We start from the raw sequence: 115075 nt of genomic DNA on the forward strand, positions 1-115075 counted from the left end.
ACGCTGGGCTGCACCGTGATCATGAACGGCCTGTCCGGCGCCCGGCCCTCGCGGGACGCCGCCCGCAGCGCGGTGCCGATCTCCGCGCTGTTCGCGCCGATCTGCACGGTGCCCGCGCGCCGGGCCTCCGGTGCGGTCCATGGCACCGGGCCGTCGAGCGCGTAGTCGATCTTGAAGGCGGCGGGGCCGTAGCGATAGCCCTCGTAGTAGCGGCCGAAGCCGGCGATGCGGGCCAGCGCGGTGGGTGAGGTGTCGAAGACGTAGGCACGCGCGGGCGGCAGGTCGTCGAGCCGCTTGACCTCGTAGTCGGTGTGGACGCTGCCGCCGAGGTCCTCCAGATACGCGGCGAGGGCGTCGGAGATCGACTGGGAGCCGCCGCGGGCCACGGGCCAGCCGCGGGCGTGCGCGGAGAGCGCGAAGACCAGGCCGATGGCGGTGGTGGCGAAGCCGCCGAGCGGGGCCATGACGTGCGCGACGAGGCCGGAGAACAGGGTCCTGGCTCGTTCGTCCCGGAAGAGGCGCATCAGCCAGGTCGACGGGGGCAGCCCGACCAGGCCGAAGCGGGCGAGGGTGACCGGGTCGCGCGGGAGCGCGGTGAGGGGAAGGGACATGAAGTCGCGGGCCAGGGTGTCCCACTTGGCCAGGAACGGCTCGACCAGCCTGCGGTACGTGCCCGCGTCGCGCGGGCCGAAGGAGGCGGCGGTCTCGGCGACGGACCGGGACAGCACGGCGGCGGTGCCGTCGGTGAAGGGGTGCGCCATGGGCAGCTCGGCATGCAGCCACTGAAGGCCGTAGCGGTCGAGCGGCATGGCGCGGAAGGCCGGCGAGTTGATGCCGAGGGGGTGCGCGGCGGAGCACGGGTCGTGCCGGAAGCCGGGCAGGGTCAGCTCTTCTGTGCGGGCTCCCCCTCCGACGGTGTCGCGGGCCTCGAACACCTCCACGGAGAAGCCGCGGCGGGCCAGCTCCACGGCAGCGGTCAGTCCGTTCGGCCCCGCACCCACCACGACCGCATCGAGCATCGACGGCACCTTCGGACTCCTTCGTCAGCCGACGGCCACTGAAGGATCAGGATATGCCGGGGCACTGACAGCGCCGGTGCCTACCGGTCGGCATGCGTCTGACCGGTACTTTCGCAGCAGGCGGCCGGGCGAGCCGGCCGGCGGCGCGGCAACCGCGCGACCTGCCCCCACACCCCCGCGGCCGCGATGCACCCGACCGGACGGAACTCTGCGGTGTCAGACCCCGCCCGCCAGCAGCTCCACCACCCGGCGGGCCGTGGCCGCATCCCGCGCCGCGGTGAACGGCAGCGCGTTGCCGCCGGTGATGCGGAACGGCTCGCCGGTGCGGGTAAGGGCCGTGCCGCCCGCCTCCTCGACCAGGAGCAGGCCCGCCGCGTGGTCCCAGGCGGCCTCCCAGCTGAACGCGGTGGCGTCCAACTCGCCCCGCGCGACGGCGAGATACTCCAGCCCCGCGGAGCCACACGCGCGAGGCCGCACGCCGTCCGTCCACAGAGCGAGCAGCGCGCGCTTCTCCTCGTCGGTCGTGTAGTCCGGGTGGGACGTGGCCACTTCGAGGTCCCGGCCGGGCTCCGGCGCCCCCGAGAACAGCCGCTCGCCGTCGAGGAAGGCGCCCTTGCCGCGTATCGCCGTGGCCAGTTGGTCGCGGGCGGGGGCGTACGTCCAGGAGGCGAGCAGGACGCCGTGCTGGGCGAGGGCGACCAGCGTGCAGAAGCCGGAGTCGCCGTGCACGAACTGGCGGGTGCCGTCGACGGGGTCGACGATCCAGACCGGGGCGTCGCCGCGTATCGCGTCGTACGTCACCGGGTTGGCGTGCACCGCCTCCTCGCCGACCACGACCGAGCCGGGCAGCAGGGCGCCGAGCACCTCGGTGAGGTACTGCTCGGCGAGCCGGTCGGCGTCGGTCACCAGGTCGTGCGGTCCGGCCTTCTGGTCGACCTCGTGCGCGGCGAGCTGCCGGAAGCGCGGCATGATCTCGGCCGCGGCCGCCTTGCGGACCGCTTCCTGCACGTCGGCCGAGTGCTGTGCGAGAAACTCTTCGATGGTTTCGTTGTTGTCGATCACCCTTCCATGAGAGCACGTCCCACTGACAAGCCCCGCCGCCCCGATGGCCACCGGATGGCGTCGACATGAACACGAGGGGGACGTATCGGCAGGTCAGAGGCGCTTCCAGCCGCTCCTCAGCGCCCGACCGCGTACCCCTGCATCCCCCGCGGGTTCGCCGCCGCCGACAGGACGCCGGTCCGCGGGTTCCTCGCGACGGCGCAGAGCCGGCCCTCCGACCAGGCGTCACCGACGGTCACCTCGTGACCACGCCGCCGTAGTTCCTCCACCACCTCGGCGTCCATCCGGGACTCCACGGTGACGCTCCCCGGTCGCATCCCGCGCGGATAGAAGGAGCCGGGGAAGCTGTCGTTGTGCCAGTTCGGGGCGTCGATCGCGCCCTGGAGGTCGAGGCCGCCGCGGACCTGGGCGCGCAGCGCCACGGCCAGGAAGAAGTGCAGCTGCCACTGGTCCTGCTGGTCCCCGCCGGGCGTCCCGAAGGCCATGACGGGCACCCCGTCGCGCAGGGCGATCGAGGGCGTGAGGGTCGTACGCGGGCGCCGCCCCGGCGTCAGCGAGTTCGGCAGGCCCTCTTCCAGCCAGGTCATCTGGAGCCGGGTGCCGAGCGGGAAGCCCAGTTCGGGCACGACCGGGTTGGACTGCAGCCAGCCGCCGCTCGGGGTGGCCGCGATCATGTTGCCCCAGCGGTCGACGACGTCGAGGTGGCAGGTGTCGCCACGGGTGCCTCCGTCGGCGGCCACGTCCGGCTCGCCCGGCACCGGGGAGGTCGGCCGCTTTGCGACCGTCGGTTCGCCGACGCCCAGCACGTCGAAGCCGGGTTCGTCGGTGGCCACCGCGTGCGCGTGCGCGCACAGCCGGGGGGTGCGTCCGCCCGGGCTGCCGGGCCGCAGCTCGTGGGACGCCTTCTCGCCGACGAGCTGCCGCCGGGCCGCGTTGTACGGTGCCGACAGCAGCTCGGCGAGCGGTACGTCGGCCGCGTCGCCGTACCAGGCCTCCCGGTCTGCCATGGCCAGCTTGCAGCCCTCGACCAGCAGATGGACGTACTCGGCGGATCCGTACCGGGGCAGCTCGGGCGGAAGCAGCGCGAGCTGCTGGAGGAGGACCGGGCCCTGGCTCCAGGGGCCGGCCTTGCACACGGTCCAGCCGTTCCAGTCGTACGTCGCCGGCGCCTCGTAGGTCGCGGACCAGCCGGCGAGGTCGGCGGCCGTGAGCGTGCCGCAGTGCCGCTGACCGCTGGTGTCCATGGTGGGCCGCCGGGCCTGCCGCACGAGCGCCTCGGCGATGAACCCGCCCTTCCACACCTCCCGCGCGGCCTCGATCTGCGCGACCCGGTCCCCGGCTCCGGCCACCTCGTCGAGCAGCCGCTTCCAGGTGGCGGCGAGGGCGGGGTTGCGGAACAGCTCCCCCGGCCGCGGCGCCTTCCCGCCCGGCAGATACACCTCGGCCGACGAGGTCCACTCCGTCTCGAACAGCTCCCGCACGGTCTCGACGGTCTCCCCGACCCGCTCCACGGGCGCGTGCCCGTGTTCGGCGTACCCGATGGCGTACTTGAGCACATCGGCGAGCGTCCGGGTCCCGTGGTCGCGCAGCAGCAGCATCCAGGCGTCGAAGGCACCGGGCACGGCGGCGGCGAGCGGCCCCGTCCCGGGCACGAGCTCCAGCCCGAGCCCCCGGTAGTGCGCGACGGTCGCCCCGGCGGGCGCGACGCCCTGCCCGCACAGCACCCGCACCGCACCGCCCGCGGGCGCGAGCAGGATGGGCACCTCGCCGGCCGGGCCGTTGAGGTGCGGCTCGACGACATGCAGCACGAAGGCGCCCGCGACGGCCGCGTCGTACGCGTTGCCGCCGTCCTCCAGCACCGCCATCGCCGACTGGGAGGCCAGCCAGTGGGTGGAGGACACCATGCCGAAGGTGCCCTGGAGGGTGGGGCGGGTCGTGAACATAGGGCCTCTCACCTCGCTGTTTACGTTCATCGGCCCGGCTGTCGGGCGCTCAGGACCGACCCTGGGGAGGATCGGGGGAGTTCGGGGCAGGGTCCTCCTCCGTCGACTCCCCCAGCAGGCTATCGATCGCCATGCGTCCCTTCTGCCCTGCCAGGCAACGCAAAGTGCTCCGTACCGTCCACGGCATGACGGTACGGAGCACGATCGAGGCGCGTGACCCATGAAGAGCGCGCCAAGAGCCTGACCGGTTGTCAGCAGGTACGGCCGACGTAGTGGGCGCCCTGGATTTTGTCGGCAGAGCCCAGCCAGGTCCTGCCGGGCGCGACACACCGCTCGTAGTCGGGGGCGTGGGCAACCCTGACCTGGATGACCACCCGTGAGCCGTCGGAGGTGCAGTGGTTGTAGTAGGCGTCGGAGCTGGTCTCGTAGAAGCCGCACGGGTCGGCTGCCGCGGGGCTCGCGTGGGCGGTCACCGCGCCGAGGGACGTGAGCACGAGGGCGGCGGAACCGAGCGCGCCGGTCACGATTCGACGAAGGCTCAAGGGGGACTCCTTGTCCAGTGGAGGCGACAGGACCGGAAGGCCTGTGTCTGCCCATCGGGTGGATACCCGGACAAGGATGGCCGTGTGGCCCAGCGCGGTTGATCGAACAGCGCGCCGTTCACCTGGCGAATCGTTCGACCTGTACGTCGATGGGATGATCTTGTCGTGGATCTCGGCCCAGCCTGGGCACGAGTGGGTACAGGGTCTCCTGGTGGCGAAAGACCGCGTAGCCAGGGGGGCGGGCGGACGGGCTGACCCAGGCGCCTGCCGTAGATGCGGACGTTCCTGTCCGGGATGTCGAGCGCCTCTTCCACCGCGACCACGCGCCCTCGGCGTCCACCGGGTACGCCTCGATCTGCGCCCTGTCTGCGAGGCGCTGCCGAAGTGCGTGTACCGCCGGTCGCTCGTGATTGCTGTTCATCCCGTGAGTACATCTCTCGTGCCGACGAGGTCCGCCCCCGGCCCACCCCAATCCGTCCGCCCCCTACTCACTCGACCCGCTGATCCCCACTGCGCGCCGTCACCAGCCCCGACTCGTAGGCGAACACCACGAGCTGCGCCCGGTCCCGTGCCCCCAGCTTCGTCATCGCTCTGCTGATGTGGGTCTTCGCGGTGAACGGGCTGATGACCATGTGCGCGGCGATCTCCTCGTTGGTGAGGCCGCGTGCCGCCAGCGCGGTGACCTCGCGCTCGCGGCGGGTCAGGCACTCCAGGCCGGGAGGGGTGGCACGGTCCGGGGGCCGTGACACGAACTCGCCGATCAGGGTGCGGGTCACCGACGGGGACAGCAGCGCCTCCCCGCCCGCCACCACCTGGATCGCCTGGAGCAGGTCGGCCGGTTCGGTGTCCTTCAGGAGGAAGCCGCTCGCACCGGCGCGCAGGGCCTCGAAGACGTACTCGTCGTGGCCGTAGTTCGTCAGGATCACCACACGGACCGGCGACAGCGCCGGGTCCTCGGCGATCCTGCGCGTCGCCTCGATGCCCGTCATCACCGGCATCTGTACGTCGATCAGCGCGATGTCGGGCACCCGGGCCCGGATCAGCTCCAGGCCCTGTGCGCCGTCCGCCGCCTCGCCGACCACTTCGACGCCGTCCTCGGCCTCCAGGAGCGCTCTGAAGCCCGCCCGCATCAGCGCCTGGTCGTCGACCAGCGCCACCCTGATCACGTCGTCCGTCATGCCGCCTCCCCCAGCGGCAGCCGAGCCCGCACCGCGAAGCCGCCGTCCGCGCGCGGTCCGGCGTCCAGGGTGCCGCCGAGGGCCGTGACGCGTTCCCGCATGCCGGTCAGGCCGATGCCGGGGGTGGGCGGACTGGACGGGTCGGCGGTGCCGTCGTCCTCGACGTCGATCGTCAACTCGCCGTCGGCATAGCCCAGTCGGACGACCACCTTCGCGGGGCCCGCGTGCCGCGCCGCGTTCGTCAGGGCCTCCTGGACGATGCGGTACATCGCCCGGTCGACCGTCGCCGCCAGCGGCCGCTCCTCCCCCGTCACCGTCAGTTCGACCGCGAGGCCCGCGGCCCGCGCCCGCTCCACGAGCAGCGCCGGGGTACCGGTCGGCTCGTCCGTGCGCAGCACCTCCAGGGTGGCGCGCAGCTCGCGCATGGCCTCGCCGCTCGCCTCCTGGATGGCGAGCAGCGCGGGCGGTATCTCCTCGCCGCGCTTGCGGGCCAGGTGCACGGCGACGCCCGCCTGGAGCTTGACGATCGAGATGCTGTGGGTGAGGGAGTCGTGCAAGTCCCTGGCTATGCGCAGGCGTTCCTCGCCCGCCCGGCGCAACGCCGCCTCCTCCCGGGTGCGTTCGGCCTCCAGCGCGCGCTGTTCGGTCTGGCGCAGATACGCCTGCCAGTTGCTGTCGGCCAGGCCCGTCACCACCGCGCACAGGAACCAGCCGGCGAGGAGCAGCGCCTCGCGCGCCACGGACGCGCTCGCCGAGCCGGCCGCCACATAGCCGCCGAGGAAGACGGCGGCGGCCGCGGCGGCGGTGCCCCGGTACCCGGTCCGTCCCGCGGTGTGCACCGCGCCCACGACGGGGAGGGCCATGATGGTCGAGGGCCCCGCGTGGACGACCTCGGCGAGCAGGCAGGCGGTGGTGACGGCGAGCACCACGCGCGGAGCCGCGCGGCGCGCGGCGAGGGCCAGCGAACCGACCGCGATCAGCGCGAGGTCCACGGACCCGTCACGGCCGCCCGCCCGGGCGACGAGCACGACGATCGCGCCGACCACGACCGCGACGGCCGCGTCGACGAGCCGCTCGCGTGTGATCCGACTCCCGTCCATGCCCGCACAGTAGACCGCGCCACCGACAGTGACGTCCCCCCTGTGGACGGCTCGGCGGCTACTCCCCACGCAGTAGTCGCCGGCACCGCCCAGCCCGGCCGTCGCAGCACCGACTGCCTTCGGCGGTACGACGACCCGGGCCGCCCCGGCGGCGCACGCTACTGCCCATGCCCACACCCTTCCGATACACCGAGCCCCTCCCGCCCAAGTCGGCCACCGGCACCGTCGCCGAGGTGTACGCGCAACTCGCCCTCGACTTCGGCATCGCCGAGCCCTCCACCTTCGTGGTCCTGTCCTCCGCTCCCGAACTCCTCGCCCCCACCTGGGCGTTGCTGCGGGAGTCGCTCATCGCGGGGGCCGGCAGCCGGACCGGCAAGGAACTGGTGGCCCTCGGGGTGTCCCTCGCCAACAAGTGCCCCTTCTGCGTGGACGCGCACACCGTGCTGCTGCACGCCACCGGCGACCACGCGCTCGCGGAGCGGCTGGCACGCGGTGAGGCCCCGCGCAGCGAGGAGCACGCGCGCGTGCTCGCCTGGGGGCAGCACACGCGCGTGCCCGGCGCCGCCCTGGAGCCGTACCCCTTCCCGCGCGAGCACGCCCCCGCCTACCTGGGCACCGCCCTGACCTTCCACTTCATCAACCGGATCGCGTCGGCCCTGCTGACCGAGAACCTGCTGCCGGCGGGCGCCCAGCGGTTCCGCGCGGTGCGCAGCCTCGCGGGCCGCACGCTCGCCCGGACCGTGCGCCGGCCCGCCCGGCCCGGTCTGGCCCTCGCACTGCTCGACCACCCCGATGCCGGCGAAGCCCCCGCATGGGCGGGCGGCACACCCGTCGGCCTCGCGTACGCGGCGCTGCTCAGGGCGGCCCTGTCGGGCGCCGGCCTCCTCGACACCGACGACCAGGAACTGGTGGAGGCGATCCTTCAGGACTGGGACGGGGCGCATCCGCCGCTCTCCCTGAGCGGCTTCCCGGACCGGCGGGAGCGTCCCGGGGCGCGCCTCGCGCTGCTGGCCGCCCTCGCGCCGTATCGCATCACGGACGAGGACGTGGCGGCCTGGCGGCGGCCGGAGCACACCGACCACTGTCTGGTGCACCTCGTGGCATACGGGGCGTTCCTCGCCGTGGACCGGATCGAAAGCTCCTTTTCCGCCCAAATCAGCCAGGAGGCCGTGTAACTCGCCCAGGACACCACGTAATTACGGCCCGCCCGTAACGGCGCCTGCACGGAGCGAGTTCGCACTTCCGCCTCACAGTCAGTCATGTGACACTGGCGTCCCGTCCGCAGTGCGGACTCCCTCCGCACCGTCCCCCACGAAAAGTGCGCCGTGCGTTCTCTTCCCTTGCCGCTCGCCCTCACCGCGCGTCTGTCCCCCGTCGTCGTGCTCGCCGCGGCGGGCTGGGCACTGTCGTCCGGTACGTTCGCCGCGACTCCGGCCGCCGCCGACCGGGCCACGCAGAAGAGTGGCGAGGAGTCGCCCTCGGCCCCTGCGACGCAAGCGGTGTCGAAGACGTACACCACCGCTCCCGCGCCGTGCGACAGCCTCGCCGCGAAGTCGGTCAAGTCGCTCGTGCCGGGCGCCAAGACGGCCGGCAAGGAGATCCCGTCGACCGATTCCAAGTTGCGCCGCACCTGTTCGTGGAACGCGCTCAAGGGCTACGACTACCGGTGGCTGGATGTGTCCTTCGAGATCACGGAGTCGGACGAGGCGGCGGAGAAGTCCTTCAAGGAGCGCATCGCGGCCAAGAGCGGCGGAGGCGACGTCCCGGGTGTCGGTGACGCGGGCTACTCCGTCGTGAATCTCACCACCGAGGACAAGCAGCAGACCCGGGAGGGCATGGTGCTGGTCCGCGCGGCCAACGCGCTGGTCTCCGTCACGTACAGCGGCAGTGACTTCGAGTCGAAGCAGGCGCCCGGCACCGACGAGATCAACAAGGGCGCCATCAAGGCGGCCAAGGAGGCGGTCAGGGCACTGGAGGGCGGCCAGTAGCGCCGGCCGCCCTCCGCGTTCCCGGCCGTCAGGCCTCCAGGTTTTCCTGCCGCCTGCCCATGGGCAGCATCAGCACCACGTACAGCACCAGCGAGGCGCCCAGTCCCACCGCCCAGCCGTAGTCGGCGAGCGGCTTGAGGAACGGGATCAGTCCGTCGGCCGGGAACGGCCCGGTCCTCGCACCGTCGGCACCGACGCCCGAGTACGAGCCGCCGACGGCGAGGACACCGCCGACCAGGAAGGCGACGATGGCGCGCCAGTTCCAGCCGGAGGAGTACCAGTAGCGCCCGCCGGGTGTGTAGAGGTCCACCAGGTGCAGGACCGTACGGCGGACGATCCAGTAGTCGGCGATCAGGATGCCCGCGACCGTGCCGAGCAGGCCGCCGACGACGCCGAGCCAGGTGAAGATGTAGAACTCCGGGGTGGAGATCAGCTTCCACGGGAAGATCAGGATGCCGACGACACCCGTGATCAGCGCGCCGGTACGGAAGTTGATGAGCTTCGGCGCCAGGTTCGCCAGGTCGTACGCCGGGGATACGACGTTCGCCGCGATGTTCACGGAGACGGTGGCGACCAGCACGATGACGAGCGCGAACAGCAGGCCGAAGGCGTTGTCGGTCTTGGCGGCGAGGGCGACCGGGTCCCAGATCGCCTCGCCGTAGACCACCTCGGAGCCGGACGTGACCAGCACGGCGAGGATCGCGAAGAGGGTCATCGTGGTGGGCAGGCCGAGGGACTGGCCCCAGGTCTGCGCCTTCTGGCTGGCACCGAAGCGCGTGAAGTCAGGGATATTGAGGGACAAAGTGGCCCAAAAGCCGATCATTCCCATCAAGGACGGGAAGAAGACCGGCCAGAAGTCGGCGCCCCAGCCGAGCTTCGACGGCTGGTCGAGCAGCGCGCCGAACCCGTCCGCCTTGACGGCGATCCAGATCAGCAGCACGAACGCGCCGACGATCACGAAGGGCGCGGCCCAGTTCTCGAAGTGCCGCAGGAAGTCCATCCCGCGGTAGATGATGGCGATCTGCACGGCCCAGAACAGCAGGAAGCACAACCACAGCGGCCAGGGGTTGCCGGCGATCCTGCTCGCGTTCTCCCAGCCACCGCCGGTGAGCTTCGAGCCCAGCGCGAAGATGCCGCTGCCGCCGATCCAGGTCTGGATGCCGAACCAGCCGCAGGCCACCGCCGCCCGGATCATCGCCGGGATGTTGGCGCCGCGCAGCCCGAAGGAGGCCCGCGCCAGCACCGGGAACGGTATGCCGTACTTGGGTCCGGCGTGCCCGGTGGCCAGCATCGGCAGCAGCACGATGACATTGGCCAGGGCGATGGTGAAGACGGCCTGCTTCCAGTCCATGCCGAGGGCGACCAGGCCGGAGGCCAGGGTCCAGCTGGGGATGCAGTGGGCCATGGAGATCCACAGGGCCGCGAAGTTGTACGTCGTCCACTTGCGCTCGGCGACCGGGACGGGACGCAGATCCTCGTTGGCGAAGGGGCTGTGGGCGGGGAATGCTCCGGGGGCGAGTTCGATGCGGCCGTCGGCGTGGGCGGACTGCGATATCGGTGACCCCGTGGGGACTGTTTCGGTCATGGGCAGGCCAATCGACAAGGCGGGACGGGGAAAGGCCGTGCGGGGGCCTTGGGCCCCTCCCCGGGGCGGCGGGGAGGCCGGGACCGCGGGGAGGGAGACAAGGTGTGGGGGGTCGGGTGGAGCGGTGGTGTCGCGTGTTCGGACTCGGCAGTGCGGGTCAGGAGTTGACGGCGGGGATGACCTTCGCGCCGTACGCGTCGATCACCGCCTCCTGCGCGTCGTGCATGTCGTAGACGGCGAACTGGTCGACGCCCAGCTCGCGCAGCGCGTTCAGCTTCTCGATGTGCCTCTCGACCGGTCCGACGAGGCAGAACCGGTCGACGATCTCGTCGGGCACGAACTGGGTGTCCGGATTGCCGGCGCGGCCGTGGTGGGAGTAGTCGTAGCCCTCGCGCGCCTTGATGTAGTCGGTGAGTTCGTCGGGTACGGCGGCGGAGTGCTCGCCGTACTTGGCGACCAGGTCGGCGACATGGTTGCCGACCATCCCGCCGAACCACCGGCACTGCTCGCGCGCGTGGGCGAGCTGCTCGGGCGAGTCGTCCTCGGTGACGTACGCGGGGGCGGCGACGCAGATCGTCACCTCGGACGGGTCACGGCCGACGGCGACCGCCGCGTCCTTCACGGCCTTGACCATGTACTCGGTCAGATACAGGTCGGCGAGCTGGAGGATGAACCCGTCGGCCTCCTCGCCGGTCATCTTCAGGGCCTTGGGCCCGTACGCCGCCATCCATACGGGGAGTTCGGCGCCCGGCTTGATCCACGGGAACCTGACGACCGTACCACCGCCGAGGTCGGCCTCCTCACCCCGGCCCAGCGCCCGGATGACCTTCATGGCGTCGCTGATGCGGGCGAGGGTGTTGGGCTTGCGCCCCGCGACGCGCATGGCCGAGTCGCCGCGGCCGATGCCGCAGACCGTGCGGTTGCCGAACATGTCGTTGAGGGTGGCGAAGGTGGAGGCGGTGACCTCCCACGTGCGGGTGCCCGGGTTGGTCACCATCGGGCCGACCTTCAGCTTCTGCGTGTTCGCCAGGATCTGGCTGTAGATCACGAACGGCTCCTGCCACAGCACGGCGGAGTCGAAGGTCCAGCCGTGGGTGAAGCCGTTGCGCTCGGCGCGCTTCATCAGGCTGACGACCCGCGAGGCCGGCGGGTCGGTCTGCAGGACGAGTCCGAAGTCCATGGGCTCCGCTCCTAGTTGAGGTACTGACAGGTGGAGCGGGGGGTGTAGACGCCGTGCCCGGCGCGACCGGTGTACTCCCGCTCGGTGATGACGGGTTCGCCGCGCGAGAGGACCGTCTCGACCCGGCCGGTGGTGCGCTTGCCCTCGTACGCCGAGTAGTCGACGTTCATGTGGTGGGTGACGGCGGACATGACCTGCTCGGCCTGCGGGTCGTAGATCACGACGTCGGCGTCCGCGCCCGGCGCGATCGTGCCCTTCTTCGGGTACATGCCGAACATCCGGGCCGGGGTCGCGCAGGCGATCTCGATCCAGCGGCGGCGCGAGATGTGGCCGTCGACGACGGCCTGGTGGAGCAGGTCCATCCGGTTCTCGACGCCCGGCAGACCGTTGGGGATCCTGGAGAAGTCGCCCCGGCCGAGCTCCTTCTGGCCCACGAAGCAGAAGGGGCAGTGGTCGGTGGAGACGACCTGGAGGTCGTTGGTCCGCAGGCCCTTCCAGAGCTGGGCCTGGTGTTCCTTGGGGCGAAGGGGCGTCGAGCACACGTACTTCGCGCCCTCGAAGTCCGGCTCGGCAAGGTTGTCGGTGGACAGAAACAGGTACTGCGGGCAGGTCTCGCCGAAGACGTTCAGCCCGTCGTCGCGCGCCTTGGCCAGCTCGGCGACTGCCTCCATCGCCGAGACGTGCACGACGTACAGGGGTGCGCCCGCGACCTGGGCGAGCCGGATGGCGCGGTGGGTGGCCTCGGCCTCCAGCAGCGCCTTGCGGACCTCCCCGTGGTAGCGGGGATCGGTCTCGCCCCGCGCAAGCGCCTGCTCCACCAGGACGTCGATCGCGATGCCGTTCTCGGCGTGCATCATGATCAGGCCGCCGTTCTCGGCGGAGCGCTGCATGGCGCGCAGGATCTGGCCGTCGTCGGAGTAGAAGACCCCCGGGTAGGCCATGAACTGCTTGAAGCTGGTCACGCCCTCCTCGACCAGCAGGTCCATCTCCTTGAGCGTCTCCTGGTTCACATCGGAGACGATCATGTGGAAGCCGTAGTCGATCGCGCAGTTGCCCTCGGCCTTGGCGTGCCAGGCGTCGAGGCCCTCGCGCAGCGAGTGGCCCACGCTCTGCACGGCGAAGTCGACGATCGTGGTCGTACCGCCCCAGGCGGCGGCGCGGGTGCCGGTCTCGAAGGTGTCGGAGGCGTGGGTGCCGCCGAACGGCAGCTCCATGTGGGTGTGGACGTCGACCCCGCCCGGGATGACGTACTTCCCGGTCGCGTCGATGGTCCGGTCGGCCGTCCAGGCCTCGGCGGCCGGGGTGCCGCTCGCGGCGAGGGCGGCGATACGGCCGTCCTCGATCAGGACGTCGGCGTGCATCTCGTCGGACGCGGTGACGACGAGACCACCGCGGATGACGGTACGGCTGCTCATGCTCCCTCTCCTTCCGTGGTCGGAACTGGTGTCCAGTACGTCGATGGGTCCCGCGGGCCCGGCCCCCGTGCGCCGGGCCCGCGGAAGCCTGCGAGACGGTCAGGGAGCGGTGAGCGGGTGGTACGCCTCGGGGCGGCGGTCGCGGTAGAACTGCCAGCGGTCGCGCACCTCGCGCAGCTTGGCCAGGTCCAGGTCGCGGACGACCAGTTCGGTCTCCTTGTCGGACGCCACCTCGCCGACGAACTGCGCCTCGGGGTCCACGAAGTAGGAGGTCCCGTAGAAGTCGTTGTCGCCGAGGTCCTCGACACCGACCCGGTTGATGGCCCCGACGAAGTACTCGTTGGCGACGGCCGCCGCCGGCTGCTCCAGCTGCCACAGATAGCGGGACAGGCCGCGCGAGGTGGCCGACGGGTTGAAGACGATCTCGGCGCCGCCGAGGCCCAGCGCCCGCCAGCCCTCCGGGAAGTGGCGGTCGTAGCAGATGTAGACGCCGATCCTGCCGACCGCGGTGTCGAAGACGGGCCAGCCGGCGTTGCCCGGACGGAAGTAGAACTTCTCCCAGAAGCCGGGCACTTGGGGGATGTGGTGCTTGCGGTACTTGCCGAGGTACGAGCCGTCCGCGTCGATCACCGCTGCCGTGTTGTACAGGACGCCGGGCTGCTCCTCCTCGTACATCGGCAGGATGAGCACCAGGCCCAGCTCCTTGGCCAGCGCCTGGAAGCGCCGGACGATCGGGCCCTCGGGGATCTGCTCGGCGTACTCGTAGAACGCCTTGTCCTGGACCTGGCAGAAGTACGGCCCGTAGAACAGCTCCTGGAAGCACAGGACCCGAGCACCCTGCGCGGCCGCGTCGCGGGCCGCCTGCTCGTGCACCTGGATCATCGATTCCTTGTCGCCGGTCCACGCGGTCTGGAAGAGGGCGGCACGGATCACTCTGCTCATCGGGACCTCCGGTCGCTCGGTGTGCGAGAAGGCTAGGAAGTCCGACAGCAGGCTTTGAGTTGCACCGTGTCACGTCTGCGGGCGTCGGGCGTGCCACGGTGTCACCCTTGTGCGGACCCATGTTTCACCGCCGTTCTCCCAGGTCACTGCAGGTTTCAGGGTTGTTGCGCGTCATGCGCGAGGAGTGCGATGTGCACCGAGGCGGCCTGCTCGAAGTCGTCGAGGTCGACGCCGAGCCGCGCCTGTATCACCTCCAGGCGGCGGTAGAGCGCGGGCCGGGAGACATGGTGGAGCTGGGCGGTGCGGGACTTGTTGCGGCCGGTGGCGAGGTAGGTCCGCAGTACGGCGAGCAGATCTCCGTCCGCCCCGCACAGCAGCCCGTCCAGCTCCCGCTCCGCGAACGACTGCACATGCGGGTCGTCCCGCAGCAGCCGGATCAGGCCGCGCAGATGCACGTCCCGCAGCCGTACGACGGCCGGCAGGTCGAGGGCGGCCGCGGAGTCGGCGACGGCGTCGGCGACGTGCTGGGCCTCGCGCAGCCCGGCGGGCACGTCGTCCCAGGCGGTGCGCGCGTCGGCGGCGGCCACGACGGTCCGGGCGGCGCCCGACTCGGAGCGCACCCGGGCGGCGAAGTTCGCGGCGAGCACGCCGGCGTTCTGGTCCCGGGCGAGGCTGAGCAGCACGGCGGTGACCCCGTCGGCGAGCTCGGCGACGATCCCGGACAGCCCCAGCATCCGCAGCACGCGCTCCAGTTGGGCCGGTTCCCCGTCCCGTACGACCAGGGGCACGAAGGCGCGCCGGTTGACCGGCAGTCCGGCGGCACGCGCGCGTGGCAGCAGTTGCCGTGCCGGTACGACGCCGCTGACCAGGTCGGTGAGCAGGCTCTGCGCGGACTGCTCCTCCCAGGTGTGCGCGGAGTTGCCGCCGAGCATGCGGTGCAGGACGAGCGCCTCGGCGGCGCGGTCGGCGAGCAGCCGCCCGGTGGCGGTGTCGCCGCGGTACCCGCACAGCACGATCTGCCCCCACCGCTCCCCCCGCCCGCCCAGTTCGGCGCGGATCCAGCCGTCGCCCTCGCTGCCGCCGGCCTGGCGGGCGATGCGCTCCCAGTCGCGCAGCACGTCGTCGACGGCGGACCGCTCCCCCGCCGTGGCGAGGACCCGGTGGGCGAGGTTGGTGACGACGACGGGGCAGGCGCTGTGCGAGGCGACCTCGTCGAGGAGGCGCTGGAGCGGGGCGCCCGCGGTGATGAGTCCGGTGAGCGCGGTCCGTACGGCCTCCGACAGGCTCACCGCCGCGAACTTCCGCCGCACCAGCCGGGACTGGACCTCCTCGGTCAGCTCCGCGAAGGGGAACGGCCGGTGCAGGACGACCAGGGGCAGCCCGCACCGCTCGGCCGCCCGGCGCATCACGTCCGGCGGAGCGGGGAACGCCCGGCCGAGGCCGAGGACGACGGCGGCCGCCTCGGCCCGGTGCAGGGACCGGATGTACTCGGCCTGCTTCTCCTCGTCCCCGGCGAGCAGCACCCCGGTGGTGAGCACCATCTCGCCGCCGCTGAGCATCACGCCGACGTCGGGCGCCTCGGCGACATGCACCCAGCGCACCAACCGGTCGAGCTGACCGGCGCCGGCCACCACCTCGGGCTCCCCGGCCAGCACCCGCTCAAGGGTGAGGACCTGCCGGACCGACAGGGCGGGTTCCAGGGGTTCCGAAGGCTCCAAGGGCTCCAGGGTGGTGGTCATGGCGGCTTCCCTTGTTCAGGCGGGTGCTGCTAGATGCTCCTCAGAGCGCTCTCCAGGATCGCGGCGCCCTCCTCGGCCTCCGCGACGGTGAGGGACAGGGGCGGGGCGATGCGCAGGGAGCTGGTGTTGTGGCCGCCGCCCTTGCCGATGAGGAGGCCGCCCTCGCGGGCCGCTTCCAGTACGGCGGACGCGGTGGCCGGGTCGGCCTCGTCCGTGCCGGGCCGGGTGATCTCGATGCCGAGCATCAGGCCCCGGCCGCGCACCTCCCGTACGTGCGGCACCTGCGCCGCGACGGACCGCAGCCGCTCCAGGAGCAGCCCGCCGACGCGCCGGGCGTTGCCCTGGAGGTCGTGTTCCAGCAGGTAGTTGAGGTTGGCGAGGCCGGCCGCCATGGTGATCTGGGTGCCGCCGAAGGTCGAGATGCTGTTGGCGTCCAGGCAGTTCATGATCTCGGCGCGGGCGACGACACCGCCGATGGACATGCCGTTGCCGATGCCTTTGGCGAAGGTCATGATGTCCGGCGGCCCGGACCGCTCGTGCGCCTGCCAGCCCCAGAAGTGGTCGCCGGTGCGGCCCCAGCCGGTCTGCACCTCGTCGGCGATCCACAGGATGCCGCGCTCGGCGAGCACCTCGCGGAAGGCGGCGTACAGCCCGTCCGGCGGCGAGGTGAAGCCGCCGACACCCTGGATGGGCTCGGCGATCAGGGCCGCGGGCGGGCGGGTGTGACCGAGGAGGTCCTTGAGATCGTCGACGCAGGCCGCGATGAAGTCGTCGTCGCTCAGCCCGGCGTACGGACCGCGGGTGCGCACCCCGCCGTGGACGTACAGCGTCTGCAGCGGCGACAGCGAGGTCGGCGACCAGCCGCGGTTGCCGGTGATGCCGACCGCGCTGAAGGAGCGCCCGTGGTAGCTGTTGCGCATCGCGAGGATCGTGTTGCTCTGCCGGTAGGTCGTCGCGAGCAGCAGGGCGGTGTCGTTGGCCTCGGTGCCGGAGGTGGTGAAGAAGACGCGGGCGTCCGGGATGCCGCTCAACTGAGCGATGCGCTCGGCGAGTTCGACCATCGGCCGGTTGAGGTACAGGGTGGAGGAGTGGATGATCCGCCCGGCCTGCTCACTGACCGCCTTCGTCACCTCGGGCAGCGCGTGCGCGGTCATCGTGGTGAGGATGCCGCCGAAGAAGTCGAGGTACCGCCTGCCCTCGGAGTCCCAGACGTGGCGGCCCTCGCCGTGGGTGATCTCCAGCGGCTCCTCGTAGTAGAGGGCGAGCCAGTCCGGCATGACGGCGCGGTGGCGTCCCAGCAGGTCCTTGGTCACGGCTGTACCAGTCCTTCGTAGGCGTCGGGTCGGCGGTCGCGGTAGAAGGCCCACTGCTGCCGCACTTCTTCGATGAGGTCGAAGTCGAGGTCGCGGACGATCAGTTCCTCGGTCTTGTCGCTGGCGACCTCGCCGACGAACTGTCCGCGCGGGTCGACGAAGTAGCTCGTCCCGTAGAAGTCGTTGTCGCCGTACGGCTCCTGCCCGACCCGGTTGATCGCGGCCACGAAGTACTCGTTGGCGACGGCCGCCGCCGGCTGCTCCAGCTGCCACAGATAGGCGGACAGGCCGCGCGAGGTGGCCGACGGGTTGTACACCAACTGGGCGCCGTTGAGCCCGAGTTGCCGCCACCCTTCCGGGAAGTGGCGGTCGTAGCAGATGTAGACGCCGACCTTGCCGACGGCGGTGTCGAAGACGGGCCAGCCGATATTGCCCGGCTTGAAGTAGTACTTCTCCCAGAAGCCCTTGACCTGCGGGATGTGGTGCTTGCGGTACTTGCCGAGGAAGGTGCCGTCGGCGTCGATCACGGCCGCGGTGTTGTAGTAGAAGCCCGACTGCTCGACCTCGAAGACCGGTACGACGATCACCATGCCGGTCTCACGGGCGAGCTCCTGCATACGGCGCACGGTCGGCCCGTCGGGGACCGGCTCGGCCCAGCGGTAGTGCTCCGGCTCCTGGACCTGGCAGAAGTAGGGTGCGTTGAAGACTTCCTGAAAACCGATGATCTTGGCGCCCTGGCGAGCCGCCTCGCGGGCGTGTTCCTCGTGTTTCGCCACCATGGACTCGGTGTCGCCGGTCCAGGTGGCCTGGACCAGAGCGGCGCGTACGACGTTGGCCATGAGCTGCTCCTTCGACGGGACGTCAGAGCCTCTACGCCCGTAGAGGGGGGCCGTAGAGGCTTGAAAGTAAGCCCCCGGAACAGCCTTGCCAAGACCATCGCCGTTAACCCGCTGAGTCGATCACGTTTCACACTCCTAGGGGTGATTGATGAGGCCGGTGAGAGTGATGTGACCGCTGGGCCGGGCCCTAAGGCCGGGATGTCAGGCCGGGATGTCAGGCCGGGATGTCAGGCCGCGAAACCCGCGACTCGCAGGGCGTGGACGAGATCCCAGTGCCGCTCGTCGGAGACGCCCTGGGCGGCCTCCAGCAGGAGCGGTACGAGCGTGCCCGGGTCGGCGGCGGCGCTGCGGGCGGCCTCCTCCGGGGTGCGGACGCGGACGTACGCGTCGAGCAGCGCGCGGACCTCGCGGTGCCGGCCCGCGCCGACCAGCCCCACCACGGCCTGCCCGATCTCGTTCGCGGGCCGCGCCACGCCCTGCCGCAGGATCTGCTCCCCGTCGTCGGCACGCCCTGCGGCGGTCAGCGCGTCGGCGGCGGCCACGAGGCGCTCGGCGGGCAGCGAGGCGGCCTCCCACAGCAGGGTCGCCCAGTCGGCGCCGAGCCGGGCGCGCTGCATCTCGGCCGCGAGCAGCGGAAAGCGGACGGCGGGCCAGTACGCGACCTCGACCAGCAGGGCGTGCGCCTCGCCGCTGCGCCCCTCGCCACGCAACCGCACCAGCGTCTCCACGGTCCCGACGACCTCCCGCCGGTCCGCCGCGTCCAACGGCTGGGCCTGCGGCTGCGGGACCGTGGGCGCGGGCGCGGGCTTCTCGGCGGCGGCCCCGGCGAACCTGGCCCCGCGGAGGGTGCGGCGGGTGGTGGCGGGCTGGGCGGGCAGGGTGGGCGCGGCGGTCGGCGGTACGACGACGGGGGCGGCCTCCTCCTCGACCATCCCCGCGAACCGGGCGCTGCCCCGGCGGCGCTTGCGCTGCTTGGGGGTGGGAGAGGGTTCGGCAGTGGCCGGTGGAGTGGGGGCGCGGTCGCCGGGCGTGGTGGGGGCGGGGGCACCCGGGGAGGACGGGCCGTCGAGGCGCCCTTCGCCGGCCTGGGCTTTCGCCCACTCCGGCGTCGCGGCGGCTCCGGCCGGGGCGGTCCGGTCCGTGGGGTGCCCGGCGGGATGGGCCGCGCCGGTGGCGCCCGGGTGCCGTGGGTCCGGCCAGTCGGACATCGCGGCTGCGCCTCCGTCGGCGAAGGAGTGCGCGGGCTCACCGGTACGAGCGTCGTGGCGCTCCGCCGCCTGGGCGCCGGAGGCCCGTTGCGCCGCCCTCCACTCTGCCGCTTCCGCGGCCGAGGCGACGGCACGCCGCCCCTCGTGCCGGTCGGCGGTCCTCCCGGCCGGCGCCCCCCGCCCGGCGGGCCCGCCCGCCGGTCCGGCAGGGGCGTTCTCCTGCTCCCCGGTCCGGCCGGCCGCCTCGGCCGCCGACCGCGCGTCGCTCCGATGCGGTGTGCCGGCGAATCCGCCGCCGGAAGAGGCGGCCTCGCTCGGCTGCGTACGGTTCGCCCAGGGGCCGGTGCCCCTGAAATCGTCGCGCCGGAACGCGTCGTTCCCGAACCGGTCGTCCTCGAAGCGGTCGCCCTCGAACCGGTCGGCCCCGAGCCGGTCACCCTCGGAGTCGTCGCGCTCGAAGCGGCCGTCCCCGAAGCGGTCGCCCTCGAACCGGTCGTCGAGGCGGAAGACGCCCCCCTCCCCCGCCCGGTCGCGCCGTATCGCCTGGCCGTGTCCGGTTGCCGCCCGTCGGTCCAGGTCGGCCATCCGCGCCCGCAGTTCGGCGCACCGGGCGGTCGCGCGTTCATGGTCGTCGCGGGCCCAGGCGAGGTCGAGGCGGATGGCGTCGGCCTCCTCCTGGCCGGCGGCGGAGGCGAGCAGCCGCCCCAGTTCCGCCTGCCGCTCGGCGGCGTACCGCTGCTCACGGAGCATGACGTCGAGCCGGTCCCCGAGGGCGTCGCGGCCGCCGGGCCGGGCGTCGTACGCGGCGAGGGCGCCGGCGTGCAGGGCGCGGGCGCGCTCGGTCTCGGGACCGGTGCCGCCGGGACCGTACTGGGCGGCGAGGTCGTGCAGGAGCGACTCCACCACGTCCCAGGGCGGCAGTTCACGTCCGTCGAGGCAGGCCTGCATGCCCTCGGGGTCGCGCTGCCAGAACACGCCGCACCAGCCGCCGCCCTGATCGAGGCGCGCCAGAAGGCCGTCCAGGTAGTTCACGAACTCCCGTATCCGAGCCGGGAGTTGATCCACTGACATCGCCCAACTCCCGCCAGACCGGAGTACTCCGGTCCGCTAGGCAACACCAGCCATGTTACGAACGCGCTACAGGAAGTTTTCGGACTGGACGCAGAGTACGCCGCAGCTGCCGGAACGTGACGTGTACAGCCTCAGGCGGCGGCCTCGGCGGGCGGTGCGCACCGCCCGGCCAGTTCGTCCATCGACAGACCGAGGGCGTGCGCCAGCGCCGCCACCGTGAAGAAGGCCGGCGTCGGAGCGCGGCCGGTCTCGATCTTGCGGAGCGTCTCGGCGGAGATGCCGGCGCTCGCCGCGACCGCCGTCATGCTGCGGTCGCCGCGGGCCTCGCGGAGCAACCGCCCGAGCCGCTCGCCGCGTTCACGTTCTTCGGGGGTGAGAGGGGTGCGCACCATGCCGTCATTCTAATACCGGTATAGTAATTGCCATGGTGGAGCTGAAGACAGACACGTCGATCGATGCGATGTACGCGGCCGGGCAGGTCGTCGGCCAGGCCCTCACAGCCGTACGAAAGGCCGCTGACGTGGGGGTTTCCCTCCTGGAGCTGGACGAGGCGGCCCGCGAGGTGCTGCGCGCGGCGGGAGCGACGTCGCCGTTCCTCGGCTACCGCCCCTCCTTCGCCCCCGTCCCCTTCCCCGCCGTCATCTGCGCCTCGGTGAACGACGCGATCGTGCACGGCATCCCGACCGGCTACCGGCTGCGCGACGGCGACCTGGTCTCCATCGACTGCGGCGCCGAACTGGACGGCTGGGTGGGCGACTCGGCGATCAGCTTCACGGTCGGCCGGGCGCGCCCGGCCGACGTACGCCTGATCGAGACCGCGGAGCGGGCCTTGGCGGCGGGCATCGAGGCGGCCGTGGTCGGCAACCGTATCGGCGACATCGCCCATGCGATCGGCTCGGTGTGCCGGGCGGCCGGGTACGGCATCCCGGACGGTTTCGGCGGGCACGGGGTGGGCCGCCGGATGCACGAGGATCCGGCGGTGCCGAACGAGGGCCGTCCAGGCCGGGGCCTGCCACTGCGGCACGGCATGGTCCTCGCCATCGAGCCGATGCTCACCGCGAGCGGCAGGGACGGCTACCACGCGGCGCCGGACGGCTGGACCCTGCGCACCAACGACGGCTCCCGCGCGGCCCACACGGAGCACACGGTGGCGATCACCGAGGCCGGGCCGCGGATCCTGACGGCCCGCTGAGCGGCGGCGCGGGCGGTCTGCGGCGCGGGCGGTCTGCGGCGCGGGCGGTCTGCGGCGCTGATCAGCGGGCCCTCGTGGAGGACGCACGGGGGCTTCGAGCGGCGCGCCGCACCCGCCAACGGTGATCGGCGGGACGATCCCCCGCTCGCCCTCCGCCCCCCATCCAAGGCCGACCCGGTGGACCGCTGCCCGCAGGTGCGCAGGACGCTCGCCGCCCCCTGCCCGACGACCCGCCGATCGCCGATCGAGCGGGCCCCGGAGGCGTCACTCCCCGCGTTCTCTGGAGGTGCCCGCGGCCACCGTTCGTGCGAAGGTGTTCTACGAACGCGGCCAGGTGTAACCGGCTTCCGCCCGGGTTACCCGACTCCGGCACGTCGATCAGCGAGGGCGACCCTGCCCGCGCAGGGACGCCGGATGGGAACGCCATGACCAGCGGCTTCAGTGGTCCGGAGGACTACGACCCCTTCGGAGAATTCCTCGCCCGCTTCTTCGGCGGACCGCGCCCCGGTCCCCGGCAGATCGACATCGGCCGCCTGCTCAGTCAGCCGGCCCGGGAGCTGGTGCGGGGCGCCGCCCAGTACGCCGCCGAGCACGGCAGCCGGGACCTGGACACCCAGCACCTGCTGCGCGCCGCACTGGCCGCCGAGCCGACGCGGAGTCTGCTCAGCCGGGCCGGCGCCGACCCCGACTCCCTCGCGACGGAGATCGACGAGCGGTCGGGCCCGGTCCAGCACCCGCCGGGCGAGGCCCCGCCGCCGACCTCGCTCTCCCTCACCCCGGCCGCCAAGCGTGCCCTGCTGGACGCACACGACCTGGCCCGGTCGCGCGGCGCCGGTTACATCGGCCCGGAGCACGTGCTCAGCGCCCTGGCCGCCAACCCCGACTCGGCCGCCGGGCACATCCTCAACGCGGCCCGTTTCGCCCCCTCCGGCCCGCCCGAGGCCCCCGAAGCCGCCCCGTCCCGCCCCCACGTCGACCAGCGACCGCGTGTCGACACCGGCACTCCCACCCTCGACAAGTACGGCCGTGACCTCACCGACCTCGCCCGCCGGGGCGGTATCGACCCAGTCATTGGCCGGGAGGAGGAGATCGAGCAGACCATCGAGGTGCTCTCCCGGCGCGGCAAGAACAACCCGGTGCTCATCGGTGACGCGGGCGTCGGCAAGACCGCGATCGTGGAGGGGCTGGCCCAGCGGATCGCCGAGAGCGACGTGCCCGACGTGCTCAGCGGCCGCCGGGTGATCGCCCTCGACCTGACGGGCGTGGTCGCGGGCACCCGCTACCGGGGGGACTTCGAGGAACGGCTCAACAACATCGTGGGCGAGATCCGCTCGCACTCCGACCAACTGATCGTCTTCATCGACGAGTTGCACACCGTCGTGGGCGCCGGAGGCGGCGGCGAGGGCGGCTCCATGGACGCCGGGAACATCCTCAAGCCGGCGCTGGCCCGCGGCGAGCTGCACATCGTCGGCGCGACCACGCTGGAGGAGTACCGCAGGATCGAGAAGGACGCGGCGCTCTCCCGCCGCTTCCAGCCCATCATGGTCCCGGAGCCGACCCCCTCGGACGCGATCGAGATCCTGCGCGGCCTGCGCGACCGCTACGAGGCCCACCACCAGGTCCGCTACACCGACGAGGCGCTCGTCGCCGCCGTGGAGCTGTCCGACCGCTATCTCACCGACCGCCGCCTGCCGGACAAGGCGATCGACCTCATCGACCAGGCGGGCGCCCGGGTACGGCTGCGGGCGCGGACCAAGGGCACGGACGTACGGGCCATGGAGCGCGAGGTCGAGCAGCTGTACCGGGACAAGGACCAGGCGGTCGCCGACGAGCAGTACGAGCAGGCCACCCAACTGCGGGACCATATCGTCGAGTTGAAGCAGCGCATCGCGGACGCGTCCGGCGACGAGGAGGCCGACGAGGGCCAGCATCTGGAGGTCACCGCCGAGGCCATCGCGGAGGTCGTGTCCCGGCAGACCGGCATCCCGGTGAGCAGCCTCACCGAGGAGGAGAAGGACCGGCTGCTCGGGCTGGAGGAGCATCTGCACGAGCGGGTCGTCGGCCAGGACGAGGCGGTGCGTGTGGTCTCCGACGCCGTGCTGCGCTCCCGCGCCGGACTCGCCAGCCCCGACCGGCCGATCGGCAGCTTCTTCTTCCTCGGCCCGACCGGCGTCGGCAAGACGGAGCTGGCCCGGGCGCTCGCCGAGGCGCTGTTCGGCAGCGAGGAGCGCATGGTCCGCCTGGACATGAGCGAGTACCAGGAACGGCACACCGTCAGCCGGCTGATCGGCGCCCCGCCCGGCTACGTCGGCCACGAGGAGGCCGGTCAGCTCACCGAGGTGGTGCGCCGTCACCCGTACTCGCTCCTCCTGCTCGACGAGGTGGAGAAGGCGCACCCGGACGTCTTCAACATCCTGCTCCAGGTCCTGGACGACGGCCGGCTGACCGACTCCCAGGGCCGCACGGTCGACTTCACCAACACGGTCATCGTGATGACCAGCAACCTGGGCTCGGAGGCGATCACCCGGGGCGGTACCGGAATCGGGTTCGGCGCGGGGGACGCGGAGGCCGACGAGGAGGCGCGGCGCGAGCGGATCCTGCGGCCGCTCCGTGAGCACTTCCGGCCCGAGTTCCTCAACCGCATCGACGAGGTCGTCGTCTTCCGCCAGCTGACCCACGACCAGCTGGAGCGGATCACCAACCTGCTGCTGGAGCAGACCCGGCGCCTGCTGCGCGCCCAGGGCGTCTCGGTCGACTTCACGGACTCGGCGGTCGACTGGCTCTCCGAGCGCGGCTACCAGCCCGAGTACGGGGCCCGTCCGCTGCGCCGCACCATCCAGAAGGAGGTCGACAACCAGCTGTCCCGGCTGCTTCTGGACGGCCGGATCGGTGAGGGCGGCCGGGTGACGGTGGATGTGGAGGACGGGCGGCTCGCCTTCCGTACGGAAGAGCTGCCGCCCGCCCCTGAGCTGTGAACGGGCTGGGGTGAGGCGCTACGACGCCGACCGCACGACCATCGCCGAGCCGCCGCCCCGCCGTACCGTCTCCGCTGCGGCCAGCCACTTGCCGTTCGGCAGCCGCTGCACGCCGGTCGCGGCCCCGATCTCGGGGTTCTGCCGGAAGCCGTGCCCGATCGCTGCCAGCTTGGCCTTCGACGGGCTGTTCCACAGGCCCGGTTCGAGCTCGGTGGTGGTCTGGTTGCGCTGGCTGGCGCGCGGCGCGGCGATCGCGTCGACCAGCGGCAGGCCGCGGTCGAGGAACCCGGTCAGCGTCTGGAGCACGGTCGTGATGATGGTCGCGCCACCGGGCGAACCGAGCGCCACGACCGGCTTGCCGTGCTGGTCGAGGACGATCGTCGGGGACATCGAGGAGCGCGGACGCTTGCCCGGGCCCGGCAGGTTCGGGTCGTGGACGGCCGGACTGGCGGGAGTGAAGGAGAAGTCCGTCAGCTCGTTGTTGAGGATGAAGCCACGGCCCGGGACGGTGATGCCGCTGCCGCCGGTCTGCTCGATGGTGAGCGTGTACGAGACGACGTTGCCCCACTTGTCGGCCACCGTGAGGTGGGTCGTGCTGTCGCCCTCGTAGGTGGTCGGCGCCGCCGTGCCGCTCGCGTCACAGGCGGCCGGGTTGCGCGGGTCGCCCGGCGCGACGGGGCTGGTCAGCACCGCGTCGTCCTCGATCAGGCACTCCCGCGAGTCGGCGTACCGCTGCGACAGCAGTTCCTTCGTCGGTACGTCCTCGAAGGCGGGGTCGCCGACCCAGCGCCCGCGGTCGGCGAACGCGATGCGGCTGGCCTCGATGTAGCGGTGCAGGTACTGGACCTCGCTCGCCTTCGACAGGTCCGTCCGCTCCAGGATGTTGAGGGCCTCGCCGACCGTGGTGCCGCCGGAGGAGGAGGGCGCCATGGAGTAGACGCCGAGACCGCGGTACGACGTCCTGGTGGGCGCCTGGGACTTGACGCGGTAGGCGTCCAGGTCCTTGGCGGTCAGGTCGCCGGGGCGGGCGTTCCAGCCCGATGCCGGGTCGACGGGCGGGTGGTTGACCGTGTCGACGATGTCCTCGGCGATGTCGCCCCGGTAGAGCGCGCCGACGCCCTTCTTGGCGAGCTCCGCGTAGGTGCGCGCGAGGTCGGGGTTCTTGAAGGTGGAGCCGACGACAGGGAGGGAGCCGTTGGGCAGGAAGAGCTCGGCGGTGTCCGGGAAGTAGCGGAACCGGGTTTCGTTGGCGGCGGTCTGCGCGCGGAAGGTGTCGTCCACGACGAAGCCGTCCCGCGCGAGCCGCTCCGCCGGCTTCAGCAGCGTGCCGAGTCCCCTGCTCCCCCACTTGTCCAGCGCCTTCTGCCAGGTGGCGGGCGTGCCCGGGGTCCCGACGCTCAGTCCGCTGCTGACGGCCTCGGCGAACGGGATCGCGGTGCCGTTCTCCACGAAGAGCTGGGAGTCGGCGGTCAGCGGCGCGGTCTCGCGGCCGTCGAGGGTGTGCACCGCACGGGACTTGGCGTCGTAGTGGACGAAGTAGCCGCCTCCGCCGATTCCCGCGGAGTAGGGCTCGGTGACGCCGAGCGCGGCGGCCGTGGCCACGGCGGCGTCGACGGCGTTCCCGCCCCTGCGCAGGACCTCGATGCCGGCGGCGGAGGCGTCCGGGTCGACGCTCGACACCGCGCCGCCGTAGCCGACGGCGACCGGTACCTTCTCAACGGGGTTGGCGCCGGCGCCGGGTGGCGCTGCCGCCCCCACCGACACCACGGCGGCCGAGACCGCCAGGACCGACAGTTTCCGCGCGACAGGGCGACGCATTCGCACCTCCAGTCAGGGACCGTCCGCGCAGCCTATTCGATCGCCATGCCCCCGTCAGCCTGCCCTCGGCACGCTTTGCTCGAACACGGGTTTGCGTTCTCCCGCTACCATGCGCGCCCATGAACGACGACGTGCGCAACATCGTCCTGGGTGTGGTCGCCGCCGGTATCAGCGCCGCGCTCGGCTGGCTGGCCCGCACCTACCTGTGGAAGCGCAGGCTCCGCCGCAAGCAGGCGTTCTTCGGGCTGCCCGACAACGCCGAGTCGCTGCTGGTGGTCAACCGCGGTGCCGGCGGACCCGAGCTGACGGTGATGCGCTACGACGTCTTCGCGCTCCTGGAACTCGCCGCCCTGATCAAGGACTGCAACGCCCACGCCCAGATCATCCCGCACGACGCGGCACGCCAGGGCTTCGGCGAGCGCACGGAGTTCTGCGTCGGCGGTCCGGCGTCGAACCGGCGCATGATGGCCCACCTGGCCTCCCTGCTGCCCGGTGTACGGGTGAACGTCGACGCCGAGCCCGGACCGGACCGGGGCGCCTTCCAGATCGGCTCCGAGCGCTACCGGGTGGAGGTCGGCAAGGAGGAGTACGCCCTCCTGGCCCGGCTCACCGTCGGCCAGAGCCAGGGCCCCCGCCCCGTCTTCCTGTTCTGCGGGCAGACCTCGATCACCAACCAGGCCGGCACCCGCTATCTCGCCCGCAACCACGAGCGGCTGACCCGCAAGTACGGCAACAGCTCCTTCGTCCTGCTGCTGAAGGTCGTCAACTCGGCCGCCTACGGACCGGACGTCGTCGAGCTGGTCGCGGACGTGACACGGGCGGCGCAGGCACCGCTGCCGACACCAGCGGCTCCACGCAATTCCCACCGCGCCCCCTGAATTCATTCACATGGCAACAATCGTTACTCCCACGTAACTTACCGACGGGTTACCTGCGGTAAGAGGCCACGGTTACCGTCGGGTCACTTTGCATTGACACGAGTGAGGAGTGACCCGTGGGAACCCAACGCAAGGCCCTGCGCACGACCGCCGTGGGCGCCGTTTCCGCGACCCTGATCGCCGGTAGCGCCCTCGGGCTCGCCCCCACCGCCCAGGCGGCCACGAACGGCGTCCGCTTCGTCGACATCACCGGCGACGGCGGCACCACCCTCAAGGCGAACGTCATCACACCGGCCGGCTCCGACGGCACCCGCCGCTACCCGCTGCTGGTCCTCCCCACGAGCTGGGGCCTGCCCCAGGTCGAGTACTTCGCGCAGGCCCAGAAGCTCGCGAACTCGGGCTATGTGGTGGTCAGTTACAACGTGCGCGGCTTCTGGCAGTCGGGCGGCCAGATAGAAGTGGCGGGCCCACCCGACATAGCCGACGCCTCGAAAGTCATCGACTGGGCGCTCGCCAACACCCCGGCCGACGCGGGGCACATCGGGATGGCGGGCGTCTCGTACGGCGCCGGCATCAGCCTGCTGACCGCCGCGCACGACAAACGGGTCAGGGCGGTCGCCGCCCTCAGCGGCTGGGCCGACCTGATCGACTCGATCTACTCCGGCCGCACCCAGCACGTCCAGGCGGCCGGGCTGCTGGACGGCGCGAGCCTGGTCACCGGCCGCCAGAGCGCCGAACTGCGGCAGATCTTCGACGACTTCTACGCCTCCAACCTGTCCAAGGAACAGGACATGATCAACTGGGGGAAGAAACGTTCGGCCGCTACTTATGTGGACCAACTGAACAAGAGCGGCGCCGCGGTCATGATGGCCAACGCCTGGGGCGACACGGTCTTCCCGCCCAACCAGTACGCGGACTTCTACGAGAAGCTGACCGGCCCGAAGCGGCTGGAGTTCCGGCCCGGCGACCACGCGACCGCCGAGCTGACCGGCCTGTTCGGCCTGCCCAACGACGTCTGGACGGACACCGAGCGCTGGTTCGACCACTACCTCAAGGGCGAGGACAACGGCATCGACCGCGAGCTGCCCGTCCGGCTCAAGTCCCGCTCCACGGGCGGCTACGAGGGCTACCCGGACTGGAAGTCGGTCGGCGCGACGAACAAGAAGATCGCCCTCGCGGGCACGACCACCATCCGCACCAACGTCAACTCGGGCGCGGACGGCGGGGTCGTCTTCCTGTCCAGCATCCTCGACCAGGTGGCCCAACTGCCCCCGGTGGCCTCGATCCCGCTGCTCCCCCGGCTCTGGGCGGCCGTATGGCAGTCGGAGAAGTACGCCACGCCGCAGCACGTGCGCGGCACGGCGAAGCTGCACACCACGATCACCCCGACCAAGGAGAGCGGCACCCTCGTCGCCTACCTCTACGACGTGGGCCCGCTCGGCCTCGGCAAGCTGGTCAGCAACGCGCCGTACACCTTCCACGGGCGGACGCCCGGTCAGCCGTTCACCGTCGACCTGGAGCTGTTCTCCACGGCCTACGACGTCCCGGCAGGGCACCGTCTCGCCCTGGTCGTCGACACGGTCGACCCGCTCTACATCGAGCACAACCCGTCCGGCGCGCGGCTGACCTTCTCCTCACCGGCGAACGACCCGTCGTACGTGTCGGTTCCACTGCGCGAGCAGTGATCTCCGGCCGGCGCCGGGCGGGTATGGCTCTGTGACTGCTGCCCCCTGCCGCCCCTGGTCCAGGGGCCGTGGGGGGATCCCCACCCGGCAGCAGCGTCCCTGGTCGCGGCCGGGGCCACCTCCACGGCCTTGGGGACGGACGGACCATCGTAGTCGAGGTCGGACACGGCGAGGATTCCGGTGGGGACAAACGCCGTTCGACTCCGCATGAGTGGTGCTCCCCGCTCAGTGATGGAGGATCTTCGACAGGAAGTCCTTGGCGCGCTCGCTGCTGGGATTGGTGAAGAACTCGTCCGGACTGCGGTCCTCGACGATGCGGCCGTCGGCCATGAACACGACGCGGTTGGCGGCCGAGCGGGCGAAACCCATCTCATGGGTGACGACGATCATCGTCATCCCGTCGCGGGCGAGTTGACGCATGACCTCCAGGACCTCGTTGATCATCTCGGGGTCGAGCGCGGAGGTGGGCTCGTCGAACAGCATCGCCTTGGGCTCCATGGCGAGCGCCCGGGCGATGGCGACACGCTGCTGCTGGCCGCCGGAGAGCTGGGCGGGATACTTGTCCGCCTGGTCGCCCACGCCGACCCGGTCGAGGAGTTCACGGGAGCGCTCGTCGGCGTCCTCCCGCTTGCGCCCGCGGACCCTGATCTGGCCCAGCGAGACGTTCTGCAGGACCGTCTTGTGGGCGAAGAGGTTGAAGGACTGGAAGACCATGCCGACTTCGGCACGCAGCCGTGCGAGCCCCTTGCCCTCCTCCGGCAGCGGCTGTCCGTCGAGCAGGATCGTGCCGGACTGGATGGTCTCCAGCCGGTTGATGGCCCGGCACAGCGTCGACTTTCCCGAACCCGACGGGCCGATGACCACGACCACCTCGCCCTTGGCGACGGTGAGGTTGATGTCCCGCAGCACATGCAGGTCACCGAAGTACTTGTTGACGTCACGCAGCTCGATCAGTGGATCGCCAGCCATGCCCAGCCCCAGTCATTTTCAGCTGTGTAGCGGTGGCCGCAAACTATCCGGACAAGAGTGGACTTAATACCCGACACGCACTTTTCGGGCAATAGCCGTATTTACGCCGTATTTATACCGCGCTAGGGGCCAGGCCCTCACGCCTCCGCCACTTCCCCGTACAGCTGCGACAGCTCGGGCACCCCGCTCGCGGCCCACTCCTGCCCGGAGGCCACGACATCGAACTCCCGGCCGGAGGCGAGCCGGACGACCGGCTGACCGTCCGGCCGGATCTCCCAGGCGGCTCCGCGCACGGTCCGCACGATGACGGTGCCGAGATACAGCCCGGCGTCGTTGCCCAGCCAGGGCAGGATCTCCTCGTCGTCCCGCCAGCGCGGCAGCAGCTGGTCCAGCGCCTCCAACGAGGCAGCCGTGTCATCGAGTTCGACGCCCGCCCCGGAGGCGTGGGAGCGCAGGAGCTCACACTCGGAGAGGAGTCCGGCGATGCCCTCGGGGTCGGGGGCCCCGCGCTTGTCGGGCCGATTGCCCAGAAAAGGGATCTTCATATGCCCAGCGTGTCATTCGTACTGCCGAACGCACCACAGGCGCGCGGGCCGTCGATTCGGGTCGAGTTCACGCCGAGTTCGGGCATGGCTCGTTGACGGGTCACGGGCGTCTCTCTAACTTCGCGATGCGTCGTGCGTCACGTCTGAGCGTCTCACCTGAATTGTCATGTGCAGTCATACGCAGTCCTTCAGCGGTCGTGAACGGGAGGAGTCGGAGTTGCGCCGATGTGTGGGGAGTTCCGCGGTCGTCCTCGCCCTCTTCGCGGCCCTGGTGCCGGGCGTCTCCGCACAGGCGGCCACCGAACACAGAGCCGGGCCGCTCCCCCTGGGGCGGCTCTTCGACAACACGGCCGTCAGCGACGACGCCCGGCCCGGCGAGGCGAACTTCGACGGGTCGGGCGCCTCCCTGTCCGCACAGGACCTCTCGGCCGCGGGCTGGACACCCGGCCGCACGCTCACCGTGCAGGGAGCCCGGCTGACCTGGCCGAAGCGGCATCCCGGCCGGCCGGACAACGTACGCGCCCACGGCCAGCACGTGCGGGTGCGCGGCCACGGCGACGCGCTCGCCTTCCTGGTGGCCGGCACGGGCGGCGTCGGCGTCAGCGGAACCGGGACGGTGTTCTACGCCGACGGCGCCCGGACCGCCTACACCCTGACCGCGCCCGACTGGCGCACCGGCCCGCTCGCCACCAAGGCCGTGGGCCTGCCGCACATCAACACGCCCGGCGGACAACTCACCGAGCAGGCGCGGCTGTACGTCATGACGGTGCCGATCCTCGCGGGGCGCGCGGTCGCCTCGGTGCAGCTGCCACACGCCGGCGCGCTGCATGTGTTCGCGCTGGCGGTACGGGCCCACTCCCCCGGCTGGACGGGGAGTTGGGCGACCGCGACGGGCGGCTATCCGACCGTGGGGCCGTGGACCGACCGGACGCTGCGGCTGGTGGTGCACACCTCGGTGGGCGGGCCGCGGGTGCGCCTGCGGTTCGACAACACGTTCGCGGCGGCACCGGTGCGGATCGGGAGCGCCACGGTCGCGGTGCAGAGGGCGGGCGCGGCGGCGCGAGGAACGCCGGTACGGGTGTCCTTCCGGGGCGCGGCCGGTGTCCGGATCCCGGCCGGGGCGCAGGCGTACAGCGATCCGCTCGGCTTCCAGGTGCCCGCGGACGCCAATCTGCTGGTGAGCTTCCACCTGCCCGGGACCGTGCCGGCCGCGCCCGTGCACCGGCTCGCGCAGCAGCGGTCGTATGTGAGCGGGCCCGGCGACCATACGGCGGACCGCTCCTCGTCGGCGTACCCCACGGTCCTGACCAGCTGGCCGCTGCTGACGGGTGTCGACGTGGGCGGCGGGCCGGGGTCCGTGGTGCTGCTGGGCGACTCGATCACGGACGGCGACAAGTCCACGATGGACGGCAACCGGCGGTGGCCCAATGTGCTGGCCACCCGGCTGCTGAAGCAGAGTGTGGTCCCGCGCTATGGAGTGCTCAACCAGGGGATCTCAGGCAACCGTGTGGTCAGCGACCGCTATCCCGGTGACGGTGTCTCCTCGGACACCGCGGGGGTGAGCGCCCTGCAACGGTTCGACCGGGATGTGCTGGCCCAGACGTCCGCCCGTACGGTGGTGGTCTTCGAGGGCGTGAACGATGTGCGCTGGGGCACGACCGCGGAGCAGGTGATCGCCGGGCTGCGGGAGATCACGGCCCGGGGACACGCGCGCGGGCTGCGGATGCTGGGGGCGACGCTCCTGCCCTGTGAGGGGGAGACGCGGTGCACCGCGGCGGTCGACGCGGAGCGGGTCAAGGTGAACCAGTGGATCCGCTCCGGCGCCGCCGGGTTCGACGGCGTGCTCGACTTCGACGCGGTGGTACGCGATCCGGCGCGGCCGTCCCGGATCCTGCCCGCGTACGACAGCGGGGACCATCTGCATCCGAGTAACGCGGGCCTTGCCGCGCTGGCCGAGTCGGTGGATCTGCGGGGGCTGGTGCCGTGACCCCCGGCGCGGCGGCAGCCGCCCGGGCCCGCTGATCGGCTGGGGCGCGTCTACACATCCAGGTCGACCACCACGGGCGCATGGTCCGACGCGCCCTTGCCCTTGCGCTCCTCGCGGTCCACGTACGCGTCGGTGACCGCCTTGGCGAACGGCTCGTTGCCGTAGACCAGGTCGATGCGCATGCCGCGGTTCTTGGGGAAGCAGAGCTGGCGGTAGTCCCAGTACGTGTACGGGTGGTCGTACTTGAGGGGGCGCGGGACCACGTCGGAGAGGCCGGACTCGCGCAGGGAGGCGAGGGCGGCCCGCTCGGCGGGGGTGACGTGGGTGAGGCCCTCGAAGGCGGACACGTCGTAGACGTCGTCGTCCGTCGGGGCCACGTTGTAGTCGCCGAGCACCGCGAACGGGCGGCTGCCGCCCGCGTCGCCGGCGACGGCGGCCTTGAGGGCCTCGAACCACTGGAGCTTGTAGGCGTAGTGGGGGTGATCCACCTCACGGCCGTTCGGCACGTAGACCGACCAGACGCGGACCGGGCCGCAGGTCGCGGAGATGGCGCGGGGCTCCACGGCGCCGTCGAAGCCGGGGTCGCCGGGCAGGCCCTTGACGACCTCCTTGAGGCCGACGCGGGAGAGCACCGCCACGCCGTTCCACCGGCCGGTGGCGTGGACCGCCGCCTCATAGCCGAGGTCGCGCAGCGGGTCGAACGGGAACTGTTCCTCGGCGACCTTGGCCTCCTGGAGGCACAGCACGTCGGTGCCGCTGCTCTCCAGCCAGGCCAGGAGCCTCGGCAGGCGGGCGGTGATCGAGTTCACGTTCCAGGTGGCGATGCGCATGCCTCACAACCTACCGGGCGGGTACGACAACGCGGCCCCGCCCGGGGTGGGGCCGCTCACACCTGCGCCGACTCCCCCGGCGTCAGGCGCAGGTGCTCCGAGCCGCCCAGGCCGCCGATCTGACGGTCGTAGATCGGGCGGGCCAGGTCGGTCAGCAGGGCGTCGTGGATGTCGTAGGCGCGCTGCGGCCCGACCTCGCGGACGTAGTCGATGACCTCGGAGATCTTGTTCCAGGGCGCCATGACCGGGAGCATCAGCGTCTCCACCGGACGGTCGGGGACGGTGAGGGCGTCGCCGGGGTGGAAGACCTTGCCGCCGTCGATGAGGTAGCCGACGTTGGTGATGCGCGGGATGTCCGGGTGGATGACGGCGTGCAGTTCGCCGTGGACCTGGACGTCGAAGCCGGCGGCGGTGAAGGTGTCGCCGTGACCGACGGTGTGCACGCGGCCCGGGAAGGCCGACGAGATCTTCTCCGCGACCGACCTCAGGGTCCAGATCTCGGCGGCCGGGTTGTTCTCCATGGCGGCGCGCAGGCGCGGTTCGTCGAAGTGGTCGGGGTGTTCGTGTGTGACGAGGATCGCGTCCGCGCCGAGCGCGGCGTCCTGCTCGCTGAACCCCCCGGGGTCGAGGACGAGCGTCTGCCCGTCCTTCTCGAGCCGGACGCAGGCGTGCGACTTCTTCGTGAGCTTCATGGCACCATCCTGCCGCGCGCGGGCCCGCTGCCGAGCGTCACTCCTCGGGCGTGGTCTCCTCGCGTATGACCTGCTGGGCGACCTTGAACGCGCTGTTCGCCGCCGGTACGCCGCAGTAGACGGCCGCGTGCAGCAGCACTTCCTTGATCTCGTTCGGGGTGAGGCCGTTGCGCAGGGCGGCGCGGGTGTGGAAGGCGAGTTCGTCCAGGTGGCCGCCCGCGACCAGGGCGGTGAGGGTGACACAGCTGCGGGAGCGCCGGTCGAGGCCGGGTCTGTCCCAGATCTCCCCCCACGCGTACCGGGTGATGAACTCCTGGAAGTCCCCCGAGAACTCGTCCGCCTGCGCCAGCGCCCGGTCGACGTGCGCGTCGCCGAGCACCTCGCGACGGACCTTGATCCCGGCGTCGTACGGGTCGGGCCGTCCCGCCGGCTGCGGCGGTACGGCGGCCGGGGCTATCTCGGCGATGGGCGCGGGCTGCGGGGGCGCGGCGGCCAGGACCGGCTTGACGGGGGCGGCCTGGATGGCGGCCATCTGGCCGGTGGTGGAGTCGTAGGCGGGCTGCCAGGCGGTGGAGAAGTGCCGGACCAGCAGATCGGTGACGGCGGCGGGCTGCTCGACCGGGACCAGGTGGGAGGCGCCCGGGACGACGGCGAGGCGGGCGTCCGGTATGCCGGCGACCAGGGTGCGGGCCTCGGCGGGGCCGGTCACCTGGTCCTCCGAGCCGACGAGGACGAGGGTCGGCACGCCGACGCGGCCGAGCTGGGCCCGTACGTCGAAGGCGGCGAGCGCCTCGCAGGCCGCGATGTAGCAGCCGGGGTCGGTGGTGCGCACCATCTGCACGGCCCACTCGGTGATCGCGGGCTGGGCCGCGGCGAAACCGCTGGTGAACCAGCGGTCGGGCGAGGTGCGGGCGATGGGGTCGAGGCCGTTCGTGCGCACTATCACGCCCCGCTGCCGGAACTCGTCGGCCGTGCCGAAACGCGGCGAGGCGGCGATGAGCGCGAGCGAGGCGACCCGCTCCGGGTGGCGCAGGGCCAGCTCGACGCCGATCGCGCCGCCGAGCGCGCAGCCCGTGTAGCCGAAGCGCTGCACACCGAGGCCGTCGAGCGTGGCCAGCAGCCGTTCGGCGAGCTCGGCGACCGAGCCCGACGGGTACGCGGGCGCACCGCCGTGGCCCGGCAGGTCGAACCGGAAGACGCGCCACTGCTGCGTCAGCTCGGGGACCTGGCGGTCCCACATGTGCCAGGTCGTACCGAGCGAGGGGCCGAGGATGAGGACCGGGGCGTCGTCTGGCCCGTCAAAGCGGTATTGCAGGGTGTTCATCGGTGTCTCACTCACCCGCCTGAGCCTCTCATCTGTCACGACAGCCCCTATGAGCGGGGTCCTAGCTGTAGCTGTTTGACCAGGTGGAAGACCTCCCGGGCCGCATAGCGTTTGAGGCAACGGACGATTTCGCGCCGTGATTGCCCTCCTTGATCCGGCGCTCGTAGTAGCCCTGGGTGCGCGGGTCGACCCGCAGGCGGGTGAACAGGATGCGATGGAGCGTGGCGTTGGCCTGACGGCCGCCGCCGCGGTTGAGGCGACGGTACTGCCGGCGTCCCGAGGAACGTTCGACGGGACTGGCCCCGCACAAAGCGGCGAACGACGCCTCGCTGTCCAACCGTTCCGGGTTGTCCCCCACCGTGATCAGCAAGGCGACGGCCGTGTCCGGACCGATCCCCACCACCTCGAGCAGCTGGGGCGCGTGACATTCCACGAGCCGGGCCAGACGAGCGTCCACCTCCCGGATCTGCTCGGAGAGCTGATCGATCCGGCGAGCCAGCAGCCCCAGCGTGATCCGAGTCGCCTGCAGCACCGACTCCTTGCCAGCCTCCTCACGACTGCTCACATCCGCGAACCGCGCGCGCAAGTATGGAAGAGTTCGGCATTGCCCAGTCCGGCTAGCTCTTCCCGCAAGGCGGGGTCAGCGGTAATGAGGACGGACTTGAGCTGGTTGATGGCCTGGGTGCGGGCGACCGCGTCCTTGACGAAGCACAGGCCGGCCAAGGAGATCCCCGGCGTATCGCCGATCTCTTCGGCCTCACCGTCAATGCCGCCCAGCGCCACACCGCCACCGTCGACCACGTCAGCTTCACCGAACACCAGCGTCGAACGAATGGGAGCCACTTCTTTCGGGTGACTCCCATCAACTGAGGGCGGTCGAGCGCATGACCATCTCCTGCGTCACTGACAGCGATACCGGAGCTCAGCTTCACCATCAACCTGACACCGACGAAGGCCGGCGTCGCCGGCGACGATGCCACGCTCATGGCCGAACTCCTCGACGGTGTCCTGTGGGCCCTGGGCATGCTCCGCTCCCGCGCCAACTCCCGGGACGTCGGCGAGCCCGTCCCGGTCGAGGGCGATTACACGGCGGCGCTCAAGGGCCTGGATCGGCTTCCGGCCCGCGTGCGGGCCGTGCAGAATGCCGTGATCTGCTCGCACGCCTCAGCGGGCGGGACGCCTCGTCGCCTGGCACGTAGCAAGCCTGGGAACAAGCACTCTGGCGCGCCCGTCAGTACATGAGTCGCCACGGCTTGACCTCGCCGCCCGCCTCTTCGCCATGACCCAGCGACGGGCTCCGGCGCTGAGGCAGTCGACAATGTGACGGCCTGAAGTAATGTCGGCGCGTGACCGAGGACAACCGCACCCTGCGTTACCCGCACCCGGCGATCACCCCTGGGGAGTTCGAGGAATTCGTCGCGGGGGAGCTGCTGGGCGCGGCGGGGTCGGAGGTGGACGACCTCGTGGTCACCGTGCACGAGAAGATCGTTGGCGCCGATGGTGCGTACGACATCGACGCGACCGTCCGGTACCGGTTCGCGGGAATGGCCTTCCTGGTGGTCGTCGAGGCCAAGCTGCACCGGAATCCGATCAAGCGTGAACTCGTCCAGGTGCTTCACCAGAAGATCCACAGCGTCGGCGCGCACAAGGGTGTAATGGTCGCCACTTCGCCGTACCAGAGTGGTGCGGTCGAGTTCGCGGCGGCGCATGGCATTGCTTTGGTGACGGTCACGGAGAGCCGCTTCGTGTTCGCGACCAGGGACACCACGACCGCGCGCCCCACGTTCGTGGCGCATTACAGCGGTGGGGCAGGCTCGCGGGGTCTGGTGCTGTCCGCCGACGACGATGATCATGCGGCTTGTGTCGCGACATTCCTGTTGGGACAGCCTGCCTGACATCCTCCGGCTACGTGCCGACGTGGATGTGCGACGCCCACGCCGATGGGTCATCCGGCCATCGGTCGCGCATTCGGCGGGTCGCGCTGTGGACCGCCTCGGCAACGCCCGCGCCGTCGGCGATCGCCGAGTAGATCAGGTCGGCGACGTCCACCGCCTGCCAGTCACCGATCCGCCACAGGGTGCCGATCACGTGCCGGTAGCCGGCGAGTTGGAAGGCGGAGGCCAGGTGGATCCCCTCGTCGGCCAGCCGACCGCTGGGACGCGCGGTGGAGCACGCTGACAGGAACGCCAATTCGGCGTCGTCCATCCGGAGCCTGGCCAGGTCCATCACGGTGAGCGGCCGGTTGTGGTGGTCGGCCAGCACCAGCCGCCCGGCCGACGGATCGGCCAGGTCGCTACGCCCGTGGCAGGCGAAGTGTGCCCACCGGGCCCCGGTCAGCGCGTCGAGCACGGCGTCGTGGGTGGCGGCCGTGCCAGTGCGCACGTCGACCTCGCCGGGGAAGTGCCGGCGCAGCACCGCCCTTTCGGCTTCGGCACCCGACAGATCGGCGTATCCACCCGGGGTCTTCGGCATCGCCACCACGACCGCCCGACCGGCACGAGGCGGGGCCGAATCCGCTGCGCGCCGGGAATGGGCGAACGCCCGGAGCGTCGGGGTGACGGAGCACACCACCCGGTCCAGCACCGTGCGCGGCACGGCGTCGGACGCCGTGTCGTGGTGGCCCGCTGCGTGCAGTGGCAGGAACGACAGCAGGCCCGACGGGCACCACCACAGTCGAGGCCAGGACTCGCCGCCGCGCGGCGTCCTGGTGATGCCCACGGCGTCGAGTACTGGACCGGCGACCGTGTCCCACAGCCAGCCGAGCGTGCGCGTCATCCGATCCTGGGCGGCGGCTCGGGTCCGCGCCGAGTTGGCGGTGGTGTCCTCGACCGCCCGGAGGAAGTCGCCGACCTCGGCCAGCACGGCGTCGGGCGTGAGCGTGGGCAGCGGCACGGCCGTGACCTCACCGTCGGCGGGCAGGATCAGTGCGTAGGAGCCGTACCGGGACACACTGACGATCACCACGTGGCCCTCGTCCGGCGCGAGGTCAGCCACGGCCGGTGGGCGCAGGAAGCGGTCGAACCCGGGCAGCTTCTGGATGTCCGCGACGAGCCGGTCGAACGCCGTGGCCGTCGCACGTCGCGCCACGACATCGTCCGCAGGACCGGGGGAGTCGAGCTCCGCGCACAGCGCGGTGAACCGGTCGGCCAGCTCCGGATGGCGCTCGGCCAGCGCGGTGAGGTCGGTGCGGCTGTCCAGCGCCTGGCTCAGCAGCAGGCCGCGGCCCTGCTCGAACAGCTCAACGGCCTGGGCGACCGACCCGACCCGCACGCAGCACGCGGCGGCCTCCGACCCGATCCCGTGCGTGCCATCGAGCAGGAACTCCTGGTCGCGGCGGGTGAGTTGGCGCGGAACCATCCGGGCCAAGAGATCGATCGTCGCCTGGTATCCGGCCACGGCCTCCGCCCACCGGCCAGCCGCCGCGGCCAGGCTTCCCCACCGCGCCGCCGCCACCGCGCGGACCCGGGGGGGGACCCACGTCGGCCGACGCCGCTTCCCGCGCCGCCGCGAGCGCACCGTCGAGGTCCTCATCGGCACCGGTCCGGGCGTGCCGGTCGCGCAGCGCCCCACTCAGGTTGGCCAGGTACGCGGGGCGGTCCGGGTGATCGGCGGGCGCCTCGGCCACCGCGGCGCGCGCGGCCGCCACCGCCACGTCGAGGTCCGCCGGCCGGCCGCTGTGCTCGTACCGCCCGCGCAGCACCAGGGCGTGGTTCGACCACGCCGGTGCCCGGGCCGGGTGACCGGGTGGATGCGCCTCGACCGCGGACCGGCTGGCCTCCACCGCCTCGTCCAGATCTGTCGCCTCGCCGCCGAGCCCGAACCGCGCCTGCAACGCCCCGGCGAGGTTGGACAGGCGTGCCGCCCGGCCGGGGTGCTCGAGCGGGGTGGCGCGCACGGCCTCCCGGCAGACGTCGATCGCCTCGTCCAGGTCCTCGGGGTCGCCCACCGAATCGAAGCGGATCTGCAGGGCGGCGCCCAGGTTCGCCAGCATCAACGCCCGGTCCGGGCTAGCGGCCTGCGCGGCGAGCGCCGCCCGCCGCAGCAGATCGACCGACTCGTCCAGGTCGGCCTGGCTGCCGGTACGCCGGAACCGGGCCAGCAGCCCGGCCCCGAGGTTGCCGAGGAACGCCGGGAGGTGCGGGGAATGCTGCGGTGCGGCGTCGACCGCGACCCGCCCGGCCTCGACCGCTTCGTCGAGATCCGCGAGCCGGTCGGTGCGCTCGAACAAGATGCGGAGGGTGTCGCAAAGGCTCGTCAAGTAATTGAGGCGGTTGAAGTCGCCGACGGGCGTGGCGGCCACCGCGCTTCGGCCGAGCGCGGCCGCCTCCTCCAGGTCGCCGAGATCGCCGGTGTTCTTGTAGCGCTGGCTCAGCGCGTTGGCGAGGTTGGCCTGCCACCCGCCGAGCCCGGGATCCCCGGCCGGGGTCGCCGCCACCGCGGCGCGACCGTGCGCTATCGCGTCGCTGAGGTCCGATTTGTGTCCGAAGTGGACGAACCGGACCCGCAGCAGGTCGCAGAGGCCGGATAGGTGCGAGGCCCGTCCGGAATCGTCGACCGCCGTGGCGACCGCGTCCCGGCGCACCTGGATCGCCTCGTCCAGATCCGCCGGATCCCCGGCGCGTTCGAACCGGGCCAGCAGCAGCTCGCTCAGTTCGGCCGCGTCCGGCCCATCGGGTGCGCTCGAGCCGGTGCGCGCCTCCTCGATCCTCCGATCCAGCCCGGCCGCCTGATCGCCGAACGCGGCCCTGGCCCGCAGCGCGAGGTCGAGATTGGACACCATCGCGGCGTGGTCGGGGTGATCGGGCCAGCCGGTGACCGCGGCCTGGCCGGCCTCGATGGCGGCGTCCAGGTCGGCCTCGCTCGCCAGGTGCTCGAACCGGGTCAGCAGGGCGTTGCCCAGGTTGGACAGGTAGATGGCGCGGGCGGGCTCGTCGGGTTGGCTAGCCCCGACCGCCGCCCGGCAGAACTCGATCGACTCGGACAAGTCGGCGGGGAGTTTGGCGCGTTCGAACCGGGTCAGCAGCGCGCTGCCCAGGTTGGTCAGGCATTGGGCGTAGTCGGGGTGGTCGGATCCGGCCACGGCGACGGCCCGCCGCAGCAGGTCGACGGACCGGTTCAGCGCGACCGCGTCGTCGTCGTTCTCTTGCGCCTCTCGGAACTGCGCCCGACCGAGCTTGGCCAGCACCGCGGCCCCGTCCGGCTCGGCCGGCGGTTTGTCGTCCCATAGTTCGCCGATCAGCTCGGGAACGGCGCCGGCGCCCAACGGGTACAGCGGGGCCAGCAGATCCAGCGCGAGCATCAGCTCCGGTTCGCCGTCCACCGTGCCGCGGGCGGCGAACCGCAACCAGAACAGCCAGCCCGCGGTCTGCGCAACCTCGATGTCCTCGACCGGATCGGGCACCGAACAGAGCAGGTCCACCACCTCGCCGATCGCGTCGGAGCCGAGCACGACCTCCGGCGCACGAGTGGTGGTGAACCGGTCGACCCGACCGCGGACCTGCCGGATCCGATGATCCCTCGTCGAACCCTGTCCAGGCCGCTCGTCGAGTTCCACCTCCGGGTCCGGATTCTGTTTCGAGCCGGTCTCCTCGGCAGGATCCTGCGCGGCCGGCTCGAGATCGGACCGGATCATCGAAAGGACCGGATCGTCTTCCGGTAAACCATCTCGTGCGCCGACGCCGGTGGCCGCGATGTCCGCCAGAGCATTCCGGGCATCCGAAAGTGCTTGCTGGTCTTCGGATTTGGTGAACGCGGTGCGCAGGGTGGCACTCAGGCCGGTCACGTAGCTGACCAGTTCCGGGTGGCCGTCAGGCACCTCGGTGACCGCGGCCCGACCGGCCGCAATGGCCTCGCGCAAACTGTCGAGATCACCGGTCCGCTTGAACAGCATGTGCAGGCTGGTCCCGAGGTTGGACTGGAATCGGGCGTGCCACGGATGATCGACCGGAATCGCCGCGAGAGCCTTTCGGTTGGCCGAAACGGCCTCGCCCAGCGTCCGCAGATCATCGGTCTCGTCGAACTGGGCCAGCAGCGAACTCCCGAGGTTGGACAGGCTCGCGGCCCGCATGGGATGGCCGTCGGGGATCGCCGCGACGGCACGACGACCGGCCGCGACGGCATCGTCCAATGCCTGCCGATCCCCGGAATGGTCGTACAGCGCGCGCAGCGTGTTCCCGAGGTTGGTCAGGCGGCTGGCCTGGCTGGGATGCCCGTCGGGGGTGGCGGCGTCGACCTGGCGGTGGGCGACGACCGCTTCGTGGAGCAGGTTCGCGTCCCCGGTGGCTTCGAACAGCTCCCGCAGGCTCACGCCGAGGTTGGCCAGGACAGCCTGCCGGTCAGTGTGGTCGGCGGGCAGGGAGGCCGACGCGGCGCGCCCGACGGCGACCGCCTCCGCCAGCGCAGCGCGGTCCCCGGTGTGCTCGTACAGCAACTGCAGCGTGCCGCCGAGGCTCGACATGCTCCCCGCCCGACCGGGATCATCCTCCGGCGTGCTCTCCAACGCCGCCCGGCCAACCGCGACCGCCTCCCGCAACATGGCGGTGTCGCCGCTCGCTTCGAACGCGACGCGCAGGGTGTTTCCCAGGTTGGACAGGCAGGTGGCCCGGTCGGGATCGCCGACCGGCATCGCGGCGACCGCATCCCGCCCGGCGGTGATCGCCTCGTCGATGGCCCGCGCATCCCCGGCGTGCTCGTGCAGCATCTGGAGCACGACGCCCAGATTGGACAGGCGACCGGCTCGGATGGCCCCGTCCCCTGGGGTCGCGGCCACCGCGGACCGGGCCAGCCCCACCGACTTTCGCAGCACGCTGACGACCCCAGTGCGCTCGAACAGGGACCGCAGCGAAAGCCCGACCTCGCTGGCGTGTTCGGGGTACTCGGGATCGCGTTCGTCTATGACCTCGAGCAGGGTCAGGCCCGCGCTCACCGCCTCCTGCAGCACGTCCTCGTCGCCGGTCTCGTCAGCCAGCGCGGACGCCGCGGCATGCATGTTCGCCAGGCACGGCCCGTACATCGGATGGTCCTCCGGAACGGCGGACAACGCCGTCCGGAACAGGTGAACAGCCTTCTCCAACGCCTCCAGGTCACCGTTGCGTAGGAACCAGTCGAACAATTCCGCACCCTGGTCGGTACAGGCGGCCGGATCCATCCGCCCACCCTTGCGCTTGCGCTTCTTGGGGCGACGGGTCTGTTCGGCGTACAAGCTGCGCAATTGTTCCGGCACCGCATCCGGGTCGGCCTGGTACACCGGCTGGTAGAGGATCGCAGCCATGCGCAGATCCTCGTCCCATTCATCGACCGGCAGCGCCTGAACCCGCAGCCAGTACAGCTCGCCGACGGCCCGCAGCACCTCCAGGTCGGGATCCTCGTCGGACCCGAGCACCCGGGCCAGCAGGGCACCCGCCTCCTCCAACGCTTCCGGCGCCAGCACCCACCGCGAATGACCGGTCTCGATGGCGTGCGCGGTCCGCGCCCGCACGGCCGCGAGCAACTTCTCCCGCACGAACACCTCCGCCCGCCCCAACCGGCGGCAGTCTACCGAGACCGCCGATCAGCGAGGGCTGGTCCGCAAATAACGTCATGCCGCCGAACAGGGGGTGAGATCATGCGGCCTCGATTCGTTCGAAGCGGACGGTGAGGCCGAGGTCGTTGGCCTGCCGGGTGATGCGGCGTAGGGCGCGTTCGGGGTCGTGCTCGGTGTAGTAGTCGTCGCCGAGGTCGTGGAAGCCGGTGTCGTGGGTGAGCATGTGCATCGAGTGTTCGAGCGCGACCAGGGCTTTCTTCTTGCCTGGTGCTGCGTTCCTCAAAGGGTGCGGATGTGCCCCTGGTCAGCGGCTCTGGTCGGGGGCATCGTGCGTCGTAGGAGGCTTGTGCCATGCCGAAGTTGCTGTTCGCGCGGGCTGCGCGCGACGAGAACGAAGAGCGTGAGGTCCGACGGCTGGCCGGTGCCCGGCATGCCCCGGGTGATTGGATCCAGCGTGCCCGGATCATCGAGGCCAGCTGGGACGGGACGCGGCCGGCGGCCATTGCCGCCCAGGTGGGCTGCCACCCCGAGACGGTGCGCCGCCGGCTGCACCGGTCAACGCCGAGGGCCTCGACGGGCTGGGCGACCGGCCCGGGCCCAGGGCGACGACCCCGGCTCACGGACGCCCCTATAACGGGGGGTCGGTGGAGGCCGTCCGGACCAGGTTGAAGACCTCGCGGGCGGCATATCGCTTGAGGCAACGGATGATCTCACGACGGGTTTTGCCCTCCTGGGTGCGGCGCTCGTAGTACGCCTGGGTACGCGGGTCGTGGCGCAGCCGGGTGAACACGATGCGGTGCAGAGCAGCATTCGCCTGCCGGTCGCCGCCATGTTTGAGGCGACGCGAGCTCTGCCGACCCGAGGAGTACTCGATGGGACTGACCCCGCACAAGGCGGCGAAGGACGCCTCGGTGCTCAGCCGCTCAGGGTTGTCGCCCATGGTGATCAGGAGCGTGACAGCGGAGTCCGGGCCGATACCGACCGGCGCGAGCAACTGCGGGGCATGGCGTTCGACGAGCCCGGTCAGTCGCTGATTCAGCTCATCGATCTGCCCCGTGAGCTGCTCGATGCGCTCGGCCAGCAGCCTCAGGGTGATGCGAGTGGCCTGGGCGACGGCATCCTCGTCACCCTCGCCGTCGCGCGGGCTGAGGCACGCGCAGGTCCGGAACAGCTCGCGGTTACCCAGGTCGGACAGCCGCTCCCGCAGAGCCGGGTCGGCTACGACCAGGACGGCCTTGAGCTGGTTGATCGCCTGGGTACGGGCCTTGACCGCGGAGTCCTTGGCGATTTTGGACATCCGGGCGCTCTGCACTGGACCGTCGCCGGTTTTGGCCCGCGCCCGGGAGCGACCACTCAGCACGGCCTGGGCAGCAGCCTGCGCATCGAGCGGGTCCGACTTCCCGAGCAGACGACGGGCCGAGCGGTCGGGGCGGTTCACCTCGAACACCTGAACGTGCTGCGCCGGCAGGTGGCGCGACAGGCCCGCTCCGAAAGTGCCGGTACCCTCCACACCGGCCCGGCGCACCGTCCCCAGCTTGCGGGCCCAGGCGAGCAGCCGACGGTATCCGACCGCCGTGGCCGGAAAGGACTTCGTACCCAGGATCTGACCCAGCGGGCAGAGAACGGCGGCGACATGGACCTCGCCGTGCGTGTCCACCCCCCAGGACGACCTCGCCCCAAGCGGGCGGGCCTTTGCTGGTGGAGTGGGGGCTGCGCTGTCTGGGTGTCATGGTGGTCCGCCTCCCGCATGGTGACGTGCTGGGTCGCTGGCACCGACCTGGTCGGGCGGTCTGAACCGTGATGGCGCCTGATTGACGGCAAGGCCCCTATTGGGACACGCCCTGTGGCTCGGTGACAGCAGGCACCATCCCGCAACGGCAGTCGACAAGTCCATGACAAGACACTTCGGTCAAAGGTGTCATGAGTCAGAGCCCCGTCCGGAACGGTGTTGCCCAACCGTCCCACTGGTCCCGGCACAACAACACGGCCCGATCAGTCCCGGAAGGCATCGTCCGAACCGGCGCTCAACGTGGCCTGGACGGACTGACGAAGACTTGACTCCCCGTTCGCCCGTGACCGGATTTGACAGGCAGCCAAGTTGGCCGCCGCACCGGCTGCCCGACGGACGGCATCGAATCCCTCCAACCGGCACACCGCGTCATTCCGAAGGAATGCGAAACTCGAATTCGGGACGGTCCCACGGCACGGCAGGCGGGTTCGCGAACACGGTCCCGGTCCGCACCGCACCGACGCGGTGGTAGAAGTCCTCGGCGGGAAGATGCGACACGACCTTGAGACGGTCGAGCCCGGCGGCACGGGCCTCGGACTGCATGTGCGCCACGAGCAGCCGTCCAATACCCCGTCCTTGCACTTCGTCGGCGACGAACAGCAGGTCGAGCTCCGGCGGAGCGACGACGAGCGAGTAGAACCCGAGGACCCGGCCTCCATGCTCGTCGGCGCCGACGGCCACAAAGGAGCGGTGGGCCTCGATGTAATCAGGACCGACCCGGTAGCCCGCGACTGCAGCTGCGTACTTACCCTGATAGGCGCCTGAGCCACGCACGAGCCGCGTGAGCCGTTTGGCATCCCGCGCGACGGCCCTTCGTATCGTGATCGGCTGGCTGATCGGGGAAGTGCGTGAACTCATCGGGAGAGTATTTCGCACCGGGGAGTGCCTTCGTGCAGCGGGTCGGCTGCTCGGGCAGGCGTTCCTGCACCGCTCCCGGGAACCGCTCGCCCAGGCCCCGATCGGCCACGTCACTGCCGCCGATCGGCCGCCCGCCAGCAGCATTTGCAGAAAGAAAGAAACCCATGACTGTCAACATTTCAGAAGTTTCGCCCGTTCCGTCGCTTTTCTCCCCCATCTCCCTCGGGAAGATCGAGCTCGCCAACCGCATCGTCATGGCACCGATAACCCGGGTCCGGGCCGGTTCCTCCGGCATTCCCGGGGACCTGATGGTCGAGTACTACCGGCAGCGGGCGAGCGTCGGAATGATCATCACTGCACGCCGAGCCGGGCGGCGAGCTGGTACAGGAGCTGCGGCGGCGCTTCGACGGCAAGCTGATCGTCAACAACGGCCCCTTCGGGGGGCAGACCACCCGCGAGCAGGCGCTCCAGCAGATCGAGGCCGACCACGCCGACGCCGTGGTCGTGGGCCGGGCCCTCATCGCCAACCCCGACCTGGTCGAGCGCTGGCAGGGTGGCCACCCGGAGAACGAGCCGCGGCCGGAACTGTTCTACGGGCCGGGCGCCGAGGGCTACACCGACTACCCCTTCCTCGAAACGGCTTGAGGCCCACGGTCACGCCTGTCCATGCGGCAGCCCCACTCACACATGGACAGGCGCCCGACCGGCGACACTGTGCCCGCCCCTTTGAGCCCGCGGTCACACCGGCGATCACCGACTCGAGGACCGTCGGGTCCGTCAGGGCGTTGACGGTCCGCAGGTTCCTGGTCAGCAGCCTGCGCTGGGCTCCGCCGTCCATCTGAAATCTTGCGGCGGCGGCCTCGGAGGCGTTTCACGAGCTACTCGGCACCTGGTTCGCCGCTCGTTGCCGGCTCTCCAACCGACGCCACCACTGGTCCAGGGCCCTTCACGCCGGAGGGCCCTGAGCCATGCCCGCAGTGGACAACGGACAGAACGAAACCCCATCCATGATTTGGGCTCTGCGGCCCACCCTGCGGGCAGAGCGGGGTTGTCCACGGCTACGGTCAGCATCGGTTCGGGCAGGGACCACGTCATGCCGTCATGCCTTCCACGCGGGCCGACACTCGATCGGTGCGGGCGTGGGGGAGCGCCCCTGCGCCACGGCGACTGGTCAGGTGGCCGAGGCGTTGACGTTCGTGCTGGCGGCCCAGGAGGCGAGCACGCGCAGGCGGTCATGGGTAGGGGTGCCGGGTTCGGCGGTCCACACGATGAGGTGCTGGTCGGGATCGGTGCCGGCGGTGAGGGTGTCCCAGTCGAGGGTGAGGTCGCCGACGACGGGGTGGTGGAGGGTCTTGGTGCCGACACTCCCTGCGGTGACGTGGTGGCTGCTCCACCAGGTGCGGAAGTCCTCGTCCCGGACGGACAGTTCGCCGACCAGGGAGGCCAGGTGCTGGTCCTGGGGGTACTTGGCTGCATCCATGCGCAGCATGGCCACGCTCAGGCGGGCGACGGCTTCCCAGTTGTCGTAGAGGGTGCGCATGGCGGGGTCGGTGAACAGGATCCGTACGTAGCTGCGGTGCTTGTCGGGGATCTGGGAGAAGTCGGTGACCATGGCGGCGGCGAGGGTGTTCCAGGCCAGGACATCCAGGCGGCGGCCCATCACGATGGCCGGGGTGAAGTTCACGTCGTCCAGCAGGCGCCGCAGCTGGGGCTGGACCTTCTGGATGCTGCGGCGCCGGGGGCGGGTGGCGTCCCGGCCTGCCAGTTCGAACACGTAGTCCCTCTGGTCGTCGCTGAGGTGCAGGACCCGCACGAGCGCCTGCAGAACGGTCCCCGAGGGCTGAAGGCGGCCCTGTTCGAGCCGGATGTAGTAGTCGGTGCTGATGGACGCCAACCGGGCGACCTCCTCCCGGCGCAGCCCGGGCACACGGCGGGGAGTGTCGGGAAGGCCGACGGTGCGGGGGCTGAGCTCGCCGCGGCGGGTCTTGAGGAACTCGCCCAGCTCCTTCAGCGGTGAGTTGCTGGTCATGGGCCCAGTGTGCACCGCCGCCCGGTAAGGGTGGGTGGGAAAGTTTTTCCTACGGAAGACGCTTCCTAGCAAGGTTTTCTCCCATTTGCGGAGCCCCTGGACTGTGTGAGCGTAGGTGTCGAGGCCGGTCCCGGAAGCCTGCGAAGGAACCAAGGCGGCCGATCGCACACCTCTCATGCACGGCAGGAGCCGCACCATGGCACAGCAGTCCCCAGCGCAACAGCTCATCGGTGACGTGGCGCCGAAGCTCGCCGACCTGACCGACGACGTCCTCTTCGGCGACGTCTGGGAGCGCCCGGGACTGTCCAAGCGCGACCGCAGCCTGGTCACGGTGACCGCGCTGGTGGCGCTGTACCGCACCGACCAGCTCGGCTTCCACCTGCGCACGGCCCTGAAGAACGGGCTCAGCAGGGAGGAGCTGGTGGAGGCCGTCACCCACCTGGCCTTCTACGCGGGCTGGCCGGGCGCGATGAGCGCCGCCACGCTCCTGAAGAGCATCCTCGCCGAGAGCGACATCAGCGCCGACGCGCCGTCCGGCAACCGTCAATCTCACCGCCGTCCTGTCGAAGGGCGCCGAGCTGAAGCAGCCCTCGCCGGGTTCGTCGCCGGCGAACGACCGCCACGCGAACCGCCAAGGCCACGCCGAGCCCCCGCTCGCCCAGGCCGACCTCCCGCGAGCTGGGCTTCGGCCTCACCCACGCCGCCTGATCCACCCCCAGCCCCGTTTTTGAGAGAGACCCCCATGGAATTCGTCAAACAGTAGGCCACCGTCAAGGCCCCCGCGGACTGGTTCACCGGCGACGTCTGGTTCGACGTCCTCTACGCCGGCCAGGAACCGTCCCGGATGCGCGCCAACATGGTCCGCTTCTCACCCGGCGCCCGCACTCACTGGCACTCCCACGTCCTGGGCCAGACCCTGCACGTCGTCTCCGGCACCGCCCTGATCGGCACCCGCGACGGCATCGTCTTCGAGGCCCACCCCGGCGAGACCGTCACCTGCCCCCCGAACGAGGAGCACTGGCACGGCGCCACCCCCGACCGCTTCATGGAGCACATCGCCCTGTGGGAAGGCAAGGGCGACGGCAGCACCGAGACCACCTGGAACGAGCCCGTCACCGACGAGCAGTACAACCGCGCCCGCACCCGCAACCAGTAACACCCCGCACCAGAAAGGAACTTCGCTCATGAAGACCGAAGTCAGCTTCCTCAGCAAGGGCCTGAAGATCGCAGGCATCCTGTTCCTGCCCGACACCTACTCCGGCCAGCCTCTGCCCGCCGTGGTCGTCGGCCACCCCTGGGGCGGCGTGAAGGAACAGACCGCCTCCATATACGCCGAGCGCCTGGCCCGCGAAGGTTACGCCGCCCTCCTTTTCGACGCCGCCCACCAGGGCGAGAGCGAGGGCACCCCGCGCAACCTGGAGGACCCCTTCCAGCGCGCTGAGGACTTCCGCTCCGCCGTCTCCTACCTCGCCTCCCGCAGCGACATCGACGCCGACCGCATCGGCGGCCTGGGCATCTGCGCCTCCGGCGGCTACCTCTCCTTCGCCTCCCAGACCGACCGCCGTATCAAGGCCCTGGCCACCGTCAGCGCCTTCGACACCGCCAGCGGCCTGTTCGAGGGCGTGGGCCGGGTACAGGGCCCCGAGGTCCGCGAGTTCCTGCTCGACCAAGCCGGTGTCCTGCGCAACGCCGAGGCCCGCGGCGAGGGAGCCATCACCCTGACCCTGGTCCCGCCCACCGAGGCCGAAGCCGGCGCCTTCCCCGAGCGCAGCATGTTCCGCGAGGGCCACGACTACTACCGCACCCCGCGCGGCCAGCACCCCCGCTCCGCGAACTGGTCCCTCCTGCAGGCAGACGTGGCCGCCCAGTACAGCGCCTTCGCCCACCAGGACTGGATCTCCCCGCGCCCGCTGCTGATGATCGCCGGCACCGACGCCGACACCCGCTACTTCACCGAGGAGGCCATCGCCCAGGCCAACGAGCCGAAGGAGCTGTACCTCATCGAGGGCGCGACCCACATCGACCTGTACGACAAGAACGAGTACGTGACCCCCGCGGTCGCCAAGATCTCAGAGTTCTTCGGCAAGCACCTCGGCCTGTAACACCCCGCGACACCCCCCCCAAGCGGTCGGCCTGCCACCCAGCAGGCCGGCCGCACCCGGTCCGCTCGCACCCCGGCAGGCGGCCACGAAAGGACGACCCGGCATGCCCCACCAGACCGCCGAGGACGGCGCCCCGAGCACGCTGACCGTCGGCAGCACCGTCATCCCCGCCACCCTGAACACCACGCTCACCGCGCAGCGTTTCAAGGACAAGCTGCCCTTCACCATCAGCCTGCAGAGGTACACCGACGACTACTGCGGAACCGCCACACCGCTGGACACGGACGAGGCCGAACAGCAGGCGGGATGGAAGAACGGCGACATCGGCTACTTCGGCGGCTGGTTCACCATCCTCTTCGACGGCCAGGAACACTCCCATACCCACACCGAAGTGATGATCATCGGCCGCGTCGACGAGGGCCACCTCGACACCGTCCGCTGGCTGGACAGCTCTATTACCGTCACCGTCGCCCTGGCCCCATGAGCCACCGGCGCAACTCGGGCGGATGCCCCTTCCGTGAACGGCTGAACCCCGGCAACGCCGGGGTTCAGTGCTGTTGAAGATCAGATGTCTCCGTCTTCTCTCCGAAGCACCCGCTCCAGGGCTTACCACCAGCCCGGACAATGGACAGACCAAAACCCCATCCATTATTTGGGCTCATCCGCCCACCCCGGCAGCAGAGCGGGGTCGGACACAGGGGCGGCGAGCGTCGGTTCCGGCAGCGCCCGTGTCACAGCCCCATGCCTTCCACCCAGCCCGCCCGTCGGCAAAGCGAGCGTACGCACCCGACTGTCGGCCCGACCAGGGCAGGTCAGCGCACGACAACACCTCGCCTGGGGCTGTGTGTTGAGCTCCTGGCGCACGTCCAGGTAGCAGTGCAGCCGGACATTGGGCTGTCCCGGATCCCGTGTCGTACGGTCTGATGTCGCGGGTCGTCCACCGTCCGTAACGGATCTCACCGAACCCGGCGGTGCCGCCGGTACGGCCGAAAGATCTGAACCGATACCGGGAATCAGGCCGCGACGAGCTCCTGCTCGCGGGCCGGCGTCTTGTCCTTGGGCTTCTTGTTCGGCAGCGAGAGCCGGAAGACCTTGTGCCACGCGGAGAACACCTGCTTGGGCAGCGGCCCGGTGACGTACTCCAGCTCGTACTTTTCGAACAGCGCGCGCACCTTCACCGCGACCTCGGCGTACCGGTTGCTCGGCAGGTCCGGGAACAGGTGGTGCTCGATCTGGTGCGACAGGTTGCCGGTCATGAAGTGCATGGCCTTGCTGCCGCTGATGTTGGCCGAGCCCATCATCTGGCGCAGGTACCACTGGCCGCGCGTCTCGCCCTTGATCGACCGGCGCTCGAAGACCTGTACGCCCTCGGGGAAGTGCCCGCACATGATGACCGAGTGGGACCAGATGTTGCGGACCAGGTTCGCGGTGAACGTGGCGGCGAGCGTGGGGAGGAACGACGGGCCCGACAGCAGCGGGTGGATCACGTAGTCCTTGAGCACCTGCTTGCGGATCTTGCGGCCCACGGCCTTGGCCCGCGCGCGGAACTCGGGGTTCTTGCGGCGGCGCTTGTGCAGGTTCTTGCCGAGCTCCAGGTCGTACGCTGCGATGCCGTACTCGAAGAAGCAGGCGTTGATGAAGTTCCACAGCGGCTGGCCGAGGTGGAACGGGTGCCACTTCTGGTCCTCGTCGACGCGCATGATGCCGTAGCCGAGGTCGTTGTCCTTGCCGATCACGTTGGTGTACGTGTGGTGCAGTTCGTTGTGCGAGTGCTTCCACTGGTCGGCCGGCGAGACGTGATCCCATTCCCAGGTGGTGGAGTGGATCTTCGGGTCGCGCATCCAGTCCCACTGGCCGTGCAGGATGTTGTGGCCGATCTCCATATTGTCCATGATCTTCGCCACGGACAGGCCGGCGGTGCCGATCAGCCAGGCGGGCGGGAAGATCGAGAACAGCAGTACGCCCCTGCTGACCAGCTCGAGCTTGCGCTGCGCCGAGATGACCTTCCGGATGTAGGCGGCGTCCTTCTCGCCGCGGCCGGCGATCACCTCGTCGCGGATCGCGTCCAGCTCGCGGCCGAGCTCCTCGATCTGCTCCGCGGTCAGGTGGGCGGTGGGGTCGATGGCGGTCAAGGTGCTCCTACCGGTCGATGTCGCAGGGGCCCGCCGCGGCGGACACGCAGGTCTGGATGAGGACGCCCGGCTCGGCCTCGGTGATCTCGCCGGTGCGCAGGTCGCGGACGGCGCCCGCCTTGAGCGGCGTGACGCAGCCGAAGCAGATGCCCATGCGGCACCCGGAGGGCATGAGCACGCCGGCCTCCTCGCCGGCGTCCAGCAACGGCGTGGTGCCGTCCGCGTCGACGGTCTTGCCGGTGGCGCTGAACGTGACCTCGCCGCCGTCGCCGGCGACGACGATGCTGGGGCGGAAGCGTTCGGTGTGCAGGCGCTCTGGGACGCCGTGCTCGCTCCAGTGCTCTTCGGCGGCGTCGAGCAGGCCCGCGGGCCCGCAAGCCCAGGTCTCGCGCTCGGCCCAGTCGGGCACGAGTTCGTCGAGACGGCCGATGTCGAGCATGCCGTCGGTGTCGGTGTGCACCTCGGTGAGCTGCAGCTTCTTGTCCGCGACCAGGTCGTGCAGTTCGTTGCGGAAGATCACGTCGTGCGGCTGCGGCGCGCAGTGGACCATGACGACGTCGTTGAGCTCAGTGTCGCGCAGCATGCCCATCACGGGCGTGATGCCGCTGCCGGCCGTCAGGTAGAGCACCTTGGGAGGCTTGGCCTTGGGCAGCACGAAGTCACCGGTCGCCTGGTCGAGCTGGATCAGCGTGCCCGGTTTCGCCCTGCGGACCAGGTGGTTGCTGACCTTGCCGTCCTCGATCGCCTTCACGGTGATCGTGACGCGGCCGTCTGGGCGGTTTGCCGGCGAGGTGAGCGAGTAGGCACGCCACAGGCGCACCCCGTCGACGTCGACGCCGATCCGCACATACTGACCGGCCGTGTGGCCGCGCCAGCCCCGTCCCGGCCTGATCACGATGGTCGCGGCGTCACCCGTCTCGGGGTGCACGGCCTCGATGCGCCCCCGCAGGTCAGCGCCCGCACGCAGCGGGCTGACCAGGTCGAGGTAGTCCGACGGCAGCAGCGGCGTCGTGACCATCTCCAGCAGTTTCCACGCCCTGCTGCGCAGGGCTGCACTCGTCATGACTCCAGCTTGCTGCGCCTCAAGGCGTAAAGTCCTGACCACAGGACGTAAATCTGGTCGGCTGAATTGTTCACAGGGAACAAAACATGAGCCATGCAATCCGGAGGGCCAGCGAACTGGCCCTGGACGAGACGACGGTCACCGCACTGCGGGCCGCGCTGAAGACCACCGCCGACGAGGTCGTCCAGGCGATCATCGACGAGGTCCCTCCCTACGCCAACGCCCTTTCGGGCCGCATGGGCGGCACCATCCGCCGAGCCGTCCGCACCGCCCTGGGGCACTACCTGGACCTCGCGAGCGGGAACGCCACAGCCGGCGACGCCGGTGACGCAGCCTACGAGCTGGGCCGCGGCGAGGTACGCGACGGCCGTTCGATGGACGCCCTGCTCAGCGCCTACCGTGTCGGCGCCCGCGTGGCCTGGAGATGCCTGGCAGCCGGTGCCGTACCCGCAGGTCTGCCCGCCGCCGAGGTCGCCAAGTTCGCCGAGCTGACCTTCGCCTATATCGACGAGCTCTCCGCCGCGAGCGCCGCGGGCCACGCCGACGAACTGGCGGCCCGGGGCCGGGCCCACGAGCTCCACCTGGAACACCTGGCCCGCGACCTCCTCGCCGGCGCGAGCCCGGACGTGCTGCTGGCCTCTGCTCAACGGGCCGGGTGGCAGCCTCCGGTTTCGCTGACCGCGGTCCTGCTGCCCGCCGCCCAGGCCCGGCCTGCCTACCGCGCGCTCGACCCGAGCACCCTCGTCCTCGACGATCTGCCGGACGCCACCGGTGTGCTGCTCGTCCCCGATGCCGACCGATCACATCTCTTGCGGCAGCTGACCGACCGCACCGCCGTGGTCGGCCCGGCCCGGCCATGGACGCGTGCGTCCGCCTCGTACGCACGAGCCGTACGCGCGCGTTCCCTCTCCTCTGATATTCGCGACACCGAGGACCACCTGCCCGAACTGGTGCTGAGCGCCGACGCGGACGCGTTCGCAGACCTGCGCGCCCGAGCCCTCGCACCGTTGCGGACCTTGCCTGTCGCAACCGCGCGGCGGCTGGAGGAGACGTTGCGGGCGTGGCTGCTGCACCAGGGCAGGCGGGATGAGGTGGCGGCGGCGCTGTTCGTCCATCCCCAGACCGTCCGGTACCGGATGTCGCAGCTGCGTGAGCTGTTTCCGGATCTCGCATCGCCGCACCGGGTCCTTGAACTGACGCTGGCGGTCGGTCTTCAGCTCGAACCCATCACCGCGACGCTGGTGTCCGCAAGGTCGCAGTGACACCCAGCGACTGACGGGACGAGGGGTCCGCCGTCTGGTACGGCGAGTCCCCCGCCCAGCGTGCGCATCCGCGATGCTCGACCCGACCATCGTCGACTTCCTGGGTGCATCCCGATCGCATCCGCTCCCTGGCAGATCCCAAGGCCGCCCGGCGAACCCGACTCCGCACGTGACAGAACCCCCGGCTGACGCGCGCCAGCGGGGGTTCTGCATCGCCTGTTCTGTCACACGCGAGTCACGAACACCATCGACGCACCCGAACCACAGGGACCCCGGTCTGCGCAAAGGGCATCGTTCGGACCCCGTGGACGTCAGAAGACGGTTCCGACTACGTCACAGCCCACCGGCCGGGATGTGACCCGGCACACCTTCTCGGGCCAGCGACGTGAAGCAGGACGCGCGTGCATCGTGCAGAGGGGCGGTGGCGGCCGTTCGGGGCAGAGTCAGCCGTCCAGCGAGAGCGCGTTCTTGGCGTGCGTGATGGATGCCTCGGGGGCAGGGCCGCCCGGGTTTTCCGTGGCCAGGGCCTGATTGAGGGCCACGAAGGAACGCATCCGCTGCTCGTAGTGGGAGAACGCGGCATGGTGATCGCCGTGTGTCCGGGCGAGGCAGTCGGCCAGCACGTAGGCGCCCGCGACGGCGAGGCTGGTGCCCTGCCCCGAGAGCGGGGAGGGGCAGTAGCCGGCGTCTCCCAGCAGGGCCACCCTGCCTCGCGACCAATGGTCCATCCGGATCTGGGCCATGGCATCGCAGTAGAAGTCCGGAGCGTCGCGAGCAGCCTTGGCCAGGCGGCTGCCTTCCCAGCTGAGGGAGGCGAGCTTGTCCGCGACGAGGCGCCGCAGCGCACCGTTGGCGCGGAGGTCGTGACCGAGCGGCGCGGACTCGAAGCCGAAGGCGATCCTGAGCTCGCTGTTGTCGCGGACGGGCATGATGCCGAATCCCGCATCACCGTCGCGCAGCCACACCTGCCAGTGGTCCAGCGCGAGGAAGTTGTCCGCGCTGAACACCGAGAGGTAGCTGCCCAGGTGCTGGGCGAAGAGCTCCTCGGGACCGAAGGCCAGGCGCCGCACGGTCGAGTGCAGGCCGTCGGCCCCGATCACCAGGTCGAAAGCGCGGGGTGCCCCGTGGGCGAAGTGGACGTGTACGCCGGTCTCGTTCTCGTCGAGGGCGGTGATGCTGTCGCCGAAGAGGTACTCGACGTCTGTGCGCGTGTGTTCGTACACCATCCGCACCAGGTCTTCGCGCAGCAGCTCGATGTCGTCGCTGTCGAGTCGGCCGCTGCTGAAGGTCGACTCGGTCGAGCGGTCGATCTCGTGGCCATCGGCGTCGAGGACCGACATGCCGCGCATCCGGGTGCGCACCCGTCGTGCCTGTTCCAACAGGCCCATCCGTTCGACGACGTCGAGGGCGACGCCGCGGATGTCGACGGCCTGGCCGCCAGGACGCGGTTCCGGGGCGCGTTCGACGACGGTGGTCTCGAAGCCGTGGCGGTGCAGCCAGTAGGCGAGCACGGGCCCGGCGATTCCGCCGCCGGAGATGAGCACGGTCTGCATGGGAAGCTCCTTCGGTACGCTGTACGCAACTGAACGTACGGCGTACGCGCAGCCTGTTCAATCGCATGGAATGGCTCCTTGTACTAGGGCAGTTGGGCTGGATTCGGCGCCCTCGCTGATAGCATCTGCACTAGTACAGGGCAGGAAGGTGGTAGAGCATGACACAGCTCACAGATCCGTCTGGTCAGCCGCCCTATCTGCGCATCGTCGCCGGGATCCGCCGACGCATCATGGACGGCGAACTGAGTCCCGGCGACCGGGTTCCCTCGACCCGGCAGATCGCCAAAGAGTGGGGTGTGGCGCTCGCCACCGCCACCAAGGCCCTGACCACCCTTCGCCTTGAGGGGCTTGTCGAGGCCCGCCCGCGCACCGGCACCGTGGTCGCGGAGACCGCGCCCGCCAGGCCGCCTCGCCGGCCCTCGCCACCTGCCTCGCCCTCCGAGCAGGAGCTGACCCTTGAGCGGATTGTCCGCACCGCCATCGACATCGCCGACGCCGAAGGCCTGTCAGCGCTCTCCATGCGCGGCGTCGCGGCCCGGCTCGGCGTTGCCGCCATGTCGCCGTACCGGTACGTCCCCAGCAAGGACGACCTCGTCCTGCTCATGGCCGACGCCGCATTCGGTGACGAGACCTACCCCGCCGATGCGCCCCAAGGGTGGCGCTCCCGCATCGAGTTGGGCGCTCGGACCCTCTGGGCCGTGTACCGCAGGCACCCGTGGCTGGCCCAACTGGGTTCTCTCACCCGCCCGTTGCTCGTGCCCAATCTGATGGTCCACGGCGAATGGATGCTGAGTGCCCTCGACGGCCACGGCCTCGATCCCACCACCCTGTTCGACATCCACGTACTGATCTACAGTCACATCCAGGGTCTGGCGGTGCATCTGGAGTGGGAAGCGCACGCCGAAGCCGCCACAGGCCAGTCGGAAGACCAGTGGATGGACAGCCGGGCCGACGTCCTGCGGGAACTGGTGGACTCGGGCCGCTTCCCCACCTTCGCCAAGGTCGTCGGAGCCTTTGACGACGGCTACGACCTACGCCTTGACGCGCTCTTCGAATCCGGCCTCAAAGCACTCCTCGACGGCCTGGCTCCCATCGTCGAGAGTTAGGGAACGCCTGTGCCGGAACGTTGTCAGTGGCGGGTGGCAGCATCGGACGTATGACGGACACCACGGCATTCGACTGGCGGTCCTTCCTGCTCAGGTGGAGCGGGGAGTGGGCGGATTCCCTGCCGGACGGCGAGACGCGGGGCGAGGACGACGAGGCAGCGCGGCGGGACCGGTGGCTGGGGTTCCCGCCCGCGTCCGAGGAGCGGATCGCAGCCATGGAGGAGCGCCTCGGGCGCCGGATGCCGCCGTCGTACCGGGAGTTCCTCAAGGTCAGCGACGGGTGGCGGCACGCGGGCGGTTTCGTGTGGCTGCTGGCGGGGGCCGAGGACGCGCGCTGGCACCACAACGAGTCGGGACTCGCGGACATGTTCGAGGAGTACCTGGACGAGGACGCCGGGCCCGAGGAGCGGCGGGAGGCGGACATCTGGCGGCGCGGGCTGCAGCTCGACGTCGAGTCCGACATCACCCACGTGCTCATGGATCCCGAGGACGTGGACGAGGACGGTGAGTGGGCCGTGTACACGTGGGCGGGCTGGCGGGCCGCGCCACCCGAGCGGTACGCGAACTTCCTTGAGTTCATGCGGGACATGCACCGGGAGTTCCACAGCCTGCGGGCGCACCGGAGCGACGGGGAGCCGGTGTTCGCCAACGACACGACGCGGAAGCTGGACGCCCTGGTGGAGGAGGCCCGGCTGGAGGCGCTGCGCGGCGGCTGGGAACGGGCCGGGACGGCGCTGGACGAGGCCAAGGAGTACGGCAGACCGCGGGCCGCCGGGCTGGGCGACCAGATACGCCGCCTGCTCGGGCAGACCCACATGGTGTACTTCGACGGCCTGGTGACGGACCCGCAGTACGCGCCCGAGCTGCTGCCACCGCTGGTCGCCGAGCACGCGGCGCACTCGTACCGGGACGACTCCACGCTGACGTTCCACCTGCGGGGTGCCGACGACGACCTGGTGGCACTGGCTTACGCGACGTTGGACCGGGTCAGGAACGGCACGTACCGGTACGCGGCGGCCGGACCGTTCGGGGAAGCGGTCGAGCGGGCCCGGGAGTTGGCGCGGTGGGGAGACAGCGACGGGGCATGGCGGACGCTGATGAGCGCTCTTCCCCTGTGGGAGCCGCTGGGACCGGATCACCTGGCGCCACTGGGATGGCTGGCCGACCCCGTGCTCGGGCCGCTGCTGACCGAGGAGCGGGGCCGGGAGCTGCTCTCCACGCCGAGAGGCGGGCAGGGCGGTGAGGCACCGAGTCCGGCGGCCGGACTCGACCCGGGCGGCCTGGCGTGGCTCGCGGAACCGGATCCGGGCAACAACCGCACGTCCTACCGGTTCGTCCTGGTGGAGGGGGTGGAGCCGGAGGAGTTGCCGGAACGGCTCACGGACGGGGACGGCGCCGTGCTGAACGAACCCATGACCTTCTGGGAGGCGCGCCACAGGTCGCGGCAGAACCAGAGGGAGTTCTCGTCCTACGACGACAGGGCTCTCATGGCGGTCGGCCGGGCCGGCACCGGTTGGAGCTTCGCCTTCGACGACGACCCTGCCCCGTTCCACCGCCGGCGGTTCGTCTCCCCGGCCGCGGCCGCCAGCGCGGGCACCCGTGCGGTGGTGGTGTGGAGCGGCCTGAGGACAGGGCACGGGGAGCCGTTCTTCCACCTTTCGGCGGCGCGAGACGGTGCCGAGCAGTACGCGTTCACGTACGCGGAGGGAGAGATCCGGAAAAGCGGGGAGATACCGCGGGCGCTGGACCCGAGCCGGTTCTTCGGCGGCCTGGAGGACGTTGCGGAGGCGGAACGGTCGCTGCTGGAGGCGGTGGCCGGGGAGTTCGGTGCGTCCCTGCCGCGTCATGCCCTCGTGAACGGGCGGCTGCACACGTTCGCCACCCGTTCCTGGACACGGCCGCCGGGGGACGGCGAGACGTACGCGGTGATCGGCATGCACTGGGGAGCCGCGCGCCCGGCGGACGGCGAGCGAGCGGAGGACGGCGAGCCAGCGGAGGGCTAAGCGGAGACATAGGGGACGGAGAGCAGCCAGAGACCGGTTGGCCGAGCCTCAGGAAGACATCGCGGCGCGATCGGACTCGCTACGGAGGACGCAGAATTCATTGCCTTCCGGATCGGCGAGGACGGCCCAGCCCGCGCCGTCGGGCTCCCTGCGATCAGCGACCAGGGTGGCGCCGAGCTTCAACAGCCGCTCGATCTCCTCCTCGCGCGAGGTCGTCGGACGCAGGCACAAGTGGATCCGGTTCTTGATTGTCTTCGGCTCCGGCACCTGGTTGAAGTACAGCAGCGGGCCCTCCGGAAGCATCACCTGAGTCTCCCGGTCGCCCGGTCTGTCCTGCGGATGCAGCGGGCAACCGGTCACCTCACTCCAGAAGCGAGCCAGCTCATAGGCATTCGAACAGTCGATCGCCACGTTCTGCACTACCGAGACCATGCAGCTCAGCCTGCCCGAGCGCCCCTCGGTTCGCTACCAGAATTCCTGGGAAGGCCAGGAGTCCGGGACCTCCGGCCGAGGCGCTGCGCGACCGTACCTTCAGCTGGATGCGGGGCTCGTCGCTCGGCCGGACCCAACGGCGTCGGCAAGTACCCGGCGTGTTCTCCGGACACTCGTTCCGGCTCAGGGAATGGGCGTCACGTCGATGACGACGGCTCCGTTTCCGCCGACGCCTCCGGCCACGCCGTTGTCCCCGGCGCTACCGGCCGACCCGCCGGCGGCGGAAGCACCGCCGCTGGTCGCGCCCGCGCCACCGGCACCGCCGGCGCCGCCCGTGCCGCCACCGCCGCCGTTGCCGCCGGCGCCGAAGGCGAACCCGTCGACGGTGATGCCGGTGCCACCGGACCCGCCGGTGCCACCGCTGCCACCGGTACCCCCGATGCCGCCGGCCCCACCCGTGCCGCTCTGCCGGCTTGCGCCGCTGCCGCCGGCCGTACCGGAGTTGCCCACGGCGCCGGCGTTGCCGTTGTTGCCGTTCAGCATGGCGGCGGGGATACCCAGGCACCGTGTTGTCCCGCCGCCGCTGCCGCCGGATCCGGTGATGGTGCCGCCGGCGCCACCACCCCCGCCGAACCCGCCGGCCCCGCCGAGCCCGCCGGCAGCGCCGCCGCTGCCACCCCGGCCGCCCGTCGGGGCCCTGGTGCCGGCGTCGCCGCCGGAGGCGAAGGCCAGGTCCACGGCCGTGGTGATGCCCACCGTGCTTTCCTGACCGGCTCCCCCGAGGGAGCCGGAGCTGCCCGCGCTGCCGGGACCGCCGCCGAAGGGACCACCGCCGCTGCCGCCGGCGCCGCCGTTTCCGCCGGTCCCCGCGCCGCCGGCACTTCCCCCCGCTCCCACCACGATGGTCAAGGTCACACCGCCGGCGAGTACCTCGGTGCACTTCACGAAGCTGCCAGAGCCTCCGCCCCCGCCGCCGGCGCCTCCTCCTCCGCCGCCCCCGCCGCCACCGCCTCCCCCGCCCAGCGCGAGCAGGGCGTTGCCGCCGCCACCGCCGCCGCCCCCTCCGCCGCCACCGGCTCCTCCGCCCCCGCCTGCCCCGGCACCCCAGACCCGGATGGTCACGGTGTTCAGGACGGTGGGGCCGCCGGGAACCGTGAAGGTGAACACGCCGGGATTCGTGAAGCTCGCCTGCTGGTTCGGCTGCGCGGTCGCGCTGTCGGCGCCCACCATCGGCGGGAGCAGTCCGCCGAGCAGGGCTGCCACGCCTACGCCGACCCGTCTTCCCAGGCTCGCGTGCCTCTGCCGGTTCATCGAAGTCCGCACCATGGATGTGCCTCCTGACTCATACGCGTGGTGGCCGGGAACGAACGTGACGGGCATCGGCGCCCCTCAGAAAAGGCCAAGGGAATGTGTGCCCGGCCAAGACGTGACGCCAGTGCCACGAGTGGGGCGGAAAGAAGCAGAAGAGGGAGCGCGATTCAGCCACCGCCTTATGGGTGGGGCTCCTGGGGGAAGCGAGGCAGCGTGAACTTCCTTACCGGAGCGTCTCATTGGACCCGCGATCGGACCGGGGCCCCGCTCCGCCACCGAAGATCATCAGGTGCAGAATGACCCGTATGTCGATAACGAACATGCCGAAGACGACGACGATCGACGACGCTCCGCTGATCAGCCGCACCCTGGCCCGCGCCTTCGACGACGACCCGATGATGCGCTGGTTCTTCCCCGACGACGCCTCGCGCGAGGCGTCGCTGGGCCGCTACTTCAGCACCATCTTCACCCGGCAGTACGTCCACCACGGCGTGTGCGAGCGAACCGAGGCGGCGGCCGCGTTCTGGGTACCGCCGGAGGCGCAGGCCAAGGCCGTTCCCGACGCGGAAACCGTCCAGGAACTCCAGAACATCCTCGGCGACCGGGCTGCGCTGTTCCGGGATGCCGTCGAGACGGCCGCCCAGCACACACCCCAGGAACCGCACTGGTACTTGGCGCTGATCGGTGCCGACCCGGCCGCCCAGGGCCAGGGACACGGGGCCGCCCTGCTGCGCTCGGGACTGGCCAAGGCCGACGCGGCGGGACTGCCCACCTGTCTGGAGTCCTCCAAACCGTCCAACCTGCCCTTCTACGAGCACTTCGGCTTCACCGTGCGTGAGGAACTGCGGCTGCCGGGGGACGGACCGGCGCTGTGGGCGATGTGGCGTCGGCCGCGCCGCCACCTCTGAGTCGGCCGCCGCGCCGCCACCTCTGAGTCGGCCCCCGCGCCGACCACGGCGACAGGGCCGAGTGCACGGTCTCTTCCGTGCACCAGGCCCTGTCGGGTCTTTCCGTACCGGTCGATCAGTACACCTGCACCCCGAAGGCGTTGAGGGCCTCGGTGACCGGCTGGAAGAACGTCACGCTGGGCGGGCTGGCGCAGTTGCCGCTGCCGCCTGAGGTGAGGCCCAGCGCCTGGGTGCCGGCGTAGAGGGGGCCGCCGCTGTCGCCCGGCTCTGCGCAGATGTTGGTGCGGATCATGCCGGTCACCACGCCGTCCGGGTAGCGCGCACTCCAGTTCACGCCGGTGACCCGGCCGCAGTGAGTGCCGGTGGTGGAGCCGCGGCGGCAGGCCGCCTGGCCGCGCTGGGCGTTGGCGGCGCCGGTGATGTCCTGGTCGCCGACCGTGCCGGGCGGGGCGGGCCGGCCGGGGTCGTAGGCCACGAGGCCGTAGTCGTTGCCGGGGTAGCTGGAGCCGGCGGTGGTCCCGATGTGTGTGACGAGCCGGTCCGAGTACCAGTCGGTGGTTCCGTTGGTGCAGTGGCCGGCGGTGAGGAAGTAGTGGTTTCCGGCAGTGTCCTGGGTGTTGAAGCCCAGCGAGCAGCGCAACGTACCGGCGGCGTTCCTGCTGTAGATGGCGTCCCCTCCGGAGAGGTACCTGGTGAGCTTGCCCGGCAGGCGCTCGATGCGCAGCGCGCCGGCGTTGGCGCCCGCGGCCCGCTTGATGGTGTCGATCGCGGCGGCGGACACGGTGCTGTCGGCCGCGAGCAGCACCCTGCCGGACGTGCCGTCCACACTCCAGGCCGTGCCGACCACACCGGCCCTCGCGACCGCCTGCTCGACCGCGGAGAGCTGCGTGGTGCTGTAGGTCGTGGTCGGGCTGGGGTCGACGGTGCCTGCGTGGGCCGCGGTCCCGGCCAGGGCCGTCGCCGCCAGGGCGGTCAGGCCGGACGTCAGGGCGACGAAACGGGTACATCGTCTCGCGCCGCGGGGCGCCGGGCGTCTGATCCTCATACGGGCCTCCAGGAAGGGTCGGGCCGCACGCCACGGGAGGGAAACGGCCGTTCGGTGATCCCTTTCCGGACGCTAACCGCGCCCCCAGGACCCCGGCGACCTGGGCACCTCGTACGGGTGACGGCCCGGCAGGTCGCGCGCCCCTGGAGGATCAGGAAGGTGCCCACGGTGACCGGGAAGCCGGGCAGACCTACCTCACTCCTCCCCCGGCCGCGGTGCGCAGTGCTTCTCCAGCTCTGCCGCCGCCCACCGGATCGACGGCAGCGGATCGTCGTGCAGATGGCGCAGGGCGGGCAGCACCGCCCGTACCGCGGCCCGGTTCTCCGCGCTGTCGCAGTCGGCGATGTCCGCGATGAGCAGCAGCAGGGTGGGGCGAGCCTGGTTGTCGGGGTCGGTCATCAGCTCAGCCAGGAACGGCACCGCGGGTGCCGCCGCGGTCAGCCCCGAGCTCTTGGAGACCAGCAGCCGGTAGAGGTCGTGGACCGCTTCCATGGCGGTCTCCTTGTGGTCGGATGCCACCTTGCCGATCAGACCGGGCACCGCGTGTGCGGGACCGCGTGCGGACCAGTAGGAACCCCAGTCGACCGCGTCCAGCCGCAGCTGGAGCTCACGGTGCGGCCAGAGCCTTTCCGCATCGAGGCGCAGTGCCACCGGGCCGGACGGTCCGGTGACGTACAGCGTGCCGTCGCTCTCCAGGGCCAGGTCCGTGATGCCGGTGCCGAGCCGCAGCCGGGCCACCGCGCTGGAGCGCAGGTCCCAGATGCGGACCAGCCCGTCCGCCCAGGCGCAGGCCAGCGCGGGGCCGGTCGCCAGGCCGGCCGCCGTGAGCGCGGTGACCGCTGTGCGCCGTCGGTCGAACGGCAGTGGCCGCGGGTCGCAGTCCGTCCGCCAGTAGCGCAGCACGCCATGTGCGTCGCCGCTGACCACGGCCCGGTGGGCGTCGTCGAGCCGGACGCAGGCGAGGGCGGTCACCGGGGCACGGTGCAGGGACTCGCTGACGGCCGCGGAGGGCCCGTCGGCGACCGCCTCGGCGGTGGACTCCCATACGTGGACGCGGCCTTCGGCGTCGCCCGCGGCGGCCAGGGTGGCGTCCTCGTCGAGGGCGGTGGCGGTGCGGTCGGGCAGGGCGCGGAGTGCGGCGGGGACGGTGGCGGCGACGGGGGCGCCGCCGGTGGATTCCACCCGCCAGCGCCCGCGGTCGTCGGTGTCGCCGTCGGTGAGCGCGAACGGGCCCAGCTCCTCCAGGGGTTCGGGGACCTCGCTGGGCGGCTTGATGTCGTCGTCGGTGCAGGCGATGCCCAGCGTCTCGACGACCTGGAGCAGCGCCTCGCGGGTCCGGCCGTGGATCACCAGGGTGAAGTCGGCGCCCGGGCCGCGGCCGTGGGAGATGAGCACGTCCGGACCGCCGTACATCAGCGCATCGCAGCCCAGCTCCTGCCACGGCAGCAGTCCCACCTCCCGGTACGAGGCCGTCAGCCGCTCCAGGACCGCCGGATCGTCGGCGACCTCCGCGCGGCGCACCTTGAGGGTCCAGCCGTAGGTGCCGGGCAGCCGCTCCAGGGCCAGTTGGAGGAAGAACTCCGACAGCGACCGGCTCTGCAACTGCCAGCCGCTGCCGGTGCTGACCAGCACCCGGGGGTCGGGGTGGGCGGCCTCGGCGGCGAGGTAGCCCCACTGGTTGCAGTACTGGTACTCGGACATGAAGACGCAGATCCGCCGGTCGGGAGCATCCGGTGGCAGGAACGGGTTGTCCTTGGGCAGTCCGTCGGCCCGGCCGGGTCCAGGCGCGCGTCTTCGTCGTAGGGGTCCTCGTCGGCGTCCCGCTCGCGGTACTCGTCGACCCAGATGCTCGGCGGCCACTGGGTGTGCGTCCAGTACAGCCGTGGCCGGAACGAAAAGGAGTTGACCGGGGAGTCCCACCATTCGGCGAGCGCCGCGGGGACGGGAAGGCTCTCGTCGATGCCGTAGGCGGAGTTCTCCCCGCCCCAGCGGGAAGCGACCGGCTCACCTCCCGGGTCCTCGTACCCCCACTCGCGCTGTACTGCGTCGAGCAACTCCCACCGGGGCCGGTCCTGTTGGTGCCGGAGCCGCTCCGCGAACTGTCCGTAGTCGATGATCTCTACCACGCGGGCATCGTACGGGTGTTCCCGCGGAGGCAGGTGCTCGTGCACGGCTTCCGGACGCTGGATAACGCCTGCACAGGGAGAGGTGCGGCTGACAGACTGGTCAGTCGGATCGGAACCGGGCGACGGGAGGCGACGTTGACGGAGCGGTTTGTCCGGAAGCAGGCCGACTGGCAACTCACCGAAGACGTCGACGATTTCCTCGCCCGAGCCGGAGACTTCCTGCGCTCGCGCCCCGCCCTGCACAACACGCCGCTGACGGACATCGAGAAACTGCGAACAGGCGGGCCGGACGCACACGGTGGCGAAGCCGCCGTCTTCGGCCGACTGGAGTCAGCAGGCGAGGTCCGCGCCGTCCTTTATCGCACTCCGCGCGGCCGCCTGAGCCTCACCCCCCTCTCTGCCGAGCAGGCCGGCACCCTCGCCGCCCATCTGGCCGGCCTCGGCCCCTCCCCCTGCGACGTCATCGCGGACCACGACACCGCCACCGCCTTCGCCGAGGCATGGCAGCGGCACACGGGCGCAGCGTCGGTACCGTTCTGGCGGACTCATCTCTACCGTCTCGGCACGCTCACCCCACCGCAGCCGCGCGCCGAGGGCCGGGGCCGCGTCACGGGCGAGAAGGACCATGAGCAAGTCGTGCGCTGGTGCCGTGAGTTCTGCGTCGATGTCAGAGAGAACGTCTCCATGGACGCCATTGACGCCGGCTCCTGGGCCGACACCCGTTTCGCGGACAAGCACTTCACCTTTTGGGAGACCCCGGAAGGCGTCCCCGTCTCCATGGCGGGCTCGACGTCGATGGTCGGGGGCATGGTCCGGGTGGACCCCGTCTACACCCCGGCCCACCTCCGGGGTCGCGGCTACGCGGGCGCCGTGACGGTCGAGGTGAGCAGGGCCGCGCTGGCGGCGGGCGCGACGGACGTCGTCCTGTACGCGGATCCGGCCAACCCGACCAGCAACGCCCTCTACCAGCGCATCGGGTACGTCCACATCGCGGACTTCGCCGGGTACAAGTTCTCCTACGGCGCATCAGAAGCAAAGCGATGAGTGCTCACGCCGGCAGGGGCGAGGCGGCCGTTCGGCGCCGGTAGTAATGGACTGTGACCGCCCCGAGCAACGGACCCCACAGGACCAGTGGCGCGTAGACGATGTTGAGGAGCCAGGTGCCCCAGGCGGAAGCCTGCATGTCGGCGTTGAGTGACGTGTAGACGAACAGGGCGCCGAAGACGGTGGTGGCGAGCGCACCGAGCCCGGCCAGGACGGTGGCCGGCAAGACCGGGACCGGACGCCCTCGCAGATACGGGATCCAGCGCGGCCACACCTCGCCCCAGCTCTGGACGAGCCCGAGGGTGAGCACCGCGAAGAACTCCGAAACCAGGCTGAGGCCGACGAGGTAGAACGATCCCCAGCCCGGGGCATGCATCTGCTGGTACTCCGAGGGAGCCAGCCCCACGGGTATGCCCACCGCGATGGCCAGACGCCACATCGCCGACGGCAGATTGGTCAACGCGGCGCCCAGGGCGGCGCGCTCGGCCCAGGCCGGCACATCCGGCAGTGTCTTCACTCTCCACATGTGATCCACACTGGCCGCGCCAACGCCGTCGCACGTCGCCCCTGGGTCTTGTCCTCCTCCGCCGAGACGCGGATATGCGCGTACGACCACCTCCCGCCACACCGGCCACCGAAGTGGCGGCGGCGCTTGTCCGTTTCAGCCGCGGACGGTGACACCGAAGCGGGTGCGCAGGCGACCGTCCGGTGCGCTCAGGGCCGTTGAGGCTGGTCAGCCCTCCGGTGAGGCGCCGAGGCCGGTGAGGGCGCCCACCGGATCGAGGTCGGGTGTGCCGCGGGGCCACCAGTCGTCGTGGCCCGGTTCCGACTCGTACGGGTACCAGAGGCCGTCGCGGCCCAGGCGGAGCTGGACATGGCCGCGAGGGTGGGTGAGGCGGTTGCGCCACGGGCGGAAGGCCGGCAGGTCGGCGGCGAGGAGGAGGGGGCGCGCTCGGTCGAAGCGGCCGGCCGGCGGGTCCCAGGGTTCTTCGAGGACGGCGAGCCCCTCCGGGCCGCCCTGGCGCCAGGCGGCGACCGCGCGTGCCAGCTCGGCCGTGGTGCGGCCGGCGGCGGAGGCGAGGGAGGAGTACAGCGCGCGGGTCGCGGCGGTGAGGCCGGAACCGGGGCGGGCCGCGGCCAGCCGGACCGCGTCCTGCCACAGGGTCAGGTCGGCGACGGGGTCGCGGCCGGTGCTGAGGAGGGCGTGCGCGCGGGCGGCGGCGTCGGTCGCCAGCTGGTCCAGCGCGAAGGGGTCCGGGCCGCCCGGGGCCGCCGGGTAGGCCGGCGGCTGCTCGGGGTGGGCGGGCACCGGCAACGGGGCGGGCAGAGGCGGGAGTTGACGCTGGGGGGCCAGGGCGTCGGTGGCCCGTACGCCCGGCAGGGGCTCCGGTTCCTGTTCCTGTGCGGCGCGGGCCGCGCGGGCGGCGCTCAGGCGGGAGAGGGCGTCCAGCAGTTCGCGCTCACCGCGGCCACGCAGGAGAAGCAGTACGAAGGGGTCGGCGTCCAGCAGGCGCGCGGTCTGGTAGCAGAGGGCGGCGGCGTGCTTGCAGGGGTGACCGCGGTCGGGGCAGCTGCAGCGGGGGGCGAGGTCACCCGGGCCGGGCAGGAGGGGCACCCCGCACTCCGCGAGGGATTGGGGCATCTCCCCGTCGAGCAACGCGGCGATGTGTCCCGGCCTGTCCGCCACGGCGTCCAGGAACCGCGCCCAGTCACCGTCGTCGAGTGTCCGCAGCCGCACCTGCACGCGGTACGGCCGTGGACGGCTGCCCCGCACATACGCCAGCACGAGCCCTGGCGTCACGGTGATGGCGTCGACGTGACCCTGCTCCGCGTAACCGCGCCCGCGCGCAAGCCGCTTGGGGTCGAGGGCGCCCTCTTCGAGCGCCGTCACCCACGCGTTCCCCCACCACGTCCGGGCGAAGCGGGTGTCGTCCGGCGCGCCGGACGCTACGACAGGGAACGCCGGGAAGGTGCGGCGGAGTTCACCATCGCGGCCCGGTGCCGCCATGGACTGAGGCACGCGGGGAGTTGTGGGCTCGGGTGCGGTCGTGGGTTCGGTGCCGGTGGGGGGCGTGAGGGGCGGGAGTGACGAGTCGGTGTGCGTGGGCTCAGGGAGCGGTGAGGAGGCGGTGGGCGGAGTGGAGGGTGGAGCGGAGGGCGTGGTGGAACTGCGGCCCGCCGGTGGGGTCCGGCGCGACCGAGGCGGAGCAGCCGTCGACGAGTCGTCCCGGCGCGGCTCGTCTGCCTCCGGCATCTCGAACGCGCCCGCGAGGAGCTCCCGCATGGAACGCACCCGCAGATCGGCGGCGCGGCGGCGTGCGTCACTGCCCGCAGCGGAACCGCCCGGCGCCGGGCGTCCGGCCTCTCGCACGCCCTCGGCTTCCCCATCCGGCTGGTCCGTCCGTGGCCGTCGGGTTTCCTCCCGAGCAGCACGCAACGCGTGGCGTGCGACATCCGCCGGGCGGGCGCCGTGGCCCTCTGTTCCCCCGCCGCGCACCGCCGAGGCAGACGGCTCGGCACCCTCCGGAGGGTCCTCTTCCACACCGGCCCTGCCCGTCAGCGTGCCGCCAGTCGACTCGGTCGGCCCCGCATCGGAACTCGTCGGCCCCGCATCGGAACTCGCGGTCTCGTCCCGTTCGTCGCCGACCTCCGTCTGCGCCCGCCGCCTGGCGGTCACCGCATGCCGCAGGGCCGCTCGGGCCGCGTCGGCCGGCCGAGGGCCCGGGCGCTCGGGCCCGGTCGGCAGTGGCTCCTCCTGCCAGGACGTCCCCGGCTCCGGCCCCGGCTCCGGCTGAGGACTCGCCGGATCTCCCGGACCCGCCCCCTGGCCCACGCCTGCTTCCGGCACCCCTTCCCGCCGCTCCCGCGCAGCCCGCAACGCCTGACGGGCCGCGTCGGCCGGTCGGGGCTCACCGGGTCGGCCCAGCTCCTCCGGCGTCGGCGTGGAAGTCGAGACCGGCGTCCGACCCATGTTCCGCTCGTCGCCGACCTCGTTCTCGTCGACCTCCTTCTCGTCGACCCGCTCGTCGTCAAACCCCCCGGCCTCCCCACCGGCCCCACTCCCCCGCTCCACCGGGCCCGTCATGACTGCCTCCGCAGCGACACCAGGTCGGACAGCTCACGGTCCGTCAGTTCGGTGAGGGCCGATTCGCCGGAGCCGAGGATCGCGTCGGCCAGGGCCCGCTTGGACTCGAGCATCTCCGCGATGCGGTCCTCGATCGTGCCCTCGGTGATGAGGCGGTGGACCTGGACGGGCTGGGTCTGGCCGATGCGGTAGGCGCGGTCGGTGGCCTGTTCCTCGACGGCGGGGTTCCACCAGCGGTCGAAGTGGACGACATGGCCCGCGCGGGTCAGGTTCAGGCCGGTTCCCGCCGCCTTCAGGGACAGCACGAGCACCGGGGTCGCGCCGCTCTGGAAGCGGTCCACCATGCGTTCGCGGTCGGGGACCGGCGTGCCGCCGTGCAGCAGGTCCATCGGAACCGCCCGGGCGGTGAGGTGGGCGGCGATCAAGCGGGCCATCCCCACGTACTGCGTGAAGACCAACGCCGAGCCGTCTTCCGCCAGCAGGGTGTCCAGCAACTCGTCCAGCAGCGTCAACTTGCCCGAACGGACCGCCAGTCGGTCGGTCTTCGTGCCCTCCTCCTTCAGATACAGGGCAGGGTGGTCGCAGATCTGCTTCAACGACGTCAGGAGCTTCAGCACCAGGCCCCTGCGCGCCATGCCCTCGGCCGTCTCGATGGCGAGCATCGACTCGCGCACCACCGCCTCGTAGAGCGCGGCCTGTTCGCGGGTGAGGGGGACGGGGTGGTCCGTCTCCGTCTTGGGCGGCAGCTCGGGGACGATGCCGGGGTCGGACTTCTTGCGGCGCAGCAGGAAGGGGCGGACCAGGCGGGCCAGCCGGTTCACCGCCTCCTCGTCCTCGCCGTTCTCCACGGCGCGCGCGTGCCGGGCGCGGAAGGACTTGAGCGGCCCGAGCAGGCCGGGAGTCGTCCAGTCGAGCAGCGCCCAGAGCTCGGAGAGGTTGTTCTCGACCGGTGTGCCGGTCAGCGCCACCCGCGCCGGTGTCGCAATGGTGCGCAGAGCCTTCGCGGTCGCCGAATACGGGTTCTTGACGTGCTGTGCCTCGTCGGCGACGACCATGCCCCAGGTGTGCTGGGACAGCGTCGGTGCCGTGGACCGCATCGTGCCGTACGTCGTGAGGACGAAGCCGCCGTCGAGGTCGTCCAGGCTGCGGTCCGGGCCGTGGTAGCGGCGGACGGGGACGCCGGGCGCGAAGCGGGTGATCTCGCGCTGCCAGTTGCCCAGCAGCGAGGCCGGGCAGACCACCAGCGTCGGGGCCGTACGGGCGCGCTTGAGATGCAGGGCGATGACCGTGATCGTCTTGCCGAGCCCCATGTCGTCCGCGAGGCAGCCGCCGAGGCCCAGGGACGTCATGAGGTCCAGCCATGCGAGGCCTCGGAGTTGGTAGTCCCTCAACGTCGCCCGCAGTCCCGGCGGCGGCTCGGCCGGACGCACCCCTGCCGTCAGCCGGTCGCGCAGGGCTGCCAGGGCGCCGACCGGTACCGCCTCGACCGTCTCCCCGTCGACCTCCGCACTGCCGGTGAGGGCGACGGACAGCGCGTCGACCGGGTCGAGGAGGCCCAGTTCGCGCTTGCGGGCCTTGCGGACCAGGGCCGGGTCGACCAGCACCCAGCGGTCGCGCAGCCGGACGACCGGCCGGTGTGCCTCGGCGAGGGCGTCCATCTCGGCCTCGGTGAGCGGGTCGCCGCCGATCGCCAACTGCCAGCGGAACTGGAGGAGTTCCTCGCTCTCGAAGAAGCCGGTGCCGTCCGTCGCCGAGCCCGGGGCCGGCCGTACGACCGCGGCCGCGCTGAGGTCCTGGGCCAGGTCCCGGGGCCAGTGCACCGCGACCCCGGCCGCGGCGAGCCGGGTCGCCGCCACGCCCAGCAGGTCGCCCAACTCCTCGTCGGACAGCGCCAGCACGTCGGGCACGTCCTGCTCGGACAGCCGGTCGAGCGGCGGCCACACCCGGGCCGCGCGCCGCACCGCCAGCGCCGCGTCCACCCGCGCGCGTGGACCGAACGCCGCGTCCGCCTCGCCCGACCACAGAGCGGCAGCGTCGACCACCAGGGTGGGGTCGGCGAGGCTGTGCACCTGGACGATCGCCGCGCCCGCGCTGCGTGCGCCGTCACCGGCGTCGTCGAAGAGGTCGTACGCCGCAAGGTCCAGCCGGAGCGAGATCCGCACGCCCGCGTCCATGCCCGCGGCGACCTCGGCGGCCCAGTCGTGGGCGTCGGGCAGACGCTGGGGCTCGCGCGCGGCGAAGGGCTTCCCCGAGGCGTGCGGGGCGGCGGGGGTGCGGGGCAGGGTGTCCGCGACCGCGTCCAGGAAGGCGCGCATCAGCGCTTCCGGCTCGGGCAGCCGCAGCGGGCCCGGGCCGGGCAGGGGGACCGCATGGCCTTCGTACGGCAGGGCGGCGGCGACCGCTCGCAGGTGCGCGATGTCGTCCGGGTCGAGGGGGCCGGCCCGCCAGGCGTCGTGGCCGGTCGGCGTGAGGCCGGGCAGCAGCCGGCCGCGGGCGGTGAGCCGCAGCGCGTGCAGCGCGGCCGCGCCCCAGCAGGCGGTGGCGGGGTGGGCGGCCGGGTCGCGCCGGGCGCGCACGAGCAGCGGCAGCGCCTCGCCGAGCGGCAACGACAGCGCGGGGGTGGTCCTGCGGCGGACTCCGGCTCCATGGCGTCGTACGACTGTGAGCTCGGAGTCCTCGGCGGGCAGCGGGCCGCCGTCCGGGTCCCAGAAGGCCATCCGGCCCTCGCGCGGGAGGGGGGCGGGCAGGAAGACGGCCGCGAGTCGGACGGGGACGGCCTCCCCCGCGTGCTCGGCCACCACGGTCCTGTCGCTCATACTTCCTGTCACCTCCCGCCCATGAGTCGGATCAACCGTCTTCGACTCTACGGGCGGGGTCTGACAATCGGCTCCGGCGGCCGGTCCGGGCCGGGTGCGTCACGGGGTCGTCGCGGGAGTCGTCACGGCAGTCGTCAGGGGACCGTGCGGGAGACGACGTACACGAAGGGCTTGTCCGGGATGGACGTGTTCACGACCACGTCGTGGGTGGGCGCCGGGTTCTTCTGCGCATGGACGAGGCCGTGCCAGGGTCCGGGGCCGGTGAACTCCCAGCCGGTGATCTTCTGGTCGCGGGAGCTGATGGTGATGTCGTCCGGCTTCAGGTCGTCCCGGCCGAGGCCCATGGACTTCAGGTAGGAGTCCAGGCCCTCCGGTGTGGTCTCGAACTGGACGTAGAGACGGCTGGTCTTCCAGTTGTTCGTCTCGTAGTACGCCACCTTGTACGACGGGACCGGGATCGGCACCTGGTAGATACGGCGCTGGACCCGCGACGGCCAGCCCTCGGTGAGGCCGGTCGCCGAGTACTTCTCCTCCTTGTCCTTGCCGCTGTCGCGGCTCTGGTTGGCGGAGATCACCAGGTAGCCGGCGGGCACTCCGATGAGCAGCACGATGATGAGCAGGGTGAGCGCCCGGCGGCGGATCATGTGGCGGCGGTCCTCGGTCGGCTGCTGCGGCTCGTCCGGAGAGTCGGCCTGGCGGGGTACGGTCACGGTCACGCCGACCCCTGGGAGGACCGGCGGAACTCGGCGAACCGCGCATAGCGCTCGTAGCGCTCGACCCGGCGCCGGTTGGCGCGGCGGAAGCGCCGGGCGACCAGGCGGGCCAGGTCGGCGGCACCGACCATGCCGGCCTCGGGGCCGAGCTGGGCCCGGGCGATCCGGGCCTCGGGGCGGTAGCCGCGGCCGGTGAGGTGGCGCTTGAAGGCGTCCCGCGCGGGGCCGATCAGCAGGTCGTCGGCGGCCGAGACACCGCCGCCGATCACGAAGCAGGAGGGGTCCAGGGCGGCCGCGAGGTTGGCGATGCCGACGCCGAGCCACTGGCCGATGTCCTGGAGCAGCTCGATGCACATGGCGTCGCCCTCGCGGGCGAGCTCGGTGATCATCGGGCCGGTGATGTCGCCGATGTTGCCCTTGACGTGCTCGATGATCCCGTACGCCACCGGCGAGTCGGCGGCAGCAAGCTCGCGCGCCTCCCTGACCAGGGCGTTGCCCGAGCTGTACTGCTCCCAGCAGCCGCGGTTGCCGCACGGGCAGCGGTGCCCTCCTGGGACCACCTGCATGTGCCCGAACTCGCCCGCGACGCCGTACTTGCCGCGCTTGACCTGCCCGTCCTCCAGGATGGCGCCGCCGATTCCGGTGCCCAGCGTGATCATGACGAGGTGGTCCTCGCCCCGGCCGGCGCCGAAGCGCCACTCGGCCCAGGCGGCGGTGTTCGCGTCGTTGTCCACCAGCACGGGGACCGCGAGGCGGCCGGCGATGCGGTCGCGCAGCGGCTCGTTGCGCCAGGACAGGTGGGGTGCGAACAGGACGCGGTTGCGGTCGGCGTCGACCCAGCCGGCCGCGCCGATGCCGACGGCGTGCACGTCGTGGCGGTCGGACAGGTCCAGGACCAGCTCGACGATGGTGTCCTCGACGACCTTCGGGCTCTTGGACTTGTCCGGGGTCTCCGTGCGGAGCTTCTCCAGGATGTTGCCGTCGGCGTCCACGACGCCCGCCATCACCTTTGTGCCGCCGATGTCGATGCCCACGGTCGGCACCCGGGGCGCCGACAGATGCGAGCGGCGTTCCCGGGGGCCGACCGTGCGGAGCGCCGGCGCGCGGCGGGAGCCGATGGGGGCGGTGCCCGTCCGGGTGGGGAAGGCGAGATCGCGGTAGGTGCTCATCAGGGCCGATTGTGCCTCACCGTCGGGACGGACGCCGTGCGGGGGAACAATGGGGTGGTTCATGACGTACGCCGTCTACAGGCCGTATGTGGCTGGTCGCGCCCGCGCGGCGGAACCGCGCATCGATGCGGCCCCGCGCTCCTGGGGCGTTGCCCTCACGCTGGTTGCAATGTCCTGACAATGCAACGTACCCCTCATGACCGCACTCTCATGAACGCACCCCTCATGACCGCACGAGTCATGACCGTACGAGCAGCTGGAACTCGAAGGAGTAGCGGCTCGGTCGATACGTGTGCGTGCCGTACTCGACCGCTCTGCCCGTGTCGTCGAACGTCACGCGCTGCATCGTGAGCAGCGGGGCCCCCTCCTCTTCCGCGAGGCGCTCGGCTTCCACGGCGGTGGCCGCCCGGGCGCCGATGGTCTGGCGGGCGCTGTGCAGGGTGATTCCGGCGGAGCGCATCAGGCGGTACAGGCCGGTGGCCTCGAGCTGCGCGGTGTCCAGGTCGATCAGGGCGGGCGGCAGGAAGTTGCACAGGTACGCCATCGGCTCACCGTGCGCCAGGCGCAGCCGCTCGATCCGGTGCACATCGCTGTCCTCGGCCACCCCGAGCGCCGCCGCGACCTCCGCGGACGCCGGGACGACGGTGTTGACGAGGACCTTGGTGGCCGGGCGCTGACCGGCCGACTCCAGGTCGTCGTAGAGGCTGCTGAGCTCCAGCGGGCGCTTGACCTGGCTGTGCACGACCTGGGTCCCGACGCCTCGGCGGCGCACCAGCAGGCCCTTGTCGACCAGCGACTGGATGGCCTGGCGGACGGTGGGGCGGGACAGGCCGAGGCGTGCGGCGAGTTCGATCTCGTTGCCCAGCAGGCTGCCGGGGGTGAGCGCTCCGTGCTCGATCGCGGCCTCGAGCTGCTGGGACAGCTGGAAGTACAAAGGCACCGGACTGCTCCGGTCCACACTGAGCTCGAGTTCCACGGTCGGGTCCACTTCTGGTTTCGGCACGGGCCGAGCGTAGCTCTACGCGTTGTTGACGGGAAGTCGTGTAGTTCGATTGTCCGGACATACACATTGACAGCCTACGCACTGAACCCCCACTTTGTTTCCATGCGCATCGGCGTCATCGGTACGGGCCGCCTCGGCACGATTCATGCGAACACGCTCAGCCGGCACCGTGACGTCGGCTCCCTGATCCTCACGGACACCGACCCCAAGCGGGCCCAGGAGCTCGCCCTTCGGCTGGGGGAGACGGCGGCGCCCGGAGTGGACGAGATCTTCAAGTGGGGCGTGGACGCGGTCGTGATCACGACGGCGACGTCGGCCCATGCCGAACTGATCGGTCGGGCAGCAAGGTCGGGCCTTCCGGTGTTCTGCGAGAAGCCCATCGCGCTCGATCTGCCGGGCACGTTGCACGCGATCGGCGAGGTGGAGACGGCCGGGACGATCCTGCAGATGGGCTTCCAGCGCCGCTTCGACGCGGGGTATGTGGGCGCACGCGAGGCGGTGCGGTCCGGGCGGCTCGGGCGTCTGCACACCGTGCGGGCGCTGTCCAGCGACCAGGAGCCGCCGCCGGTGGAGTGGCTGCCGCTGTCCGGTGGGCTGTACCGGGACACGCTGATCCATGACTTCGACGTACTGCGCTGGGTGACCGGGCACGAGGTCGTCGACGTGTACGCGGCCGGGTCGGATGCCGGGCCCGTGATGTTCCGTGAGGCGGGCGACGTCGACACGGCGGCGGTGCTGCTCACGCTGGACGACGGAACGCTCGCCACGGCCACGGCGACACGGCTGAACGGCGCCGGCTACGACGTGCGCATGGAGCTGGCCGGGGAGCTGGACCAGATCGTGGTCGGCCTGGACGACCGTACGCCGATCGCGTCCACCGAGCCGAGCGGGCCGCCCGCGGCGGACAAGCCCTGGTCGGGTTTCCTTGAGCGGTTCGGGCCGGCGTACGAGGCGGAGCTGAACGCGTTCGTGGAAGTGGTGCGCGGGGAACGGGCCAACCCCTGCGACGGACGGGAGGCCTTGCAGGCGCTGCGGATCGCGGAGGCGTGTGAGCGGTCGCGCCGCGAGCGCAGGCCGGTCGCACTGGCGGAGATCCCGGGCGGGGCCTCGGCCGCGGCCGTGTGAGAGGCCGGGCCTCGGCTGCGGCCATGTGAGAGGCGAGGCTTCGGCCGCGGCCATGTGAGAGGCGAGGCTTCGGCCGCGGCCATGTGAGAGGCCGGGCTCCGAAGCACCCGGTGACCGTCCCGCTACCAGCGCACCGGCAAGCTCCGCATCCCCCGTATCAGCACCCCCGGCAGCCACTCACCCGGCGGGCCGTCCAGGGCCAGGCCAGGAGCGCGCTCCAGCAGGGACCGTATCGCCGTGCGGGCCTCCAGACGGGCCAGGGGGGCGCCCAGGCAGTAGTGGATGCCGTGGCCGAAGGCGACATGGCCTCGGGCGTCGCGGCGTATGTCGAAGGTGTCGGGGACTGCATAGCGGCTCGCGTCCCGGTTGGCCGCGGCGAGGCCGACCATCACCGGCTCGCCCTGCTCTATGGGCACGCCGGCGATCTCCAGGGGCTCGGCGGCGTACCGGAACGTCGCCGTCTCCACCGGGCCCTCGTAGCGCAGCATCTCCTCGGCCGCGCCGTCCAGGAGGGTCATGTCGGCGCGCAGGGCGGCGAGTTGGCCGGGGTGGGTGAGCAGGGCGTGCACCCCGCTGGTGATGAGGTTGACCGTCGTCTCGTGGCCGGCGATCAGCAGGATGAAGGCCATGCCCCGCAGTTCGTCCGGGGAGAGCCGGTCGCCGTCCTCGGCCGTGGTGCGGATCAGATCGCTCAGCAGGTCGCCGCTGGGCCCGGCGCACCTCTTGTCCTCGATCAGGTCGGTGAAGTAGGCGCCGAGGGCGACGAAGGCGTCGACCTCGCTGCCCGGGCTGGTGGGCGCGACCGCCTCCGTCGACATCTTGCGGAACTCGACGCGGTCCATCTCGGGCACACCGAGGAGTTCGCAGATGACGGTGAGCGGCAGCGGGTAGGCGAGGGACTCCACGAGGTCGGCGCGGCCCCGCGGCAGCATCTCGTCGAGCAGGTCGTCGGTGATCCGCTGCACCCTCGGCCGCAGCTCCTCCACGCGGCGCATGGTGAAGGCGCGCGAGATGAGCCCGCGCAGCCGGGTGTGCTGGGGCGGATCCGCGACCAGCAGGTTCTTCCCTATCAGCTCCTCGTCGAGCGACTTCAGGCCGATCTTGGCGCCGTCCTTGGACAGCCGCTGGTCGGCGAGCGCCGCGCGCGCCTCCTCGTGCCCGACGACGAGCCAGACCTCGGACTGCCAGTCGGGCAGCCGGACGCGATGCACGGGGCCCCTCTCACGCAGCCGCGCGTACACCGGATGCGGGTTCTCGCGAAACCCCTCTCCGAACTCCCCCAGGTCGATCACTTCCGCCATGACGCTCCCCCTCCGGCACACCGACACACCGAACAACGCGCGGGAGCCTGGACTAGTGCCCGTCGTCCTCCACTTCCTCCACAAGCCCCGCGTCGTACGCCAACAGGGCGATCTGCACACGGTTGTTGAGGTCGAGCTTGGCCAGGATGCGGGAGACATGGGTCTTGACGGTGGCGACGCTCATGAAGAGCTCCGCGGCGATCCCAGCGTTGGACAGGCCCCGGCCCACCGCGACGGCCACCTCGCGCTCGCGGTCGTTGAGGGCGGTGAGCCGCTCACGCGCGCGTGCGCGTCGCGTGTCGGCGGCGGTGCCGGCCGCGTGGTCCATCAACTGCCGGGTCACGGTGGGCGACAGGACCGGGTCGCCGGCCGCGACGCGGCGCACCGCGTCGACGATCTCGGCGGGCGGGGTGTCCTTGAGCACGAACCCGGCGGCACCGGCGCGCAGGGCGCGCAGCACCTGGTCGTCGGCGTGGAAGGTGGTCAGCAGCACGACTTGCGGGGCGTCCTTCCTGCCGCGCAGCCGCTCCGTGGCGGTGAGGCCGTCGACCGACGGCATCCGGATGTCCATCAGGATCACGTCGGGGCGGACACGGTCGACCAGTGTCTCGACCTCGGCGCCGTCGGACGCCTCGCCGACGATCTCGATGTCGTCGGCGCCGCCCAGCATGAAGGACAGGCCGGCCCTGACCAACGGGTCGTCGTCGACGAGGAGGAGTCTGATCGCAGTCATGCCCCTCACGTAATCACGGTTGTACGGCGCGCAGGTGCCGGACGGTCCGCAACGGCGCTCGCCGGGGCGGCGATTGAGCACCGCGCGGCCGGCTCCACGGGGTCACCCCCACGGCAGCCCGGCCGGTTCGGCGGAGTCACCCCCACAGCAACCAAGCCGGTCCGGCGGAGTCACCCCCACAGCAACCAAGCCGGTCCGGCGGAGTCACCCCCACGGCAGCCAGGCCCGCACCTCGAACCCGCCGTCCGCCGCGTGCCCGTGCTCCAGTCGGCCGCCCGTCAGCGTGGCCCGCTCCGTCAGCCCGATCAGTCCCTGTCCGGAGCCCGGAACGTGCGGGATCTCCCCCTCGGGCGCGGGATTGCGCACCGATACGGAGAGTCCCTCGCCCGGCCCGCCGGTCACCGTCACCGTGACCTCCGTACCCGGCGCGTGCTTGCGGGCGTTGGTCAGGCCCTCCTGGGCGATGCGGTAGGCGGTGCGGCCGACGGAGGCGGGCACGGCGGCGGGGTCGGTGACGCGTTGGTCCAGGGCGACCTTCATGCCGGCTTCGCGGGACTCGGCGACCAGCGCCTCCAGCGCCGCGAGGGTCGGCTGCGGGCGGCCGGCATCGTCGGGCTCGCCCGCCCGCAGGACGCCGATGATCTCCCGCAGGTCCTGGAGGGCCTCGTGGGCGCTCTCCCGGATGACGCCCGCCGCCCGCACGATCTCCTCGCGGGGCGCGTCGGGCCGGAACTCCAGCGCGCCGGCGTGCACGCTGAGCAGCGTCAGCCGGTGCGCGAGGACGTCGTGCATCTCCCGGGCGATGGCCTCGCGGGCGAGCCGCTGCGCCTGCTCGGCGCGCAGCCGCGCCTCCGTCTCGGCGCGCCGGGCGCGGTCGCGCAGGCTCAGCATGAGCTGCCGTTTGGACCGTACGAACATGCCCCAGCCGACCACCGCGACGGTCAGCACCGCGGCCAGGACGAGCGACCAGCCGTACGGCACGTCCGGGTCGGGGCGGAACCAGAAGTACAGCGGGTTCAGCACCATGGACGCCCCGGCCACCCAGGCGACGTATCGGAACGGGCGGTGCACGGCGAGGGTGAACAGGGCGACCAGGCCCGCGCCGCCCGAAGTGCTGGACACGACGTTGATCGGGACCATCACGGCGGCGAGCCCGACCGGCCAGCGGCGCCGCAGCCAGACCGCGGCGCAGGAGAGCGCGCCCAGCAGCTGGTCGAAGGCGGCGTAGCCCTCGGGAAGGTCCTCGTTCTTCATCGTGTCCGCGGCCAGCAGACCGACGATCACGGCCAGCAGGAAGCAGGAGAAGTCGACCACCCAGTCACGCGCGGTGCGCCGGGTCCGCCCCGAGCGGTCGGGGTCGAGGTCGAGCTCCTTCACCAAGGCCGAGGGCAGCAGCCAGCGCCGCCCCGTGAACGCCTGCGGTGCGGTCTCCGGCTTGTCACGACTCACGGTCGACAAATCTACGCAGTGCCGGTCCCCGGCGCGCCTTCCGGGGCGCGGTCGGCGACCAAAGTCGTCCAGTCGAAGACTTTGGGTGCGACGGGCCCGTGCGGAACGTGGACTTCCGTCGGACCCGGCTCGCCCCGCGGCCGATTGGCGTGGGGGGTCCGCGGGGCGAGAGTCGTGGGCATGAAACAGCTGCTGGAGTTCCTCGGGTTCATCGCCCTGGTGCAGGGCATCGCGGGCCTGGTGCACGAGTTCGCCGACTGGGACTGGGGACTCGTCCAGCGGCTGGGCTTCCTCGACGGCTTCGAGATCTACGCGAGCGTCGCCCTGCTCGTGCTGGCGTTCGCGCTGTTCGCCGCCGCCCAGAGCCGGAAGCCCGGCTGAAGGCGCACCGGCTCCCAGGACCCCGGCCTGGTGGACGGCGCTGAAGAGCATGTGAGGACGCCGGGCGGCAGGTTAACTTCCCGAAAACTCATCGGACTTGCCGGGTAAATCTCCGACGTTGTCATTGACATGCCACTGTCTACGCGCGTCATCATGAAGCCATGAGATTCCCCCCACGAATCAGCCGTATCGGCGCCGCAGCCGCCGTCCTGTCCGCCCTCCTCGTCGGCGGCACCGTCACCGCCACCCCGGCGGCTGCCGCGGTCGGCAGCATCTGTTACAGCGACCTGCCCTCCCAGGCGCACGACACGCTGGAACTGATCGAGCAGGGCGGCCCCTTCCCCTACGACCAGGACGGCACCGTCTTCCAGAACCGGGAAGGCATCCTGCCCAGCCAGACGTCCGGGTACTACCACGAGTACACCGTCATCACCCCTGGCTCCTCCACGCGCGGAGCTCGCCGCATCGTCACCGGTGAGGAGCACCAGGAGGACTACTACACGGCCGACCACTACAGGTCCTTCGACCTGGTCGACTACGGCTGCTGAGCCCGAAGGTCACAGTCGGCACCAAGGAACGGTGCGACCAGTTGGAGGTCCGGTCCGCGTTCAGCCGGACCTCCGGCCCCCTCACCCCGCGTACCCCCCACAGCCGCTGCCGGACGCGGGGTGAGGCACGTTCCGTCAACAGACCGCCGAGCGGCCCGAGGACCAGGACTCGTGGTCGTCACGGGTTCTCGGGGAGCTCGTACGAGCCGTACTCGGGGCGGCCCGCGAAGTCGTACGAGTGGATGACGACGCCCGTGCCGGTGGTGCGGCCTGCGGTGTGCCTGAACGCGGTGGGCACGGCGCCCTCCGTGAACAGGCGGTAGCCCGCGCCGAGCACGACCGGGAAGGTCAGCAAGTGGAGGGTGTCGACGAGGTCGTGGGCCAGCAGTGACCTGAGGAGGGCGCCGCTGCCGTGGACCTGGAGCTCGCCGTCGGTGCGCTCCTTGAGGTCGGCGATCTCCTTGCTGAGGTCGCCGCTGATCACGGTGGTGCCGGACCACTCCGGGTCGGTCAGGGTCGAGGAGGCGACGTACTTCGGCAGCGCGTTCAGCTTGGCGGCGACCGGATCGAGGGGATCGGTCACCTTCGGCCAGAACGAGGCGAAGATGTCGTACGTACGGCGTCCCAGGAGGAAGGCGCCGGGGCGCGCGAAGACCTCGTTGATGAACTGGCCGAAGTCGTCGTCGGCGTACGGAAAGCTCCAGCCGCCCTGCTCGAAGCCGCCGCGGGTGTCCTCCTGCGGGCCGCCGGGCGCCTGGTAGACGCCGTCGAGCGTGACGAAGATGGTGGAAACGAGCTTGCCCATGAGGAGTCCCTCTTTTCCGGGTGGGGTCTGCTGTCATCAGCTCAGACCCCACCGGCACCCGCAACTCATCGGTCCGCCGTCCGCGTGTTCGCGGCGAACCGCGATGTCCATGCGCTCGATCTCCGTGTCCGTTCGCCGCCAGCGCCGCGGTCCGCTCGGCGCTGGGATGGACCCATGACAACCACTCACGGATCAGAGACGACGACCCAGGGAACGCTGCACGGCAAGGTGGCCCTGGTCACCGGCGGCAGCCGCGGGATCGGCGCGGCAACGGCACTGCGGCTCGCACGGGAGGGCGCGGACGTCGCCGTGACCTACCTGAACGGCAAGGACGCGGCCGAGGAGGTCGTCCGGGCCGTTCAGGCGCTGGGGCGGCGGGCCGTGGCCCTGCGGGCGGACGCCGGGGACGCGGAGGAGGCGGCAGGGGCGGTGGGGCTTACGGCGGAGGCGCTCGGGGGGCTGGACGTGCTGGTGAACAACGTCGGCGTCGGGGTGCTGGGGCCGCTGGAGGGGCTGTCGCTCGGGGACGTGGACCGGGTGCTCGCCGTGAACGTCCGGGGCGTTTTCCTGGCCACGCAGGCGGCCGCCGCCCGCATGACCGCCGGGGGCAGGATCATCACGATCGGCACCTGTATGACCCAGCGCGTGCCGGGGCCCGGTGGGACGCTCTACGCGGCCGGCAAGTCGGCGCTGATCGGTCTGACGAAGGCCCTGGCGCGTGAGCTGGGGCCGCGGGGCATCACGGCGAACATCGTGCATCCCGGGCCCGTCGACACGGACCTGAATCCGGCGGACGGGCCCTACGCGGCCGGTCAGGCGGCCATGACCGCGCTGGGGCGCTTCGGTACGGCCGAGGAGGTGGCGTCGATGGTCGCCTACCTGGCCGGGGCGGATTACGTCACGGGAGCGGAGTTTTCCGTGGACGGGGGGCACTCGGCGTGATGCGGGGTTCTTCGCCCCCGCCGCCCCTACCCGTCCCATCCCCCAGGGGCGCTGCCCCTTCGACCCCGTTCCCTGGGGGCCTGCGGCCCCCAGACCCCCGCTATCGGCCCTGAACGGGCCTCGTCCTCAAACGCCGGACGGGCTGAGACATGCCGGCCTGCGTCAGGGAGTGGCTGCCGCTGAATGTGCGGTCCTGGCCTCGGACGCCGGACGGGCTGAGACAGCCGGCCTGCGTCAGAGAGTGACTGCCGCTGGATGCGCGGTTCTGGCCTCGGACGCCGGGCGGGCTGGAAACAGCCCGCCCGACGTTCAAGGGTGCCGTTCGCTCAGCCGCCCAGTTCCTGATGGCGGGCCGCCAGTGCGGACGCGCCCTGGTCGGTCAGGGAGCCGTGCAGCCGGAGTCGGGAGATGCCGCCGTCGGGGAAGATGTCCACGCGCGCGTGCGTGCCGACGGCGGGGGTCGGCAGGACGAAACGGTGGTTGGTGTCGGGCTGGAGGCGGGTGCGCGGGAGGATCTCCTGCCAGTCGCCGTCCTCACCGTCCTTCACCGACACCGACGCCCAGCCGGCGCTGTTGCCCTTCAGGTAGGCCGTGTCGATCTCGATCGCCCTGATCTGGGACTGCGCCACCAGCCGGTAGCGGATCCAGTCGTTGCCCTGGTCGCGGCGCCGGCGCGTCTCCCAGCCGTCGTCCATCTTGCGGGAGCGGCCCGGCTGGATGGTGTTGGTGGCGGGCGAGTAGAAGAGGTTGGAGGCGTCCTCGACCTGGCCGCCGTTCTCCAGGGCGACCACGTCGAAGGTGCTCAGCACCGCCAGCCACGCCGGGTCCGGTGCCACCTCGCCGTACACGCGCAGGCGGGCGATGCCGCCGTCGGGGTGCTGGTTGACCCGCAGGTGGGTGAAGCGCTGCTCGACCGCGATGGCGAAACCATTCGCCGCGTGTCCGCCCACGGGCGTGCGCGGCACGAGCGTCGTCCACTTCACGTCGTCGGCGAGCAGCTCCTCCGGGGACGGGGAGCCCGCTACCGACGTGCCCTCGATCGACACCGCCTGCGGATAGTTGCCGCGGAAGTGGGCGGTGTCGACGACGATGCCGCGGATGACGCCGGGGGCGCCCAGGCGGACCAGCGCCCAGTCGTGGTCCTCGGCCGTCGGCCACGGGTGGTCGGCCGAGGCGCCGCGGCGGCGCCGGGTCTCCCAGCCGTCCATGATCTTGCCCTTGTGCCCGAAGTGCTCGGGGTCGAACTCGGCCCGCTCGGGCACCAGCAGGTTCTCCCGCTGGGCGAAGAACTCGTCGTTGGCGGCGATGACGCCGGCGCCCAGTCGGCGGTCGGCGAGGTCGGCGTACTGGGTGAAGGGGAAGTCGGCGGTGCGGTAGTCCGCGTACGGGTCGCCGCCTCCGTAGGGGTTCGCGTCGCCGGTGAAGCTGGGTATCGCCGTCACGAGGTGTGCCTTTCAGGAATCGGCCGCTGCGGGTGCGGGAGAGAAGGTCAGTGGTCGCGGGTGAGCAGCTGCCCCTTCGGCTCGGTGAACTCGCCGTCCGCGACGATGCGTTCGCCGCGCAGCCAGGTCGACTTCACCACGCCGTACAGCGTCCTGCCCGCGTACGCGGTGACGCGGTTGCGGTGCTGGAGGGCGGCCGGGTCGACGGTGAACGTCTCGTCCGGCGCGAGGACGGCGAAGTCGGCGTCGCGGCCCGCCTCGATGGCACCCTTGCGGTTGTCCAGGCCCACCAGTTCCGCCGTGCGCGCGGACATCCAGCGGACCACGTCCTCCAGGCCGTGCCCCCGCTTGCGGGCCTCGGTCCACACCGCCGCCAGGCTCAGCTGGAGGCCCGAGATGCCGCCCCAGGCCGTCGCGAAGTCCTCGGTCTTCAGGTCGGCCGTGGAGGGCGAGTGGTCGGTCACCACGCAGTCGATGGTGCCGTCGGCCAGTGCCTGCCACAGCAGGTCCTGGTTGGCGGACTCACGGATCGGCGGACAGCACTTGAACTCGCTGGCGCCGTCCGGTACTTCCTCGGCGGTCAGGGTCAGGTAGTGCGGACAGGTCTCGACGGTGATCCGTAGGCCCTCCCGCCTGGCCTCGGCGATCAGCGGCAGCGCGTCGCTGGAGGAGAGGTGCAGGACGTGCACGCGCGCGTGCAGGCGCCTCGCCTGGGCGATCAGCTGGGCGATCGCCGTGTCCTCCGCGTCGCGCGGGCGCGAGGCGAGGAAGTCGGCGTACTTGGGGCCGCCCTGCTGGGGGGCGGCGTCGAGGTGGTGGGGGTCCTCGGCGTGCACGATCAGCAGGCCGTCGAAGGAGGCGATCTCGGCCAGCGACTGGGCGAGCTGGTCCTGGGTCAGGTGCGGGAACTCGTCCACGCCGGACGGCGACAGGAAGGCCTTGAAGCCGAAGACACCCGCCTCGTGCAGGGGGCGCAGGTCCTTGACGTTGCCGGGCAGGGCGCCGCCCCAGAAGCCGACGTCGATGTGCGCCTTGTCGGCGGCGACGTCCTGCTTGGTGCGCAGGTGCTCGACCGTCGTGGTCGGCGGGAGGGAGTTGAGCGGCATGTCGACGAGGGTGGTGATGCCGCCGGCCGCCGCGGCGCGCGTGGCGGTCCAGAAGCCCTCCCACTCGGTGCGGCCGGGGTCGTTGACGTGCACGTGCGTGTCGACCAGACCGGGCAGCAGGACGTCGTCGCCGAGGTCCTCCAGCCGGGCGCCGGACGGCACTTCGGCGTCGTACGGCAGAACGGCCGTGATCTTCCCGTCGGCGACCGCGACCGACGCGGCGCGCGTCCCCTCGGGCGTGATGACGCGCGTCGAGCGCAGCACCAGTTGAGCGTCGGACACCCGGACCCCTCTCTGCCGCCGTTAACTTCCGCGTAACGGAATTCAACTTTCTGTTGAAGGAGTCTTCACTCCCGCTCCCGCGCCGTCAAGGGCACACTTCTCCACAGTGCACCCGACGCACACACTCTGGACGTTTCCACAACGCGGAATTACTATTCCAGCAGGCAGAACGTAGCTACGCACAAGCGGGGAGTCAACCGACTGACGGGTAGGCTTCTGCCCTCCCACCGGTCCCGAAAGGAACGCGCCGTGCCGACGTCCAGCGCCAGCACCACCGACTCCGCCAGGTCCAGCTCCAATGGTGGCGTCCAGTCCCTCGAGCGCGCCTTCGACCTGCTCGAACGGATGGCGGACTCGGGCGGCGAGGTCGGCCTGAGCGAGCTGTCCGCGAGCAGCGGACTACCGCTGCCCACCATCCACCGTCTGATGCGCACGCTCGTGGCCTGCGGATACGTACGCCAGCAGCCCAACCGCCGGTACGCCCTCGGCCCGCGTCTGATCCGCCTCGGCGAGTCCGCCGCCCGGCTGCTGGGCACCTGGGCCCGCCCCTATCTCGCCCGCCTGGTCGAGGAGACCGGCGAGACGGCGAACATGGCGCTGCTCGACGGCGACGAGATCGTCTACGTCGCCCAGGTGCCGTCCAAGCACTCGATGCGTATGTTCACCGAGGTCGGCCGACGGGTGCTGCCGCACTCCACGGGCGTCGGCAAGGCGCTGCTCGCCGGATTCCCGCCGGAGGAGGTGCGGGCGCTGCTGTCCCGTACCGGCATGCCCGCCGCCACGGAGAAGACGATCACCACGCCGGACGGCTTCCTCGCGGCCCTGGAGGACGTACGGCGCCACGGCTACGCGGTCGACGACAACGAACAGGAGGTCGGCGTCCGCTGTCTGGCCGTCTCCGTCCCGAACTCCCCCACCGCCGCGGCGATCTCGATCTCCGGTCCGGCGGGGCGGGTCACCGAGGCGGCGACGGAGAAGATCGTGCCGGTGCTCCAGCAGGTGGCCGACGAACTGTCCGAGGCACTGGCCAGCCAGAACCACGCCTGACGGCCATGCAGCGCTGGCCCGGGCGGTACACCGACCGGCACGGCTCGGAGGAGATCGTCTTCGAGTCGGACGGCAGGGAGTCGATCCGTACGACGATCAGGGGTGTCGTCTTCGAGGGCGACATGATGGACGACCTCGGCGCCCTGAGCGGCACCCCGCCCGAGCAGATGTTCTCCTTCCTCGACGGGGCACTGTGCTCCTGCCTGCTGGAGTGGGAGGTGCCGATGCCCGTCGAGGTCGAGGGGCAGGGCGTACGGGCGGGCGTGCTGCACTGCTCCCTGCGGCTCGGGGACCCGGTGGGCCCGGGCCTGGACGAGCAGAGCCTGATCACCACCCTGCGCCTCGACGGGCACGAGTACCGCAACGCGGACAGCCAGGACGACTTCGAGGAGGCGCTGCACGACATCCAGCGCCGACTGCCGCGAGGGGCACGGATCAAGGCGTGCGTCGCGTGCGCCTGGTCCGACTACAGCCCCGGCGGCCCCCCGCTGATGGCGGGGCTGGCCTGCTTCCGGGACGCCAAGGACCGCTACCGGCGGTGCGACGGCAAGCAGGGCCCGCACGGCATCTTCGCGATCTGGCAGGAGCGCACGGAGTTCGTACAGGAGACGTGGCTGTGCGAGGAGTTCGAGCACCGGACCTCGGACCGGGGCTACCGGGGGCCGTTCCCCTACCGCGGTCCGCTCCGGTGAGCTAACCCCGCCCGCGCGGCTGCTCCCCGAACAGATCCACCGCGTTGCGAACATCCGACAAACCCCGCGACAACGCGCTCACGGACCCGATCGCCCCCGCGATCAGGAGCAAGGACCTCCGCAGCCGCGGTGTCTCCGGCACCCCGTCGACCGTCATCGCGGCCAGCGCGGCAAGCTCGTCCTCGGCGATCCCCCGGTCCGGGAACTCGGCCGGATACGCGGCGAGTCCGCGGCGCAGACGGGACACCGCCGTCCGCAGTTCCGCCACCCTCGGGTCCTCGTCGCTGCCCGTCACCGGCCTCTGCCCCAAGCTCCGCAACACAGCACTCCCCCTCGCACGCCGTTGTGCGCCAGTAGTCCCGCTCCCCCATAGAGCGCCCCCGACGATGCTTGGGCGCCAGGGACGCGGGTCAGTAAACCCACCCGGCGCCGGATGCGCCACCCGTACGGACGGAAATTCAGCCCTGAGGGACCGGGCGCTCGCGCGGGTGTCAGGTATGCAGGACGCATGACTGAGAAAGAAGCGCCACCGGTCGCCGGCCTGCTCCTCGCCGCCGGCGGTGGACGGCGACTGGGCGGACGGCCCAAGGCGCTGCTCCGGCACCGGGGCCGCCCGCTGGTCGAACACGCCGTCGGAGTGCTGCGCGCGGCCGGGTGTGCCCGGGTGCACGTGGTGCTGGGCGCGCAGGCCGACGCCGTGCGGGAGCGGGCGGAACTGGGTGACTGCGTACTGGTGGAGAACCCGGACTGGGCCGAGGGGATGGGCTCCTCCCTGCGCGCCGGGCTCGACTCGCTCGCCGGTACGGGGGCCGGGGCGGCGCTGGTCTCCCTGGTCGACCAGCCCGGCATCGGGCCGGAGGCCGTGGCCCGGGTGCTCGCCGCGTACGAGGACGAGACCTCGCTCGTCTCGGCGGCGTACGACGGGGTACGCGGGCATCCCGTGCTCTTCGGCGCCGCCCATTGGGCGGGCATCGCTGCGACAGCGACCGGCGACCAGGGGGCACGCGCCTATCTGAAGGAACGTGAGGGGGCGATCACGCTCGTCGAGTGCGGGGACGTGGCGCGGCCGTACGACATCGACACGGAGGCGGATCTGGCCCACCTTGAGTAAGTGCGGTGGCACCCGGAGCCACCTTGCCTCGACTCAGAGAATCTCGACATCAACAAACCATTGAACTTCCACCATGAGGAAACTAGTATCCACTGTTCAGAAGCGCCCGACCGCTCCACGGGCGTTGTTCGCCGTATCCGGGAAGACTGGCACCCGGTGCCAAACGCTCGACAGCTCGTCTTCGTAGCTCGCTGAAGGAAGTGACAGCTCATGTCCGCACCAGCGCCGTCCCCGCTGGCCATCGTCGACGCCGAGCCCCTGCCGCGGCAGGAGGAGGTCCTCACGGAGGCGGCCCTCGCCTTCGTGGCCGAGCTGCACCGCCGGTTCACGCCCCGGCGTGACGAACTCCTCGCCCGCCGCGCCGAGCGCCGCGCGGAAATCGCTCGTACGTCCACGCTCGACTTCCTCCCGGAGACCGCCGCGATCCGCGCGGACGACTCCTGGCGGGTGGCCCCGTGCCCGCCCGCGCTGCAGGACCGCCGGGTCGAGATCACCGGTCCCACCGACCGCAAGATGACCATCAACGCCCTCAACTCGGGCGCCAAGGTCTGGCTCGCGGACTTCGAGGACGCCTCGGCGCCGACCTGGGAGAACGTCGTCCTCGGCCAGCTCAACCTGATCGACGCCTACACCCGCAACATCGACTTCACCGACCCGAAGTCCGGCAAGTCGTACGCCCTGCGCCCGAACGACGAGCTCGCGACCGTCGTGATGCGCCCGCGCGGCTGGCACCTGAACGAGCGTCACCTCCAGGTCGACGGGCAGCAGGTCCCCGGCGCCTTCGTCGACTTCGGCCTGTACTTCTTCCACAACGCCCAGCGCCTGCTCGACCTCGGCAAGGGCCCGTACTTCTACCTCCCGAAGACGGAGTCGCACCTGGAGGCCCGCCTCTGGAACGACGTGTTCGTCTTCGCGCAGGACCACGTCGGCATCCCGCAGGGCACCATCCGCGCGACCGTCCTGATCGAGACGATCACGGCGGCGTACGAGATGGAGGAGATCCTCTACGAACTGCGCGACCACGCCTCGGGGTTGAACGCCGGCCGCTGGGACTACCTGTTCTCCATCGTCAAGAACTTCCGTGACGGCGGCGCCGAGTTCGTCCTGCCGGACCGCAACGCGGTGACGATGACGGCCCCGTTCATGCGGGCGTACACCGAACTCCTGGTCCGCACCTGCCACAAGCGCGGCGCGCACGCGATCGGCGGCATGGCGGCGTTCATCCCGTCCCGCCGGGACGCCGAGGTCAACAAGGTCGCCTTCGAGAAGGTCCGCGCCGACAAGGACCGCGAGGCGAACGACGGCTTCGACGGCTCCTGGGTCGCCCACCCCGACCTGGTCCCGATCGCCATGGAGTCCTTCGACAAGGTCCTCGGCGACAAGCCGAACCAGAAGGACCGCCTGCGCGAGGACGTCGACGTCAAGGCGGAGGACCTCATCGCCATCGACTCGCTGGACGCCAAGCCGACGTACGCGGGCCTGGTCAACGCCGTCCAGGTCGGCATCCGCTACATCGAGGCCTGGCTGCGCGGCCTCGGCGCGGTCGCCATCTTCAACCTGATGGAGGACGCGGCCACCGCCGAGATCTCCCGCTCCCAGATCTGGCAGTGGATCAACGCGGGCGTCGAGTTCGAGAACGGCGAGAAGGCCACCCCGGAGCTGGCCCGCAAGGTCGCCGCCGAGGAACTGGCGAACATCCGCGCCGAGATCGGCGAGGAGGCCTTCTCGGCCGGCCACTGGCAGCAGGCCCACGACCTGCTCCTGGAGGTCTCCCTCGACGAGGACTACGCGGACTTCCTGACACTGCCGGCGTACGAGCAGCTCAAGGGCTGACCTACTCCTGCGACGGCTTGTCCGAGTGGCCCAGGGACCTTCCCGGGGCCACTCGGTCGCGTACGGCCTGCTTGACCGCCGTGGGTTCCGGGAATCCCTGCTCGCGGCGGTCCCAGACCACCTCGTCATTGACACGCACGACGAAGACGCCGCCCTTGCCCGGCTTCAGGGCGAGCTCCGTCAGCTCCGCCTCGAAGGTCGTCAGCAGCTCCTGTGCCAGCCAGGCCGCGCGCGGCAGCCAGCGGCACTGGGTGCAGTACTCGATCTCGACGCGCTGGACGTCCTTCAAAGAGGTCTCCGTCATCCGAGGTGTACCGACCAATCCTGTTCCGCCGCCGGTTTGCCGTGCAGGTCGGGGACCCGCTTGAGCCAGTCCGGGCGGCCCTGCTGGGTGCGTGCCGCGCGACGGGCCTCCTCGGCGGCGAGTTCCTCCCGGGAGGGGAAGTCGGTGGGGAGCCAGGCCGAGGACACCTGTACGCGCGCGTGGAGATAGGCGACGTAGGCGTCGCGGACCTCACCGGGGCTCATGAAGCCCGGTTCGGCGCTCAGCCACGCGTCCGGGACCTCCGCCACGACCTGCCGCAGCAGCTCCTCGGTGACCTTCGGCGCCAGCTCCGCGTCGGCCGCGCGCACATCGGGGGCGTAGTGGCCGAGGGCGTGGTGCCGGAAGTCGTACGCCTTCGCGGGGTCCGTGCCGTCCCAGCGGTGGTGGAAGACGAGCGCGGCGCCGTGGTCGATGAGCCACAGGCGCGGCGGTACGGTCCCCAGCGTGGGCCAGACCATCAGGTTCGAGCTGTGGACCGTGCGGTCGACGTTCGCGGTGAGGGCGTCCAGCCAGACGATCCGGCCCGCCTCCAGCGGGTCGACGCGGAAGTCCTTCGCGACCTCCGGGGTGAAGTCCTTCGCGCCCGGCAGGTAGTCCATGCCGAGGTTGACCCCGGCGCTCGCGCCGTGGAGGTCGCGCACCTCCTGGTGGGGCTCGTCGTCGGCGATCGCCGGGTCGAAGTGGACCAGGACCAGCTCGGGGAAGCGCAGCCCGAGGGCGCGGGCCAGTTCACCGACGATCACCTCGGCGACCAGCGCCTTGCGGCCCTGCGCGGAGCCGGTGAACTTCACGACGTACGTGCCCAGGTCGTCGGCCTCGACGACGCCGGGGACGGAGCCGCCGGACCGCAGGGGCGCGACATAGCGGGTTGCGGTGACCTTCCTCAGGGATATCACAGGCTCCAAGGCACCCTTTGCCTCAAAATCCACGGCCAACCCCACGTAGGTGCGCCACGGGGAACCCGCCGCGATCAGCCCTGGGGAGAATCTGGGGAGTTTCGACTGGCATGTCGAGCATAGTAACCAAGCGTTACAGCTGGCGATGAGTGACCGATTTCGGATGTGGGTTCCCTGGACCCGTGCCGAGCTGCGGGACGTCGTCCGGGATCTTCACCTGCACCGGTTCGTTGTTCGACTTGTTGTGCCACACCGCCCAGCCGGTCAGGGCGGTGTGGCAGGCGTGGTCGAGGTGACGCAGCCGCGACAGGTCGAGTTGGACGGGCCGGTCGCCGGGGAGGGCTTCGAGCGTGTCCAGGATTCGGGGCAGCCGCAGGAAAGTGGCGTTGCCGGTGATTCGGACGTGGATGGGGCCGGCCGCGCCGTCTTCGACGTGCACGTGGAGGCTGGAGGTTTCCCACGCGGTCTTGGCCACGGCCATCAGCAGCCCGAGCAGGACCCCTTCGAACATGTTCGTGACCACGATCGCGATGGCGGTCACGGCCAGGACGACTGCCTCACCACGGTGGTCGCGCCACAGCGGTAGGAGTTCCCTGACCGGCATCAGCTTCGCGCCGGCATGGACGAGCACGCCGGCGAGCGCCGCGATGGGGATGGCTTCGAGAGCGGCCGGGAACAGCGCCGCGAACAGCAGCAGCCACACCCCGTGCAGGACACGGGAAAGCTTGGTGCGGGCGCCGGCCTGGACGTTTGCGGCGCTGCGTACGATCACGGCCGTCATCGGCAGAGCGCCGAGCAGCCCGCAGACCGTGTTGCCCACGCCCTGGGCCATGAGTTCCTTGTCGTAGTCGGTGCGCGGACCGTCGTGCATCCGGTCCACCGCGGCCGCGCTGAAGAGGGACTCGGCGGAGGCGATGAGGGTGAAGGCGAGCACCGTGCCCAACAGTGCCACGTCACCGAGGTTGGACAGGGCACCGAGGGCGGGAGGTTGCACCGACTCGATCAGGCCCTGTACGTCCACCCTGGCGATGGGCAGGCCGAGGGCGGCGACAGCAGCGGTGGCGAGTGCGACGGTGGCAAGCGGTGCGGGCAGCACGTGCGGCAGGGGCCCGGGGAGGCGCTTCCACAAGATCAGCACGGCGATCGTCGCAGTACCCACCATGAACGTCACCAAGGCATCGGCGCTGAAGACAATGTCCCTTGTCAGTCCCGGCAGGCCGCTGATCTTCCCCAGCCCGCTGCTCGGGGCTGTCAGATCTGCCATCGCGTACGCCTGTCCCAGGATGAGGACGAGGCCGATTCCGGCGAGCATGCCCTGCACCACTGCGATGGAGATCGCACGGAACCAGCGGCCGCACCGCGCAGCACCCAGGACCAGCTGCAGTACGCCGGAGGCGAGCACGATCACCCCGAGCGCGGCGAGCCCGTGGGCCTCAACTGCCTCGTGGACAAGCACGGTCAGCCCGGCTGCCGGGCCACTGACCTGCAGTGAGCTGCCCGGCAGTACGCCTGCCACCAGGCCGCCGACGATGCCGGTGATCAAGCCGAGTTCGGCCGGCACCCCGGAGGCGACCGCGACACCGACGCACAGGGGCACAGCGACGAGGAAGACGACGAGCGAGGCGGTGACGTCGGGGAGAAGGAGGGACGGCCTCAGGGCAGGCAGTTTGAAGTGCATGGATTCCTCGTGGTGCGGTGGGGGGTGCGGTAGAGCCGTCGGCGCGTTTGGCCGAGGGTTGGTCACAGGGACCGGAACGTGTCACTACCGGGATCGTGGGCGCGGACGGCGGGCTGCGGCGCGGCGGTCCGGGAGTTCCGGTTCACAGGATCAGGCGTGGTCGGTAGGCCTCGATCCAGGTGTGCAGGTCCAGGAACTTCTCCAGGGCCGCTCGGTGGCCGTGGGGGTTGGGGTGATGTGTGGGGTCTTGGGAGGCGGCCTTCCTCGCTGCTGCTGGGTCGAACAGCAGGAAGACGTCGTGGTCGGGTTGGGCGAGGATCTGGCGAGCCTGGTCTTGCAGAGCGCAGACGTAACGTGGGTCGCGGGTCATGGGGTACGGGCTTTTGAGGCGTCTGAGCACGCTGTCCGGCACGACTGGTCGTGCGGCGGCCCGGAGCACGCTCTTCTCCCGATGGTCCGCGACATGGAACGGCCAGGGGATGTTGAAGGCGTATTCAGCGAGGCGGTGGTCGCAGAAGGGCACGCGCACTTCCAGCCCTACTGCCATGCTGAGCCGGTCTTTGCGTTCCAGCATCCCGGCCAAGCTGTGTGTCAGATGGAGGTGGAGAAGTTCGCGTGAGCGGCGCTGTAGGGGGTTTTCGCCGTCGAGTGTCGGAGTACGTGCGAGGGACTGACGGTAGCTGTGATCGGCGTACCCGGGCATGTCCAGCGCCGCCGAAAGGTCGGGGGGCAGGAACGTGCGTTCCTGGCGTACTTGGCCAAGGGCTGCTGTCAGCCAGGGAAAGCCGTGGCCTTGGCGGAGGGCGGCGTCGTGGAACCACCAGTAGCCACCGAACATCTCGTCGGCGCCTTCGCCGGACAGCGCGACCGTTGAGTGTTCGCGTATGGCGGTGAACAGTTGGATCAGAGAGTGGTCCATGTCGCCGCGGCCGACCGGCAGGTCGCGAGCCCGTATGGCGGCCTGGCGAATCGAAGGGTCGGAGAGGTGTGCGGCGTCCAGCACCAGATCGGTGTGATCGGCGTCCAGGTGCTGGGCGACGGTGCGCACATACGGTGCGTCAGGACTGACATTGTGGGCGTCGCGGGCGAAGTGGTCGGCGTGTCCGCGGAAGTCCACCGAGAAGGTGCGCAGACTCTCATCGTGCGCACAGAGCTCGCTCGCCGCGAGTCCGGCGATGGCGCTCGAGTCGAGTCCACCGGACAGCAGCACGCACCGTGGCACGTCAGCCACGAGTTGCTCGCGTACGGAGTTCGTGAGCAGTTCCCGAGTCCGGTGGACGGTGGTGGCGAAGTCGTCCGTGTGTGGACGGGCCGTCAGCCGCCAATAGGTGGTTTCCCGGACACCGCCGCGATCAACGGTCGCAAGGGAACCAGGCTGCAGTTCCCGCATACCGCGCCAGATGGCGACTCCGGGAGACTTGATTCCCAGCATGATTTCGCGCAGTCCGTCGTGGTCGACGGCGGCCTCGACGCTGGGATGGCTGAGGATGGCCTTGGGTTCGGAACCGAACAGTACTCCGTCAGCGGTGAGCGCGTAGTAGAGCGGCTTGATGCCCAGCCTGTCGCGGACCATGAGCAGGCGCTCGCTGCGGCCGTCCCAGATCGCGAAGGCGTACATGCCGATGAGGTGATCGACGAGACGGTCACCCCACTCCAGGTAGGCGCGGAGTACTACTTCGGTGTCGCTCGCTGTGTGGAAAGGATGGCCGCGCCCCCGCAGGTACTGCCGCAGGGCGGTGAAGTTGTATGTCTCCCCGCTGTAAGTCATGACGATCGGGCCGTCGGCGGTCTCGACCGTCATCGGCTGGGCGCCGCCGTCGAGATCGATGATGGCCAGGCGCCGGTGGCCGAGGGCTGCGTGTCGACTGATCCAGACCGCGGATGCGTCCGGCCCTCGGGTGGCCACGGAGCGGGTCATGGCCTCCAGGGTCTCCCGGTGAGGCCTGAGGTCCGCGTCGAAGGCAATCCAGCCTGCAATGCCGCACATGGTGTTCTCCTGGTTTCGGCTCTGCCCGAGCGGACTCGCCGGTGCGCAGGGCGGTCGGCGCTGTTCAGTCGGTGAAGATGTGGTCGCCGCGGCAGGTGGTGCCATCTGGGGTGGCTTCGGCAGGGTCGGCCCCCAGGAGAACGACTCTGTTGTCGCTGTCCACATGGACGATCCGGGGAACGAGGAGGGCCGCTTCGGCGTCCAGGACTTGGGCGTAGGAGATGATGATGACGGTGTCGCCCGGGCTGATGAGCCGGGCTGCGGCTCCGTTGATGCCGACGACGCCGGTGCCCCGGGGACCCTCGATGATGTAGGTGGACAGTCGGTTGCCGTTGTCGATGTCGACGATGTCGACCTTTTCCCCGGGCAGCAGGTCCGCGGCCTCCATCAGGTCGGCGTCCAGAGTCAGTGATCCGACGTAGTGCAGGTCGGCCTGGGTGACGGTGGCGCGGTGCACCTTTGACTTGAACATGGAGCGGTAGTACATGTGTCTGCCCTTCTCTCGGTGGTGGGTTGACTGGGGACTGGATACCGACGAGTGCCTGGCCCGGTCGTGTCAGAGCTGGATCGCCTTGGTCTCCAGGAGTTCCTCCAGGCCGGCCCGGCCGCCCTCACGGCCGTTGCCGGACTGCTTGTAGCCGCCGAACGGTGCGTTGGGATCGAAGGCCGACCCGTTGACCTGGATCTGACCGGCACGGAGTTCGCGGGCGACAGCCAGGGCGCGGTCCTCGTCCGCCGACCAGACCGCAGCGGCCAGGCCGTAGTTGGTGTTGTTCGCGATGCGGACGGCCTCGGCTTGCGTTTCGTACGTCTCGATGGCCAGCACCGGGCCGAACACCTCCTGGTGGTGGATGGCCATGTCGCTGGTGACCCGGGACAGGATGGTGGGGCGGACGAAGAAGCCGCGGCTTGGCTCGGGAGGGGGCGCTTCTCCTCCGGTGACGAGCTTCGCTCCACTGGCCAGCGCGTTGCGGATATGCGTGCGCACCTGATGGCGCTGGGCAGAGGAGATCAGCGGTCCCAGCCGGGTCTGCTCGTGGCCGGGGTCGGCGGGCACCCATTCCCGGGCGCAGTGGCGTGCCAGTTCCTCCGTTTCTCCGAGTACGGAGCGTGGCACGATGAGTCGGGTGAGAGCCGAGCAGGTTTGGCCGTTGTTGAGGAATGAGGCTGCCAGCACGGCGGGGACGACGCGCGCGGGGTCGGCGTCGGGGAGCATCACTGCGGGGCTCTTGCCGCCCAGTTCCAGTGTCACTTTCTTGATCGTCTCAGCGGCCATGGATGCGACGCGGCGGCCCGCGCGCGTGGAACCGGTGAAGGAGACCACGTCGACCTCGGGGTGCGCGGCCAGCGCCTCCCCTACATCGGGACCGGTGCCGCTGACGAGGTTGAAGACGCCGGGCGGCAAGCCGACGAAGTCGATGATGTCGGTCAGGTGCCAGACGCTGAGCGGTGCGAGTTCGCTGGGTTTCAGGACGACGGTGTTGCCGGCGGCCAGCGCGTAGGCGACCTTCGCGGCGACTTGGTGCAGGGGAAAGTTCCAGGGTGTGATGGCCGCAACTACGCCGTAGGGCTCGCGCACGACCAGCGACGGCCCCTGGCGCTGTTCGAAGGGGTATGCCAGCGCGGTCTGCGCGGCCTGCAAGAAGCTGTTGACAGGCAGCGTGACCTGCACCGCCCGGGAGAAGGCGATCGGGCATCCGACGTCTTGTGTGATCAGCTGGGCCAGATCTCCCGCGCGGCGGGTCAGTTCCGCTGCGATGGCCCGCAGGTAGCCGGCGCGTTCGGCCACGCCGGTACGCGACCAGGGGCCGAAGGCGGCACGGGCGGCGGTGACTGCGGCGTCCGCGTCCCGTGCTGTGCCGGCGGGCACTCGGGCCAGTGGCTGCTCGGTCGCCGGGTCGACAACGGTGAGCCTGGCTGGATTGTGCGACGGCGTCCAGGCGCCGTTGAGATAGATGCGGTCGTAGGCGGGCACGTGCGCTCCGTACTCGTTGCTGGGCGGGGGTTGGAGGCCTAGGCGGCGCAGTGGGCGCGCAGGGCGGCGGTGATGTCCTGGCGTGCCTGCTGTGCCGCGGTGAGCCAGGGCAGCAGGAAGAAGACGTGCAGCGCGCCGTTGTAGCGCTGTGTCGTGGCGGTCACGTGGCTGCTCCGCAGACGCCGGGCGTACTCCTCCGCTTCATCTCTGAGCGGGTCGCATTCGGCGGTGAGGATCAGCGCCGGCGGGAGTCCGGCATGGTCTTCGGCGAGCAGGGGGGAGGCGTAGGGGTTGACCGCTTCCTCGGGGGAGGGCAGGTAGAGGTTCCAGAAGTGGTCCATGGAGGCACGGGTGTTGAGATGGCCCGTGGCGTACTGGTCGTAGGAGGGGAAGGGGGGATCGCCTGCGGGGGCGAGAGGGGGGCAGATGAGCACTTGCAGGTCGATGTGCGGACCGCCGCGGTCTCTGGCCATGAGGCAGGCGGCAGCTGCCAGATTCCCTCCGGCGCTCTCTCCCGCGATGACCAGCCGTCCGTCCGCCCCCAACTCCTTGGTCCGCACGGCCAGGGCCTTGACGGCGGCGTAGGCGTCCTCGGCGGGTCCGGGGAAGCGGGTCTCGGGAGCGCGTCGGTATTCGACACTGGCCACCACGGCGCCGGTGGCGTTGGCGAGGCTCCGCAGCGGTGTGTCGAGCAGTTCGACATCTCCGGCGATCCAGCCCCCGCCGTGGAAGAACACCATCAGCGGACGGGGACGTCCGGGCTGCTGGACGGGCATATAGACACGGACGGGCAGCAGCCCCGCGGGGCCGGGTATGTGGGTCTCGGTAATCTTTTCCACGGTCTCGGCAGGGCCTTGGGCCTGCCTGAGGCCGCTCATGAGTTCACGGGTGGTGGGTACGCCGACCTGGTCGAAAGGCGGCATACGCTGTTCTGCCACACGATCGAGGAAGGCAGCGGCCTGCGGGTGCAACGGCACAGCGACTCCCATGCGTTGTAGACGCCTTCACGGCGCAGTGGGCTGGTGGACGCAGCGGCGGGTCATCATCAGGCGGGGCGTGGCCCGCATGTCACGGCTTCAGCCGCCCGGCTGGTAGTGCGCCAGGTTCACCCGCCTCGTACGGCGTCGGTACTCCGTGGTCTGACCAGGCCAGTTGGTGGTGACGTGTTCGTTCGTTCCCCGGTACCAGTTGCGGCAGGTGGCCCACACCGTGCCGCTCAGACGTCGGCGCATCTCGGCGGTGAAGCTCGCCTCGGTCTCGGGCCGGACCTCGAGGTGCCTGCGCCTTCCCCTCCTGATCAGGCGCAGGGCGTCGATGATGTAGCGGATCTGGCTTTCGACCATGTAGACGACCGAGCCGGCACCGACGTTCGTGTGCGGGCCGTACAGCAGGAACATGTTGGGGAAGCCGGGGACGGTCATCCCGAGGTGAGCCCGTGCGCCGTCTCGCCAGGTGTCGGACAGTACGCGGCGGCCACGGCCTGTGATCCGCAAGGACGCGAGGAAGTTGGTGGCGCAGAATCCCGTGGCGTAGATGATGGCGTCAACCCGGTGTTCCGCCCCTCTCCCGGTGCGGACGCCGTGTTCGGTGATCTCACTGATCGTGTCGGTGACCAGTTCGACGTGGGGCCGGTTGAAGGTCGGATAGTAGTCGCTCGAGATGCCGATCCTCTTGCAGCCCACCTCGTCCTGGGGCGTGAGGCGCTCGCGGACGGACGGGTCGTGGACCTGTCGCTCCAGTTGGGCGGCGCAGCCATAGGAGGTCAGGCGGCTGATCGGCCAGCGGCGGGTCAGGCCGGGTACCGCCGACTCGTTGAACAGCCACCACCCGAGTCGTGCCGCTTTGCCGGCGAGCCGGCCGACACCGGCCGAGCGACGGCGGTAGGCACGGTCCCAGCGCGGCACGATGTAGGGCGCTGAACGCTGAAATACCGTCAGGTGCGCTGCTTGCGCGGCGACCTGGGGGACGATCTGTATGGCGCTCGCTCCGGTCCCGATGACCGCGACCCTACGGCCGCGCAGGTCGTAGCTGTGGTCCCAGCGCGCGGAGTGAAAGGACTTGCCGGTGAAGCGGTCGGCGCCGGGGATGTCGGGGTAGAACGGTTGGTTCAGCTGACCGCATGCCGGGACGAGGACGTCCGCTTCGAGAATCTCCCCCGTCCCGGTGCGCACCCGCCAGCGCCCTGCGCCCTCGTCGAAATCCGCCCGGCGGACTTCCGTCCCGAGCCGCAGGTGCTCGTCGAGGCCGTGCTTGTCGGCGCAGCCGCGCAAATAGTCGAGGATCTCCCGCTGGCCGGCGTAGCGCTGGGTCCAGTTATGGGGTTCGAAGGAATACGAATACAGGTGAGCGGGGATGTCGCACGCCGCGCCCGGATAGGTGTTGTCCCGCCACACCCCGCCGATGTCGTCGGCCTTCTCCAGGATGGTGAAGTGGTGATGGCCGCTTCGCTTGAGGGCCATGCCCAGGCCCAGGCCGCTCAGCCCGGCCCCGACGATGAGCACGTGGGGAACGTCGTTCCGGCGGCGTGGGGGCCGGCGGATCATGACGCCTCGCCGGACGCTGGAGGGATGTTGTGGTTGAACCGCAGCACGTTGTGGGGGTCGTACTGGGCCTTGACCTCGGACAGGCGTGCCAGCCGGTGGTCGTTCCAGAAGGCGCGGACACGGTCGGTGTCGTCGTCTTCGGAGGTCGTGTTCAGGTAGGTGTTGCCGGAGCCGAAGGTCTTCAGCATCGTTCCCACGTTCTTCACCCAGGTGCGGCAACGATCGGAGTCCGCCTCGTCCTTCCACTGGCAGATCACGTGGATCAGCCAGCTGTCCTCACGATGCGCGAACGCCGTGGCGTCAGGGGGCACGTCGGTCGCTGCCGTGTCGAAGGGGTGGATGTTGACGGTGGTGAGCGAGGAGGGCAGATCGCTGCCGATGGCGGCGAGGACGGCGATCTCCTCGGTGCCCATGCGGGGCAGGAACTCGCTGGTCCAGTAATGGAGATTGCCGGCCGGGGTGAAGGTGTCGAGCATGGACTGCACCGCCACGAGCGGCATCGGGCCGATGCTGTCATAGAGCGGACCACCGTACTCCCGAAGAGGCCTGACGGCCTCCCATGCCTCTTCCATCGGCCCGAAGTAGCGCACGAACAGCGTGATCAGCGGCACGCCGTGGAAGGCCTCGGGCACGAAGTCCGCCGCGGGAGCGTGGATGAACAGGGCGTCCGCGCTGAGATGCGCCGGGCTGGTGGCGCTGAAGTCCCGCAAGAACGCGAGAACCTCCTCCGCCTGGTCGACCGGGTGCGCCAGGAATCCCGCCAGCATGGTCGGGCCGACCGGGTGGGCGCGGAACTCGAAAGAGGTGACCACGCCGAAGTTCCCGCCGCCCCCACGCAGTGCCCAGAACAGTTCCGGATGGCTGTCGGCGCTCGCCGTCACCAGCTCGCCGTCCACGGTGACCATGTCGGCGGACAGGAGGTTGTCGCACGTCAGCCCGTACTTGTGGAGCATCATGCCCACGCCGCCGTTGAGGGTGAGTCCCGCGATGCCGGTCTCTGACATCTGTCCGGTGGGGATGGCGAGGCCGTGCAGCTGCGTCTCGCGGTCCACGTCTGCGAGCAGTGCGCCGCCCTGGACCCGCACCGTGCGGCGCACCGGGTCGACGTGGACACCCCGCATGCGGGAGAGGTCGATGACCAGGCCGCCGTCGCACGTACCGTGACCTGCGACGCTGTGTCCGCCGCCGCGGACGGCGATCAGCAGCCCCTCCTCGCGGGCGAAGCGGATCGCCTGGACGACGTCGGCAGTGCCCAGGCATCGCGCGATAGCCGCCGGGCGCTTGTCGATCATGGCGTTGTAGACCCGGCGCGCGGTGTCGTAGCCGGCGTCTGCAGGCCTGAGAACCTCGCCGAGCAGCGCGCCGCGCAGGCGATCGAGCGCATCATTGTTCATGAAATCTCTCCGCGTGTTTGAGTCCGGCCAGGAGGAGGCGCTGTCACTTTCGGGCGATGACGGACGTCGTCGCGGCGGGTTCCACAGCGCGCTTTCCCTTGTTCTGCCTTCGGTTCTCCAGGAATTCCACGAATGCGTGGTGCATGCCGTCCGGGATCTTTGTCAGCACGCCGCGCTCGGGGTCGACAAAGGCGTGGACGGTCCGGGCCTCGGCGATAAGTTGACCGCCGCGTTTCCGGTAGATCTCGTAATAGTAGGTCAGGGTGCCCGGAGTGGCCGCCCAGGTCTTGACCACGAGATCGTCCAGATATTTTGCCGCAGCGTGGTACCGGACCTGCAGATCGGTCGTCGCGATCTGGTACTTGCGGTAATCGGCGCCGATGTCCAGGGCGAATTTCTCCCGCCCCAGATCGAACCACGGGATGTAGCTGGCGTAGTAGGCGTGTCCCTGCAGGTCGCACTCCCCCCACCGGACCCGGACCGTGGCCTCTACGTTGACGTCGCGCATGATGTTGGTCGCGGACTGCACTAGACGCGGCATGTTTCGTTGATCCTCCCGAACGCGCGGGCGCTTTACCGGCATGAAATCCTGCGCCATCCACCACGGGCCGGCCTGCCCGAATGCCAAGAACGCTAGGAATTGACCAGGCAGCACGTCAATCGCCGAACTCGAATATTTCCAGTTTCTTTCAAATCTTTCAGCACTGTTTCGGCATATTCAGCGACCGCGCGTGACGCTGACCAGGATCTTACGCTGCCATTGACCCGGCGAGAATGCCCCCATAAGGTCATCCCGACCGAAGGGGAATTACTCACTTTTCGGCTCGGCCTCGGCCTATCAAGCAGTCCATTCCTATCGCCTTCCGGTGAAGAGGCGGAGAGTATGCCATGCTAATTTCGGATGCGGTCCGGAGAATTCCGGCGCACCTGCAATCGGCCGGTGTGGACCTAGTGGACCTGGCGCGCTTCGAGCGGGCCGTGGACCGCTGCGGGGACTCACTGGCGTTTCGGTACTTCACAGCGCACGAACGCCGGATTGCCAAGGAATGGGCCACGGAGGAGCGGTCCGCCGCTGAGGTCCTCGCTCACTTCTTCGGAGTGAAGGAAAGCGTCGTCAAGCTGATGGGGGGCCTTCCCGCCGCCGGCCGACTGGCCGATATCTCTGTGGCCGTCCCGGACGGCGGCTGGGGCTCGGAGCACTGGACAGTGCACCTGAGCGGTCCGCTGGCCCCATGGTCCCGGTCCGACCACGGGATCGTGGGTGCCTCAGCCCGGCTGGAGGATGGTCTGGCGCTCGCTTGGGCCGCGGCTCCCAGCGAGGGTGGGGCGCCATGACCTCGAGCACCGCCTTCGTCTTTCCCGGGCAAGGCAGCCAGTTCCCGGGGATGGGTCATGAGCTGTTCCGATTGGGCCCACAGGCCAAGGCCCTCGCCGACAGAGCCGAAGAGGTCACGGGTCTGCCTGTGATCGAGCTGATGACGCGTGCTGACGCCGCGACGCTCGCCGATCCGGAGCTCGCCCAAGTACTCGTCCTGGTCTGGTCGCTGGCGGCGCTGGAGCGGCTACGTCAAGCAGGCTGGCGGCCGAGCGCTGTCGCCGGTCACAGCCTGGGGGAATACACCGCACTCGTGGCCTGCGGCAGTCTTGACACCGACACCGCGCTGTCACTGGTGGCCTGCCGGGGCAAGGCGATGGCGCACGCCGCACGCAGCCGGCCAGGCGGTATGGCGGCCATCGTCGGACTCGCCTCGCAGGAAGTACAGGCACTGTGCACGCAGGCCTCGACGGGGAACGAGATCGCCGTCATCGCCAACTGGAACTCACCTCGCCAACTGGTTGTGGCCGGCACCGTCCAAGGGGTCGACCACGTCGTTCGGGCGGCGACCCGCGCCGGGGCCTTGAGAGCCCGTCGGCTGGCCGTCGGGGGTGGTTACCACTCCCCGCTCATGAACGACGCCCACGGCCGCCTGGCGGGCCTTCTGGCCACCGTCCCACTCGGCAACCCATCCATTCCGTTCGTCTCCAGCACCACCGGCAGCCACATCACCGACATCCACACGTACCGCAGCAACCTGCAGGCACAGGTGATCTCACCGGTCCGCTGGAGCGACACAGTTCAGGCCCTGGGCACACTCGGCGCCACCACCTACATCGAGGCGGGCCCCGGCCGGGTACTGAGCGGCCTCGGTCGTGAAATGGCTCGCGCCGCCCGGCACTTGGGGACCTGGGAAGCCCTGCGTCATGCGATGCCGGCAGACATCGCCCGCGGCCCGGACGACGGAAAGCGTCCGGTCGCCACCGCCCTCCACCGAAGGAACGCGACGTGAGTGAACTCAAGGGGCAGATCGTACTGGTTACCGGAGCCACCAAGGGCATCGGCCTCGCGGTGGCGACCGAGCTGGCCCGCTGCGGCGCCACTGTCCTGATGAACCACCGCGGCAAGCCGGAACAGGCCCTCGACGCTCTGGAGCAGGTGCGAGAGATCAGCCAGGATGCCCACCTGCTGCGGGCCGACATCGCCGACGCCTCCGACGTAGAGCGCATGTTCCGGCAGATCAGAGCCGATCACGGACGGCTCGACGCCTTCGTCAACAACGCAGGCATCACCCTGGACGGCTACGCGCTCATGATGGGCGAGGCGAAGTGGCGCAAGGTCATCGACACCAACCTCACCGGCGCATTCCTGTGTACGCGGGCCGCCGCCCGGCTCATGGCCCGCAGACGCACCGGGTCGATCGTCACCGTCAGCTCGACGAGCGCCCTGAGCCCCCCGGCGGGCCAGGCCAACTATGCGGCCGCCAAAGCCGGCGGCATCGCCCTGACGAAGGCACTCGCCAAGGAACTGGGCTCCTACGGCATCCGAGTGAACTGCGTGATCCCCGGCTTCATCGATACCTCGATGACCCGTCAGATGCCACCCGAACGCCTTGAGGAGAACCTCCGGCATGTCCCCCTCGGCCGCATCGGCCGACCCGAAGAGGTCGCCTCCGTCGTGAAGTTCCTCCTCAGCGATGCGTCCACGTACGTGACCGGATCGTCGGTCGTCGTCGACGGAGGCCTCGTCTGCTGACCCTCCATCCCCGTCCACCGAACCGACATCGACAGGAGACAGACATGGTGATGACACTCAACGAAGCGACCCGCCGGGCGGCGGCTCGCCAGGAACTCTGCGCGCAGGTCAAGATCCTGCTGGTCGACCGCCTCTCGCTGGACGTCGACCCGGGCTCGATCGGGGACGACCAACCGCTCTTCGGCCGCGGCCTTGAGCTCGACTCCATCGACACCCTCGAACTGGCCATGGCGGTAGAGGACACCTTCGGTGTCACCGTCACCGACGACGACACCCACAGCCTGCTGTCGCTGAACCGGCTGGTAGATCACATCGAGAGGGCTCGGGCATGACCGCAGCGCCTTCCTCGCCGTCGGCACGCGTGGTGCTCAACGCCGACGACATCGCCCGAATGCTGCCGCACCGCCACCCGTTCTTCCTGCTGGACCGTGTCACGGCCCTCGAACCCGGCAAGAGCGCCGAGGCCATCAAGAACGTCACGGCCTCCGACGGCGTGTTGGCCGGCCATTTCCCCGGCCGCATGCTCTACCCGGGAGTCCTGCTCGTCGAATGCGTCGCACAGCTCGCGGCCGTCATCTACGGCAGCGCCGCCGCGCAGGCGTCCACCGGTGACCTGGTGGCCGATGTCGCCGACCGAGTCGGCTACCTCGCCGAGATCCGCCAAGCCAAGTTCCTCAAACCGGTCGTCCCCGGAGACCAGGTCGTCTTCCGAGCCCACAGCGGCCCACGACTGGCCGGACTGATCTCGGTATCCGGCCAGGCATCGGTCGGTCGGGAGCTGGTCATGACCGCCCGACTGGCCGTCACCGAACTCGACCAGCCGTAGCCCCACCGGCACTCCTGCTCACGCCCCAGCCGTTCCGGCACATCCACCAGGGGCCGCGGATCCACTCAACACCGCCACCACTGAACACGGAGAAACGATGAAGACTCGCTTCACCACCACGGACGAGGAGTACGCGGCCCTGCGCCGCAACACGGGCCTCATCCACTACCAGGGCGCAGGGCTGCTCACGGTGACCGGACCCGAGGCCGCCGGCTTTCTCGGCCGGGTCGGGACACGCAGCATCGACTTCCTGCTCGAGGGCCAGAGCACGGCCTCGCTACTGCTCCGCGAAGACGGCACCATCATCGCCGAAACGCTCATCCATTGCTGGGGCACCGACTACCTCGTGGAGATCTGGCCTGCCCAGGCGACCGAGGCCACGGCCCACCTGCTCGCGGCGGCGGACGGATTCGCTGACGTCACCGTCGAGGATGTCAGCGAGGCCTACACCATCCTCGGCTTGGAGGGCCCTTCCTCCTTCAAGATGGCCCAGAAGTACCTCGACTTCCCCATCGCCTCCCTCGCCTATCGCAGCTGCGCCGCTGTTGAGTGGGGTGGCGAAGCAGTGACCCTGTCGCGGACCGGGATCACCGGCGAATACGGCTACAAGTTCATCGTCCCGTCCGCCGGTGCCCCCAGGCTGCGGGCCGAACTCCTGGAACTGGGGGCTGTCGAGTGCGGTAAGGACGCGCTCGACATCTGCCGCATGGAGGTCCGCTTCGCCGGCCTCGAACACGAGCACGCCGGTGGACCGATCACCCCTTTCGATGTGGGTCTGCAGTGGATGCTCGACACTGGCCAGGACTTCGTCGGCCGGGAAGCCCTGGAGCAGCGCAGCCGCCATGGGGGCAGGTCCCCGGTGTGCTGGGTCGCCGACGCCGCTCTGGAAACCGCACCTGCCCGCGGGACCGCGATCGCGGTCAGTGACGCGGAGATCGGCATCGTGACGCACTGCGTCTGGTCCCCCACGCTGGCCCGGCACATCGGTACTGCCGTGGTCGACCCCGCGGTGGCGGCCTCCGGGCAGGAGTTCCAGCTCGCCGGCACTGCCATGACAGTGCGCACCATCTCCGCGCCCTTCCTGACGGCGACCAGCCTCGCCGTACCCCTCGACTGAGCCGCGCCCGGAGCGGCTCCCTCGACCTCCAGGCCACCGGCCCGCGAACAGGAGAAGACAGCATGAGTCCCAACAAGCGGCGAGAAGTCAGCGTCGCCGTCACCGGTGTCGGCATCACGTGCGCGCTCGGCAACGGGGTGGAACAGGTGTGGCGGGCGGTACGCGACGGCGTGAGCGGGATCGGCAAGACCAGGCGCCTCGATGTCTCCGCCCTCAGCTGCCAGTACTCCGGTGAGGTGCAGTCCGTCCCTGTCAACGGGCGCCGGATCACTGGGCGCCAGGACCGCGCGACGCGGCTCGCACTGGCGGCGGTGGACGAAGCCGTGAGCAGCGCGCACCTGTCGCTGCCCGAGTTCGACCCCTACCGCGTGGGGGTAGCTGTCGGCACCTCCGTCGGGGGCCTGGACCAGGGGGAGCGTTTCCACTGGGACGTCCTCGAAGGAGGAGCCGCGGCCGGGCGGCCTGGCCAACTGACGAACTACGCGCTGTACACCTCGGCGGACGCGATCAGCGTGGCGTTCCGCCTCCAAGGCCCCAAGGTCGTGATCTCCAATGCCTGCGCGGCCGGCGCCAATTCCATCGGTTACGCCGTGGACACGATTCGTGAGGGGCGGGCCGACGTCATGGTCGCCGGCGGGGTGGACGTGCTGGACATTCTCTCCCTGGCCGGATTCGACAGCCTCAACGCCCTGGACCCCGAGCCGTGCGCTCCCTATTCACGCAGCACCGGCCTCAACCTCGGCGAGGGAGCGGCCTTTCTCGTCCTGGAGGCAGAGTCGGTCGCCCGCCGACGTCAAGCTCCCGTTCTCGGTTACGTCCTCGGGTATGCGCTGACGAGCGACGCCTACCACGCCACTGCCCCCGACCCGGCGGGCAGCGGCGCGTCCAGAGCAATGCGTCGCGGGCTCGCGCAGGCATCGCTGACACCTGACCAGGTCGACTACGTCAACGGCCACGGCACAGGAACGCCGACCAACGACAAGGCTGAAGCCAAGGCGGTGGCCGACCTCTTCGCCGACTCACCCTCCACCCCGATGAGCAGTACCAAGTCACAGGTCGGGCACATGCTGGGTGCCGCCGGCGCCATGGAGGCGGCGACCTGCGTCCTAGCGCTGCGTGACGGTGTGATCCCGCCAACCGTCAACGTCGATGACGCCTCCCGTCCGCCCCGGGACATCGTGGCCAACACGTCGCGGCCTCAGGCCCTGGACGTCGTTGTCTCCAATTCCTTCGCCTTCGGCGGCAACAACTGCTCCCTGGTGCTGGGCCGTCGGCCCATTCCGCCGGCCCTCGTTCCCGATCACCGCGTGGTCATCACGGGTGCCGGCCCTGTCACCGCCCTCGGCAGCGGACGGCAAGCGCTGGTGGACGCACTCAAAGCGGGAACCAGCGCGATCGGTGAGGCGCGACTCACCGACCTCCCGCTGTCCCGGACCCAGCGTGCCGCTGAGATCGACAGCGCCGAATGCCGCCGTCACGTCGACCCGGCCTACGCCCGCCGCCTCGATCAGATCGGTCTGCTCACCCTCGCCGCCAGCCGGATAGCACTCAGCGATGCCGGTCTACGCATCACCAAGGCCAACGCGGAACGCGTGGGCCTGATCTTCGGCACCTTCAGCGGACCGATTCAGACCGTCGCCCAGCTCAGCGAGACCATCGGCACGGTCGGGCCTCACCGGGTCAACCCCCGGCTCTTTCCCAACTCGGTGATGAACGCCGCGGCAGGCCACGCGTGCCTGGCACTGCAGATCCGCGGTCCGCTGTCGACGTTGGCCACCGGCTGCGCCTCCGGCCTTAGCGGTCTTGCTTACGCCGCTGACCTCGTGCGGCGTGGCGAGGCCGATGTCATGCTCGCGGTCAGCGCCGATGAGCTGACACCCCTGCTCCACTGCGGCTTCGACCGCATGGGCCTGCTCTCCGAGACCACGATCCGGCCCTACGACCAGGCCCCGAGCGGCATGGTGCTGGGGGCGGGCAGCACGGCACTGGTCGTCGAATCGCTCGACCACGCGCTCAGCCGCGGAGCCACCATTCTCGCCGAGATCAGGGGGCACGCCGTCACATCGGACGCCTACCGGGTCGCGGGCAACGACCCCTCCGGACGAGCCTGGGCGGAGAGCTTTCACCGCGCCCTTGCCGATGCCGGGCTGTCTGCCGGTGACATCGGCACCGTGTACGGCGACGCGCGCGGCACCGCCCCGTTCGATCTCGCGGAAGCCCGCGCTGTCGCGGAAGTCTTCCAGCCCGGGAGCGTCCAGCTGAGCAACCTCAGCCCCTACGTCGGCCACGTCCACAGCACGACATCCTTGATGTCAACGGTCTGCGCCACCGAAACCGTGCGCACAGGCTGGAGTCCTCAGACGCCGGCACCCGCACATCCCGTGGAAGGGGTCGCCGAATTCCTGCGCCCGAGGGATGGCGCGGGTGCGCCCTGCCTGATCACGGCGGCCAACTGGGGAGGCACATACGTTTCCTTGATCCTGGCGGCGTTTCATGACACGCAGCTGTCCGACGCGCGGGAGGGAGCGTGATGGCCACCCCGCCCCCCATGCCCACACCTCCCCCGGCACTGCCCGCGCAACTCGCCGAAGCCTGCCGGCCTGTCGTCCCTCGGTTGGCCGACTGGCTGACCGTGGCCGAAATGGTGGCCTGCGTCCTCACGCCGTTCCAGCCCGCCCAGCCGGTGTCCCCCGTGCGAAGGGGGCTGCGATGACCGCGCCGTCCCGTGCCCTGGTGCTCCTGTCCCCCCAGCAGATACCGCCGGCTGACGACCCGCAGTGGGAAGACTGGCTCACAGCCACGGAACTGATGTACAGCCACGGCTTCCGGCGCGCCCATGAGCACCTGGCCGCGCGAAAGGCGGCGAAGCAGGCCGCGGCGCGACTCCTGGGACTGCCGCTGGTCCCCGATATGTGGCACGCGATGGAGATACACCGCAGAACCGGCTCGGGACCTGCCCTGAACTTCACGGGTGCAGCCGCACATCAGCTGCGGCGTCTCGCAGTCCCGCACCCGGCGCTTTCCTTGACGCACGCGCGGGGATACGCCGCGGCACTCGCATGGATCCCGGCCCGGAGCGCCGGATCATGAGGAGTCCCGAGAGCCAAGTGGCCATCGTCACGGGTGCGCTCGGCGGCATCGGCAGTGCCGTCGCCGAGCACTTCCTCGACCGTGGGATGGGAGTCCTGCTCACCGACCTGGACGGCGAGGAATGTCAGCAGGCCGCCCGCGAACTCAACCGCCGCGGAAAACCCGGACGCGCGGTGGGGTGCGTGCTGGACGTGACCGACCGAGCGGCATGGGAACGGGTGACACGTCTGGCCCGCCGCCGATTCGGACGCTTGACCATCCTGGTCAACAACGCCGGTGTGCTGGGACACAACCCGCTGGAACACGTCAGCGAGCAGGAGTGGAAACGCGTGGTGACGGTCTGCCAGAGCGGCACCTTCCTGGGCATGAAAGCGGCCGTCCCGTGTATGCGCTCGGCAGGTGGCGGAGCGATCGTCAACGTTGCCTCGATCTACGCGCTGATCGGCTCCGGCGCCTCCTTCGCCTACCACGCAGCCAAGGGGGCAGTACGTTCCATGACGACCGCCGCCGCCGTCGAGCTCGCCCCTCATGGCATCCGCGTGAACGCCGTCTATCCCGGCATGGTCCGCACCTCCATGACCGCCCAGGCGCCGGGCCCCCTCGTCGAGGACGTGGTCGATGCCACTCCCTTGCGCCGGTACGCCCGCCCGGACGAGATCGCCGCAGCTGTGGGATTCCTCGCCTCACCGGCGGCCTCCTACATCACTGGCGCCGAACTCGTCGTCGACGGCGGCTACACCGCCCGGTAGCCGAGCGTTCTGCGCCGCGGAAAGGAGGCGAAACCGGTGAGAGCATCAGCGTCCCCCGGCCCTTGGACGGTTCTGGCCACCCTGTGCACGGGCTTCTTCCTGATCATGCTCGATACCACGATGGTCAACGCGGCCGTTCCGGTCATGCTCAGCCACCTCGGCGGCGGTCTGCGGGACGCACTGTGGGTGGTGAACGCCTACGTGCTGGCCATGGCCGTCTTCCTGATCACGGCCGGACGCCTCGGTGACCGCTTCGGTCCCAAACGCGTCTATCTCACAGGGCTGCTGACGTTCACCGTCGCCTCCGGACTCTGCGGAATGGCCGGCACCACCGGCCAGTTGATCATTCTGCGTGGTCTCCAAGGCCTGGGAGCAGCGCTGCTCATTCCGCAGACCAGTGCTTTCATCGCCGTTCTGTTCCCTCCTGAGCGCCGTGGCACGGCCTTCGGCGTCTGGAGTGGCGTGATCGGACTGTCCGCCGTGGCCGGGCCGCTCGCGGGAGGGGCGCTGATCGCCGCGGCAGGCTGGGAATGGATCTTCCTGGTGAATGTGCCGGTCGGTCTGGTCGCGCTCGCCCTCGCCGCGGTGATCGTTCCCGATCACCGCCCGCGCATTCGCCACCGCTGGGACCTTCCCGGCACGCTGCTGGTCACGTCCGGCCTGGCCGCTGTCTCGTACGGCCTGCTGGAACACCGACACGGAGCATCCGCAGGCTCCACCGAACCCGCCGCCCTGGCATCGCTCGTCGCCGGAGTGATTCTGCTGCTCACCTTCGTGGTTCAGCAGCGGACCAATCACCGCGAGCCGCTGGTGCCGCACGCACTGTACGGGCAGCGCGACTTCGTGCGGGCCGCGGTCATCGGCGCCGGGGTCTATTTCGCCGTCGTCGGCACGGCACTGCCACTGCTGTTCTTCCTCCAGCGCGTCCTGGGCAACGACCCGCTGGCGGCCGCACAGGTCACCGCGCCCTCCGCGCTCATGGTCGGTGTCGTCGCCCTCGTCGTGGGCCGGTTGAGCAACGGCCGTCGCGCCAAACCGCTGCTCGTCATCGGTCTGCTGACCTACGCGGCCGGCCTGGCCCTGGTGTCGCTCTGCGCGGAGCCCGGCATGAACGCGTGGCGGCTCCTGCCTGCCATGCTTGTCACCGATGCCGGCATCGGATGCACCCTGGCGCCCGTCACCAAACTTGCCCTCGACAGCGTAGGCAGTTCCATGCTCTCAAGCGCATCCGGAGTGCTCAACACTGCGCGGCAGGTGGGTGGGGTCCTGGGCGGCGTGGCCGTCGGCGCACTGCTGCAGGCGCGGAAAGCTGCTGAACTACGCAGCGGCGCCCGGACTGCCGCACCCGAACTGCCCCCGCTGCTGCGCGGCCCGTTCACCGACGCGCTCGCCCGGGCCTCTGGTGACTCCATCACATCCGACGCGCTTCCCGCCCACCTGAGCCCGTCGCAGCGCGACCACATCAGCGCTCTCGCGGACGTCGTCTTTCAGCAGGCGTTTGTCGACGCCTGGCGATCCACGCTGCTTCTGCCCATCAGCGTCATCCTGCTGTGTTGCCTGGTGAGCCGGCGTCTGTCCACCGGCGGCAGGACGCCGGTGAAACCGCTTCGCGGACGGCATGCCCGACGCCCGGGTCGGCGCGCCACGGGCATCCGCCGCGGCGTCGCATCCACCGCCACTGACAAATCCTCCCCCTCCTGACCGAGCACCGCGCCCTTACAGCATCACGTGGCGCTCGTCGCACCCGGCGCGGGCCACAGATGGGGAGACGCCGTTGATCCGCCACGGCACGGCCCAACGCCGACCTCGTCCGAGCGGGCGTGGTTCTCCGTACCGCAGGCGCACGCACCGTCACCGCGGCGCGCCTTCGACTGAATCTGCGGCGTCCATGGGGCGCTGCCTCTGACTACTCATCGACCTACACATCGACGCGCCAGGCGCGCCGGGCCTCGGGAGGCCAAGCATGCTACGACGACTCGGACTGTTCATCGCCCAACGCGCCCGCACCGTCCTGGTGTTGGCCGCGCTCATCACGCTCGCAGCAGGAGCCGTCGGCGCAGGCGTCTTCGGCCACCTCAAAGGCGGTGGTTTCAACGATCCGACCGCTCCATCCGCCAAAGCGGCCGGTTTGATCGACGAGCATCTCGGCGGCAGCACCGATCTCGTCCTCCTCGTCCGCCCGCGCCAGGGCACCGTCGACTCCCCTCCGGTGCAGAGCGCCGGTCGGCACTTGACCGACAAGCTCGCCGCTCGCCCGGGCGTCCAGAGCGTCACCTCCTATTGGCGCACGCCGCATGAGGACCTCAGGGCCCACAACGGCAGGACCGGGCTCGTACTCGTGCAGTTCGCCGGGGACAACGAGGAAGCCGCAACGCGGGCCGGCCCGCTGATCCGCGACTACGTCGCCGGCTCGGCAGCGGGCCCCGCCTTCACGGTTCTCTCAGGGGGCCCGTTGGGCATCAACCACGACGTCACCGTGCAGGTGGCCAAGGATTTGGGGTTGGCCGAAGCCATAGCCGTCCCGATCACGCTGCTCCTGCTCGTCATCGTCTTCCGTGGGCTGGTGCCCGCGCTGATTCCGTTGGCGACAGCCGCAGCGGCGATCTTTGGTACGTTCGCCGAGCTCAGAATCCTCGCCGCGGCCATCGATGTCTCCGTCTTCGCGCTCAACCTGACCACGGCGCTCGGGCTCGGACTCGCGATCGACTACGGGCTGCTGATGGTCAGCCGCTTCCGCGAGCAGATGACAGCCGCCCGCGACATCGAAGCAGCGGTGGTGTACACGGTTGCCACCGCCGGACGAACGATCGTCTTTTCCGCCGCTACGGTCATGGCCGCTTTGGCAACTCTGCTGGTCTTCCCGCTGTACTTCCTCAGGTCCTTCGCCTACGCCGGCGTCGGGGTCGTGGCCACCGCGGCCTTGGCAGCGCTCTTCGTCACGCCCGCGCTGCTGACCGTCTGTGGACACCGCGTTGCTCCGGCCACACCGACACGCCGCACAACAGATGGCAGCAGTGTCTGGCACGCGATCGCCCGCGTAGTGTGGCGGCGCCCTGCGGCAATCGCCATTCCTGCTGTCGCCGTTATGGCGCTCGCCGCAACGCCTCTGCTGGGCGTTTGCTTCGGGATGCCCGACGAGCGCGTCCTGCCGCAGAGCGCGACCAGCAGAACTGCGGCAACCGTTCTGCACTCCGACTTCCCTCACCTCAGCGGCGCCGGGGCCATTGATGTCGTGCTGACGGGCACGACCGAACCGAAAGACGTCGACGCATACGCGCGGAGCCTTCGGCGGGTGCCTGGCGTGGTGTCCGTCAACAGCAGAGCCGCATCCCGAGCAGGTGCTCTGCGCCCGGCCGACGCGATACGCCACGTCACCGTACGCGCCTCTCACGCCTCCAACTCCGCCGAAATGGAGAAGCTCGTGGGCGCTGTTCGTGCGGTGGCTCCTCCCAGTCACAGTACGGCGCTCGTGGGCGGTGCGGCCGCCCAGGTGGTCGATGCGAAACAGGCGATCAAGCACCGGCTCCCGTTTGTGATCGTGACGGTCGCCGCCAGCACCTTCGTCCTGCTGTTTCTGTTCACGGGCAGTGTGATACAGCCGCTGCGTGCACTGGCGTTCAACGCCGTCGGCCTGGCTGCCGTCCTCGGCACGCTCGTCTGGATCTTCCAGGACGGGAACCTTTCCTCCCTGCTGGGCTTTACCCCCATGCCGATGGACACAGCGATGACTCTGCTGATGTTCTGCATCGTCTTCGGCCTGTCCACGGACTACGAGGTGTTCGTGTTGGGCCGTATCAAGGAATTGCACGACCAGGGCCTTCCCGCAGAGCACGTGGTAACTCGGGGTCTCGCGCACACGGGGGCCATAGTGTCCGCGGCTGCGGCACTGCTCGCCGTGAGCCTGCTGGCCTTCACCACGAGCTCGGTCAGCTTCATCCAGATGTTCGGTCTCGGGAGCGGTCTGGCCATTCTCCTGGATGCCACGATCGTTCGTGGGGTTCTCCTGCCCGCCTGCTTCCGGCTGCTCGGAGAGCGCATCTGGTACTGCCCGCGACGGCTCCGGTCGCTGCACGCCAGGTTCGCCCTGACCGAGTGACCGCGCACCACATCACCTGGGCATGGGCGCAGCCGGGGCTTGAAAGCCCCGGCTGCGCCTGTTCGTTCCGGCGGCTCCCGCTCAGTCGTAGAGCGCCTCGAACCGGTCGCGGAAGCGGGTGTGCACGACGGGTCGTGCCACTTTCATGGAGATGGTCAGTTCACCGTCTTCCATGGACAGGTCGCGATCCAGCACGGTGAACGCCCGTGCGCGGTAGTACTCCTGAAGTGTTGAGTTGGCACGCGCCACTATCGCCTCAAGTTCACTGAGCAACTCGGGCTCGTGCACCAGCTCCGACAGGACGGTGGGCAGCCGGCGTTCGGCTGCCCAGCGCCGGGCGTGTGGTTCGTCCAAGGTGAGCAGCACGACGAGGTGGGGTCGGCGCTCTCCATAGGCCACGGCGTTGGAGATCAGGGGATTGGTTCGCAGCTCGCGCTCAAGGGGGTGGGGGGTCACGGCGACGCCGTGGGAGAGCTGTATCAGCTCCTTCTTGCGTCCGGTGAGGGTGAGGTAGCCGTCGCTGTCGATCGACCCGAGGTCACCGGTGTGGAGCCACCCGTCGCGCACCGCACCGAACTCGTCCTCGTGATATCCCCAGTAGCCGCGGAAGACGTTGGCGCCGCGGATCAGCACTTCACCATCGGGTGCGATGTCCACTTCGATGCCTGGCAACGGCCTTCCGACGGTGCCCAGGCGGTAATCGTCAGGGGAGTTGGACGTGGCCGCCGCAGCGGTTTCGGTCATCCCATAGCACTCCACGACAGGAAGGCCGCAACCGAGGAAGAACGCGAGAATCTCCTGCGACACGGGAGCACCTGACACGGTGACCCTGCGTACGCGGCCTCCGAAGTGCTCGCGCACGTCGGCGAACAGCGTCCGGTCCGCTTCGTCGAACCAGTCCTGGACATGGGGAGGGATCTGTTCGCCTCGGGCACGTTTCTCTCGCACCTCCAAGCCCGCGCGGGCCGCTTGAAGGAGCAGTGATCTGTCCTCCTGCGGCCAGGATGCGAGGACAGCGCTGTAGATCTGCTCCAGGGCCAGCGGCACCAGCGGCAGGATTCGAGGCTGCGCGTCGCGTATCTCGTCGGTCAGGCGGTCTTCGCTGCCGGCACGGCGGTAGGCGAGCGTGTAACGGGACCACCATGCCAGCACCTGCATCAGCATCGCGATGGTGTGGGGCCCCGTAACGACGAAGATCGTGCCGTGGCTGTGGCCGGCACCCACGTCCGGCCCGTGTGAAGGCTGGGGGTGAGCTCGCAGCACGCTGACGTAGTTGCCGTGGGTGAGGGCGCAGCCCTTTTTCGGACCCATGGTGCCCGAGGTGTAAATGATCGCGAACAGGTCCTCGGGCTTCACCGCCTCCGCGCGGCTCCTCAGCGCCTCCGCAGCGATGGCACGTTCGCCCAGTGAGCGCAGGTCGGCAAGGGTCATCGTCTTCGCGTCGCAGTCGCCGGCCTCCTGGTCCGAGGCGGCGGCCGGATCAGGGGGGTCGATCACGACGGCCTGCCGCAAGTGGGGCAGACGTGACCAAACCGCTTTCACCTTGGCCAGCTGCTCGGTGTTCTCGCACAGCACTGCCTGCGCGCCGCAGTCACCGAGGACGTGCTCGATCTCGTCCGGCACCGTGGTCGGCAGGAGCGAGACCACGACGAGCCCCACGGCCGCTGCGCCCATCAAGGTAAAGGTCCATTCGGGGCGCAGGGTACTGAGGACTGCCACGCGGTCTCCCGGTCTCAGTCCGAGCGCCATCAGGCCACGGGCCGTCTTCTCGCTGTCGTTCCAGGCTTCGGCATAGGTTCGGCGTTGGCGCACCCCGTCGGCGTCGCGCCACGTCACCGCTGTCGCCGCCGGCCACTGCTCGGCGTTCAGTCGTCCCAGGTGGGCCAGAGTCGTGGGGCGGAAGGTGGCGTCGATCATCCGGCATCACCGCCGAGGTCCGCATCCAGCAGATAGCCCCTGCGCCACACGGTCCTGATGATCAGACCGAGCGGTTCCAGGCGGCGACGCGCCCGCAGAACGCGCACATCAAGGGCATTCCGTCGCCGGGCGTCGCTGTCTGGCCACAGCCTCTGGGCCAGTTCCTCGCGCCTCACCACAGATCGGTACGACTCAAGCAGCAGACGCACGAGCTCGGCCTCCCCTGCGGCCAGCGGCAGGCGCCGCCCGGCGTAGTGGAGTACGTCCTGGGAATCGACCACCGGTGTCCGCGGGACCGCCCGTGCCCGCAATATCTCCCAGCGGGCCTGCAGTTCACCATCATCCACCGGTTCCCTGACCCAGTCCTCGAGCGGATCCAGTGTCGCGGGCGGCCGTGCACCTGGTGCCACGACCAGCAGCCGCGGCATCCGCCGCAGGCGGTATCGCTCGACCTCGGCGGCCTGCTCCGGCCAGCGCAAGAGGTGAACACGATGGGGACGAGATGTTCGTTGTTGATCATTCTGG

98 protein-coding genes and 3 pseudogenes (2 of these 101 cut by a window edge) are annotated in these 115075 nt (G+C 70.6%); 38 read left to right on the forward strand and 63 right to left on the reverse strand.

What is annotated here, in order from left to right:
- The 6 genes from AQI70_RS12995 to AQI70_RS13020 all read right to left on the reverse strand — a co-directional run.
- Positions 1–1019: the 5' portion of a phytoene desaturase family protein gene (locus AQI70_RS12995; RefSeq protein ID WP_062148360.1), read on the reverse strand. It extends 394 nt beyond the left edge of the window; the window shows 1019 of its 1413 coding nt (coding positions 1–1019); the start codon lies at positions 1017–1019; its stop codon lies off the left edge, out of view.
- 216 nt (positions 1020–1235) lie between these two features.
- Positions 1236–2081, reverse strand: a complete 846-nt coding sequence (locus AQI70_RS13000) for an inositol monophosphatase family protein (protein ID WP_062147916.1) — start codon at positions 2079–2081, stop codon at positions 1236–1238.
- Between the two features lie 116 nt (positions 2082–2197).
- The gene (locus AQI70_RS13005) at positions 2198–4024 is read right to left on the reverse strand and encodes a gamma-glutamyltransferase family protein (protein WP_062147919.1); all 1827 of its coding nucleotides are present in this window, start codon (positions 4022–4024) and stop codon (positions 2198–2200) included.
- A 251-nt stretch (positions 4025–4275) separates the two neighbouring features.
- Complete coding sequence (locus AQI70_RS13010) at positions 4276–4548, reverse strand: DUF6355 family natural product biosynthesis protein (protein ID WP_208607359.1); 273 nt, start codon at positions 4546–4548, stop codon at positions 4276–4278.
- 506 nt (positions 4549–5054) lie between these two features.
- Positions 5055–5744: a response regulator gene (locus AQI70_RS13015; RefSeq protein WP_062147923.1), complete on the reverse strand. Its 690-nt coding sequence runs from the start codon at positions 5742–5744 to the stop codon at positions 5055–5057.
- Positions 5741–6844: a sensor histidine kinase gene (locus AQI70_RS13020; protein WP_062147926.1), complete on the reverse strand. Its 1104-nt coding sequence runs from the start codon at positions 6842–6844 to the stop codon at positions 5741–5743. Before AQI70_RS13020 ends, AQI70_RS13015 begins: the two co-directional genes overlap by 4 nt.
- Positions 6845–7011: 167 nt before the next feature.
- Here AQI70_RS13020 and AQI70_RS13025 point away from each other — a divergent pair, with 167 nt between their 5' ends.
- On the forward strand, positions 7012–8019 hold the full coding sequence (locus tag AQI70_RS13025; RefSeq protein WP_062147929.1) for a carboxymuconolactone decarboxylase family protein: 1008 nt from the start codon (positions 7012–7014) through the stop codon (positions 8017–8019).
- Between the two features lie 150 nt (positions 8020–8169).
- A complete protein-coding gene (locus AQI70_RS13030) occupies positions 8170–8832 on the forward strand; it encodes a hypothetical protein (protein WP_062147931.1) in 663 nt (220 codons plus the stop codon).
- 28 nt (positions 8833–8860) lie between these two features.
- Here AQI70_RS13030 and AQI70_RS13035 read toward each other — a convergent pair whose 3' ends face one another.
- The 9 genes from AQI70_RS13035 to AQI70_RS13075 form a co-directional block, all read right to left on the reverse strand.
- Positions 8861–10417, reverse strand: a complete 1557-nt coding sequence (locus AQI70_RS13035; protein ID WP_062147934.1) for an NCS1 family nucleobase:cation symporter-1 — start codon at positions 10415–10417, stop codon at positions 8861–8863.
- A gap of 157 nt (positions 10418–10574) precedes the next feature.
- Complete coding sequence (locus tag AQI70_RS13040) at positions 10575–11597, reverse strand: TIGR03842 family LLM class F420-dependent oxidoreductase (RefSeq protein WP_062147938.1); 1023 nt, start codon at positions 11595–11597, stop codon at positions 10575–10577.
- A gap of 11 nt (positions 11598–11608) precedes the next feature.
- Positions 11609–13012: a dihydropyrimidinase gene (gene hydA / locus AQI70_RS13045; RefSeq protein ID WP_062147941.1), complete on the reverse strand. Its 1404-nt coding sequence runs from the start codon at positions 13010–13012 to the stop codon at positions 11609–11611.
- A gap of 99 nt (positions 13013–13111) precedes the next feature.
- The gene (locus AQI70_RS13050; RefSeq protein WP_062147944.1) at positions 13112–13954 is read right to left on the reverse strand and encodes a nitrilase-related carbon-nitrogen hydrolase; all 843 of its coding nucleotides are present in this window, start codon (positions 13952–13954) and stop codon (positions 13112–13114) included.
- A 155-nt stretch (positions 13955–14109) separates the two neighbouring features.
- A complete protein-coding gene (locus AQI70_RS13055) occupies positions 14110–15693 on the reverse strand; it encodes a PucR family transcriptional regulator (RefSeq protein WP_062147947.1) in 1584 nt (527 codons plus the stop codon).
- Between the two features lie 29 nt (positions 15694–15722).
- Complete coding sequence (locus AQI70_RS13060) at positions 15723–17006, reverse strand: aspartate aminotransferase family protein (RefSeq protein ID WP_062147950.1); 1284 nt, start codon at positions 17004–17006, stop codon at positions 15723–15725.
- A complete protein-coding gene (locus AQI70_RS13065; RefSeq protein ID WP_003996635.1) occupies positions 17003–17845 on the reverse strand; it encodes a nitrilase-related carbon-nitrogen hydrolase in 843 nt (280 codons plus the stop codon). The genes AQI70_RS13060 and AQI70_RS13065 overlap by 4 nt, the downstream gene beginning before the upstream one ends.
- Positions 17846–18072: 227 nt before the next feature.
- Complete coding sequence (locus AQI70_RS13070) at positions 18073–20124, reverse strand: hypothetical protein (RefSeq protein ID WP_062147952.1); 2052 nt, start codon at positions 20122–20124, stop codon at positions 18073–18075.
- A 131-nt stretch (positions 20125–20255) separates the two neighbouring features.
- Complete coding sequence (locus tag AQI70_RS13075; RefSeq protein WP_003996637.1) at positions 20256–20516, reverse strand: helix-turn-helix domain-containing protein; 261 nt, start codon at positions 20514–20516, stop codon at positions 20256–20258.
- A gap of 32 nt (positions 20517–20548) precedes the next feature.
- Between AQI70_RS13075 and map the strand changes: the two genes are divergently transcribed.
- Together map and AQI70_RS13085 are read left to right on the forward strand one after the other, a co-directional pair.
- Complete coding sequence (map, locus tag AQI70_RS13080) at positions 20549–21316, forward strand: type I methionyl aminopeptidase (RefSeq protein ID WP_062147955.1); 768 nt, start codon at positions 20549–20551, stop codon at positions 21314–21316.
- Positions 21317–21741: 425 nt separating this feature from the next.
- Positions 21742–24291, forward strand: a complete 2550-nt coding sequence (locus tag AQI70_RS13085) for an ATP-dependent Clp protease ATP-binding subunit (RefSeq protein WP_062147958.1) — start codon at positions 21742–21744, stop codon at positions 24289–24291.
- A gap of 18 nt (positions 24292–24309) precedes the next feature.
- Here the strand turns inward: AQI70_RS13085 and ggt are convergent, their stop codons facing one another.
- Positions 24310–26109, reverse strand: a complete 1800-nt coding sequence (gene ggt, locus AQI70_RS13090) for a gamma-glutamyltransferase (protein ID WP_062147961.1) — start codon at positions 26107–26109, stop codon at positions 24310–24312.
- Between the two features lie 119 nt (positions 26110–26228).
- On the opposite strand from ggt, the gene AQI70_RS13095 reads away from it, so the two are divergent.
- Positions 26229–26987 (forward strand): hypothetical protein, encoded by a 759-nt coding sequence (locus AQI70_RS13095; RefSeq protein WP_208607347.1) that lies wholly within the window; start codon positions 26229–26231, stop codon positions 26985–26987.
- A 116-nt stretch (positions 26988–27103) separates the two neighbouring features.
- Positions 27104–28672, forward strand: coding sequence for a CocE/NonD family hydrolase (locus AQI70_RS13100; protein WP_062147964.1), 1569 nt, complete (start codon positions 27104–27106; stop codon positions 28670–28672).
- A gap of 225 nt (positions 28673–28897) precedes the next feature.
- On the opposite strand, the gene AQI70_RS13105 is transcribed toward AQI70_RS13100, so the two are convergent.
- Both AQI70_RS13105 and AQI70_RS13110 read right to left on the reverse strand, forming a co-directional pair.
- Positions 28898–29641 (reverse strand): amino acid ABC transporter ATP-binding protein, encoded by a 744-nt coding sequence (locus AQI70_RS13105; RefSeq protein WP_062147967.1) that lies wholly within the window; start codon positions 29639–29641, stop codon positions 28898–28900.
- Positions 29642–29778: 137 nt separating this feature from the next.
- Positions 29779–30186 (reverse strand): DUF6278 family protein, encoded by a 408-nt coding sequence (locus AQI70_RS13110; protein ID WP_062147969.1) that lies wholly within the window; start codon positions 30184–30186, stop codon positions 29779–29781.
- Positions 30187–30352: 166 nt separating this feature from the next.
- On the opposite strand from AQI70_RS13110, the gene AQI70_RS13115 reads away from it, so the two are divergent.
- Complete coding sequence (locus AQI70_RS13115) at positions 30353–32173, forward strand: SGNH/GDSL hydrolase family protein (protein ID WP_062147972.1); 1821 nt, start codon at positions 30353–30355, stop codon at positions 32171–32173.
- Positions 32174–32223: 50 nt separating this feature from the next.
- Here the strand turns inward: AQI70_RS13115 and AQI70_RS13120 are convergent, their stop codons facing one another.
- From AQI70_RS13120 to AQI70_RS40130, 5 genes are read right to left on the reverse strand one after another with little or no spacing between them, the layout of a single operon-like run.
- Entirely contained in the window at positions 32224–33003 is a 780-nt protein-coding gene (locus AQI70_RS13120) for an exodeoxyribonuclease III (RefSeq protein WP_003996647.1), read from the reverse strand.
- Between the two features lie 56 nt (positions 33004–33059).
- Entirely contained in the window at positions 33060–33695 is a 636-nt protein-coding gene (locus AQI70_RS13125) for an MBL fold metallo-hydrolase (protein WP_062147975.1), read from the reverse strand.
- A 37-nt stretch (positions 33696–33732) separates the two neighbouring features.
- Complete coding sequence (gene pcaDC / locus AQI70_RS13130) at positions 33733–35034, reverse strand: bifunctional 3-oxoadipate enol-lactonase/4-carboxymuconolactone decarboxylase PcaDC (protein ID WP_062147978.1); 1302 nt, start codon at positions 35032–35034, stop codon at positions 33733–33735.
- 46 nt (positions 35035–35080) lie between these two features.
- Complete coding sequence (locus AQI70_RS13135) at positions 35081–35605, reverse strand: transposase (protein ID WP_244181593.1); 525 nt, start codon at positions 35603–35605, stop codon at positions 35081–35083.
- Positions 35581–35862, reverse strand: a complete 282-nt coding sequence (locus AQI70_RS40130; protein ID WP_244181594.1) for a hypothetical protein — start codon at positions 35860–35862, stop codon at positions 35581–35583. The genes AQI70_RS13135 and AQI70_RS40130 overlap by 25 nt, the downstream gene beginning before the upstream one ends.
- A 503-nt stretch (positions 35863–36365) precedes the next feature.
- On the opposite strand from AQI70_RS40130, the gene AQI70_RS13150 reads away from it, so the two are divergent.
- Positions 36366–36914 carry a restriction endonuclease gene (locus AQI70_RS13150; RefSeq protein WP_062147987.1) on the forward strand — a complete coding sequence of 183 codons (549 nt, stop codon included), beginning with the start codon at positions 36366–36368 and terminating at the stop codon, positions 36912–36914.
- Between the two features lie 10 nt (positions 36915–36924).
- Here AQI70_RS13150 and AQI70_RS40135 read toward each other — a convergent pair whose 3' ends face one another.
- From AQI70_RS40135 to AQI70_RS39100, 3 genes are all read right to left on the reverse strand, one after another.
- Positions 36925–38376 (reverse strand): CHAT domain-containing protein, encoded by a 1452-nt coding sequence (locus AQI70_RS40135; RefSeq protein WP_244181613.1) that lies wholly within the window; start codon positions 38374–38376, stop codon positions 36925–36927.
- Positions 38258–42520 carry a tetratricopeptide repeat protein gene (locus tag AQI70_RS39780; RefSeq protein WP_208607348.1) on the reverse strand — a complete coding sequence of 1421 codons (4263 nt, stop codon included), beginning with the start codon at positions 42518–42520 and terminating at the stop codon, positions 38258–38260. The genes AQI70_RS40135 and AQI70_RS39780 overlap by 119 nt, the downstream gene beginning before the upstream one ends.
- Before the next feature lie 100 nt (positions 42521–42620).
- Positions 42621–42764, reverse strand: coding sequence for a hypothetical protein (locus AQI70_RS39100; protein ID WP_159042651.1), 144 nt, complete (start codon positions 42762–42764; stop codon positions 42621–42623).
- A 128-nt stretch (positions 42765–42892) separates the two neighbouring features.
- On the opposite strand from AQI70_RS39100, the gene AQI70_RS40140 reads away from it, so the two are divergent.
- Complete coding sequence (locus tag AQI70_RS40140) at positions 42893–43210, forward strand: helix-turn-helix domain-containing protein (RefSeq protein WP_244181596.1); 318 nt, start codon at positions 42893–42895, stop codon at positions 43208–43210.
- On the opposite strand, the gene AQI70_RS13160 is transcribed toward AQI70_RS40140, so the two are convergent.
- Both AQI70_RS13160 and AQI70_RS13165 read right to left on the reverse strand, forming a co-directional pair.
- On the reverse strand, positions 43170–44198 hold the full coding sequence (locus AQI70_RS13160) for an IS110 family RNA-guided transposase (protein WP_062147993.1): 1029 nt from the start codon (positions 44196–44198) through the stop codon (positions 43170–43172). The two genes, AQI70_RS40140 and AQI70_RS13160, sit on opposite strands and share 41 nt — an antisense overlap.
- 501 nt (positions 44199–44699) lie before the next feature.
- Positions 44700–45188 (reverse strand): GNAT family N-acetyltransferase, encoded by a 489-nt coding sequence (locus AQI70_RS13165; protein WP_079051265.1) that lies wholly within the window; start codon positions 45186–45188, stop codon positions 44700–44702.
- Between the two features lie 254 nt (positions 45189–45442).
- On the opposite strand from AQI70_RS13165, the pseudogene AQI70_RS40645 reads away from it, so the two are divergent.
- Positions 45443–45523: pseudogene (locus AQI70_RS40645) on the forward strand (hypothetical protein); the annotation flags it as partial.
- A gap of 16 nt (positions 45524–45539) precedes the next feature.
- Here the strand turns inward: AQI70_RS40645 and AQI70_RS40150 are convergent.
- The gene (locus AQI70_RS40150; protein ID WP_244181615.1) at positions 45540–45677 is read right to left on the reverse strand and encodes a hypothetical protein; all 138 of its coding nucleotides are present in this window, start codon (positions 45675–45677) and stop codon (positions 45540–45542) included.
- A 15-nt stretch (positions 45678–45692) separates the two neighbouring features.
- Between AQI70_RS40150 and AQI70_RS40155 the strand changes: the two genes are divergently transcribed.
- A complete protein-coding gene (locus AQI70_RS40155) occupies positions 45693–45833 on the forward strand; it encodes a hypothetical protein (RefSeq protein WP_244181616.1) in 141 nt (46 codons plus the stop codon).
- 526 nt (positions 45834–46359) lie between these two features.
- On the opposite strand, the gene AQI70_RS13170 is transcribed toward AQI70_RS40155, so the two are convergent.
- Positions 46360–47217: a helix-turn-helix domain-containing protein gene (locus AQI70_RS13170; RefSeq protein ID WP_062147996.1), complete on the reverse strand. Its 858-nt coding sequence runs from the start codon at positions 47215–47217 to the stop codon at positions 46360–46362.
- A gap of 196 nt (positions 47218–47413) precedes the next feature.
- Here AQI70_RS13170 and AQI70_RS13175 point away from each other — a divergent pair.
- From AQI70_RS13175 to AQI70_RS13190, 4 genes and pseudogenes are all read left to right on the forward strand, one after another.
- Positions 47414–47725 (forward strand): annotated as a pseudogene (locus AQI70_RS13175) (carboxymuconolactone decarboxylase family protein); the annotation flags it as partial.
- 234 nt (positions 47726–47959) lie between these two features.
- Positions 47960–48373: pseudogene (locus AQI70_RS13180) on the forward strand ((R)-mandelonitrile lyase).
- Positions 48374–48401: 28 nt separating this feature from the next.
- Positions 48402–49319: an alpha/beta hydrolase gene (locus AQI70_RS13185; protein WP_062147998.1), complete on the forward strand. Its 918-nt coding sequence runs from the start codon at positions 48402–48404 to the stop codon at positions 49317–49319.
- Between the two features lie 103 nt (positions 49320–49422).
- A complete protein-coding gene (locus tag AQI70_RS13190; protein ID WP_062148001.1) occupies positions 49423–49803 on the forward strand; it encodes a cyclophilin-like fold protein in 381 nt (126 codons plus the stop codon).
- A 164-nt stretch (positions 49804–49967) separates the two neighbouring features.
- Here the strand turns inward: AQI70_RS13190 and AQI70_RS40650 are convergent, their stop codons facing one another.
- From AQI70_RS40650 to AQI70_RS13200, 3 genes are read right to left on the reverse strand one after another with little or no spacing between them, the layout of a single operon-like run.
- A complete protein-coding gene (locus tag AQI70_RS40650) occupies positions 49968–50420 on the reverse strand; it encodes a DUF6207 family protein (protein ID WP_279616753.1) in 453 nt (150 codons plus the stop codon).
- On the reverse strand, positions 50333–51451 hold the full coding sequence (locus AQI70_RS13195) for a fatty acid desaturase family protein (protein ID WP_062148004.1): 1119 nt from the start codon (positions 51449–51451) through the stop codon (positions 50333–50335). Before AQI70_RS13195 ends, AQI70_RS40650 begins: the two co-directional genes overlap by 88 nt.
- Positions 51452–51458: 7 nt before the next feature.
- Positions 51459–52514 (reverse strand): ferredoxin reductase, encoded by a 1056-nt coding sequence (locus AQI70_RS13200; RefSeq protein ID WP_062148007.1) that lies wholly within the window; start codon positions 52512–52514, stop codon positions 51459–51461.
- An 86-nt stretch (positions 52515–52600) separates the two neighbouring features.
- Between AQI70_RS13200 and AQI70_RS13205 the strand changes: the two genes are divergently transcribed.
- Positions 52601–53776, forward strand: a complete 1176-nt coding sequence (locus AQI70_RS13205) for a PucR family transcriptional regulator (protein ID WP_062148010.1) — start codon at positions 52601–52603, stop codon at positions 53774–53776.
- Between the two features lie 443 nt (positions 53777–54219).
- On the opposite strand, the gene AQI70_RS13210 is transcribed toward AQI70_RS13205, so the two are convergent.
- Positions 54220–55329, reverse strand: coding sequence for an FAD-dependent monooxygenase (locus AQI70_RS13210; protein WP_062148012.1), 1110 nt, complete (start codon positions 55327–55329; stop codon positions 54220–54222).
- Between the two features lie 158 nt (positions 55330–55487).
- On the opposite strand from AQI70_RS13210, the gene AQI70_RS13215 reads away from it, so the two are divergent.
- Both AQI70_RS13215 and AQI70_RS13220 read left to right on the forward strand, forming a co-directional pair.
- On the forward strand, positions 55488–56435 hold the full coding sequence (locus AQI70_RS13215) for a TetR/AcrR family transcriptional regulator C-terminal domain-containing protein (RefSeq protein ID WP_062148014.1): 948 nt from the start codon (positions 55488–55490) through the stop codon (positions 56433–56435).
- Between the two features lie 50 nt (positions 56436–56485).
- Complete coding sequence (locus tag AQI70_RS13220; RefSeq protein ID WP_062148016.1) at positions 56486–58438, forward strand: SMI1/KNR4 family protein; 1953 nt, start codon at positions 56486–56488, stop codon at positions 58436–58438.
- A 48-nt stretch (positions 58439–58486) separates the two neighbouring features.
- On the opposite strand, the gene AQI70_RS13225 is transcribed toward AQI70_RS13220, so the two are convergent.
- Together AQI70_RS13225 and AQI70_RS39785 are read right to left on the reverse strand one after the other, a co-directional pair.
- Positions 58487–58870: a VOC family protein gene (locus AQI70_RS13225; RefSeq protein WP_062148018.1), complete on the reverse strand. Its 384-nt coding sequence runs from the start codon at positions 58868–58870 to the stop codon at positions 58487–58489.
- A gap of 183 nt (positions 58871–59053) precedes the next feature.
- Complete coding sequence (locus AQI70_RS39785) at positions 59054–60196, reverse strand: hypothetical protein (protein ID WP_062148019.1); 1143 nt, start codon at positions 60194–60196, stop codon at positions 59054–59056.
- 290 nt (positions 60197–60486) lie between these two features.
- On the opposite strand from AQI70_RS39785, the gene AQI70_RS13235 reads away from it, so the two are divergent.
- Positions 60487–61089: a GNAT family N-acetyltransferase gene (locus AQI70_RS13235; protein WP_062148020.1), complete on the forward strand. Its 603-nt coding sequence runs from the start codon at positions 60487–60489 to the stop codon at positions 61087–61089.
- A gap of 115 nt (positions 61090–61204) precedes the next feature.
- Here AQI70_RS13235 and AQI70_RS13240 read toward each other — a convergent pair whose 3' ends face one another.
- Both AQI70_RS13240 and AQI70_RS39115 read right to left on the reverse strand, forming a co-directional pair.
- A complete protein-coding gene (locus tag AQI70_RS13240; protein WP_062148021.1) occupies positions 61205–62134 on the reverse strand; it encodes a S1 family peptidase in 930 nt (309 codons plus the stop codon).
- A gap of 195 nt (positions 62135–62329) precedes the next feature.
- On the reverse strand, positions 62330–63835 hold the full coding sequence (locus tag AQI70_RS39115; RefSeq protein ID WP_062148022.1) for a WD40 repeat domain-containing protein: 1506 nt from the start codon (positions 63833–63835) through the stop codon (positions 62330–62332).
- A 560-nt stretch (positions 63836–64395) separates the two neighbouring features.
- Between AQI70_RS39115 and AQI70_RS13250 the strand changes: the two genes are divergently transcribed.
- The gene (locus AQI70_RS13250) at positions 64396–65304 is read left to right on the forward strand and encodes a GNAT family N-acetyltransferase (RefSeq protein WP_062148023.1); all 909 of its coding nucleotides are present in this window, start codon (positions 64396–64398) and stop codon (positions 65302–65304) included.
- A gap of 4 nt (positions 65305–65308) precedes the next feature.
- On the opposite strand, the gene AQI70_RS13255 is transcribed toward AQI70_RS13250, so the two are convergent.
- The 6 genes from AQI70_RS13255 to AQI70_RS13280 form a co-directional block, all read right to left on the reverse strand.
- Positions 65309–65821 (reverse strand): hypothetical protein, encoded by a 513-nt coding sequence (locus AQI70_RS13255; protein WP_425264612.1) that lies wholly within the window; start codon positions 65819–65821, stop codon positions 65309–65311.
- Positions 65822–66037: 216 nt separating this feature from the next.
- Positions 66038–68275: an SWIM zinc finger family protein gene (locus AQI70_RS37340; RefSeq protein ID WP_079051283.1), complete on the reverse strand. Its 2238-nt coding sequence runs from the start codon at positions 68273–68275 to the stop codon at positions 66038–66040.
- A 110-nt stretch (positions 68276–68385) separates the two neighbouring features.
- Positions 68386–71205 carry a DEAD/DEAH box helicase gene (locus AQI70_RS13265; protein ID WP_062148033.1) on the reverse strand — a complete coding sequence of 940 codons (2820 nt, stop codon included), beginning with the start codon at positions 71203–71205 and terminating at the stop codon, positions 68386–68388.
- A gap of 134 nt (positions 71206–71339) precedes the next feature.
- The gene (locus AQI70_RS13270) at positions 71340–71921 is read right to left on the reverse strand and encodes a hypothetical protein (RefSeq protein ID WP_062148036.1); all 582 of its coding nucleotides are present in this window, start codon (positions 71919–71921) and stop codon (positions 71340–71342) included.
- On the reverse strand, positions 71918–73087 hold the full coding sequence (locus AQI70_RS13275) for an ROK family glucokinase (RefSeq protein WP_062148039.1): 1170 nt from the start codon (positions 73085–73087) through the stop codon (positions 71918–71920). Before AQI70_RS13275 ends, AQI70_RS13270 begins: the two co-directional genes overlap by 4 nt.
- A 238-nt stretch (positions 73088–73325) precedes the next feature.
- On the reverse strand, positions 73326–74063 hold the full coding sequence (locus AQI70_RS13280; protein WP_200865570.1) for a GntR family transcriptional regulator: 738 nt from the start codon (positions 74061–74063) through the stop codon (positions 73326–73328).
- Between the two features lie 129 nt (positions 74064–74192).
- On the opposite strand from AQI70_RS13280, the gene AQI70_RS13285 reads away from it, so the two are divergent.
- A complete protein-coding gene (locus AQI70_RS13285; RefSeq protein ID WP_062148046.1) occupies positions 74193–75215 on the forward strand; it encodes a Gfo/Idh/MocA family protein in 1023 nt (340 codons plus the stop codon).
- Positions 75216–75337: 122 nt separating this feature from the next.
- Here AQI70_RS13285 and AQI70_RS13290 read toward each other — a convergent pair whose 3' ends face one another.
- The 3 genes from AQI70_RS13290 to AQI70_RS13300 form a co-directional block, all read right to left on the reverse strand.
- Positions 75338–76516, reverse strand: a complete 1179-nt coding sequence (locus tag AQI70_RS13290; RefSeq protein ID WP_062148049.1) for a cytochrome P450 family protein — start codon at positions 76514–76516, stop codon at positions 75338–75340.
- Between the two features lie 52 nt (positions 76517–76568).
- Positions 76569–77249 (reverse strand): response regulator transcription factor, encoded by a 681-nt coding sequence (locus AQI70_RS13295; RefSeq protein WP_062148052.1) that lies wholly within the window; start codon positions 77247–77249, stop codon positions 76569–76571.
- Between the two features lie 204 nt (positions 77250–77453).
- Positions 77454–78698 (reverse strand): sensor histidine kinase, encoded by a 1245-nt coding sequence (locus tag AQI70_RS13300; RefSeq protein ID WP_062148368.1) that lies wholly within the window; start codon positions 78696–78698, stop codon positions 77454–77456.
- Between the two features lie 180 nt (positions 78699–78878).
- Between AQI70_RS13300 and AQI70_RS13305 the strand changes: the two genes are divergently transcribed.
- Together AQI70_RS13305 and AQI70_RS13310 are read left to right on the forward strand one after the other, a co-directional pair.
- Positions 78879–79079, forward strand: coding sequence for a hypothetical protein (locus tag AQI70_RS13305; protein WP_062148055.1), 201 nt, complete (start codon positions 78879–78881; stop codon positions 79077–79079).
- A gap of 161 nt (positions 79080–79240) precedes the next feature.
- A complete protein-coding gene (locus AQI70_RS13310) occupies positions 79241–79627 on the forward strand; it encodes a guanyl-specific ribonuclease (RefSeq protein WP_062148058.1) in 387 nt (128 codons plus the stop codon).
- A gap of 178 nt (positions 79628–79805) precedes the next feature.
- Here the strand turns inward: AQI70_RS13310 and AQI70_RS13315 are convergent, their stop codons facing one another.
- Positions 79806–80432 carry a dihydrofolate reductase family protein gene (locus tag AQI70_RS13315; protein ID WP_062148061.1) on the reverse strand — a complete coding sequence of 209 codons (627 nt, stop codon included), beginning with the start codon at positions 80430–80432 and terminating at the stop codon, positions 79806–79808.
- A gap of 174 nt (positions 80433–80606) precedes the next feature.
- Here AQI70_RS13315 and AQI70_RS13320 point away from each other — a divergent pair, with 174 nt between their 5' ends.
- Positions 80607–81374: an SDR family oxidoreductase gene (locus tag AQI70_RS13320; protein WP_062148063.1), complete on the forward strand. Its 768-nt coding sequence runs from the start codon at positions 80607–80609 to the stop codon at positions 81372–81374.
- Between the two features lie 326 nt (positions 81375–81700).
- On the opposite strand, the gene alc is transcribed toward AQI70_RS13320, so the two are convergent.
- Together alc and allB are read right to left on the reverse strand one after the other, a co-directional pair.
- Entirely contained in the window at positions 81701–82816 is a 1116-nt protein-coding gene (gene alc / locus AQI70_RS13325) for an allantoicase (RefSeq protein ID WP_062148066.1), read from the reverse strand.
- A 47-nt stretch (positions 82817–82863) separates the two neighbouring features.
- Positions 82864–84204, reverse strand: a complete 1341-nt coding sequence (allB, locus tag AQI70_RS13330; protein ID WP_062148069.1) for an allantoinase AllB — start codon at positions 84202–84204, stop codon at positions 82864–82866.
- A gap of 249 nt (positions 84205–84453) precedes the next feature.
- Between allB and AQI70_RS13335 the strand changes: the two genes are divergently transcribed.
- Both AQI70_RS13335 and AQI70_RS13340 read left to right on the forward strand, forming a co-directional pair.
- Positions 84454–85251, forward strand: coding sequence for an IclR family transcriptional regulator (locus AQI70_RS13335; protein ID WP_062148071.1), 798 nt, complete (start codon positions 84454–84456; stop codon positions 85249–85251).
- Between the two features lie 5 nt (positions 85252–85256).
- A complete protein-coding gene (locus AQI70_RS13340) occupies positions 85257–85943 on the forward strand; it encodes a DUF6304 family protein (protein WP_063801575.1) in 687 nt (228 codons plus the stop codon).
- A gap of 1 nt (position 85944) precedes the next feature.
- Here the strand turns inward: AQI70_RS13340 and AQI70_RS13345 are convergent, their stop codons facing one another.
- Entirely contained in the window at positions 85945–86238 is a 294-nt protein-coding gene (locus tag AQI70_RS13345; RefSeq protein WP_244181598.1) for a DUF5955 family protein, read from the reverse strand.
- A gap of 213 nt (positions 86239–86451) precedes the next feature.
- Between AQI70_RS13345 and AQI70_RS13350 the strand changes: the two genes are divergently transcribed.
- The gene (locus AQI70_RS13350; protein ID WP_062148081.1) at positions 86452–87054 is read left to right on the forward strand and encodes a nucleotidyltransferase family protein; all 603 of its coding nucleotides are present in this window, start codon (positions 86452–86454) and stop codon (positions 87052–87054) included.
- A 210-nt stretch (positions 87055–87264) separates the two neighbouring features.
- Positions 87265–88887, forward strand: coding sequence for a malate synthase A (gene aceB / locus AQI70_RS13355; RefSeq protein WP_062148084.1), 1623 nt, complete (start codon positions 87265–87267; stop codon positions 88885–88887).
- Between the two features lies 1 nt (position 88888).
- Here aceB and AQI70_RS13360 read toward each other — a convergent pair whose 3' ends face one another.
- From AQI70_RS13360 to AQI70_RS13405, 10 genes are all read right to left on the reverse strand, one after another.
- On the reverse strand, positions 88889–89191 hold the full coding sequence (locus AQI70_RS13360) for an Rdx family protein (protein ID WP_062148087.1): 303 nt from the start codon (positions 89189–89191) through the stop codon (positions 88889–88891).
- The gene (locus AQI70_RS13365; RefSeq protein ID WP_244181600.1) at positions 89188–90108 is read right to left on the reverse strand and encodes a HipA family kinase; all 921 of its coding nucleotides are present in this window, start codon (positions 90106–90108) and stop codon (positions 89188–89190) included. Before AQI70_RS13365 ends, AQI70_RS13360 begins: the two co-directional genes overlap by 4 nt.
- A gap of 133 nt (positions 90109–90241) precedes the next feature.
- The gene (locus tag AQI70_RS13370) at positions 90242–91786 is read right to left on the reverse strand and encodes a SulP family inorganic anion transporter (RefSeq protein ID WP_079051268.1); all 1545 of its coding nucleotides are present in this window, start codon (positions 91784–91786) and stop codon (positions 90242–90244) included.
- 142 nt (positions 91787–91928) lie between these two features.
- Positions 91929–93773: an asparagine synthase (glutamine-hydrolyzing) gene (gene asnB / locus AQI70_RS13375; protein ID WP_062148090.1), complete on the reverse strand. Its 1845-nt coding sequence runs from the start codon at positions 93771–93773 to the stop codon at positions 91929–91931.
- Between the two features lie 64 nt (positions 93774–93837).
- Positions 93838–94260, reverse strand: a complete 423-nt coding sequence (gene panD / locus AQI70_RS13380; RefSeq protein ID WP_062148093.1) for an aspartate 1-decarboxylase — start codon at positions 94258–94260, stop codon at positions 93838–93840.
- A 69-nt stretch (positions 94261–94329) separates the two neighbouring features.
- A complete protein-coding gene (locus AQI70_RS13385; RefSeq protein ID WP_062148096.1) occupies positions 94330–95748 on the reverse strand; it encodes an aldehyde dehydrogenase family protein in 1419 nt (472 codons plus the stop codon).
- 38 nt (positions 95749–95786) lie between these two features.
- The gene (locus AQI70_RS13390) at positions 95787–96686 is read right to left on the reverse strand and encodes an alpha/beta hydrolase (protein WP_208607350.1); all 900 of its coding nucleotides are present in this window, start codon (positions 96684–96686) and stop codon (positions 95787–95789) included.
- A 138-nt stretch (positions 96687–96824) separates the two neighbouring features.
- On the reverse strand, positions 96825–98249 hold the full coding sequence (locus AQI70_RS13395) for a flavin-containing monooxygenase (protein WP_208607351.1): 1425 nt from the start codon (positions 98247–98249) through the stop codon (positions 96825–96827).
- Positions 98250–98287: 38 nt separating this feature from the next.
- On the reverse strand, positions 98288–99685 hold the full coding sequence (locus AQI70_RS13400; RefSeq protein WP_062148107.1) for an FAD-binding oxidoreductase: 1398 nt from the start codon (positions 99683–99685) through the stop codon (positions 98288–98290).
- Between the two features lie 43 nt (positions 99686–99728).
- Positions 99729–100313 carry an acyl-CoA thioesterase gene (locus AQI70_RS13405; protein WP_159042654.1) on the reverse strand — a complete coding sequence of 195 codons (585 nt, stop codon included), beginning with the start codon at positions 100311–100313 and terminating at the stop codon, positions 99729–99731.
- Positions 100314–100573: 260 nt separating this feature from the next.
- Here AQI70_RS13405 and AQI70_RS40895 point away from each other — a divergent pair, with 260 nt between their 5' ends.
- The 10 genes from AQI70_RS40895 to AQI70_RS13460 all read left to right on the forward strand — a co-directional run bounded on the left by AQI70_RS40895 (position 100574) and on the right by AQI70_RS13460 (position 112633).
- On the forward strand, positions 100574–101020 hold the full coding sequence (locus AQI70_RS40895; RefSeq protein WP_062148112.1) for a 4'-phosphopantetheinyl transferase superfamily protein: 447 nt from the start codon (positions 100574–100576) through the stop codon (positions 101018–101020).
- Complete coding sequence (locus AQI70_RS13415; RefSeq protein ID WP_107116982.1) at positions 101017–102012, forward strand: ACP S-malonyltransferase; 996 nt, start codon at positions 101017–101019, stop codon at positions 102010–102012. Before AQI70_RS40895 ends, AQI70_RS13415 begins: the two co-directional genes overlap by 4 nt.
- A complete protein-coding gene (locus AQI70_RS13420) occupies positions 102009–102755 on the forward strand; it encodes an SDR family NAD(P)-dependent oxidoreductase (RefSeq protein ID WP_062148115.1) in 747 nt (248 codons plus the stop codon). Before AQI70_RS13415 ends, AQI70_RS13420 begins: the two co-directional genes overlap by 4 nt.
- Positions 102756–102799: 44 nt before the next feature.
- Entirely contained in the window at positions 102800–103087 is a 288-nt protein-coding gene (locus tag AQI70_RS13425; RefSeq protein WP_079051271.1) for an acyl carrier protein, read from the forward strand.
- Complete coding sequence (gene fabZ, locus AQI70_RS13430; RefSeq protein WP_062148118.1) at positions 103084–103581, forward strand: 3-hydroxyacyl-ACP dehydratase FabZ; 498 nt, start codon at positions 103084–103086, stop codon at positions 103579–103581. The genes AQI70_RS13425 and fabZ overlap by 4 nt, the downstream gene beginning before the upstream one ends.
- Positions 103582–103678: 97 nt before the next feature.
- Positions 103679–104698 carry a glycine cleavage T C-terminal barrel domain-containing protein gene (locus tag AQI70_RS13435; RefSeq protein WP_062148120.1) on the forward strand — a complete coding sequence of 340 codons (1020 nt, stop codon included), beginning with the start codon at positions 103679–103681 and terminating at the stop codon, positions 104696–104698.
- 62 nt (positions 104699–104760) lie between these two features.
- The gene (locus AQI70_RS13440; protein WP_062148123.1) at positions 104761–107229 is read left to right on the forward strand and encodes a beta-ketoacyl-[acyl-carrier-protein] synthase family protein; all 2469 of its coding nucleotides are present in this window, start codon (positions 104761–104763) and stop codon (positions 107227–107229) included.
- 576 nt (positions 107230–107805) lie between these two features.
- Positions 107806–108537: an SDR family NAD(P)-dependent oxidoreductase gene (locus AQI70_RS13450; RefSeq protein ID WP_208607352.1), complete on the forward strand. Its 732-nt coding sequence runs from the start codon at positions 107806–107808 to the stop codon at positions 108535–108537.
- Between the two features lie 36 nt (positions 108538–108573).
- A complete protein-coding gene (locus tag AQI70_RS13455) occupies positions 108574–110238 on the forward strand; it encodes a DHA2 family efflux MFS transporter permease subunit (RefSeq protein WP_062148129.1) in 1665 nt (554 codons plus the stop codon).
- A 262-nt stretch (positions 110239–110500) separates the two neighbouring features.
- Positions 110501–112633, forward strand: a complete 2133-nt coding sequence (locus tag AQI70_RS13460) for an MMPL family transporter (RefSeq protein ID WP_062148132.1) — start codon at positions 110501–110503, stop codon at positions 112631–112633.
- 81 nt (positions 112634–112714) lie between these two features.
- Here AQI70_RS13460 and AQI70_RS13465 read toward each other — a convergent pair whose 3' ends face one another.
- On the reverse strand, positions 112715–114550 hold the full coding sequence (locus tag AQI70_RS13465) for an AMP-dependent synthetase/ligase (RefSeq protein ID WP_062148135.1): 1836 nt from the start codon (positions 114548–114550) through the stop codon (positions 112715–112717).
- Positions 114547–115075, reverse strand: partial view of a helix-turn-helix domain-containing protein gene (locus tag AQI70_RS13470; RefSeq protein ID WP_079051272.1) — the 3' portion only. Its footprint extends 74 nt past the window's final position; 529 of the gene's 603 nt are visible here — the last part of the coding sequence; its start codon lies off the right edge, out of view; its stop codon occupies positions 114547–114549. Before AQI70_RS13470 ends, AQI70_RS13465 begins: the two co-directional genes overlap by 4 nt.

Origin of the sequence: Streptomyces curacoi, assembly GCF_001513975.1 — a bacterium.
Classification (GTDB): domain Bacteria; phylum Actinomycetota; class Actinomycetes; order Streptomycetales; family Streptomycetaceae; genus Streptomyces; species Streptomyces curacoi.

Excerpts from the sequence above, each read along its gene's own strand:
- AQI70_RS13425 (WP_079051271.1), top strand. The coding sequence starts at position 102,800 with ATGGTGATGACACTCAACGAAGCGACCCGCCGGGCGGCGGCTCGCCAG.
- hydA (WP_062147941.1), bottom strand. The coding sequence starts at position 13,012 with ATGAGCAGCCGTACCGTCATCCGCGGTGGTCTCGTCGTCACCGCGTCC.
- AQI70_RS13215 (WP_062148014.1), top strand. The coding sequence starts at position 55,488 with ATGACACAGCTCACAGATCCGTCTGGTCAGCCGCCCTATCTGCGCATC.
- AQI70_RS13290 (WP_062148049.1), bottom strand. The coding sequence starts at position 76,516 with ATGGCGGAAGTGATCGACCTGGGGGAGTTCGGAGAGGGGTTTCGCGAG.
- AQI70_RS13225 (WP_062148018.1), bottom strand. The coding sequence starts at position 58,870 with ATGGTCTCGGTAGTGCAGAACGTGGCGATCGACTGTTCGAATGCCTAT.
- AQI70_RS40895 (WP_062148112.1), top strand. The coding sequence starts at position 100,574 with ATGCTAATTTCGGATGCGGTCCGGAGAATTCCGGCGCACCTGCAATCG.
- AQI70_RS39100 (WP_159042651.1), bottom strand. The coding sequence starts at position 42,764 with ATGCTCACCCACGACACCGGCTTCCACGACCTCGGCGACGACTACTAC.
- AQI70_RS13110 (WP_062147969.1), bottom strand. The coding sequence starts at position 30,186 with ATGAAGATCCCTTTTCTGGGCAATCGGCCCGACAAGCGCGGGGCCCCC.
- AQI70_RS13190 (WP_062148001.1), top strand. The coding sequence starts at position 49,423 with ATGCCCCACCAGACCGCCGAGGACGGCGCCCCGAGCACGCTGACCGTC.
- AQI70_RS13065 (WP_003996635.1), bottom strand. The coding sequence starts at position 17,845 with ATGGCCAACGTCGTACGCGCCGCTCTGGTCCAGGCCACCTGGACCGGC.
- AQI70_RS13055 (WP_062147947.1), bottom strand. The coding sequence starts at position 15,693 with ATGACCACCACCCTGGAGCCCTTGGAGCCTTCGGAACCCCTGGAACCC.
- AQI70_RS13210 (WP_062148012.1), bottom strand. The coding sequence starts at position 55,329 with ATGCAGACCGTGCTCATCTCCGGCGGCGGAATCGCCGGGCCCGTGCTC.
- panD (WP_062148093.1), bottom strand. The coding sequence starts at position 94,260 with ATGTACTACCGCTCCATGTTCAAGTCAAAGGTGCACCGCGCCACCGTC.
- AQI70_RS13240 (WP_062148021.1), bottom strand. The coding sequence starts at position 62,134 with ATGAGGATCAGACGCCCGGCGCCCCGCGGCGCGAGACGATGTACCCGT.
- AQI70_RS40140 (WP_244181596.1), top strand. The coding sequence starts at position 42,893 with ATGCCGAAGTTGCTGTTCGCGCGGGCTGCGCGCGACGAGAACGAAGAG.
- AQI70_RS13285 (WP_062148046.1), top strand. The coding sequence starts at position 74,193 with ATGCGCATCGGCGTCATCGGTACGGGCCGCCTCGGCACGATTCATGCG.
- asnB (WP_062148090.1), bottom strand. The coding sequence starts at position 93,773 with ATGTGCGGCATTGCAGGCTGGATTGCCTTCGACGCGGACCTCAGGCCT.
- AQI70_RS13070 (WP_062147952.1), bottom strand. The coding sequence starts at position 20,124 with ATGTCAGTGGATCAACTCCCGGCTCGGATACGGGAGTTCGTGAACTAC.
- AQI70_RS13440 (WP_062148123.1), top strand. The coding sequence starts at position 104,761 with ATGAGTCCCAACAAGCGGCGAGAAGTCAGCGTCGCCGTCACCGGTGTC.
- map (WP_062147955.1), top strand. The coding sequence starts at position 20,549 with ATGGTGGAGCTGAAGACAGACACGTCGATCGATGCGATGTACGCGGCC.
- aceB (WP_062148084.1), top strand. The coding sequence starts at position 87,265 with ATGTCCGCACCAGCGCCGTCCCCGCTGGCCATCGTCGACGCCGAGCCC.
- AQI70_RS13400 (WP_062148107.1), bottom strand. The coding sequence starts at position 99,685 with ATGAACAATGATGCGCTCGATCGCCTGCGCGGCGCGCTGCTCGGCGAG.
- ggt (WP_062147961.1), bottom strand. The coding sequence starts at position 26,109 with ATGCGTCGCCCTGTCGCGCGGAAACTGTCGGTCCTGGCGGTCTCGGCC.
- AQI70_RS39785 (WP_062148019.1), bottom strand. The coding sequence starts at position 60,196 with ATGGTGCGGACTTCGATGAACCGGCAGAGGCACGCGAGCCTGGGAAGA.
- AQI70_RS13320 (WP_062148063.1), top strand. The coding sequence starts at position 80,607 with ATGACAACCACTCACGGATCAGAGACGACGACCCAGGGAACGCTGCAC.
- AQI70_RS13025 (WP_062147929.1), top strand. The coding sequence starts at position 7,012 with ATGCCCACACCCTTCCGATACACCGAGCCCCTCCCGCCCAAGTCGGCC.
- AQI70_RS13315 (WP_062148061.1), bottom strand. The coding sequence starts at position 80,432 with ATGGGCAAGCTCGTTTCCACCATCTTCGTCACGCTCGACGGCGTCTAC.
- AQI70_RS13035 (WP_062147934.1), bottom strand. The coding sequence starts at position 10,417 with ATGACCGAAACAGTCCCCACGGGGTCACCGATATCGCAGTCCGCCCAC.
- AQI70_RS13170 (WP_062147996.1), bottom strand. The coding sequence starts at position 47,217 with ATGACCAGCAACTCACCGCTGAAGGAGCTGGGCGAGTTCCTCAAGACC.
- AQI70_RS13465 (WP_062148135.1), bottom strand. The coding sequence starts at position 114,550 with ATGATCGACGCCACCTTCCGCCCCACGACTCTGGCCCACCTGGGACGA.
- AQI70_RS13220 (WP_062148016.1), top strand. The coding sequence starts at position 56,486 with ATGACGGACACCACGGCATTCGACTGGCGGTCCTTCCTGCTCAGGTGG.
- AQI70_RS13370 (WP_079051268.1), bottom strand. The coding sequence starts at position 91,786 with ATGCACTTCAAACTGCCTGCCCTGAGGCCGTCCCTCCTTCTCCCCGAC.
- AQI70_RS13095 (WP_208607347.1), top strand. The coding sequence starts at position 26,229 with ATGAACGACGACGTGCGCAACATCGTCCTGGGTGTGGTCGCCGCCGGT.
- AQI70_RS13235 (WP_062148020.1), top strand. The coding sequence starts at position 60,487 with ATGTCGATAACGAACATGCCGAAGACGACGACGATCGACGACGCTCCG.
- AQI70_RS13165 (WP_079051265.1), bottom strand. The coding sequence starts at position 45,188 with ATGAGTTCACGCACTTCCCCGATCAGCCAGCCGATCACGATACGAAGG.
- AQI70_RS13305 (WP_062148055.1), top strand. The coding sequence starts at position 78,879 with ATGAAACAGCTGCTGGAGTTCCTCGGGTTCATCGCCCTGGTGCAGGGC.
- AQI70_RS40135 (WP_244181613.1), bottom strand. The coding sequence starts at position 38,376 with ATGGTTCCGCGCCAACTCACCCGCCGCGACCAGGAGTTCCTGCTCGAT.
- AQI70_RS13115 (WP_062147972.1), top strand. The coding sequence starts at position 30,353 with ATGTGCAGTCATACGCAGTCCTTCAGCGGTCGTGAACGGGAGGAGTCG.
- AQI70_RS13105 (WP_062147967.1), bottom strand. The coding sequence starts at position 29,641 with ATGGCTGGCGATCCACTGATCGAGCTGCGTGACGTCAACAAGTACTTC.
- AQI70_RS13005 (WP_062147919.1), bottom strand. The coding sequence starts at position 4,024 with ATGTTCACGACCCGCCCCACCCTCCAGGGCACCTTCGGCATGGTGTCC.
- AQI70_RS13360 (WP_062148087.1), bottom strand. The coding sequence starts at position 89,191 with ATGACGGAGACCTCTTTGAAGGACGTCCAGCGCGTCGAGATCGAGTAC.
- AQI70_RS13075 (WP_003996637.1), bottom strand. The coding sequence starts at position 20,516 with ATGGTGCGCACCCCTCTCACCCCCGAAGAACGTGAACGCGGCGAGCGG.
- AQI70_RS13460 (WP_062148132.1), top strand. The coding sequence starts at position 110,501 with ATGCTACGACGACTCGGACTGTTCATCGCCCAACGCGCCCGCACCGTC.
- AQI70_RS13415 (WP_107116982.1), top strand. The coding sequence starts at position 101,017 with ATGACCTCGAGCACCGCCTTCGTCTTTCCCGGGCAAGGCAGCCAGTTC.
- AQI70_RS13275 (WP_062148039.1), bottom strand. The coding sequence starts at position 73,087 with ATGAGCACCTACCGCGATCTCGCCTTCCCCACCCGGACGGGCACCGCC.
- AQI70_RS13435 (WP_062148120.1), top strand. The coding sequence starts at position 103,679 with ATGAAGACTCGCTTCACCACCACGGACGAGGAGTACGCGGCCCTGCGC.
- AQI70_RS13295 (WP_062148052.1), bottom strand. The coding sequence starts at position 77,249 with ATGACTGCGATCAGACTCCTCCTCGTCGACGACGACCCGTTGGTCAGG.
- AQI70_RS13085 (WP_062147958.1), top strand. The coding sequence starts at position 21,742 with ATGACCAGCGGCTTCAGTGGTCCGGAGGACTACGACCCCTTCGGAGAA.
- AQI70_RS13200 (WP_062148007.1), bottom strand. The coding sequence starts at position 52,514 with ATGACGAGTGCAGCCCTGCGCAGCAGGGCGTGGAAACTGCTGGAGATG.
- AQI70_RS39115 (WP_062148022.1), bottom strand. The coding sequence starts at position 63,835 with ATGTCCGAGTACCAGTACTGCAACCAGTGGGGCTACCTCGCCGCCGAG.
- AQI70_RS13050 (WP_062147944.1), bottom strand. The coding sequence starts at position 13,954 with ATGAGCAGAGTGATCCGTGCCGCCCTCTTCCAGACCGCGTGGACCGGC.
- AQI70_RS13350 (WP_062148081.1), top strand. The coding sequence starts at position 86,452 with ATGACTGAGAAAGAAGCGCCACCGGTCGCCGGCCTGCTCCTCGCCGCC.
- AQI70_RS13020 (WP_062147926.1), bottom strand. The coding sequence starts at position 6,844 with ATGGACGGGAGTCGGATCACACGCGAGCGGCTCGTCGACGCGGCCGTC.
- AQI70_RS13125 (WP_062147975.1), bottom strand. The coding sequence starts at position 33,695 with ATGAAGCTCACGAAGAAGTCGCACGCCTGCGTCCGGCTCGAGAAGGAC.
- AQI70_RS13340 (WP_063801575.1), top strand. The coding sequence starts at position 85,257 with ATGCAGCGCTGGCCCGGGCGGTACACCGACCGGCACGGCTCGGAGGAG.
- AQI70_RS13265 (WP_062148033.1), bottom strand. The coding sequence starts at position 71,205 with ATGAGCGACAGGACCGTGGTGGCCGAGCACGCGGGGGAGGCCGTCCCC.
- fabZ (WP_062148118.1), top strand. The coding sequence starts at position 103,084 with ATGACCGCAGCGCCTTCCTCGCCGTCGGCACGCGTGGTGCTCAACGCC.
- AQI70_RS13120 (WP_003996647.1), bottom strand. The coding sequence starts at position 33,003 with ATGCGCATCGCCACCTGGAACGTGAACTCGATCACCGCCCGCCTGCCG.
- AQI70_RS13310 (WP_062148058.1), top strand. The coding sequence starts at position 79,241 with ATGAGATTCCCCCCACGAATCAGCCGTATCGGCGCCGCAGCCGCCGTC.
- AQI70_RS13205 (WP_062148010.1), top strand. The coding sequence starts at position 52,601 with ATGAGCCATGCAATCCGGAGGGCCAGCGAACTGGCCCTGGACGAGACG.
- AQI70_RS13015 (WP_062147923.1), bottom strand. The coding sequence starts at position 5,744 with ATGACGGACGACGTGATCAGGGTGGCGCTGGTCGACGACCAGGCGCTG.
- AQI70_RS13040 (WP_062147938.1), bottom strand. The coding sequence starts at position 11,597 with ATGGACTTCGGACTCGTCCTGCAGACCGACCCGCCGGCCTCGCGGGTC.
- AQI70_RS13185 (WP_062147998.1), top strand. The coding sequence starts at position 48,402 with ATGAAGACCGAAGTCAGCTTCCTCAGCAAGGGCCTGAAGATCGCAGGC.
- AQI70_RS37340 (WP_079051283.1), bottom strand. The coding sequence starts at position 68,275 with ATGGGTCGGACGCCGGTCTCGACTTCCACGCCGACGCCGGAGGAGCTG.